Here is a 115,343-nt window from a genome sequence, read left to right on the forward strand (position 1 = left end):
ATTTTATTCACAATTAATATATAGAAAAACCCTCTGTTTTTAAACAGGGGGTTTTTCAACAAACTGAAAGGACAAGTAAAACTTGTCCTTTGTAATTATAGCTATTTCTTTTTAAATAAGCTTACCCCAGCTATAGTAAGCATTGATGCAAAGCTCAATAATATTGAAGAATTTTTTCCTCCTGTAGTAGGAAGTTTATTACCATTATTATTTTTTTCTTCAACAGGATTTTTAGTAGAATTTTCTTTTAATTCTTTTATTTTGGCCTCAGCTTTTATAAGCTTGTCTAAGTTAGTTATTGCTGAATCATTATTTGCAATAGTAACTAAATTTCTTGCAGCTTTAATAACATCTTCATCCTTTAAAGTTAAAGTTTCTAAAGTTGGAAGCTTGTCTATTGCAGAAATAGCAGCATTTTCCTTTAATATTTGTTCTTGCTTAATTTTTTCTATCTTAAGCTCTTCTATTTTATTTTCAGCAGAAATTAATACATTTAAATTAGTAACATATAAATCATTGTTTAAAGCTTTAACCAATGATCTAGCAGCAGTAACAATTGATTCATCATCTAATGTTAGTTTATCTAAAGATGGAATTTTATTAATTGCTTCTATAACAGGAAGAGCAGCAGCTTCATTATCCAAGGTTTCTTTATTAAATATTTTAGCGTCATTTTCTACAGAAGCATTATCTATTACTGTAACTGCATAAGTATAAGTTTTAGTAGAATCTATATTAGTATCAACAAACTCTCTACCAGATTTTACTCCGAAACGAGCAACTAAATTCCTAGGATTGGTTATATCAACTGTATCTAAATTTCCTTCTTGTCTGTAAATACAATAAAATTTACTATCACTATTACTATCATCCCAGCTTAGCTTAATTGTATTATCTTTAATTTCATATTTTGCGTTAGTAACAGGAAGAGTTTCTATTTTATCAAGCCAAGGCTTTCCAGGAACATTGGCAGGTAAGTTTAAATAGCTAGTTTGTAAAATTTTATTAGCATGATTTAATATATCAAATTTATCACCAGAAGTTACAACAGTCTTAGGTAGAAGTTTATCAAAAGAAAAGAAAGCACTTCCTTTAACGTTTTCAAATTTTTGATTAAATCTTAATTGATTAGCTATTTCATATGGATTTTTAAAATTATTATCCCAAGACGCATCTATATATTTATAATTAGGGTGTCCAATGTAAAGATGAGAATTGCTAACTCCTTTAAATTGATCATCCCACCATTTAAGTAATTCACCATATGGGGCAGCAGCAGTATTAAAAGCCCAATAAATCTGAGGCGTTAAATAGTCAACTAATCCTTCTTTTACCCATTTTCTTGTGTTAGCAAATTGATCTCTTAGACTTGATGTGGATCCAACTGGTGTATTAGAACCCTCAGAATAATTTTCTGCATGTCCCCATATTCCAAATGGCGAAATACCAAATTGTATAGATCTATTTTCATTCATATTGATAGTAGTAACTTTATTTTTTACTGCATTAATTAAAAGATCTATATTATTTTCTCTCCACTTAGCAGCATTTTCAACAGTGTATTCCCCAAATCCCCTATTATAATCTAGGAAAGTTTGTTTATCTAAATCTTGTGCATAGAAAAATATATCTTTACCATTATCAGTATACTTATATGGATAAAAATAATCATCAAAATGAATTGCATCAACATCATATTTTGTTGCAACTTCCTCTACTCTTGAAACAACATAGTCAATAACTTCTGGTTTACCTGGATCTAAAAATAGCTTATTTTGAAATTCATAAACTAAATCAGGGTTATTTCTAGCAAAGTTATTTTCTGCAAGTTCGTTTAACTTTTCAGTAATAGATCTTTTATCAACATTGTTTGTGACTCTATATGGGTTAAACCAAGCATGGAATTCCATACCTCTTTTATGAGTTTCAGATATTAACCATTCTAATGGGTCAAATCCATTAAAACCAGGATCCTTGCCTTGGAATGTATAACTACTTCCACCCTTATGAAGATATTGAGACCATGGAGCAATATCTGATGGATACCAAGCATCCAGCATAGGACTTACTTGAAAAGTAACAGCATTTAAATTCAATTCTTCAAATTTATTTAGAATTGAAGAAAGTTCAGTTTTAAATTCTTCTTCAGCAGATAAATTTGGATCACTTGTAACATCAGAAATATCAATATTTACTACAGTGGATAACCAGGCCGTTCTAAATTGCTCTTTTGGATTAATAAACTCATCTGGAATAGTTACTTGAGGTCCATTCTTGTAAAGGTATACTGGAGTGGTTTCATCGTACTCTACTTCTCCAGTGGCAAAGTTATAAGTTTTAAAATTAAATAAAGGTGACTCATTGTCCATTGCAAATGAGTTTTGCCAAGTGAAGGCTTGGCTTGAAATACTAGCTAGTAAAAATAAAGTCAAAGCTTTTTTCTTTATCATAATACCCTCCTAAATAATGAATAATAATACTTGTATGGAAAAGTTTACAAGTTAATAATATTGTAACGCAAAAGAATTTATATTTCAACATTATTTAGAAAAAATGAAATTAATTTTCAAATATCTTTTAAAAGTTAATTTCAAAGTATTAATAGAATGATATAGTGACTATAATAAGACATACAGGGGCAATAATTATTTATGAGCATAAAATATAATAGAAGAATTTTAGGAGTTGAAAAAATGATAGATTATAAGGGTATTTATTATAATGATATAAACAATGACAACTCTTTAAAAGTACAAGAAAGATACAATAAAGAAATTAATAATATCAATTCATTAGAGATAAAAGCATCATGTAATGAGTTTTATTTAGAACAAGATATACAATTAATAGCATTAAAAGAATCTATATTTGGAATAAAAGAAATAAGAGATGTTAATTGGAAAATTGACTATTTAGGAAAAGATATAACATTAATAAATAATAAAATTAAAATTAGTAAAAATTTAAAAGAAAAAAAATCAATTAAAGTGACGTGTTTAGATAAAATAACAGGTGAAGAAGCATGTAGAGAGTTCCCAATAATTCTAAAAGAAGTAAAAGATACATTAATACATTTTATAAAAAGTGATGGTGATTATTGCGGTAACGGATATAAATGGGATCTCTGGAGTTTTTCAAATTATGGGAAGTCCTATGCGATAGAATTAGAAGAAAAAAATGATTTTGGAAGATGTGCCTTTGTTAAAGAAGAAAATATAATTGCAAGAAGAAGAGCGTGGGGAGACAACTGGGGAAATGATTGGTCAGAGCAAACAGCAACCTTTGAAATACCTGAATCAATTAAAAATTGTTATATTATTTATGGTGAAAACAAACTTATAACAAATTTAGAAGATGTGATTGAATATATAAAGCCTAAAATAGATATAGCACTAATGGATAATAATGATAATATAACAGCCTTTTTATCCAAAGCTCCAATAGATGGAACAAAATTTTATATTTATATAAATGGAATTAAGAAAGAAAATTGTAAATATATAATTGATAAATTATCAAAAAAAATAGAATTTATGGATTTAAATTTAGATATAGATCCAAGTGATTTAATTGAAATAAGAGCGAATAACACCTTTCTTCCATGCAAGGTTACAATGAGAAGATACTTAGATAAATATTATTATCATGAAAATGATATGGGAATTGTATATGATGAAAAAAAAATTCACCTAAGAATGTGGGCTCCAACAGCTTTCAAAATAAATTTGTGTCTATATGAAAATTGGTATGATACTAATGAAAATACGAAAATTTCATACGAAATGAAAAAAGATAATAAAAGTGGGACTTATTATGTAAATATAGATAGGAAAAGTAGTGAAAATAAATTTTATTTATATAAAATTTATTTTAAAGATATAGATAGAAAAGGAAAAGAATATATAAAAATAAATTATGCAGTAGATCCATATGCAGTATCGGTAGGAATAAATGGAGAAAAAGGATTTTTAATAGATATAAACAATGTTAAATCAATGCCTCTAGGATGGGTGTTTGATAAAAGACCACAGCTTTTAAGAAAGGAAGATTCCATAATATATGAAATTCATGTAAGAGATTTTACTATAAGTGATGATAGTGGAATAGATAAAAAAATAAGAGGAAAATATTTAGGATTGGCTAAAGAAGGAACAACTTATAAAGATAAAAATAGAAAAGTTATTATAAAAACAGGAGTTGATCATTTAAAAGAACTTGGGATAACCCATGTACATTTGTTGCCGATATTTGATTTTGGATCTGTTGATGAGAGAAAATCTAATAAAAATGGAAATAGAAATTGGGGGTATGATCCTAAAAATTATAATGCTCCAGAAGGAAGTTATTCAAGCGATGCATATAATCCAATTTCAAGAATAATAGAGCTTAGAGAAATGATAAAGGTACTTCATAAAAATGGAATAAGAGTAATTATGGATGTAGTTTACAATCATATGCAAGAAACTAGAGGGTTAGATAATATAGTTCCATCTTACTATTTTAGAACTGATTATAGAGGAAGATTTACAAATGGATCAGGGTGTGGTAATGAAATAGCAACTGAGAGACCTATGGTAAGAAAGTTTATAATTGATTCTATAAGACATTGGCTCAAGAATTACCATATAGATGGATTAAGGTTTGATCTTATGGAATTAATTGATATAGATACAATTAAAGAAGTAATAAAAGTAAGTAAAGAAATCGAGGATAATATATTAATTTATGGTGAACCATGGAAAGGAGGAAATTCACCTCTTACAAATGGAGCACATAAAGGTAGTCAAAGAGGGGAAGATTTTTCTGTTTTTAATGATATATTTAGAGACTTTATAAGAGGAAATAATAGCCCTTCTAATGGATTTGTTAATGGAAACTCACATGATGGAGCTACTGCTTGGAGCATAATAGAGGGCTTAAAAGGATCAATAAATACGCTGACACTTAATCCAAGAGAAAGTATAAATTATGTAGATGCTCATGACAATTATACTCTTTGGGACCAAATAGAAAAAAGTTTAACACAAAATATAAAAACTGAGGATTATAGAAAAATAACAGAAGAAAATATTTTAGACAATAATTTAGTGAGAAGAAATATACTAGCCTTATCAATAATATTGACAGCTCAAGGAATCCCATTTATTCAAGGAGGAGTAGAGTTATTAAGAACCAAAAATGGTGATCATAACAGCTATAAGAGTCCAGATAATATAAACGCTATATTTTGGAGGGATAAAGTAAAATATATTAGTGTATTTAATTATATAAAAGGGCTTATAGATATTAGAAAAAAGTTTAATTCTTTTAAATTAAGTACAAGAGAAGAAATAAACAATATTGAAATCTCATTTTTAAACGGAGACGAAAATGCTGGAGTAATAAAGTGGCACTTTAAAAATTTTAATAGTATAGAAAAAGACATAAATGATTTAATAGTCGTGTATAATGGAACTTCAATAGATAATTATGATATAAAGCAATATATACCAAATTTCCAAAATGAAGATTGGAGCATAATTGCTGATTCTAATAAGGCAGGTATAGACGTATTAAAGAAAGTTAAAACATCAGAAATTCCTAGATTAAAATCATATTCAATTATGATTTTATACTCATAAGATTTAAATTGCGAATATAAAGGCTACGATAAATAGATATGTTTCATAAGCTAAATAGCTACGCAAAGAAGTACTAAGCTCGGAGAACTACTATGCCAAGAGTTTTGGTTAAACTCGCTGCTCTCAGACAAACCAACAACACTAAGGCATAGTAGTTCTTCCTTCACCAAGTACTTCTAGTTTCTCGCTATATGCTTATTTCACATATTCTATTTACCTTCGCCAACTTATATTAAGAATTTAAATTAATAATGAATTAAGTTATTGGTAAAAAATAATTGGTGAGGCAAATTAAAAACTTAGTTAAGTGGAGCAGACTATAATTGAGCTTGATACCTGTTCCCTGACACCTGTTCACTGTTACCTTTTACCTAAGAAGCTTGCTTCGCAAAATAAATCTATAGTTTACATCTAGTACTTGTTACCTGATACCTGATAACTGTTCCCTAAAAAAATAAAACAACTGTGCATTGTGCCTTGTGAACTGTGAACTGAAAAATGCTTCACAAAATTTTACAACTGTTTACTATGAAGGCTAGAACTTTTTTCTATAATTCTATTTAATGGCAGTAATGCAATGATAACTAAAACTACAATTAAGTTTCCTCCAACAACTGAACCATTAACAATTAGAGAATAAAGGGTAGGAGACCATCCATCAGGAGCAAATTGCCCAAAGAATAGAACACCTGATATAAAGTGAAATATAAATCTTACAAACATACCTATAAAAGTTCCAATTAGCTTTTTATTTTTGAAATATCCAGCAAGCCCAATAGCCATGAAAGGAAGAGGATAATCAAATAGTACTTGAATTGGATGAAGTATATAAGGACTTAAGATTAAATAAATAACTCCAAATAAGAATCCAGCAAGCATACCAATTTCAGGTCCATAAATAAAGGAAATTATTAAAATTGGTACCATACTTCCTAAATTTATACTTCCTGCGCCATTAGGCAAGTCCACTATTTTTATAAGATGAAGTATTGTAGCTAGTGCTAAAGCTATACCTATTCTAGACATTATTTTAGCATCAAGCTTAATCCTTTTAAACTTTATAAGAGCTAATATTAAAATTATTACGCCTATTAAAGTTGCCAAAGAAAGTGGGCTTTTAAAAATTTCAATAAAACTTTCTTTTATTGTGTTAATAAAATTATTCATAAAAAATACCTCCTAAAATATGCTAGGAGGCATCTATATAGCTTAATAAAAAATTAATTCTACAAAATACATTGTGACTTTCCTACGCTGGTATTATCCAGATCAGGTAAAGAGGGTTAATGATTAATCATTTCTCAGCCAAAAGGCACCCCTAGCACTTAAATTATTTAATTTATAAGTAAAGTTTATATAAAAATAATTAAAAAGTCAATAAATTTTATTAGTAGATATTTGTAATAAATTACCGTTTATTTATTTTTCAAAAAAAGGTACTATATATTTAAGGACACAGTGCATAGTTTAATGAATAAATTTTTATATTATTTATAATAGTTTATAGGATGGGGAAAAATGAGAAACAAAAAAAAGATAAAAGCAATAATAATTTTTCTTATATCTATTATTATTTTAATAAGTAGTAGTATTTATATTGTGAAAGCAAATAATGATAGAAAATTAAAAGTGCAAATAGAAGAAATAATTAAAGAATTTGATGATATTGAAATTATTAATATGAATAGTAATGAAGAAAATGTATATAACCATCTAAAAGAAAATTTTAATGGAAACATAGCTAATAAGAATTTAAATGGAGCAAATGATATTATAACTCAATTAAGTAATTTAAAATCATCAGTGGAAAAAAGAATTAAAGATGAAGAAGATAAAAAACTAGAAGAAGAAAAGATAAAAGAAGATTTAGGGAAAAAAGCTGTTGAGAAAGAAAAAAATGAGGAAAATGATTCTACAGTTTTAGAAAATAATAATAATGAAATAACTAATAGTAACAATAGTACACAAACTCAAAACAATAATAATCCTAAAATTGCTAATACATCTGTAGCAAAAAGCTCAAATCAAATAATTTCTGTTGTAAGTACAGGGGGAAGTACAGCGGAGTTAGTTTTATGGCAGAAAGATAGTAATGGTAATTGGTATGAATATGACAGTATGTTTGCAAGATTAGGTGAAAATGGAATGAAGAAAGCAAGTGAAGTATATGAAATGGACTTATGCACCCCAACCGGAGTATATAGTTTAACAGAAGCATTTGGAGTAGCACAGAATCCAGGAAGTAAGATTCCATATAGAGTACTAGATGGGTCAGAATATTGGGTAGATGATGAAAGTTCATCTTACTATAATACAATGCAGTTTGGCTCTGCAAATGGAAGATGGAATTCAGCAGAACATTTAATAGAGCATAGTGATTCATATAAATATTCATTAGTAATAGACTATAATAGATGGCCTGTAATTCCAGGAAAAAGCTCTGCAATATTCTTACATGTAGATGTTGGAATTCCTACATGGGGGTGTGTAGCTGTAGAATTAAATAAAATGAAGGAAATTCTACAATGGATAAATCCATCAGAAAATCCTCAAATAATGATTGCTTTAAATTATAGTACACTTTACTCTTATTAAGATATATTGGAATTATATAAAAGTTAGAAATAATTTTACATAAATATAGAAAAATATTTTACTATAATAAGGCTGGAATTATAAACAATATGATTCCAACCTTATTTTTTATAATTATTTTTAATTAGCCATATCGATAAATTCTTCTTTTTCTTGGAGAGGCAAGATAATTATAAGCAGATGTCCAATAAGAGATTAAATGTGGTTTATATTTTAGAACATCCTTTAAAAACTTATCAAACAAGTGAAGCTTGACTAATATTTTAATTATATCTTTAGGATATGGAGTTATTTTTGAATAAGGTTTTCTTGGATCTATTATCATAATTTTACCCTTTGAATCTACAAATATATGAGCATTTCTTATATTAATTCTTTTAAACTTTAATCTTTTTAAATCTTCAATAAGATCGATTATTTCTACTGATAGATTATATGGTAAGCCGTGTTTTGAAATATATTCAAAGAGATTATCACCACTTACGTAGTCTCTTATTAAAATATTACTTATCCTTAATATAGGCTTAGGGAAAAAAGGGCTATCTAAGGTTTTTCTAAGGATTTCTTCTTCATTCTTAGCAGATTTTATGTTTTTAAATGTTTTAAGAGCATATCCTTCAGGGGTCAAGTATACAGAGCCTTCAGCTCCAGATCCTAAAAGTTTACAATCTTGAATTTCTAATAAGTATTTCATATTACCACTCTATAATAATTGCTTTTAGATATTATATGCAAAAAAAGAAAATATGATATTAAATAAGTATTAATTAATGTAATAATAATATTAAAGGTAGGAAATATTAATTTTGTGCTATGATATATATAATTAATACAACTATTTACAGTTTTTATATTTAGATTTATAATTATCTAATTAATAGATTGTAGATAAGAAGTATGGAGGGGATAAGATTGCCATTTATAGATTCTAAAGTAACTGTAAAGTTAAATAAAGAAAAAAAAGATATATTAAAAGCTAAATTAGCAAATATAATAAAAAATATTCCAGGAAAAAGTGAAAATTATCTTATGATAGGATTTCAAGATGAATATTCACTATATTTTCAAGGTAAGGAATTAAATTATGGAGCATTTATAGAAGTTAAAATTTTTGGTAAAGCTTCAAAAGAATCTTTAGATAAAGTGACTAAAGAAATTTGTGAATTATACGAGTTAGAATTAAACATTCCTCAAAATGCAATATATATTAAATATGAAGAAGTAGAAAATTGGGGATTTAATGGTTTTAATTTTTAATTAAATTTTGCTTTTATATATCCTTTAGGGGGAATAAAGATGGAGTGGAAAATAAAAAGATTTGATGATTTAACCATAAGGGAACTCTATAGTATTCTAGAATTAAGAAATAAAGTGTTTGTTGTGGAACAAGAATGTATTTATCAAGACTGTGATGGAAAAGATTTAAGTTCATATCATTTATTTGCTATAGAAAATAATGAAGTTTTAGCTTATTTAAGAATACTAGATAAAGGAATTTCTTATGATGAAATATCTATTGGTCGTGTAGTAGTAAATAAAATCCATAGGGGAAAAGACTTAGGGAAAAAAGCAATGGAAAAAGCAATTGAATATATAAATGATATTTATGGTAAAAGTAAAATTAGAATATCAGCACAAGTGTATATAAAAGACTTTTATAAGAGTTTAGGATTTGAAGATGTTTCTAACGTATATTTAGAGGATGATATTCCTCACATAGAAATGCTAAGAGATATTGAAGATGACAATTAATAAAAAGGAAATTATAAAAAGTATTATTTAGTAGTAACTTTTATAATTTCCTTTTTAAGTTCTATTTAATTAGTAATAAGTAAGATTGACTTAATGTTAAGCAAAGTAAAGAAATAAGGAAATTTATAGATTTCTAATTTTTTATTATGCTGCTAATTGTTTTTCATTTAGAAGTACATTAATTCTTTTAAAGTAAGTGATTCCAAGAGGAATAGCAGCAGCAAACCAAGCAGCAGGGTCAGCTAAAGCAATTCCAGTAAAGTCTATTAATCCTGGTAATGTAAATGCAACTACAGTTCTAGCTATCATTTCAGCAACTCCAGCCATCATAGGAACAAAACTATCACCAATTCCTTGAAGAGTATTTCTATATATAAAAATTAATCCTAGTGGAATATAAAATATAGAAACTGTATTTAAATAATGCCTTGCATATGATATTACTTCTAAATCATTTCCGTCTATAAATAATTTTGTAAAGGCACCGCCAAATGATATTACTACAATTGTTGAGACTATACTTACAATAATACTAATAATAGTACATTTTTTAACCCCTTCTTTTATACGATCTATTCTCCCAGCACCAAGATTTTGCCCAGAATAAGTAGCCATTGCAACTCCAAAGGTAACAGCAGGCTGCATAACAAGCTGTTGAACTTTAGAAGCAGCAGTATATGAAGCTATTATTTTAGAACCAAAGTTATTAAGAGCACCTTGAAGTACCATAGCTCCAGCAGCAGTTATAGAAAATTGAAGTGCCATTGGAACACCAATTCTCAATTGTTTTTGAACATAGTTTTTTCTTAGTTTCCAGTGATGTTTTTTTAATTTTAATATAGGAAACTTCTTTACTATATATATTGCACATAATATTGCAGATATTGATTGAGAAATAATAGTAGCATAAGCAGCTCCAGCTACACCCATTGAAAAATTAAAGATAAACACAATATCTAAAACTACATTTAGTATTGAAGCAATAATTAAAAAGTATAGAGGAGTTTTACTATCTCCAAGAGCTCTTAATATACTTGACAGCATGTTATAAAATATTATTGCAACATTACCAGCATAAATAATGATGATATAAGACAAGGAATCATTAATAATATCAGCTGGTGTATTCATAAGCTCAAGTAAAGGTCTTGCAGAAATCATACTTATAAAAGTAACTATAATAGTCATAATTATTGATAAAATTAAGGAACTTGCAAAGGCTTTTTTTACACCTTCTTCGTCATTAGCGCCAAATCTTTGTGCAACTAAAACAGAAAAACCACCGGTTAATCCAATAACAAATCCATTAACTAAAAAAGCCATAGCACCGGTAGAGCCTACAGCTGCTAATGCGTTAACACCAAGGAATTTACCAACTATTATAGTATCAGCCATACTATAAAATTGTTGAAATATATTACCTATAAGTAAAGGAATAGAAAATGTTAAAATTAGTTTTACAGGATTTCCTGTTGTCATATCTTTTGTCATAAATAGCCCTCCATTTATATAAAATCCATAATAAATTTACACATATAAAATAATCTAACATTGTAAAAACTTTCTCAATAATAACATTATAAAAAGTTATTATCAATATTATTTCAAATTTAGAAAATAAATTTGAGTTTTTAATACAAATAACAATTATAGGATTAGTAGAAATTTAATGCAATAAATATATAAAAAATATCTAAATGTGTACAAAATATACAAAAATAATAGATGAATTTAATAACTTTGTAACAACTTAAACAAACTATGTAAAAATATGTTAAACTATATTTATAAAAAAGAGGTTTAAAATGTAGTGTTATGAAATTAATTTAATTACAAAATGTAAACTGAATCATTATTATATAAATGTAAAATTAGATAAGAATAAAATTTTTGAGAGGTAAAAATATGCAAGTAATTAATATATCAAAGGAAGAATTAAGAAGATTCCTAGTAGTATATCAAGGATTATACACTAATAATACCTTTATTGGGGAAGAGGGAATTAAAAAGTTTATAGAGCGAGTTGGATGCATTCAATATGATCCGCTAAATGTTGTAGGAAGGAATGCAGATTTAGTTATTCAATCAAGAATAGAAGATTATGATCCTGTAATGTTAGAGGATTTACTTTATAATAAAAGAGAATTAATAGATGGATGGGATAAAATGATGGCTATATATTCTGTTAAAGATTGGCCATATTTTAAGAGAGTAAGAGATGAAAGAAAAAAAGAAGTTGAAAATGTATTAAAGAATAGGAACTCACTTGATGCAATAAACTACGTTGAACCTGTAAAAGAATTCATACAAAAAAATGGTTCCACTATCCCATCAGAAATTGATTTAGGTTCTGTAGAAAAAGGAAGATGGGGACATGGAAAGCTCTCAAGTGCTACAATGGATTATATGTGGAATAGTGGAGAGCTTGGAGTCAAGGAAAAGAAGAATACTCAAAAGAAATATGATTTAATTGAAAGATTATTACCTTCTGAAATATTATATGAGTCAGAGCCATTTCAAAATGATGAAGAGTTCTATAAATGGTATGTTAAAAGAAGAATAGGTAGCATAGGAGCTTACTGGGATAGAAGTGGAGAAGGTTGGCTAGGTAATTATATTTCTAACAAAACTTTAAGACAAAGAGTATTAAATGGATTAGTAGATGAAGGAGAATTAGTACTTATTAGAGTAGAAAATTTAAAAGAAACATTCTATTTAAGGAAAGAAGATATATCAATTTTAAATGATTCTACTTCAATTAATGGAAGTAATGTAAAATTTTTAGCCCCATTAGATAATTTAATTTGGGATAGGAAGTTAACTAGAGATATTTTTGATTTTGATTATACTTGGGAAGTATATAAGCCAATAGACAAAAGAAAATATGGATATTATGTTTTGCCAGTTTTATATGGAGATAGAATTGTAGCAAGATTTGAACCAGAACTTCATAGAGGGAATAAGCCATTAGTAATAAAAAATTGGTGGTGGGAAGATAATTTTGAAGTCACTAATGATTGCATAGATTCTGTAAAAGAAGCCTTAGATAAGTTCTGTAAATATTTAAAAGCAGATGGAATATCAAGAGATTCATTTAACAAAATAAATAGAATATAAATATTTGCTGAAGATATTGAAAGTGACCTTAATATTAAGAGATTAAATAAATTTAAAAAATAAAAATATATACTATTATTACTATAAATTTAAGGATATACTAATAAGCTTTTTAATAGAGAATTATTAGTATATCCTTATAAAATTTTTATGCTAAAGCAAATTGACTATTATATAGGTTAGCATAAAAACCACCTTTATTTAATAGTTCAGTATGATTCCCTTGTTCTATAACTTTACCATTATTCATAACTAAGATTAAATCAGCTTCACGAATAGTTGAAAGCCTATGAGCTACAATAAAGGTTGTTCTACCTTCCATTAATTTATTAAAAGCTTTTTGAATATAAATTTCTGTACGTGTATCTATACTGCTAGTTGCTTCATCTAATATAAGCATTGGTGGTTTAGATAACATAATTCTAGCAATACATAGCAGTTGCTTTTGTCCTTGAGATAAGGAGCTATCATCTGTAAGTACAGTATCATAACCTTTAGGTAAATTCATTATAAATTTATGGGCATGAGCATTTTTTGCAGCAGATATTATTTCTTCTAAGGAAGCATTTGGCTTGCCATAAGCTATGTTTTCCTTAACTGTACCAGAATATAGCCAAGTGTCTTGAAGGACCATACCATATAAACCTCTTGTACTACTTCTAGTTATATTATCTATATTAATACCATCTATTTTTATTTCTCCAGAATTTATATTATAGAATCTCATAAGTAAATTAATTAGCGTTGTTTTACCACAACCAGTTGGACCAACTATTGCAATTTTAGATCCAGGTTTAACTTTTAAATTAAAATTTTCAATTAAACTTTTATCTGTGCTATATGAAAATGAAACATCATTTATATCTATATATCCTTCACAAGTATTTAAGGTAATAGAATCCTTAGAATCTGAAGTTTCTTCTTTTTCATCTAGAATTTTAAATACTCTACTTGCAGATGTAAATGCAGCTTGAAGTTCTGTTATAACTCCTGATATTTCATTAAATGGCTTAGTATATTGATTAGCATAACTTAAAAATGAAGAAAGCTGACCTATGCTTATAGTACCATTAATAGCACTAATAGCACCAATTATTCCTACGGCTGCATAAACTAGTCCATTAACAAATCTTGTGCAAGGATTGGTTAGTGCAGAATAAAATTGAGCTTTTTGGCCATAGGTATATAATTTCTTATTTATATCTTCAAAAGCTTGTTTAGATCTATCTTCAAAGGAAAAGGCTTTAACTATCTTTTGATTTCCTATCATTTCTTCAACATATCCACTTAATTCGCCTCGGACTTGGGATTGCTTTCTAAACATAGAATGACAATGCTTAGCTATTGTAGAAGCTGTAAATAGAGATAAAGGAGTTATTATAACAACTATTAAAGTAATTTTAATATTTATTGAAAGCATAAATATTAAAGTTCCAATTATAGTTATTACTCCAGTAAAAAGTTGTGAAAATCCTTGAAGAAGTCCGTCAGACACAATTTCTATATCATTAATTACTCCATTCATTATATTTCCATGAGAAGTACTATCTATATACTTTAATGGCAAGGAATTTAGTTTATTAAAAACATCAATTCTTAAATCTTTAATAGTTTTATAACTCACAATATTAGTACATCTAGTCATAATAAGTTGAAGAATTGGCGAAAATATAACTGTTATTGAAAGGAGAATTAATATTTTAAATAATTTTGAAAAGTTAACATTTCCTGGCCCTATTAATAAGTCTATTCCTTCTCCTATAATTATTGGAGTAAAAAGTGTAAGAGTTATGTTAATTACTGCAGTAAAAAAAGCTAGAATTGTATATTTATTATATGGTTTTGTATATTTCAAGATCCTTTTTAGTAATGGAAGATTCATATATCAGTCACCTCCTAATTTTTTAATTGAGAAGAATAAATTTCTTTATATACTTCACAATTTTCAATTAGATAATCATGACTGCCAATACCAGCTATTTCACCATTATCTAGAACTATTATTTTATCTGCATTTTTAATACTGCTAGCTCTTTGAGAAACCATTATTACTGTAGTATCTTTGACTTTTTCTTTTAAAGCTTTTCTAAGATTAGCATCTGTAGTGAAATCTAATGCACTTGAGCTATCATCTAATATAAGTATTTCAGGATTAGAAACTAAAGCTCTGGCAATTGTAAGTCTTTGCTTTTGTCCACCAGACAAATTTTTACCTCCTTGAAGTATAGGAGTATCATATTGTTTTGGTAAGGATTGTACAAAAGATGATGACTGAGAAATTTCTAAGGCAGCTTCAATTTCACTTAAAGTTACATCTTCTTTTCCCCATTTTAAGTTTTCTAATAAAGTACCTGTAAATAATACAGCTTTTTGAGGTACTATTCCTATTAAATTCCTAAGAGATTTTAGTGAATAATTTTTAACATCAATTCCATTTACAAGTACTTGTCCCTTTGATGAGTCATAAAATCTTGGAATTAAATTAATAAGAGTTGATTTTCCTGAACCAGTGCCTCCTATAATCCCAATGGTTTCATTTTTATTAATAGTAAAAGATATATTGCTTAATGAATATTCATTAGAGTTAGTATATGAAAAGCAAACATTTTTAAACTCTATAAATGGATTAGTGGTGATATTATTAAGTTTAATAATATTATTTTCTGTTATTGTAGATTCAATTTCAAGTATTTCACTTACCCTATTAGCAGAAGTTGATGCTTTAGTTAATATAACTATTAATTGAGCAAAAACTATTAATGTAAGAAGAATTTGAGTTATATAATTTACAAATGCTATTGTTTCACCCTGAGTTAATGAGCCAGAATTTACTTTTATACCACCAAACCATAGGATAGCAACAATAGATAAATTCATAATTATATATGTAAGTGGATTAAGAAGAGCAGAGACTTTTCCAACGTTAATAGATATATCACTTAAATCATTACTAGCATTTTTAAATCTTAACTTTTCATTTTCTTCATTTGAAAAAGCTTTAATAACTCTTGTACCCTCAAGATTTTCTCTAGTTATTAAGGAAATAGTATCTAATTTATTTTGTATTATTTTATATAAAGGAAGAGATTTGCTCATTACGAAGTAAATAGTAAGAGTAATAAGTGGTATAGTAATTAAAAAAATCAAAGATAATTTTAAATCTAATGCCAAAGCCATTATAGTTGATCCAATTATTATAAATGGAGCTCTAGACCCCAGTCTTATCATCATAGCAACTCCATTTTGTATTTGATTTACATCATTTGTTATACGAGTAATTAATGTTGGAGTACCAATTTTATCAATTTCGCTATGAGAAAATGTATTAATCTTACTAAATAAGGAACTTCTAATAGCGGTACCTACACCTTGAGAAGCCTTGGAAGCATAATATTGACAAACCAAGGCAAAGATAAGTCCAGTAATTCCAAGCAATATAAGTATTCCACCCATTTTAAAGATATAAATCATATCTTTATTTTTTACACCTACATCAATAATTTTGGCCATAACTATTGGAATAAATAATTCCAAGATGGCTTCTATTAATTTAAAAATAGGGCCTAGTATAGATTCTTTTTTGTAGTCTTTTAAAAATTGTATTAATTTTATCAATATGCATCAGTCCTTTATCAATAATGTTACAACTAAATCCTATTATAACATTAAGTTTCAATAATAAAAGTTTTATAGAATATCTTAAATTTATGAAAGCATATAAAATGTATATTAAAATTAAAACTCTTTAGCTTATTTTTGGAAAATCTTTAGAATTTCATGCAGGGATATTTCTAATATTAATGTTAAAATTACCATGTTATAAATACTATAAATAGGTAAGCTAAAACTACTATTTTAATAGCTATATTAAATAAATCTTAGAATTTTGACATAGTAATAAATAGTATAATAGTATGAAAACAACACAATATAAATAATATCGTAGAGGTGAAAAAATGGAATTTTTAAAGAATTTTTTTAAAGGAGTAGCAATTAGTATATCTCAAATAGTTCCAGGTGTCAGTGGAGGAACTATAGCAATGATTCTTGGGATATATGATAAGTTATTACATTCAGTTAATAATATTTTAAGTGATTTTAAAAATCAATATAAGATATTATTACAAGTTGGAATGGGTGCAGTAGTAGGAATATTCTTATTTAGCAATATAGTGAAAACCTTATTTGATAACTATCCTATACCAGTTGGATATTTATTTATTGGTGTTATATTAGGCGGAGCTCCACTTATGTTTAAAAAAGCAACTGTAAAGGGGTTGAAAAAAAGTAGTATTTTATATTTAGTAGTTGGTATATTAATAGTTTTAATGATGGGAACACCAAATAATGATGCATCATCAATAATTACATCATTAACTATAGGTAACTTTTTATGGCTTTTTGTTGGTGGGGTAGTAGTAGCAGTAGCGCTTATATTACCAGGAATAAGCGGATCATTTATGCTATATGTTTTGGGGTTATATAATACAGTCATAACAGCAGTTGTTCAAATGAATATTCCAGTTTTAATACCAATAGCAATTGGTGGAATTGTTGGTACATTAGCAACAGCTAAAATAATTGAAATCTTATTATTAAAATATCCTGAGCAAACATATATATTAATATTTGGCTTTATATTAGGTTCAGTATTTTCAGTATTTCCAGGAGTTGACGGATTAAGTAGTGCAATAGGAATACTTCTTGGAATATTAGGATTTATATTCACATATTACATAAGTAGAAATGAATAATATATTATGAAGTTAGTTAACTTATGATTATATTAAAGCTGTAAACTAGTTAAATAATTTACTTAAAATAAATTATTAAAGGACTCCAAAGGAATTTTTTATTTTTATGAAGAATAAGTTTTTATGAATTAATTTTTCTAATATATGGGAAATGATATTTAATTAACATTATAACTTGTGTATAATAATATAAAATACATTTTTTTATTTAAGAAAGGAATATACATATGGAAATAAAGAATAAAACTTGGTCAATACTAGCTATTATTTTTTCTACAATAACTCTTATATCAATATCAATATATTTTTTAGGATATATAAATCTTAATTTTGTAATAGTAATATTGGGATTAAGTCAATTGTTTTCAGGAATAAGCCAAATTGAACTAGCAAATAGAATTAATTCTAATCCCGTTAGAAAAAGAAATAAAAATGTGGGGATACTTTTAGTTATTATAGGTTGTATAATTTCTACTATGTCTATAGTTGAAATATTACAATAATAATCAATTTGCCAAATAAAGTATAGAGGGTTTATTGAAAATGGATATATCGTCTAATATAGAAGTATTTTAAAGTAATAGATTAATTATGTAGGTATAAAAATAATTATGGTTATGGGAGATGAGAATGTGTCAAAAGTAGCAGTTGTGTATAAAAGTAAATATGGAGCAACAAAAAAATATGCAGAATGGTTAGCAGAAGATATAAAAGCAGATTTATATTCACAAGAAAAATGTAAAATAGAAAATCTTGAGGAGTACGAGATCATTATTTATGGTGGAGGAATTTATGCTTCTGGAATCTCGGGGTTATCGATAATTAAAAAGAATTATAATAAATTAAAAGATAAAAAAATAATAGTATTTGCAGTTGGAGCATCACCATATGATGAAAAAGCTTATAATGAGTTAAAGAAACATAACTTAACTGGAGACTTAGTAAGCATTAAATTGTTTTATCTAAGAGGAATGTTTAATTTGAAAGTTATGACTTTTAAAGATAAATTACTAATTGGAATGTTAAAAGGATTTTTAAGCAAGAAGGGTTCATCAGAATTAGAATCTTGGGAAAAAGCATTAATTGAATCTATCAACAACGAATCGGATTGGACAAGTAGGGAAAACTTAAAAGAAATTAAAGATTACCTAGAATCATAAATAAAAAATTAGGTTGTAAGCAATTTGAGTGAGTATTATTGTAATCTAAATATTTATAAAATTATTAAAAGCTTAGGTTAAGTTTAAAGTATATTATATATAAATATTTAGAGGATATATAAATGGCTAATATAAGTAAATGTAATATTTCCACAACTATATACACTCCAAGATATTAATCTTAGCAGAAAAGATAAAGAAGATATTATTGATATAGAAAATCCGTTAGATTTAACTGGAGATAAAACCATAGTTGCAATTATAGGCACAGGTATAGATTATTTATCTAATGAATTTATTGATGAAGATGGGAAAAGTAGAATAGAACTGATTTGGGATCAAACAATAGCTTCAAAAGAAGAGTATAAAGAAATTAAGGCTCCCTATGGTAGTATCTATACAAATAAAATGATAAACGATGCTATAAATGCATTTAGAAATGGGCAAAATCCATATGACATAGTACCAAGTAGAGATGAAAGTGGTCATGGAACAAGCTTATTAGGCATAGTAGGAGGCTATAATAAAGAGTCAAATTTTAAAGGTGTTGCTAATAAATGCAGATTTATATCTATAAAATTAAAAGAATCAGAGCATTTTAAAAGAGAATATGGAATAGATACAGCTATATATAGTTTACCTTCAATATATATATCATTAAAATTTTTATATGAATATAAACTAACAATACAAAGTCCAATAGTTATATTATTACCTTTAGGAACTAATGCGGGCAATCATAAGGGAAATGGGATATTAGAAGAATATATAGAATATATTGCTATGAGTGGAGGCATAGTTGTCGTTACAGGAGTAGGCAATGAGGGCGCAAATGGTGGGCATGCATCTGGAATTATTAAAAAAGAAGAAGAAATAAAAGTTATTCAATTAGATGTAGATGAAAAACAAAAGTTCTTAGCACTAGAAATTTGGGTTGATGTCCCTAATGTTATTACTCTTGAAGTTATATCACCAGATGGTGAAAGCACAGGGCTAACTCCATCACTATTAAATACAGAAATAAGTTATAAATATATACTTTCAGAAACAAGTATTGAAATAATGTATTTTATGCCAGAAATAACCTCAGGAGATGAACTAATTAGAGTTGTATTTTTAAATTTAATCCCTGGAATATGGCAATTTAGGTTAACAGGTAAATTGATTATGGATGGAACTTTTAATGCTTGGTTACCACAAAAAGGAATATTACGTGGAAACACAAGATTTAGTCCATTTGATCCTTACGGAACTACTACTAATCCATCAAATTCTAGGTATGCAATTTCAGTTGCAAGTTATAATCAAAGAAATAATAATATTGTTAATTTTTCAGGTGTTGCAAGTCTTGATGATTTCATAGATATAATAGATTTAGCGGCTCCAGGAGTGAATATTGTTTCAATAGCGCCAGGGAATAAAATGTATGTAATAAGTGGAACAGCTGTTTCAGCCGCAATAGTAGCAGGTGTCTGTGCTTTAATTTTTGAATGGGGAATAATAAGGGGAAATGATTTATATTTATTTCAACAAACTATAAAAGCATATTTAAATAGAGGTACCGAACAAAGAAAAGGTGATATATATCCTAATCCGCAATGGGGATATGGAATATTAGATGTTTTTAAAATTTTTGAAAATATTATATAAATCTTTAATAAATATAAAAAAATTATTAAATAAAAAATACTAGAATTATATTTTTTACATTTATTTGTTTACAAAATGTGGATAATGGTATATAATAATAAAGTAGTAAGATAATTAATTAAATATGGAGAATATTAAATAAATATAAATAAGGAGGTAGAGTTATGTCTATGAATTTAATATGCAACAAAAATAAAATTGAATATAGATTGTTTTTAATTAGTAGCTCTGCCAGCGGAGATATTTTATAATTTTTTAATTTTAATATATCAATTAAGTATATCGCCATGAGTTATTATTCTCATGGTTTTTTTATGCATTTATTTATTAATGAACGTGATATTTTAATGGCCCTGGGAGAACTAGGGTCATTTTTAATATAAAAAATAAATTAAAGGAGGATGTTATTATGAATATGTTTATCAAAATTAGAGAAAATAATAAGAAAGTAGGAGAAATAATAAGAATTGGAGGAATTATATATGTACACTATCGGAGAATTTAATAATAGTACTAACATTAATAGTGAAAAAAATACTGTAGAACTTGAACAATATTGCAAAGATGAGGGATTAAACTCAACTCAACTTAGAAGAGATGCATATAAATCATCAAAAGATAGAAGAAATAGCATAATTGAAAATATTTCTACGTTAATAAAAAAGATAATTTAATAAAAAGTTATAATGAGATGAGATTTAAATAATAAGATGCTTGGCATATTAAATATGTTGAGCATCTTATTTTAAAAGGTAAAATAAAATGATTAAGTAGAAATTAACTTTGTTAATTATTTAAATTATAAGTTAAAAGTATATACTATATAGAAGTAAAAATAATACAAAGGAGATTAAGAAAAATCTTACATTATTTTATAGATAAATGATATAATTTAGTTTATGATCATATTGTTAATATTTAAGTTTGAATAAGTGGAGGATAAAAATGGGAGTTGCATTTAAAGAAATAAATTTTAGCAAATTGGTGGACAAGCTTAGCCCTTGTTGTCTTTCTGAAAATGAGTGTGGAGTTTGCCAAAGAGAAACATGTTTAGTTGGATATGGGACTGAATGTATAAAAAATTGTATGATTAATAAAGTAACTTATGTTGTAGGTGGCTATGATAATATTCCTATAGCAGATACAAGAATATATGACAAGGAATACATAATGGATGGTGTAGTAGATATTCTAAAGACTTGCAAAAGTTGCAAAGAAAATCATTTCGAAAATTGTATAGTAAATATATTGAGAAGTTGCTATGAGGTGATTTTGCTTGGAGAAGAAAAAGATTATAAAGGAAGTGCATTTGTTTATCTTAATGAATTAAAAGAAACTAATCCAGAGATTGCAGATATATTATTTAAAAAATATATGGCAAGAAACTAAATAAAAATATGATATAAAATAAAAAACGTGAGATTTTATCCTTCTAAGGTAAAAGTTCACGTTTTTTTTATTTTTATGTTTTAAGACAATTTCCTAGCTTGTACTAAAAGTTGAATACTTTTTAGGAGAAAAACCAACGGCTTTTTTGAATGTTTTAAGAAAATTGCTGTAGTCATTAAAACCACATTTTTCACAAACATCATTGACATTTTCACCATTAGCTAGCATGGATTTCGCTATAGAAATCCTTCTTCCGGATATATATTTATTAATTGTTGTACCAGTTGCAGATTTAAATATTCTACAAATATAAGATGTGCTTAAATAAAAATTACTTGCCAAATGCTCAATTGTAATTGGTTCAGTTATATTTGCATTTATATATTCTATTATTTCATCTACTTGTTGATTATATTTGTAGGAGTATTCTTCAGACAGTGGCTTTTCATTACTTATATAAATTTTATTAATAAAAGTCATTAATTCTAAAAATGTAGCATATTCAATTATATCATTTCCAAAACCTTCAGAGGCTAGTATTTTATTTATGAAATAGTTAAACCTACCCTGTTGCTCTTTATTTAAAGAAATTCTATGACTAAAGTTTTTATTTCGACTAGAAAAGCAGTAATTTAAGTCAGTTTTACTAGTAGAAGATGATATTAAAAAATCAGGTTCAATTGAAAGTACAATCCTCTCATGAACTATTTTATCTAATTTAGATATGTAATGACTTTCAAATTGATTAATAACGAATAAGTCTCCAGGTTTAATATCATAAAATTTATTACCAATAAGAATTTGCTTTCCCCCTGTTATTGAGTAGTAAATTTCATAAGAGTCATGTATATGCATAGCCATAGACTTTTCTTCTTTATATAAATGCGCAATAGAAAAATATTGATTTTCTAAGGCACTTTTTATAGCTGCTTCACATGAATTAAATTCAATCACAATAATCCCTCCTTGATAATTTACAATAATTATAATTCTTAAGTTCAATATTTGCAATATTTATGACATGAAATCACAAGAAATAGAAAATTTAAAATGTTAAACTATAGTTACAAGATAAGATATAAAGGAGGAGAGGAAAGATGGAATTAAGAACAGCAGCATCACCAAAAGATGTAAAGCATTATACGACAAAGGAATTAAGAGAAGAGTTTTTAATTCAAAGTTTATTTGAAAAAGATGAAGTTAAAATGGTATATAGCCATATTGATAGAATTATAATAGGGGCTGCAGTACCAGTAAATCCTTTAATATTAAAAGCTGGAGAAGAACTTAGAGCTAAGTATTTTTTAGAAAGAAGAGAACTTGGAGTAATTAATATAGGTGGTAAAGGGACTATTACACTAGATGGGCAAAAATACTCATTAGATTATAAAGATGGTATGTATATTGGAATGGGAACTAAAGATATTGAATTTGCTAGTGAAGATGAAAATAATCCAGCAAAATTTTATTTCAATAGTGCACCAGCCCATAAGGAGTATCCAACAGTTTTAATAAAACCAGAAGATTGTGTAACAGTAGAGCTTGGATCATTAGAGGAATCCAATCATAGAGTAATAAGAAAATATATACTTCCAGGACAAGTTGAAAGTTGCCAATTAGTTATGGGGATGACTCAATTAAAGCCAGGAAGTGTTTGGAATACAATGCCATGCCATACACATGATCGAAGAATGGAAGTTTATTTATATTTCGATATTAAGGATGATAACTTTGTAATGCATTATATGGGAGAACCTACAGAAACAAGGCATATTGTTATAAGAAATGAAGAAGCAGTTATATCACCAAGTTGGTCAATACATTCAGGGGCAGGTACAAGAGCATACACATTTATCTGGGGGATGGTTGGAGAAAATCAAGATTTCGATGATATGGATGCTGTAAAATTAAGCGAATTAAGATAATTATATAAATATAAAAATAATACTATTAAATATAATTTTAGGAGGATTTTATTATGGATATTATGAAGAGTTTTTCATTAGAGGGAAAGGTAGCTTTAGTAACTGGAGCATCTTATGGAATAGGATTTTCAATAGCAAAATCATATGGAGAAGCAGGAGCAACTGTAGTTTTTAATGATATCAATCAAGATTTAGTTAATAAAGGAATTGAGGCGTATGCAGAACATGGAATAAAAGCATATGGATATGTTTGTGATGTCACAGATGAAGATGGTGTAGTTGCAATGGTTAAAAAGATAGAGGAAGAAGTAGGTATAATAGATATACTTGTAAATAACGCAGGAATAATAAGAAGAGTTCCAATGCTTGAAATGAAAGCAGAAGATTTTCGTAAAGTAATAGATGTAGATTTAAATGCACCATTTATAGTATCTAAGGCAGTAATACCAGGAATGATTAAAAAGGGTCATGGAAAGATAATAAACATATGCTCAATGATGAGTGAACTTGGAAGAGAAACAGTTTCAGCTTATGCAGCAGCGAAAGGTGGACTTAAGATGTTAACAAAAAATATAGCATCAGAGTATGGTGAATATAATATACAATGTAACGGCATAGGACCTGGATATATAGAAACGCCACAAACTGCACCACTTAGAACTGAGGGACATCCTTTCAATAACTTTATTATCTCTAAAACTCCAGCAGCACGTTGGGGAACAACAGATGATCTTACAGGACCAGCTATATTCTTAGCATCAGATGCTTCTGACTTTGTTAATGGCCATATTTTATATGTAGATGGTGGTATATTAGCTTATATCGGAAAGCAACCACAATAATGATGTTCCCATGGAGTGTAAAATTTACACTCCGTGGATGAGAATAATTGGAAGGAGAATTAAAAATGAAAATTGCTTTAATAAATGAAAATAGTCAGGCAGCAAAAAATTCAATGATATATGAAACATTAAAAAAGGTAGTAGAACCAAAAGGACATGAAGTTTTTAATTATGGAATGTATAGTGCTGAAGATGAAGCACAATTAACATATGTTCAAAATGGTATCTTAACAGCAATATTATTAAATTCTGGAGCAGCAGATTATGTAATAACAGGTTGTGGAACAGGAGAAGGAGCAATGCTTGCATGTAATTCTTTCCCAGGAGTGCTATGTGGGCATGTTGTAGATCCATCAGATGCATACATGTTTGCTCAAATTAATGATGGTAATGCGATATCACTTCCTTTTGCTAAAGGATTTGGATGGGGAGCAGAATTAAATCTTGAATATATTTTTGAAAAATTATTTGAAGGCAGGAGTGGGCAAGGATATCCAAAAGATAGAGTTATTCCAGAACAAAGAAATAAGAAAATATTAGATGAAGTTAAGAAAGTTACACATACAGATATGTTAACAATTTTACAAAGAATAGATCAAGATTTATTAAGAGGCGCTGTAGGTGGTGCTAAATTTAAGGAATATTTTTATGAAAATTGCAAAAATGATGAAATAAAAGAATATATTAAAAATCTTTTAGGTTAGTATATCTAAATTTAAGGAGATATTATGATTCAATTATCATTAAAGATATTAGATAAAGATGGAAATATTAAAGCTGAAAATAAAGAATGTAATGAAGTTAGACTTGTATTTAAAGAAGAATACAAAGAAGGTGATAGGATTCAAATTGAAACATCTAATAAAGAAATTTATCTTGTAGCAGAAATTGATGATGCAATGGGAGAATCTTTAATATATGTAACAGAAAATCTTATAACATATGAAATTCCTTTTGGAGAGAAGAAAGTAAGCTATTCACCAAAGGTGTTTTATGGAGAAAAACATTTATTATCAGTAAGAATTGCTAGAAAAGAAGAAGTAGAATGTTATAGAAATTTAGCATTAAACAAAATGGATCAGCAAGGCCTTATTGGTGTGTATCCACATGCTTCTGCAAATGTAGAAACTAGAGGAGAAGCTGTTTTTGCAGCTAGAAACGCTATAAACGGTAACTGTGAAAATCATGACCATGGAAAATGGCCATATGAATCATGGGGAATAGGCATGAGAGATGACGCTTGCTTTAAAATTGATTTTGGGAGAGAAATAATTACAGATAAAATTGTTTTATATACAAGATCAGATTTTCCACATGATAACTGGTGGGTAAAAGTTACTTTTAGATTCTCAGATAACTCTGAGTTAATATGTGATCTAGAAAAAAGCGATAAGGCGCATATTATAACATTCCCAGAAAAAAAGATAAGTTGGTTAACATTTAGTGATTTAATAAAAGCTGATGATCCATCACCTTTCCCAGCATTGAGTCAAATCCAAGTTTTTGGGAAATAAGAATTGCCTAATAAATATTCTAAAATAGATTTATTAGATAAATATTAAAAAGACTGTACCTTTGATTTTAGTTCCATTTTAGTATGTGAAATTAAAATGGAGGTACAGTTTTTATATTGCACTAAAATGGAAAATATATAATAATATTAGTAATGGGAAAACACTTTTTATATACTAAGGTGCGAATGAAATATCGATTATTACTCATGTTTATTTTATTGGATATGTTAGTAATATATAAGCTAAAATTTAAAGTATTTAGGAGATGTGGAAAATGAAAACTGTTGTTATATATAAATCAAAAACTGGGTACACAAAAAAATATGCAGAATGGATAGCTGAAGAATTGTCAGCAGATATTTTTAATATATCAAATATTGAGATAAGTAAGCTTTCTTCATATGATAATATAATTTATGGAGGAAGTTTATATGCTGTTGGTATACTTGGAATAAAATTGATAACAAAAAACCTTGATAAACTAAAGAACAAAAAAATAATTGTTTTTGCAACAGGAGCATCACCATCTAAGGAAGAAAATATTAATGAAGTAAAAAATAAAAACTTTACTGAAGAACAACAAAAATATATAAGATTCTTTTATCTAAGAGGTGGATTTAATTATAGTAATCTTAATATTTTTGATAAAGCTCTAATGATGTTACTAAAAATTAAAATAAAGATGAAAAAAGAATTAACTTCAGATGAGAAGGGCATGTTAGCATGCTATGATAGGCCAGTTGATTTTACAAGAAGAAAAAATATTGACGAAATAATTAATTATGTTAAGAAATAGCCATAATAAAAAATAAATTCTATTTAGTAAGATATTATTACAAGTTATATCAAGTTTTATGTATTCAAAAATGATAACATTTAATTAAGGAGTGATAAAGTTGTCAGTAAAAACTATAGAAAATATGGTTGATTGGATAGAAGAAAACATAAAAGAAAATCCAACTTTAGAACAAATGTCTAATTATGTTGGGTACTCTTCTTTTTATTGTTCAGAAAAATTTCATGAATATGTTGGTGTAACGTTTAAAAAGTATATTGCAAATAGAAAGATAAGTTTAGCAGCAGTAGATATTAAAAATACAAAACGTAGAGTATTAGATATCGCTGTAGAATATGGTTTTTCTTCCCAGGAAGCATTTACAAGGGCTTTTGTTAAGGCATATGGATATACACCAAATAATTATAGACGTCAATCATCTGAAATTTTATTGTTTGAAAAAGCTAAGATAACTTAATACTTAAATTACTCCTAATTTTAAAGAAGAGGTAAAAATATGCTTAATAAAATAGGGAGAAATGATTTATGTTGGTGTGGTAGCCAAAAGAAATATAAATTCTGCCATGAAGATTTTGATAAGAAGATAATTAATTTTAAAATGCAAGGTCATATTGTACCATCAAGAAAAATTATTAAGACAAAAGAGCAAATTGATGGTATAAGAGAAAGTGGAAAAGTTAATATTGCTATATTAGACTATATTTCAAATAAAATATGTGTGGGAATGTCAACAGAAGAGATAGATAAACTTGTACATTCCAAGACTATAGAATTGGGAGGGATTCCAGCAACATTAGGATATGAAGGATATCCTAAAAGTTCATGTACATCTATTAATAGTCAAGTATGCCATGGAATACCTTCAGAGCTAGATAAATTAAAGGATGGAGATATTATTAATGTAGATATATCTACTATTTATAAAGGTTATTATTCAGATTCATCAAGGATGTTTTGTATTGGTGAAGTAAGTGAAGAAAAAAAGAATCTTGTTAAAATAGCTAAGGAGTGTATTGAAAAAGGCTTAGAGCAAGTCAAGCCTTGGAGATTTTTAGGTGATATGGGATATGCAGTGCATCAATATGCACTGAAAAATGGATACTCAGTTGTAGAGGAAATTGGGGGACATGGAGTTGGGTTAGAACTTCATGAAGATCCTTGGATAAGCTATATATCAAAACCTAAAACTGAAATGCTTATGATTCCAGGAATGATATTTACAATTGAACCTATGTTGAATATGGGGACTAGTGAAGTGTTTTTAGACCAGGAGAATGAGTGGACAATATATACAGCAGATTCTATGCCATCTGCACAATGGGAAGTAACTGTACTGGTAACAGATGATGGATATGAAATTTTAGCATATTAATTAAACATAAGAGTAAAATTATCTATATTTGAAAATTAATTATAATAAAATAATTGTATAATATAGATGGAATTATAATAAAATATAGATATTTACAAGGAGAAGGATATGAGTAAAATAGATTTGCATATGCATTCATGTTTTAGTGATGATGGAGAATTGACTCCAGAAGAAATTATTGATAGAACTATAAAAAATAATGTTGAAATAATTTCTATAAGTGATCATAATTCAGTAAGAGCAGTAGACCGTGCTTTAAGCTATAGTAAGAATAAAAATATAACAGTTATACCAGGAATAGAAATAGATTGCACATTTAATAATAGAAATTTACATTTGCTTGGATATAATATAGATTATAAGTCAAAGGATTTCTATAATATTGAAGAAGATATTTTAAGTCAAGAAAAAAGGGCTTCAAAAGAAAAAATAAGATTAATAAAAGAATATACAAATTTAAATATTTTTGAAGATGAAGTTATTAAAAGATCATCAAATGGAGTTGTTACAGGAGAATTAATAGCAGAAATCTTATTAGAAGATAGTGAAAATAGAAAATCATTAATATTAAAACCTTATTTAGAAGGTGGAAATAGGAGTGATATGCCTTATGTAAATTTTTATTGGGATTATTTTGCACAAGGAAAGCCAGCATATGTGCCAATAAAATTTATAAGTTTAAAAGAAGCCATTAGATTAATCCATAAGAATGGAGGAAAAGCAGTAATAGCACATCCAGGGAATAATTTAAAAGACAAGTTAGATTTAATAGATAATTTAATAGAAGAAGGAATAGAAGGAATAGAGGTTTTTAGTAGTTATCATACAAAAGAGCAAATTGAATATTTTTATACTAAGGCTATAAAAAATAATATGATAATAACTTGTGGAAGTGATTTTCATGGAAAGACAAAGCCTAATATAGAAATTGGAAGGTTTAAATTTGAGCCTAGAGATATTTCAATAGATAAAATATTAAAATAGGAGAAACAATAATTCGTTTCTCCTATTAATATTTTAAGATAATATTGACCTCATTGGTTTAATAAATGTTAATTAATATATTACTTATCTATTAGATAAAGTAAATATAAAATTTATATCTATATCTTAAATTGTTGTATTATTTCAGTTAATTTTTGAGCAAGCTCAGCTTGACTTTGTGCTGTTTGAGCCACTTGTTCTATTGCTTTTGTTGTTTCATTCATATTTTCTTTTATAGTATCGGCATTTTCAGTAGATTCTTGTGAAGATTCAGCCATATTTTGAATTGCTTCAGTTACTTGTCCAACAGTAGCAGTAATTTCTTCTGACATTGCAGCAATTTCATCTGACATATTACTTACGAAGTCAGAGTCATTATAATATTGATTTCCTGTTTGCTCATATTCTTCATAGTTTTTCATTATGTCTATATTAATAAATTTTAATAAATCATTACCAGTATCTATACTTTTAATAAATACCTGTTTTACTGATTCTATAGTATTTTGTATTTCTACTACAGCCGAAGAAGACTGTTCAGCAAGTTTCCTAACTTCTTCAGCAACAACAGCAAATCCTTTTCCCTGTTCTCCAGCTCTTGCAGCTTCAATAGCAGCATTTAGTGCTAGTAGATTAGTTTGCTCAGAGATAGAAGATATGGTTTCAGCCATTACCCTAATAGTATCTATTACAGAACTCTCTTTAATTAAGTTATTCATATTAGATTCTTTTTGAATATATAAATCTTTAGTTGTTTTTTTAGCTTTTTTACTAATCTCTTTAGCTACACTAGCCCTATCTTTAGCTTTACTAGCATTATTGCTTCCATCCATAGACTTAGAAGATAGAATGTTTATACTAGAATCTACTTCTTGAATAGATGCACTTATTTCTTCAGTAGTAGCACTAGATTCTTGCATACTACTTGCTATAGTATTAACAGCTTCATTAATTGTTATAGTTTTGGCAGAAAGTTCTTCAACAGTTGCAGAAAGCTCTTCAGAAGAAGCACTTATATTTTCTGCATTCTCCATTACAGATTCTATAATAGAATGAATACTTTTTGACATTTTATTTAAATGATTACTCATTTGTCCGAATTCATCATTACTTTCTATATCAAGTTGATCTGTTAAATCTCCATTTGCCATTTTCATAGCAAAATTATTAACTTTCTTTAAAATTTTTCCTATATAATTTGCAAATAATACAATAACTATAACTACCAATAAAATTGATATTAAAATTATTACACCAATTTTATTCATAAGAGAACTTACTTCTAAATAAATTTCACTTTCTGGAATGGATATAGCAATAGTCCAATTAGTTTCATCTATAGTCTTATAATATACTTTTTCAATACCATAATCATCACTAAAGGTTCCTTGACCACTTTTTTCAGATAAAATTTTCTTTCCTAAATCAGCAAGTGTAGAATTTTCATCATCTTTTATATTTGTTTTCATTATCTTAGATTCATCTGCATCAGCAATATACAATCCATCTTTATCAATTAAGAATGCTCTACCATTGTTTCCAACCTTCATATTCTTGATGTTATTTTGCAGAGTAGTTAAATTTATATCAGCTGTGGAAACTCCAATAAATTTATTATTTGAATCATAAAATGGAGTTGTACAAGTTAACATAGATACATCAGTAACGGGATCATAATAAGGAGATGTCCAAACAACCTTTTCATTTGTAGCTTTTCCCAATGTGTACCAATCATCTAATGTAAAATTAGTATTAGTATATTGATTTGAGTATATAGCTTTTCCATTATCTTTATAAGCATAAGGTCCGAAGAATTCAATTTCTTTATTATACTTAAATGGTTCAAACCATATTCCTGCACCAAAGGTTTCATCATTAGTTTCTATTAAATTTACTAATATACTAGACAAATTATCTTTAGTTAAAGATGAATATGAAGATTGAGCAACCTTAGCTAAGCTCTCAGATATTTTCTTATGTCTTTCTAAACTTTTTTCAATTTCCTGTAGTTTTTTATCAAGTTCATTATTCATATTTAATTCAATTTCTTTATTTATTATTTGTTTTGAAGTTAAATAACTCATTGATCCTAATGCAAGCATTGAAATAATAATTACAGGAAGTAGTAATAATAACATTTTTACTTTGATACTTTTAATATTTTTACCTTTAAATTTCATGATATCCCCCCCAAAATTAATTATATATTTGAATAATAATTAAAATTAAATTGAAATTTTAATTAAATTCCAAAGAATAAAAAATACCACTTATATTTTAGCATTTTTATTTTCAAATTACTACAATATAAAACATTATTTGATATGAAATTCAGATTATTTATGTAAATATATTTTAGAAATTAAATCAATAAATTGACAAGTAGATTAAATAGTTATATAATTAGTTAGAAGTCTAACAAAAGTGTAGGTGTAATTAATGAGTGAAGTAAAACATATCGGAAGAAAAATAAATATTTTGTCTCATAAAATTAAAAGAAGAATAGGAAAAGTATCACTAGAATATGGGATAAGCAGTATGCAAGCAAAAATTCTGGGGTTTATATCTCATCAAGCACCTAAAAGAGATATTTTTCAAAAAACAATCGAAGAAGAATTTGATATTAGACGTTCTTCGGTAACAAGTGTACTTTCTTTGATGGAAAAAAATGGGCTTATTAAAAGAATAAGTGTTTGTGAAGATGCAAGGCTTAAAAAGATTATTTTAACTGATAAAGGAATAGAAGTTCATAAATCTGTACATAAAGAAATAGAAATTGTAGAATCTATAATTTTTAATTCTTTAAAAGAAGAGGAGCTTGAATTGTTTAATGAAATATTGGAAAAGTTAACTAAAAATATTGCAGAGTAATGCAATTTTTTTAATTGTATTTAGTTAGAAACCTAACAAAAGTAAATATTTAAAATAGAGAATTTTATTGTTATAGGTGGGAAACTAATAAAATAAAGTAATTTTTTTAATTTTAAAGTTAGAAATCTAACAAAGGGAGGAATAGTATGATTAAAAAATTATCTAGTTATATTAGGGAGTATAAAAAGGATTCTATCTTAACTCCTGCTTTTATTGCAATTGAAGTAATACTTGAAGTAATTATTCCTGTTTTAATGGCTATGATTATTGATAATGGGGTAGAGAAGGGAGATATGAAATATGTAACTATACTTGGAGTAATTATGCTAGTTATGGCTTTTGTATCTCTGACATTTGGAGCTTTAGCTGGAAAAACTGGAGCTAAGGCATCTACAGGATTTGCAAAAAATTTAAGAAAAGGAATGTTTTATAAAATACAAGATTACTCCTTTTCCAATATAGACAAATATTCAACAGCAGGATTAGTAACAAGATTAACTACGGACGTAACAAACGTACAAAATGCATACTTAATGATTATTAGAACATTTGCAAGAGCGCCATTTATGCTTATAGCTGCGATGGTAATGAGTTTCTATATTAATTCAAGAATGGCATTAATATTCTTAGGAGCAATTATATTTCTTGGAATTTCTTTATATTTTGTAATTTCAAATGCTCATCCTATTTTCAAAAAGGTTTTTAGAAAATATGATGATTTAAATGCAAGTGTACAGGAAAACTTAACAGGTATTCGTGTAGTAAAAGCTTATGTAAGAGAAGATCATGAAATTGATAAGTTTCATAAGGCTTCACAAAACTTATATAACATGTTTATAAAGGCAGAAAAAATAATAATTTTAAATGCACCTATAATGCAATTTACTATGTATACAATTATCTTATTATTTTCTTGGTTTGGTGCAAAGATGATAGTATCAAGTGATATGAAAACTGGGGAACTTATGAGTTTATTCACATATGCTGGTAACATTTTAATGAGTCTTATGATGATATCAATGGTTTTTGTTATGGTTACAATGGCAAAATCATCAGCAGAAAGAATTGTTGAAGTATTAGAAGAAGAAAGTGATTTGAAAAACTCTGAAAATCCTATATATGAAGTTAAAGATGGTTCTATTGAATTTGATAATGTTAATTTTAGCTATGGGAAAAAAGAAGATAATTTAAATTTAGAAAATATAAACTTAAAAATTAAATCAGGAGAAACTATTGGAATCATAGGTGGAACAGGAAGTGCAAAGTCAACATTTGTACAACTTATTCCAAGACTTTATGATGTAACAAGTGGATCATTAAAAATTGGTGGATTAGATGTTAGAGATTATGATATTGAAACATTAAGAAATGAAGTTTCAATGGTTCTTCAAAAGAATGTGCTTTTCTCAGGAACAATAAATGAAAACTTAAGATGGGGTAATAAAGATGCTACTGATGAAGAAATAGTGCAGGCGTGTAATGCTGCACAAGCTAGTGAATTTATAGAAAACTTCCCAGATAAATATGATACTTATATTGAACAAGGTGGAACAAATGTGTCAGGTGGGCAAAAGCAAAGATTATGTATTGCAAGGGCATTACTTAAGAAACCTAAAATACTAATTTTAGATGATTCAACAAGTGCTGTAGACACAAAGACTGATGCACTAATTAGAAAGTCATTCAAGCAATCAATTCCACATACTACCAAAATAATTATTGCACAACGTATTTCTTCAGTTGAAGATGCAGATAAAATAATAGTATTAAACGATGGTAAAATTGATGGAATTGGAACTCATGAAGAACTATTAAGAACAAATGAAATATACAAAGAAGTATATGAGTGTCAAGTGAAAGGAGCTGGTGAAGATGAAGCCTAATAATGTACAAAAAGTAAGAAGTAATGGCCCAGGAGCACCAGGAAAAATGTCAGCTAGAAAAGGAAGTAAAAATCCCATGAAGACATTAAGCAGGCTTTTGGAATATGTCTTCAAGGAATATAAACTAAAGTTTTTAATAGTTATAATTTGCATATTAATTAGTTCACTTGCAACTGTAGCAAGTACATTATTTCTCAAAACTTTAATAGATGATTATATTACACCATTTTTAGGACAATCAAGTCCTAATTTCATGCCATTACTAAAAACAATAGGAATGATGGCGGTAATATACTATATAGGAACATTATCAACTTATATATATAATAGAATTATGATAGTTGTAGCTCAAGGAAGTCTTAAGAAAATTAGAGATGATATGTTTGAGCATATGGAAAGTTTACCAATAAAATATTTTGATACTCATTCTCATGGAGAAATAATGAGTTTGTATACTAATGATACAGATACACTAAGGCAAATGATAAGTCAAAGCTTACCACAATTAATATCATCAATAATAACTGTAGTTAGTGTATTTATTTCAATGATAATTTTAAGTATTCCTCTTACATTTGTTGCACTAGTAATGATTTTCGTAATGTTTAAAGTTATAAAAACCATTGGAGGTAAAAGTTCACTTTACTTTGGAAAACAACAAAAGGATTTAGGAAAAGTTAATGGATTTATAGAAGAAATGATGGAAGGACAAAAGGTTATTAAAGTTTTTTGTCATGAAGATGAATCTAAGATAAATTTCGATAAATTAAATGATGATTTATGCGATAGTGCTTATAAAGCTAATACTTTTGCAAATATATTAATGCCTATAATGGGTAACTTAAGTTATATAAATTATGTTCTTACTGCAGTTGTGGGAGGTCTTTTAGCCATAGGCGGTGTTGGAGGATTTACTTTAGGTGCACTTGCGTCATTTTTACAACTTACTAGAAATTTAAATCAGCCAATAGGACAAATGTCACAACAATTTAACTCTGTAATTATGGCGCTTGCAGGAGCAGAAAGAATTTTTGAACTTCTAGATGAAGATCATGAAACTGATGACGGATATGTAACATTAGTTAATGCTAAAGTAAAATCAAATGGAGAGTTAGAAGAAGTAAAAGAACGTACTGGTATATGGGCATGGAAGCATCCTCATAGTGATGGTACAATTACTTACACAAGAATGCTAGGAGATATGGTATTTGATGATGTAGACTTTGGATATGATGATAAAAAGATAATTCTTCATAATATAAAACTATTTGCAAAGCCAGGTCAAAAGGTAGCTTTCGTTGGAGCAACTGGTGCAGGAAAAACTACAATAACTAATTTAATTAATAGATTCTATGATATACAAGATGGTAAAATCAGATATGATGGAATCAACATTAATAAAATTAAAAAAGATGATTTAAGAAGATCACTAGGAATAGTACTTCAAGATACTCATCTATTTACAGGAACAATAGCAGATAACATTAGATATGGTAAGTTAGATGCAACTGATGAGGAAGTATTTGCAGCTGCAAAGTTAGCTAATGCAGATACATTTATTAAACATTTATCACAAGGATATGACACGCTGATAACAGGAGATGGAGCTAATTTATCACAAGGACAAAGACAACTTTTAGCAATTGCTAGAGCTGCTATTGCCGATCCTCCAGTATTAATTTTGGATGAAGCTACTTCAAGTATAGATACAAGAACTGAAGCAATAGTTCAAGAGGGTATGGATAAACTTATGCATGGTAGAACAGTATTTGTTATTGCTCATAGACTTTCTACAGTTAAGAACTCAGATGTAATTATGGTTCTTGAACAAGGAAGAATAATAGAGCGTGGAAATCATGATGATTTAATACAGCAAAAAGGAAAATACTATCAACTCTATACAGGAGCTTTTGAGCTGCAATAAATATAAAAATCTCAAGTATTTTATGTACTTGGGATTTTTTATTTTAAATATTAAAAAAGTGAAATAGAATAATATTTAAAAGTTAAAGTGTTGAAACTTAATTTCTAAAATGTTACAATGGTAATAAATGTAAATATACTTTTATTACTATAAGTTAGCTATGATACTATCTTTAAAAGGTTTTATAAGGCGTATTTTTAATTATTAATAGAGACAATTCAAAAATTAAAAAAGAGAGGGGGAAAATTATTTTAATAATTATATATTATAAAAAATGTTAGTTAGAAATACCTATGATAAAAGATTTGGTATTTATTATACCTATTTATATTATTATGTATAAAAGTTTATATTGTTGGACTTTTTAAAACTTAGCATGGAGGATTATCATACATTTTTTATTAATTGCTGAAAAATTATTATTAAATAGGGGGATAATTTAATGAATTTAAAGTTAAAAAGAAAACTTGGAATAATTACATGTGGATTTTTAATTTCTACAGTATTATTTCAAGATAAAGAAATAAAAACTGTAAATGCAAGTAGTAATGTACAAGTAAAATTAGGTATAGACAATTTAGATAAGAATTTAGATATTTTTGAAGGAAAAAAAGTAGGATTAATAACAAATCCATCTGGTGTTGATAGTAATTTTACAAGTTCAATAGATGTATTATATGAAAAAACAAATTTAACAACATTATTTGCCGCTGAACATGGAATAAGAGGTAATGCACAAGCTGGAGATAGTGTAGGGAATGAAGTTGATGAAGTTACTAAACTTCCAGTTCATAGTTTATATGGAGCAACTAAAAAACCAACTGCAGAAATGCTTCAAAACGTTGATATATTAGCATATGATATGCAAGATGTAGGAGCAAGATTTTACACATATATAAATACACTAGCATATGCAATGGAAGCTTGTGCTGAAAATGACAAAACTTTTGTTGTGTTTGATAGACCAAATCCAATTGGAGGTGAGGTTCAAGGAAATTTACTTAATATTGATTATAGTTCATTTGTAGGAATGTATCCTATAGTTCAAAGATATGGGATGACAGTAGGAGAATATGCAAAATTCATAAATGAAGAATTTAATATTAATTGTAAACTTGAAGTTGTAGAAATGGAAGGCTGGACTCGTGATATGTATTATGATGAAACAGGATTAGATACATGGGTAATGCCTTCACCAAACATGCCTACACTAACTACTTCAATAGTATATACTGGTACTTGTGTTTTTGAAGGAACCAATGTATCAGAAGGAAGAGGAACAACGAGACCATTTGAATTAATAGGAGCTCCATGGATTGACCCAATGAATCTTAGTAATGAACTAAATTCTTTAGGGTTACCTGGTGTTAAATTTAGAGCAGCTTCATTTACTCCAACATTTTCAAAATATTCAGCAGCAGATAAGGCAAATTACCCAACAGGTAAAAATCAAGTTTGTGGTGGAGTACAATTATATGTAACTGATAGAGATAAATTTAATGCTGTAAAGACAGGTTATGCTATGTTATATACAATTAGAGATATGTATCCAGAAAAGTTTCAATATTTAAGTACTAACTTTATAGACAAGCTAACAGGAAATAGCTATGTAAGGGAAGGTAAATATACATTAGAAGAATTATATTCAATAGTTGATAATGAATCTAATGATTTTAAGACTAAAACAGAAAAGTACTATATTTACAAAGCATCAAACAAAAATGAAGACGATAACAATAGTACTAAGCTTGGTATAGATAATATTGATAATAATTTAGAGATATTCAAAGATAAAAGAGTGGGGCTCATAACTAATCCATCAGGTATTGATAGTAATTTCAAAAGCTCTATAGATGTATTATACGAAAAGACTAATTTAACAGCATTGTTTGCAGCAGAGCATGGTATTAGAGGATATGCACAAGCTGGAGATGGTGTTGGAAATGAGGTAGATAATATTACTAAACTTCCAGTTTATAGTTTATATGGTACAACTAAAAAGCCAACTACAGAAATGCTTCAAAATGTAGATATATTAGCTTATGATATGCAGGATGTAGGAGCTAGATTCTACACATATATAAATACATTAGCATATGCAATGGAAGCTTGTGCTGAAAATAATAAAACTTTTGTTGTATTTGATAGACCCAATCCTATAGCTAGTGAAGTTCAAGGTAATTTGCTTGATACTGAATTTAGTTCTTTTGTAGGAATGTATCCAATAGTTCAAAGGTATGGATTAACTGTTGGTGAATATGCACAATATATTAATGATAAATTTAATATCAATTGTGATTTAAAAGTAGTTAAAATGAGTGGATGGTCACAAGATATGTACTATGATGAAACAGGATTAGATACATGGGTAATGCCTTCACCAAATATGCCAACATTAGATACAGCTTTAGTATATACAGGAACTTGTGTATTTGAAGGAACCAATGTATCAGAAGGAAGAGGAACAACAAGGCCATTTGAATTAATAGGAGCGCCATGGATAAATCCTATAGATTTAGCTAATGAACTAAATTCTTTGAATTTACCAGGAGTGAAATTTAGAGCAGCTTCATTTACACCACAATTTTCAAAGTACTCAGCATTAGATACTGCAAATTATCCAACCGGAAAAAATCAAGTTTGTGGTGGAGTACAATTATATGTAACAGATAGAGATAATTTTAATGGTGTTAAGACAGGTTATGCTATGTTATATACAGTTAGAGATATGTATCCAGATAAATTTCAATATTTAAGTACTAATTTTATAGATAAGCTAACAGGAAATAGCTATGTAAGAGAAGGTAAATATACATTGGAAGAATTATATAAAATAGTTGATAAAGAATCAGAAGAATTTAAAGCAGAAATAGAAAATTATAGAATATATATACCTGAAGAACCTATTAATAATGTTCCTGTTATAACTGCAAATGATAAAACAATAAAATTAAATGAAGATTTTAATCCATTAAAGGATGTAACAGCTTATGATGAGGAGGATGGAGATTTAACAGCATCTATAAAGGTTGAAGAAAATACTGTAGATACTAGTAAAGCTGGAGAATATATAGTTAACTACAGTGTTTCTGATAGCGAGGGTGCCAGCACTTCTAAAAAAATAAATGTTACAGTTATAAAAGATAATGAAGATGATAATAATGGTAACACAAATAATAACTCAGGAAGTTTACCTCAAACTGGTAGTAATGTGAATGGTTCATTGTTATTAATAATTATATCCTTATGCATGATATATATGGGGAAAGTAATCTTAGAAAATAAATCTAAGAAAGTAATAGATAAAAAGTAAAATCAGAATATTAGGTGATTTGCACTAAATAAAAAGCTATAAGCACTAAATGGAGTTCACTTCATTTAAGCTTGTAGCTTTTTCAGTCATATACTATTAAATAATATGATAGTATTGATAAATATGAGGAATATATTTACAATTGACTCAAAGGGTTATATAGTTATATAAAGATTAATCAATAAATTAGGATAAGTTAATTATTAAATGGGAGATGAATTTATGAGAATAGGAATTATAGCACCTTCAGAAGATGAAATAAGACCTTTTATTAATGAAATTTCAAATAGGAAATTAGAATATCATGCAATGTTAAAATTTTATATTGGTAAATATGCTGATATAGAAGTTGTTGCACTATATTGTGGTGTTTGTAAAGTTAACGCAGCAATTGCAACTCAAATTTTAATAGATAAGTTTCAAATAACTAATATTATTGTAACTGGAGTAGCAGGAGCAATTGATAAAAGCTTAGGTATTGGAGATACAGTTATTTCAAGAGAAGTAGTATATCACGATGTTGCTGAAGAAATATTAACAGAATATCATCCATGGATGAAAACTATATATTTTGAAAGTGATAAGAATTTATTATCTTTATGTAGGATAATAGTTAATGATAATATTTTTAGTCAAAATATATTATTTGGGAAAATAGTTACAGGAGAAGCATTTATAGATGATAAGGGGAGAAGTGAAATAATATCTAAGTATGATCCGCTTTGTGTAGATATGGAAACAGCAAGTATTGCGCATGTTTGTTATGTAAATCAAATTCCTTTTATAGCTATAAGGTCAATAACAGATACTGAAGATGAAAGTGGTGTAGATATTTTTGAATCTAATTGTTTAATGGCAGCAAATAAGTCTGTTGATATTGTAAAAAAGCTATTATCAATAATATGATACTTATGCATGTAGGAATAAAGAAAAGCAATAGTATATAAACTAAAAGTATATTAACTTATTATAAAGGTTACTACACTTTTAGTTTATTATGAAGGATATTAAAGTTAAAATTAAACTCTTCATTATTAAGATGATCCTAAAGATTAGGATCATAGACAATTTTGTAATAGCAGGTATTATTTTCTATTCTAATAACTTCGTATCTATCATCATCAATTTTATTAAAGAACACCATATAGTCTTTAATTTTCTTAGAATCCATATCTCCTATATAGCTATCTATCTTTTCATAATTCAAATTATTAATTTCAACTAAAGTGTTTCTAAATTCATTTAATTTTGAATCCTTAAAATTAAAGTTTTCGTCTATATTTTCTATTGAAGCTTTATATATTATATCAGAAAAAGTATTGTTTTCAGGAGTTCTTAAACTTGGATCTATTTGCGTTATACTAATATTTAGATCAACATTTAAAACTTCATTTTCGGTAAAATACTTAATTGTCTCTGCACCTTGTGATGATAAAGTTTCTAGTAGATTAACACCATGCTCACCATCAAATCTACTGATTCTATCCTCAATAGGTTCAACATACTTTAAATCTAAGAAATTATTTTTACAAAACTCCTTAATTAAATTTATTCCCTGTATATATTTATCTACAAAGGTGTTATTTCTTAATTCAGGATTAGAAACATTCTTACTATTATCAGGAATTTCAATATTATCTCTATCTTCGATAATATTTTTCATGTCTACATTATTTTTATTTTTCTCTGAGGACTCAGTTTCATTGTTATTTTTAATTATAGGAGGATTCTTTTGGTCAAGTTTATAATTACTTTGAAATTTATTGCAACCAATTAAAAATATACTTAACATGCATAGTGAAATCACTCTAACAAATTTCATCTATAACACTCCTTTTACAAATATTTACTTTATGTATAGTATATATCAAATATTATATTTATTCTATACATAAATTAGACATTACATAAGTTTATAAAAAATAGAAATTTATTTAGTTATAGATTTGAAATAAAGAAATTTTAATTAAATAATACAACTAAATAAAATACTCGTAAATGAGTATTGAATACAATAAATAAAAATAAATTATATAACAAAAGAAGGATATACAGTAAATCTATAATTATGATATAATTACCAAAAAAGAAGTGTAATTTATATAAAATAGTTAAGATTTTACCAATAAAGATAAAAATAAAACTGAAGCATACTGGGAGGATAAAAAATGGATATAAAAATAAGAATCGCTAGTGAAAATGATGCAGAAGAAATTTTACAAATATATGCACCATATATAAGGGATACAATAATAACTTTTGAATATGAAGTACCAGTAATTGAAGAATTTAAAAATCGTATTAGAAAAATATCAAAAGATTATCCTTATTTAGTTTGTACTTTAGATGAAAAGATAATTGGATATGCATATTCATATAGGCATAAAGAAAGAGCAGCTTATCAATGGAATGTTGAGTTATCTGTTTATATCGATAATAAATATCTACATTATGGGTTAGGAAAAGCTTTTTATACGGCTTTAATTGAAATATCTAAACTACAAAATATTCAAAATATATATGGAGTAGTTACATCTAATAATATAAATAGTGAAAAATTACATGAGTATTTTGGATTTAATAAATTAGGAGTTTATCATAATACGGGGTATAAATTTGGCAAATGGCATGATGTTACTTGGTTTGAAAAAAGAGTTAATGAATATTATGGTGAACCAAAACCTTTATTATCAATTAAAGATATTGATAAAGGGGTATTTAATGAGATTATAGACAAGTGTTGTAAGATGATAAAATTATAAAATGACCTTATAACACATCTATTATAGAGCAGCTATAGATTAATAGTTTCATGTGGAGGTAGATATTATGAAAGAAATATTATATATGTTACATTGTGTTTTCCCAACATCTGATATAAAAAAGACAGCAGCTTATTATAAAGAGGTACTAGGATTCAGAGTGGAAGAATATCTTGATGTAAGTGAACCACATATTTGTTTGTATCGTGATTTTACTGAGATTATTTTGACAAAATCAAATGGACAGGAAGTAATTCCAAATAGAAAGCTATATGGATATGGTTATGATGCATATTTTATAACAAATAATCAAGAAATCTTACAAGAGGAATTAAAAAATTCAGGAGCTAAAATTGTTCGTAAATTATCACATACTGATTATTGTAATAAAGAGTTTGTTATTGAAGATGTTGATGGCAGGTGGATAGGTTTTGGAATAAAAGAAATTTAAAATCGTTTAAGGAGACAGACTAATTGGAAGCTTTGATAAGAATTTTAAATGAAAATATATTAGAAAATAATACTTGTGTTGAAATGAACTTTTGTATTGATGATGATATGGAATATAAAGATTGTTGGTTTGGAAAAATGTTAGATAAGAATAATATTAATAAGGAAATACAATATATTTAGAAAAATTATAAGTGAATAAAACGTGATAGTTTATATTAAAAGGGATTATGAAGGAGTTAATATGTTTAATGAAATAAGAAGAAGTGATAGAAAAATTGATAGGTTAGAAGCAATACAACTATTAAAAAAGTGTGAATATGGAGTTTTATCTACGATGAATGAAAATGGATATCCTTATGGGGTTCCATTAAGTTATATTTATACAAATGATTCAATATATTTTCATAGTGCATTAGAAGGACATAAGTTAGAAAACTTGAAAAATAATGATAAAGTATCTTTTTGTGTAGTTGGACAAACAAATGTATTGCCAGATAAGTTTAGCACTAAATATGAAAGTGTAATAATCTTCGGGAGTGCAAAAGAAGTTTTTGATGATGAAAAAAATGTAGTTCTTTTGGAATTAATAAATAAATATTCACCAGATTATATAGAAAAGGGAAAAATATATATTAAAAATGCAGGTTCAAAAACTAAAGTTATAAAAGTAAATATAGATCATATATCTGGAAAGGCAAGAAGATAATTTAGTAAATAGGATTTATTATGAATAATACCTATAAATTATATACATTTTTAAGGAAATCTAAGAGTTCCCTTAAAAATGTATTAATCTATTAGTATTATCATTTGATTATTTAAATTTATCTATCAAACCATTCATTAGTTTGTGGATGAGTATAGTGAGGCGTAAATTCTATAATATTATATTCTTGAGAACCAGAAATTTTAAGTGGATCAGAATTTAAATAAGCTTTGATTTCTTCGATAGAATTAGCTTTCATGATTAAAATTCCGCCACTCATATTTTCCTTAAGTCCTGTTATTAATGTTACACCTCTTTCTATTGCTTTTTGAGAATAAGCTATATGTTCCTTCATAACACTTTCATCTATTTCTAAAGTAGAGTTTAATGTACCTTCAATAATGAAATATTTCACTTTTATTAACCTCCTTTACATAAAATATAATATACATATTATATCATAATAATAACTAACAACGAATTATTATTTGTTGAAATTTATAAAGCTTATTGAATTATTTTAAGAGGAGTTTAAAATTTATTTATAATAAATAGCATAGGGGGCAAGTTAGAATGAAATTTTTAATAAGACCAATAGATATTGGAGATGGAAAAGGAATAAATTTACTTAGGCGTATGCCAGGTGTGTTTGAAAATATACTTGGTATCCCATCAGAGAGAGTAAAACGTAATGAGGATTTTATTATGAATATGGATGGCAACCATCACCAATTTGTAGCTGTAATAGAGGATAAAAATGGTGAAGAAATTATTATTGGTACTGCAGGTTTAGTGATAAATGCAAATCCTCGCACACGACATAGTGGTAGTATAGGCATTATGATTCATAAGGACTATCAAAATATTGGCGTTGGAACTGCATTAATGGAAGCTTTACTTGATGTTGCAGACAACTGGTTGATGCTGATTCGTGTTGAATTAGGAGTTTTTGAAGATAATAAAAGGGCTATTCACCTTTATGAAAAACTAGGATTTGAAAAGGAAGGTCTTAAACGTCTTGCAGCTATTAGGAATGGTAAATATGAAAATGAATACGTAATGGCAAGGATAAACCCAAAATATATAAAAAAATAGTTGTATAAAATCATAAACAATAAATGACAATTTGTGAATTTAAGATAAATATAGGAGATAAATATGATTATTAAAAAAATTTTAGATGAAATAACTACTGAACTTAAAGGTATTCCTGGTATTGTAGGAATAGTTTTAGGAGGTTCAAGAGCGAGAGGTACAAATCATCAAGATTCTGATATTGATATTGGTATATATTACAATGAATCAGAGGGGTTTAAAGTTAGTGAAATTGATAAAATTGCTACAAAGCTAGATGATGAACATAGAATAAATTTAGTTAGTTCATTAGGAGAATGGGGTCCTTGGGTAAATGCAGGAGGATGGCTAGTAATTCAAGGATATCGTGTGGATTTTATATTTCGTGATGTAAAACGTGTATCGAAAGTAATTGATGATTGTTTAAATGGAAAAATTTCATCAAATTATCAGACAGGACATCCACATGCTTATTTAAACTCTATGTATATGGGAGAAGTAGCAATTTGTAAGATATTAGATGATCCTAAAAATAAAATTACCGAATTAAAAGAAAAAACTATACCTTATTCAGAAAACTTAAGAAATGCAATAATTGGTTGGTATATGTTTGAAGCCTCTTTTTCTCTAATGTTTGCTAAATCCAATATAGACAAAGATGATATTTCATATGTTTGTGGTCATTGCTTCAGAAGTATTTCTTCCTTAAATCAAGTTTTATTTGCTTTAAATAATGAGTATTGTATTAATGAGAAAAAAGCAGTAAAAATGATAGATGCTTTTAAAACTAAACCGCAAAATTATAAGAAAAGAATAGATGAGCTTATTACTTTAATTTCTTTTAATGAAAGTAATACAAGAAAAGGAGTAGAAATACTTGAGGAACTTGTTAATGAAGTGAAAGCTTTATGTTAGATGCCTATATAATATATATAAAATGAATCATAAATGGGGAATAATGTAATGAATAATGAAATATTAAAAGATTTAATAGTATCAGTAAAAGATCAAAACCTTCACGTGCTTAATGTTGTTGTTAGGAAAAATGGAAATATAATTGCAAAATATGATTTTGAAGAAGAAAAGCCAATACTTTTATATTCTGTAAGCAAGACATTTACATCAATGGCAGTAGGAATTTCAATTAGCGAAGGATATCTTTATCTTACAGATAAGATTATAGATTTTTTTCCTGAGGCAAAAGAGATACCTATGAATGAATATTTAAAAGAAATTACTATTCATGATTTGCTTTGTATGGGAAGTGGTCATGGAGAGTGTCCTGTAATGAAAGCTGACTGGAGTGATGATAAGGAGTGGGATATATCTCAATTATTTTTTAATGAGCCAATTATATTTAAACCAGGTACTCGTTTTATATATGATAATTCAGCAACTTATATGCTTTCAAAGATTATAAGTATAACAACAGGAAGTAAATTAGATGAATACTTAAATGAAAAGGTATTTAAATATTTACAAATACCGAAACCTAAATGGGATACATGCCCAAAGGGAATTCCACAAGGGTTTTCTGGGTTGTATTTAACAGCTGATGAGTTGTCCAGATTTGGGCAGCTAATACTTAATAAAGGAATATGGAATGGAAATCAACTTATTCCTTCAAGTTATATAGAGCAAGCAACATCTGTTCAGATTCAAACAAAAGACTTTAATGAAAAGTTTGCAACAGAAGATCATCATCAAGGATATGGCTATCAAATGTGGATGAATTCATATAATGGTTCATATCGTATGGATGGGTTATATGGTAATTATGTAGTGATTTTGCCAGATAAGAATGCAGTTGTAACTTATGTTTCAAATGAGCCCAAGAATATGACAGGGATTCTAGAACTTACATGGAATACTTTAATAGATAAATTATAATTATTTAAAAAATAAAAACTGGCTATAAAAATATTATATGAGGAGATTGAGAATGAATAAAATTACATGTATTTGTTTAGGGGTAAGAAGTATGGAAAGAGCGATAAAGTTCTATAGAGATGGACTTGGATTTAAAACTGATGAAAAAGAAGACAATCCCAAAGTAGTGTTCTTTGATACAGCAGGAACAAAATTTGAGCTTTATCCTTTAGATTTATTAGCTGAGGATATAAATGAAGAAAATCCTCCAAAAATAAATAGTGGATTTTCAGGTATCACATTAGCATATAATGTAGAATTTAAAGAAGATGTTGATAAAGTTATTGAGTTAGCTAGAAGTGCTGGAGCGACTATAGTTAAAGAACCTCAAGATGTATTTTGGGGGGGATATCATGCATATTTTAGTGATCTTGATGGTTATTATTGGGAAGTTGCATGGGGACCTAATTTCAAATACGATGAAAATGGGTTACTTATTTTATAAGCTATCTATTTGGATTTAGTTTGATTGGAGAATATATGAAAATATTAATCTTTGGTATAGTTGCAAGTGGAAAAACAACACTTTCAAAAGAGCTATCTTTAAAATACAATATCCCATGTTATGAAGGAGATAGCATAGCATGGGGGGGAGAAGGAGAAGAGAGATATAAACGTTCGGATTCTGAGCAATTAAATAGAATTTTAGAAATTGACAAAAGAGGTCATTGGATAATTGAGGGAACTTATAGAGAAAGTCAAAAATGCTTGTTTGATATGGCAGATAAAATTATTTTCTTAGATACTCCATTACATATTAGAAGGATGAGAATAATTACACGTATTTTAAAACAAAAGTTTAGAATAGAAAAATGTAATTACAATCCTACCTTTGAAATGTTAAAAAATATGTTCAAGTGGACAAAAGATTTTGAAGATAAGCGAGATAAATATGAAAATATGTTGTTATGCTATGAAGATAAATTAATAAGAATAAAAAATGTTAAAGAGTTGAATATGAATATATAAGTTAAGTTTTGGAGGAAATTATATGTTAGGACATATAGGATTTTCATATATAGGATTAGTTTATTTATTGATGTTATTTATTCCTAATATTATCTGGATAAAGCATCAGCCAGAAAATTATGATTATAGCAATGAAAACAAAATATTGCTCATATTTGAGCGTGTTGGACAAGTAGCTGCAACATGCTGTGCTTTAATTTTTTCAGATTTTAATATTACTACTTTCTCTCTTTGGAGTCTCTGGCTAATCCTATCATTTATTTTAATGGTTTTATATGAGGCATATTGGGTTAGGTATTTTACAGGAGAACCTACATTGAAAAATTTCTATCGTAGTTTATATGGTATTCCAGTTCCTGGAGCAACTCTTCCTATTATGGCATTTTTGTTATTAGGAGTATATGGGAAGGTAATTTGGATGATTGTATCTATAATAATTCTTGGGATTGGTCATATAGGGATACATTTTCAGCACTTGAAGCAGATAGAATAGAATTAAAAAATATGTTATAATCTATTCAGAATAATATTAAGTTAAATTGATTTCATTTAACTAATATGGAAACTGAAGCTTGAAAGGAGAATAAATATGCTTGAATATAAATTTGATACTCAATTATTAATTGAGGGGAATAATCTTTCAGAAGATGCAATTAATGAATATATAACTAAAAATATTGAGGGAGATTGTTTACTTGCAGTTGGAGATGAAGATTTGATAAAGGTTCATTTTCATACTAATACTCCATGGAGGGTACTTGAGTATTGTGCTTCTTTAGGAGATATATATGATGTTGTTATTGAAAACATGGAACGTCAAGAAAATGGCCTGCAAGGTTAATATATAGAAGCAGCTAATTATATGAATAACTTATTATTCAAAAGTGAATATGCTGTGTTTATCAACTTATAAGAAAAGAGGAGTATAGTCTATGGATAATGAAAAATGTGATCTGATTCATCCTAATGGTGTTAAAGAAAAGAAATTAGAAGTAATTGATGGCTATACAATTAAATACCATGCTAACGGAATTACTATGTGGTCTAAAGGTAAGATTGTAAATAATCAACCAGAAGGATATTGGGAATGGTATCGACCAGATGGTACAATTAAACGTTCAGGGTACTTTGAAAATGGAGAACCAATTGGTGAATGGATTACATATGATAATAAAGGAGAAAAACACAAAATAACTCAAAAAGGTAAAAGATAGTAATGGAGAGTTTAAGTTTAATTTGTTATAGCTTATTTTTCTTCCTAATCCATACAAAAAAGACAGTACAAAAATAAAGAGCCTAGATTTCCTAGGCTCTTTATAGTTTAATACTTACTTCACCAGAAGATAATAATCTAATAGTACCATCTTCCATTTTGACTTTAAGTCTACATTCATCATCAATTTCAAGAACAGTGGCTTTTTCACAAGATTTATTAGAAAATATAGTTACTTCTTTATTAATTAATAGAGATCTCATTTTATAAGATTTCAGAAAAGACCTATCCTCTATGTGTTTGTAATAATCCCAAAAGAGATCCAAAACTTTAGCTATAAGCTTACTTCTAATATTAATGGACGTATGAGAATAATCTTCAAAAATTCCAGTTGCTATATCTTTAATTTCCTTTGCAAAGCCTTCTTTTGGTGCTATTACATTAATACCAATACCTAAAACAGCATAATCAATTGTATTACTTTGAAAATTAAAAGATGCTTCTGTTAATATTCCACATACCTTTTTGTTGTCACAATATATATCATTAACCCATTTTATTTTAGCTTCCTTATCAGAAACAGCTTCTATAGCTTCAGCCACAGCCACAGCAGCAGCGATAGTAATAAGAAATGATATTGAAGTACTTATCTGTGGACGTAAAAGAATGCTCATATAAATTCCAGTACCTTTTGGTGAATGAAACTTTCTGCCTAATCTTCCTCGGCCTCCAGTTTGCTCCTCTGAAATAATTATAGTACCTTCTCTTTCTCCATTAACTGCAAGTTCTTTTATTGCTGTATTGGTAGAATCAATTGTTTTATATACATTTATATTAAACTCATTATTATTTTCACTTAAATATTTATTTATAATTTCAGAGGATAAGACATCTTCATTATTAGAAAGTATATAATTCTCATTATTAACTTCTAAAGATTTATTATCTAAATTCATTGTTATCACCTATAATGTTTCAATAATTTTATTTTATTAAATATTATAACATACAAGTTTTTTCAAAAATATAAATTTATATAATTTTATAAAGCTATTACTATCCAAACAAAAGATATATATGTTATTATTTATATATAAGCCAATAATTGGTATATAATTAAATATATTTCAATAGTAAATAATAATAAAACTATTTTTGAAAAGAGAGAAGATAAATTGAATAAAAGAATCAAATTTTCAATAGGAATTATATTTGTCTTAATAGGTATAATTATAATGGGATATTTATTTAGATTAGATAGATTTGGATCATCAAAAATTTCATGGGTTGATTGCATAAAAATAAATAATAGCATATATTATAGTGGCTATGTAAGAGAAATAGTGGAAGGGACTTTAATTGATGAAAAAATAGGAGAAGTAAGGTTTAATATTTCTGAAAAGGTTACCAATGATAGGTATAGGTTTAGGAATGGAGATGCAACTTTTTTAAAAGAAAAAACAGAAATATATAGCTTAAAATTAGAAGGTAAAGCTATAGCTGTAAAAATTGACGATAAGTATTATATATATAATACTTATCCATAGAATGATATAACAAGTGATGGATATAAAATTGTAAAATTAATTAGAAGAAAATGAAATAGTAATTTAACTATTAATATAAGAGGAGAGATTATTTTTGGAAAGGAAAGTGAAAAATATATACTTAATCATATTTATGATTGGATTACTACTAAATTTTACTCTATCAAAGGATGAAAGAGCATATATATTGATATCAATATTTGGACTAATTGGGTTCTTTGTAGAAACAATTTTTAATAAGCTAGATTCTAAATCAATAGCAAATGTAGAAGATGAAATTTAATAATTTAAGTAAAAAGCCAAAAAAGGATTTGTGTAATTTAATCTTACATAAATCTTTTTCCTTATATATGACTTAATAAAGTTATTTTTAGAAAGAATAATTATATTAACCATAAACTTATGGTATTATTTACATATAAGACAAATAACGGTATATAGTCTTGATACAAAGTTTTTACTAGTAAACTTTTGAAAAAATTAATTTTGGGGGGATAAATAATGTCAAAAGAAAAATTATTACCAATTTCAATTTTTTGTTTAGCTATTTCACTTATTATTAGTGCTTCAATAATATCTAATGGCATGCAGAATAATGGACGATTTATTGGAGATGGAATAAGCCAAGGATTATTTAATATTAATAATGCAATTAGTGAAAAAAATAATAATAATTTGGATTCAAAAGATATTTTATCATTATATGAAGCAGCTGAATATTTAGGTATTACACAGGATAGACTAATGCAAGTAATTAACCATGAAGAATCTGAGATACCATATATAAAAGTATCTGAAAGTTTTATATTTAGCAGAAATGCATTAGATAAATGGGTGGAAACATCAAAATTTAAGATGTAATATGAAGAAAACTAAAATGATATGATAAAGAATAAAATGGTGTGGGTAAATTAAATAAAGAGTTAAAGAAAGCTGATTTTTACACAAGTGTAAGTCAGTTTTTTATTATGTAAAATTATAAAATTTAAAAACTGAGTAAATATGATTATTTATGTAAACTTTTTTACGCAAATGAGAGGTAGTGGAATAAATGAGATAATGTTAAAATAAGGATATAATACAAAATAATGTTGAGAGGGAGATAACTATTATGTTATTAATTGGTGTTGATATAGGTGGAACAAAATGTGCTGTTAATTTAGGTGAAATATCCGGAGATGAAGTAAAAATCATTTATAAATGTAATATTAAGGAGACAAAAAAATATTTACCTCAAGAAATGATGGATGCTTTAGTTAAAGATATTTTATTTTGTAAAGGATTAACTAGTGGTGATGAAATACAGGGAATAGGAATTAGCTGTGGAGGGCCTTTAGATGGCAAAAAGGGAATAATAATGTCTCCACCTAATTTACCAGGATGGGACAACATTAATATAACAAAGTATTTTAAAGAAAAAACAGGGTTAAAGTCTTGGCTTTGTAATGATGCTAATGCTTGTGCTTTGGCAGAATGGAAACTTGGCGCAGGAAGAGGAACTTCTAACATGATTTTCATGACTTTTGGTACAGGCCTTGGAGCAGGTCTTATTTTAGATAACCGGTTATATTCAGGCACAAATGATATGGCTGGAGAATTAGGACATATAAGACTTAGTGAGTTTGGTCCTGTTGGCTATGGGAAAATAGGTTCATTTGAAGGTTTTTGTAGTGGAGGAGGTATTGCTCAATTAGCGAAAAGTGTAATTCTTGAAGAGCTACAAAGAGGAAATAAACCAGCCATATGTCCTGATTTATCTGAAATAGAAAACTTAACAGCTGAGAAGGTTGGGAATTTTGCTAAAAAAGGAGATGAAGTGGCAAAGAAAATTTTAAAGATAGTAGGAATAAATTTAGGTAAGGGATTATCAATTTTAATAGATTTATTAAACCCAGAAAAAATTGTTATTGGCAGTATTTTTGTTAGGTGCTATGAAGAAATTTGGCCATGGGCAAATAAAGTTATAGAGGAAGAGTCCCTCCTTATAAGTAGAAAAGTTTGTCAAGTGGTGCCAAGTAAATTATCTGAATCAGTAGGGGATGTTGCAGCTTTAGTTATAGCAGAATATTATTCAATTTTGGAGGGATAAGATGAAAGCAAGAACTAAAAAGAATTTAGAAGATTTTTTTAAACGTAATAATCAATTAATTCCTATAAAGAAGGAAATCTTAGAAATTTGTGAAGCAATAACATACTGTTATGAAAATGGTGGACAAGTTTTGATATGTGGTAATGGTGGAAGTAGCTCAGATTCAGACCATATAGTAGGGGAACTTATGAAGGGATTTTTATTGCAAAGACCTTTAGAAAAAAAGTTAATTGAAAGATTCAAGAGCCTTTATGGTGAATATGGAGAAGATATATCAAAAAAATTACAAAGAGCTTTACCAGCAATTAGCTTAAATACTCAAACAGCTCTTATATCAGCATTCAATAATGATGTAGATCCAGATTTAACTTATGCTCAGCAAGTTATGGGGTATGGAAGATGTGGTGATATAGTGATTGGAATTAGTACTTCAGGTAATGCAATTAATGTTTATAATGCATTGATTACAGGGAAAGCAATAGGAGCTAAAACAATAGCATTTACAGGTAGAGATGGAGGAAAAATATCTAAAATATCTGACTATTCATTTATAGCTCCAGAAAAAGAAACTTATCTTATTCAAGAATATCATTTAATTGTATATCATTTTGTTTGCATGTATGTAGAATCTGAATTATTTGATTTATAATGCAAGAAAGTTCTGTAAGTCTATGAAAACAATAAATAAAGGAGAATAAAAATTTTATTATGATGAAGGTTATAATTGCTGATGATGAGGTAAAGGTATGTCAACTTATATATAAGCTTATAGACTGGAATGAATTAGATATGGAGGTTGTAGGGATTTCACATAATGGAATAGATGCATTAGAACAAGTCAAAGAAAAGAAACCAGATATAGTTATTACTGATATCCGTATGCCTGGATATGATGGAATAGAATTAATTAGACTTTGTAGAGAAATAAATGAATATATTGATTTTATTATAATAAGTGGATATGCACAATTTGAATATGCACAAAAGGTTATTAAGTATGGGGTATGTGATTATTTATTAAAACCTATAAAAAAGGAAGAACTTATTAATAATCTAGAGAAGATGAAAGAGAAATATGCAGATAGAATGAATAAGCTTACTAATGAAGAAAAGCTAAAAGCTCGTCTTAAGGTTGATATAGAGAAGCTTAGATCAAGGATTTTCACAGAAATATTACTTAACAAATCTATACAAAATTTAGATTTGAAAATTCAAAATATAAATGAAGAATATCATTATAAATTTCAAGAAGGAAACTTTCAAGCAATTACTATTAAAATAGATCTCGGATTTAAAGAAATAGAAAAAAATAAAATTAATATTTTGAAATCAAAAGCCATAGATATATTTAATAATCATTTATCTTCAGAATGTTTTGATTTAGAAATATATTTCCAAGATAGTGTAGGATATTGTATTTTAAATTATAAAGAAAGTTGTAAAAAGATAATTAGAAAGAAACTTAAATTAGCCTTAGATGAACTATTAATACAAAAAAATATATTTATGGATTTAGAGTTAACGCTAGGTATAGGTAGTATAGTCGAAGACTTAAGTAAGTTATATCAATCTTTTAGATTATCCTATTATGCAATGGAAGAAAGAATATTGTTAGGTAGAGGAAAATTAATTGAAAATGTTGAGATTAGAGATAATCATCAATATATTACAGGAATTTTTAGTGAATTAAATAAATCTATGGAGAAGGCCATTGAGATTTTAGATAAGGATTTATTAATAACATCTATAGATGAATTTAAGAAAATGATTTTAGGAAATCAAAACATATCAGGAGAAGAGATAATTGATTCAGTAAATGAAATTTTTAAGATATATGTTATTTTAATAAGAAATAATATGATGGAAATAGAAAATAAAGCTGAATTTAGTAATGAATTTAATATACACATTAATAATTGTGGTTCTGTTGAAGAAATATTTGAATATTTAAAAAATAAATTTTTAAAGTCATTAGATAAAATTATTGAAGATAAAAGGCAAGCTGATACTAAACCAATTCGTGTAGCTAAGGAATATATAAAGCAAAATTATATGAAGCAAATAAGTTTAGAGGAAGTTAGTTCTTTTGTCGGATTTAATTCATCTTATTTTAGTCATCTGTTTAAAAAGGAAAGTGGAAAAAATTTCTTAGAATATCTTTCAGAAACAAGAATGAATAAGGCTAAAGAATTCTTAAAAGAATCAAATTTAAGCATAGCAGTAATATGTGAAAAGGTAGGTTACTGTGATATAAAGCATTTTACAAAAAGTTTTAAAAAAATTGCGGGAATAAAGCCAAATGAATATAGAAAATTATATTCATAAAGGAGTAATTATGAAAAATAAAAAAAAGCAGTATATCTCAAAAAACATTTTATATATGTATATTACTATGGAAAGCTTTATAGCTAGTTTACTTACAATACTTATGATTATATCCTTTATAGAAAAAAAATATGTGATAATTGTAGGGCTTAGTTATATTAGTTTTATTATTATTTCTTATATAAGTTATAAGTATATATATGTACCATATAAAGAAAATTCTAAGGTATTAAAACTTTTTGCTAAAGGTTATACTATACAAGGTATATTTGATCAAAATACATTTCTAAGCCCTGAAATAGAAGAGCTAACTAAAAAATTTAAAGAGGTTATTCAAGGAAAGGAATTAATTACTGCTTCAAAAAAACAAGCTGAATATCTTGCATTACAAAATCAAATTAACCCACATTTTTTATATAATACTCTTGAAGGAATCAGAGGTGAAACTTTAAGTGCAGGATTAGATAGTGTGGCTAAAATGACAGAAGCACTTGAAACTTTTTTTCGTTACACAATTTCTAATGTGGAAAACTTAGTTAGTTTAGAAGATGAGTTATGTAATATAGAAAATTATTATATTATTCAACAATATCGATTTGGAGAAAGAGTAAATTTAAAAATAGATATAAATAGAGAAGACGAAGAAAAGATTTTAAAATATAAAATTCCAAAACTAACTTTGCAGCCAATTGTAGAAAACGCCATCTATCATGGAATAGAGAAAAAAATTACTAATGGAAATATTAGTATAAAAATTGAAACCACTAAAAATCGTATGATAATTACTATTTCAGATGATGGATCAGGGATTGAAGAAGAGTTACTTAAAAAGTTAAACAAGAAGTTAAATATAATTTCCTTTGATAATATTAATATAAATAACCAAAAAAAAGGGGGCATTGCTTTAGTTAATGTAAATAGAAGAATAAAGCTTTTATTTGGAGAAGAGTACGGAATATTAATTTATAGTAGGGTTAATGCAGGAACAGATGTCGAAATAACCCTACCATTAATAGAAGGTTTCTAGAGGTAATTTTATGAGTGAAGAAATATTAAGATTAGAAAATATAATTCAATTTAAGGAAGAAAGAAAAGTCCTAGATAACTTTAATCTACGTGTTTTAAAGGGGGAAATCATGGGACTAATATTTCTTAATGACTATGGCAAGGAAGCGCTTATTGAATTGCTTTGTGAAAATGTCCCGATACATTATGGCCGGGTTTATTTTGATGAAGTTCTGATAAATAATTATGAGTATAGCAGCCAAAGGAGGAATAAGGTTGCTATTATAGATAAAAAAAGTAGATTAGTTGATGATTTAACAGTTTCAGATAATGTTTTTGTAATTCGTAAAGGATTCAAAAAGTATTTAATTAATAGAAATATACTTAACTCTCAACTTAAGATATTTATGACTGAATTGAATATTAATATTGATGGAAATAAAATAGTACGTAAATTATCAGCTTTTGAACGATGTGTCGTAGAAATTTTAAAAGCTATGATAGGAGGAATTAAGCTAATAGTAGTTAAGGACTTAAGTAATTATTTAAGTTCAACTGAATTAATAAAATTTCAGAATATTATTAAATATTATTGTGAGGCTGGAATATCCTTTATTTATATATGTAGCCATCATGAAGAAGCTTATAAAATATGCAATAGACTATACTTATCTGAAAATGGAAGGATACAAAAAATACTAAACAAGAATGACTTTACTGAAGAAAAGATTGGTCCTTATATTATTGATTTTAATGAAATTAAGATCAATGAGTTTATAGAAGAAAATAAGGAAGGAATATTAAAATTTAAAAATATATGGACTAAAAATTTAAAAGGAATGAACTTCAAAATAAAAAAAGGTCAATGCACAATAATTTTAGATTTAAGTAATACAGCACTAGAAGAAATAGTAAGCCTTATTAATGGAAATTTACAACCAATCAAAGGAAGTTTGCTTTTTGAAGGAAATAATTATTTTAAGAAAAAACATATTAATATTATAAAAAATGGTGTAGCTTTTATTGGAGAAGAACCAATTAAAAATATGATATTTGAAGAGATGAGTTATATGGATAATTTATGCTTTTTAATAGATAGGAAGAAAAATGGAATCTCTTTAAGTAGAAGGATTAGAAAAAGTATTGTAAATGAATATGAACCTTTGGTAGGAAAAGATATATATGAAAAAGATATTTCAAATTTATCACTTACAGCTTTATATAGTCTTATTTATTATAGAATTCATTTATACAATCCTAAAATAGTATTTTGCTTTCAGCCTTTTTATGGCGCGGATATGTATTTAAGAAAACATATAATTAACTTGATAAATGAACTTAAAAAAAGAGGTATTACTGTTATTATTATTGGAATAGCTCTTGAAGATTCATTAATTCTTGGTGATCATCTTATTGTTATAGAAGAGGGAAAAGTAAGAAATGAATATGATAGAAATGAATTTAATTATATAGATAAAGTAAACGTTTAAAGAACAAAAAAATGACCCTGTAAATCCAAAGTTTGCCCCCTTACTGTAAAAAATATGAAATGTTATACTAAAGATGTTAAGAGAAGCAGTAGGGAGGATGGTTTAAATGGAGGATTATATAGTTGAGGCAAAGCATGTAACAAAAAGCTTTTCTGGGGTAAAAGCATTAGATGATGTAAGCTTTAATTTAAAAGCTGGAGAGGTTATGGCACTACTAGGAGAAAATGGTGCAGGTAAATCAACTCTTATGAAAATATTAAGTGGTGTTTATACAAGAGATTATGGTGAAATAAAAATTTTAGGAGAAAATGTTGGAAATTTAACTCCTAAAAAAGCCCAAGAATTAGGAGTTGCGATTATTCATCAAGAAATAAGCATGTGCCCACATCTTTCTGTTACAGAAAATATTTTTCTAGGGCGTGAAAAATCTCATTTAGATATTCTTTCTAATAAAGAAATGAATAAGGAAGCAAAAAAAATCTTAGATAGAATGAATATTGATATTCCACCAGATACTATAGTTGGAGAACTTTCAGTATCTAAGCAGCAAATGATAGAAATAGCTAAAGCAGTTTCAACAAATGCAAGAATATTAATAATGGACGAGCCTACATCTGCATTAACTTCTAGAGAAATTGATGAGTTATTTGAAATTATTGAAAGGTTAAAAAAAGACGGTTGTGGCATAGTATATATATCTCATAGATTAGAAGAACTTCAACATATAGTTGATAGAGTTACAATAATGAGAGATGGAAAATATATTACATCTATGAATTTTGAAGATACTACAATGACTGAAATTATTTCTAACATGGTTGGAAGAGAAATAAAAGAAAAATTCCCAAGAGTAACATGTAAGAGAGGGAAAAAGATTTTAGAGATAAAAAATTTAAGGTCTGGAAAATCAGTTAAGAATGTTAATTTTAATCTATATGAAGGAGAAATTGTTGGTATAGCAGGTTTAGTTGGAGCAGGACGTACAGAAACAACAAGGGCAATTTTTGGAATGGATCCAAAAGAATCTGGAGAAATTATTTTAGATGGTAAAAATATTAAGATAAATAAACCTTTAGATGCTATTAAAGCAGGAATAGTTCTTGCTCCAGAAGATAGAAAAAAAGATGGATTATGTACAAAATTAAGCATTAGAGAAAACGTTTCCTTACCAAATTTAGATTTACTTTGTAGTAAATTTGGAGTTGTAAATAAGAAAAAAGAAAAAGAAATGACTAATAAGGCAGTTAATGATTTTAAAGTCAAGTTAGCTAGTATAGAATTGAATGCTGGAAGTCTTTCAGGAGGTAATCAACAAAAAATCGTTGTTGGTAAATGGTTAGCTAGGAATTCAAGAGTTGTAATTTTTGATGAGCCTACTAGAGGTATTGATGTTGCAGTAAAGGTTGAAATTTATAATCTTATGAACAAATTAAAGCAAGAAGGAATTGGCGTATTATTTATATCTTCTGAATTACCAGAAATAATGGGAATTAGTGATAGAATCTTAGTTATGTGTGATGGAAGAATAACAGGAGAATTAGATATAAATGACGCTACCCAAGATTTAATTTTAGAATACGCTACTAAATTTGAAAGTAAGGATTTAGTTAATTAAGCTAAGGAGGGGTTAAAAGTGGAAAATGTTGAAAAACAAGGAGCAATGAGAAAATTATTTAAAGTGAGAGGTATGGGGCAAGTAATTACAGTAACCTTTGGGCTTATTATTCTTTGTGTAGTATTTGGTATTTTAAATCCTATTTTCTTTTCAAGTCAAAATGTAGGTAATTTACTTAGACAAATAGCACCAATACTAATAATTGGTATTGGACAATCCTATGTTTTAATAACAGGAAATATTGATTTATCAATTGGTTCAGTAGTTGGTATGAGCTGTATGATTGCAGCAACTCTTATGACTAAGGGTGTAGGGCCTATGCTTGCTGTATTAATTACATTAGTATGTTGTTTACTTCTAGGCGTTTTAAATGGAGCATTAGTAGCAAAATGTAAATTGCCACCATTTATTGCAACTTTAGGTACAATGACTATAGCAAGAGGTATAGCTCAAATTGTAAATAATAACTATAATACAGATTCAATTGGTAATGCAGCAAAAGGTTTTAGAAATTTATTTTATTATGGGAAAACCTTAGGACTTTATAATACAATTTGGATTGCAATTTTATTATGGGTTGTTTTCAATTTTATTTTAAGTAAAACTCGTACCGGTCGTCATATTTATGCTATTGGAAGTAATGTTGAAGCAGCTAAGCTATCAGGTGTAGATATAGCAGCTACAACAACAAAAGCTTATGTTGTAAGTGCATTTTGTGCTTGTATAGTTGGATTAGTTATATGTGCTACAAGTGGGATGGGAACAATGGATGCAGGTAATACCTATGAGATGTATGCAGTTGCAGCATCCGTAATAGGAGGAGTAAGTACCCTTGGTGGACAAGGTATTTTACTTGGAACTGTAATAGGAGCTTCCATTTGGGGTGTATTACAAAATGGATTACAATTTGTAGGTGCACCAGTAGCTATAAGAAATATAGTAATTGGTATAATAGTAGTTGTATCTGTATTATTAGATATAATACTTAGAAGTGGGAAATTTAGAAGATCTAAATTAACAAACGATAAAAAGAGGGTAATAGAAAATAATGAAAATAAAGTTGAGAAATTATAGCGAAAGCTTTAATTAAAAATAGGAGGTTTTATTAATGAAAAAGAAATTAATATCATTAGTTTTAGGATTAACAGTTTTAGGAACAGTATTAACAGGATGTAGTGGAAAAGCAGAAGAAACTGGCGGTAAGTCAGAAGGAAAGAGTAAAGTATATTTAATTACTATGGACCAAATGGATCAACATTGGGTTAACGTAGATGCAGGGGCTAAAAAAGCTGCTGGAGAACTAGGAAATATTGAATATACTTGGCTAGCACCAGATGTTAAAGACGATGCTAAGCAAATTGAAGCAATTAATAATGCAGTAGCAGGAGGAGCAAATGCAATACTTTTAGCAGCAAATGGACCAGATGCTGTAACTCAAGCTCTAGAAGAAGCTAAAAATGCTGGGGTTAAAATAATTTATGTTGACTCTGCAGCAGATTTTCCAGCAGAACAAACATTAGCAACAGATAATGAAGCAGCAGGAAAAACAGCAGGAACAGAAATGATAAATGCTTTAAAGAAAGCAGGAGTTACTGAGGGATCCATTGGTATAGTAAATGTTAACTCTGCAACAGCTTCAACTGTAGCACGTGAAAAAGGTTTCCGTTCAGCTTTTGATGGTACAAGTTTTAAAATATTAGAAACTCAATATGGTGAAGGTGATGCTGCAAAATCAAAGGAAATTGCTGCTAACTATATTACTCAAGGTGTTGTAGGTATATTTGGTGCTAATGAAGGTTCAACAGTAGGAGCAGGTAACGCTATACAAGAATCAGGTAAAAAAGTTATTGGTGTAGGTTTTGATAAGTCAGATATGATTCTTGAATTAATAAAGAATGGACATCTTCTTTGTACAATGGCTCAAAATCCAGATGTTATGGGATATGAAGGTATGAAAACTGCTGCTAAAGTATTAGCAGGAGAAAAAATAGAGAAGAAAAATGTTGATACTGGAGTTTCTGTTATAAACGCTGAAGCTTTATAATCTCTATTATATTCAAATAAATTCCAGCCCGAAGAAAAAATAAAGTTGTTATGGTAAATTCATAACAACTTTATTTTATATTATGATATAATTAACATAATATATTTTATGAATGTGAGATGGATAAAAATGAATTATAAAGAGCTACAGCCTGACTGTGAAAAGTGTTTTGGGCTATGTTGTGTTGCATTATACTTTTCAGCTATTGATGGATTCCCTGTAAATAAAGATGCAGGAAAACCTTGCATTAATTTAAAAGGAGATTTTAAATGTAAAGTTCATGGAGAGCTAAATAAAAAAGGATTAAAGGGCTGTATAGCGTATGACTGTATTGGTGCAGGTCAAAAGGTAGCTCAAGTTACTTATTTGGGACATGATTGGAAGAAAAAGCCTGAATCTTCAAAGCAAATGTTTGATGTTTTCATTATTATGAAGCAACTTCATGAAATGCTTTGGTACCTTAATGAAGCTGTTAGATTGCAATATAATAACAATATTAATAAAGAAATGTTGATTAAAAAAATAGATGAAATAAAGAATATAACAAATTTAGAAGCAAAGTCAATTATAAAATTAGATTTAATATTAACTAGAATGGGAGTTAATAAGTTGCTTTTGCAAACAAGTGAATTCCTAAGGTTAAAAGTTAATAGTGATAAAAAATCATTAAAGGGTAAAAAAGCTTTAGGCGGAGGCTTAAATCTTATGGGAGCTGATCTTAGAAAAAAGGATTTAAGAGGTGTAAATTTAAGTGGGGCCTTTTTAATTGCAGCAAATTTAAAAAATGTAGATTTAAGTTGGACAGATTTAATTGGTGCTGACTTAAGAGATGCAGATTTAAGCGGAGCTAATTTAAGAAATAGTATTTTTATAACCCAAGCTCAAATTAATAGTGCTAAAGGTGATGTTAATACAAAATTACCTGAATCCCTTAGCAAACCAAATCATTGGTTAATATAAGAGAATAAATAGCAAGAGATATCGTATTACTTATAATGATAGTACGATATTTTTTTATTAATAATATTAATGGAGGAATTTTATGGTTATTACTGATAAAATAATAAAAGGGAAAAATCTAAGGTATATACTTCGCTGTCCAATAAAAGAAGATGCTGAAGAATTATCTAAATTAAGAGTTAAGATAGATGGAGAAACAGAAAATCTTGATAGGGAATCAGGGGAAGGGTTATTAACCAAAGAAGACTTTGAAAGAATTATTTATGAAGACTCAATATCTAAAACAAATATATTTTTAATAGCAGAGGCAGAGGAAAAGATAGTAGGATTCACGAGGTGTGAAGGAAGTAAATTAAGTAAATTTAGACATAAAGCAGAATTTGGAATATGCATATTAAAAGAATATTGGGGATATGGAATTGGTAAGGCACTTATAGAAAGTGTACTAATATGCGTAAAAAATACCGAAATTAAAAAGATATCATTAACAGTTGTAGAAACAAATAAAAAAGCAATTGAGATATATAAAAGATATGGATTTGTACAAGAGGGATTATTAATAAATGATCGTATTCATAAAGATGGTAATTGTTATAATACAGTTATTATGGGGAAGTTTTTATAAAATTATAAGGAAGATAAAAGCAACTTGCAGTTGCTTTTAGAACTGTTAAGTTGGTTTCTCTTTTTAGTATGGGATGATACAATTAATCCATAAAGTTGAAAGGGGAATAAGAAATGAAAACTGGTGAAAAGATATCTAAAGCAAGAAGATCGGTTAACTTAACGCAAGATCAATTAGCAGAGTTATTAGAAGTAACAAGACAAACTATTTCGAAATGGGAATCTGATTTAGCACTTCCAGAGGCTTCGAAGATAGCTAAACTGGCTGAAGTATTAAAGGTAAGTTGCGATTATTTATTAAAGGATTGTAAGGTAATGACAACAGAAGTCTCTATGACAAGTGAAAATAGTTATGCAATTGATTGGAGTAAACTTTATCCAGTGCTTAGAGAGTATCAGAATACAGTGGATTGCGAAAGATACAATAAAAATAATTTTCCGACAACATTTAAATAAAGTTCAATAAATAGAAATTAAAATGTGAAAATTATAAATAAAATTAACTTAATAAAGCTCATATAAGTATTAATAAATTACAGATACTTATATGAGCTTTATTATATCGTTGAAATATTTATCATAATTGATTTTTTGATTTTTTGTCTTGAATAATATTTATAGTATAAATAATTATTAATAGTGTTATTGATAATATACCTATTTGAAGTACATCTAATATATTCTTAAAAATATCTATTTCTAAATAAGAATTAAAAAGAAGAATTCCAATATATATTATAATAGAAGCTATTATAAATGTTATTAAGTTACTAATTATTATTTTAAATTTTGCAATATACATTTCTTTTTTATCAATAGGAATAGAATCATATTTTCTTATTATAAAAACTTTTTTTCCTTGTTCTTTTATCCAAAAGAGATGGTGATTTAGATAAAGAGTTATTGTAATTATACCAAGTACCATTATAGGATTTATTAAAGAAATAGGTTTAGCATCTATCGCTTTTCCCCATATTACTTTATGTGCAGTGACATTCGATTGGGTATTTACAAAGTAGAAAAATAAAAATCCGTATAAGATTAATTTTTGATAATTAAATTTTATTCTATCTTTTTCATTTTCTAAAAAGTCCATTTTATTCTATCTCCTTTTTAAAGTAAATCACTTATACTAAATTTTTTCTGAAGAGAATTTTCTAGTTTTTTTCTTTTAAAATCATCTTCAAGGGCTTCTTTAGTATCATTTATTTTAATTTCACCATTATCAAGTAGTATTATATAATCTGCAATTTTATCAAGATCACTTGTTATATGAGTTGACATAAGAATTCCAATATCTTGATTTAAAATATCTTGGAGTATATTCAAAAAATCTTTTCTAAATACAGGATCAAATCCAGCAGTTGGTTCATCTAGAAGTAAAACTTTTGGATTATGAGCCATTACAAAGCTTATTTGAAATTTCATTTTCATTCCTTTAGAAAATTGATATAGGGGCTGGCTTTTAGGTATATTCATTTTATCTAGCCAAATATAATAATTACCTATATCCCAATTCTTAAAATATTGACCAAGTAATAGTCCGTTTTCATATGCTGTTTTATCTAAAAAAAATGAAATTTTCTCGGAAATTAGTCCAATTTCTTGTTTTGCTTTAGCTAGCTCTTTTTTTATATCTATTCCATTTACACATACATCACCTGTAAAGTCAGAGTCTAATCCACCTAGAATATTTATAAGTGTTGTTTTTCCAGCACCATTTACGCCTATAAGTCCAGTAAGATAGCCTGATTTAATTGTTAAAGAAATTGATTTTAAAGAAAAATCTCTATAATTTTTCTTTATATTTTCACATTTTAAAATGCTTGTCATATAGATTACCTCCCTTCATATAAAGTCCTCAATATATCTTGCATATCATTAAGCTCAAGGTTAAGTTTTTTACCTTGTATAATTAGATTTTCAAAAAGTGCTTCAAACTCTTTAAGTTGTTCTTCTCTAAGCTTTTGGCGATTAGGTTCTTTAACATAAAATCCTTTACCATGAACAGAATAGATTAAACCTTCTTTTTCAAGTTCCTCATATGCACGTTTTGTTGTAATTACGCTTATTTGAAGATCTCTAGCAAGGGATCTAATCGATGGCAACATATCTCCTGGAAATATTTCTTCTTGTATAATTGAATTTTTTATGGATTTAATTATTTGCTCGTAGATTGAAATATTACTTTCAGTATCTAAAATAATATTCATCAAAAACCTTCCTTCGTATCTGGAATTTGCCTATAGATATCTTCATATGAAAGAGATTTCTTTAAAATTGGAATTATACAATGATGAGCAATATAGGCATTTATTAATAAGGCTATAATCCATCCGATTAATATTCCTAAATTTATGGATATATTAAGAGCCGATAGAGAATAAAATATAATAGTTTCTATTATTAATATACAAATCCAATAATAATTAACTATCTCTTCTTCTTTAGAATAAATTATATATCCTTCTTTGTCTTTCTTTTTTAACCCTTGTTCACCTATTCCTATTTTTAAATTAAGGTCTAATATAATAAAAAACAACAAAATAAATTCTATTATATTTAATAATATACCTTTATTAACAAAGGTTTTACCTATACAAATATAAGTTGATATAAAAATAAACATAAATCCTAAAATAACCTTTGTAGATAACTGTAATAACATATATTTAATTTTATCTTTTTCACCTGCTGCACATACAAACATTGCCTTACTAAGCCTTAATGGAATTTTTTTTGTTATATCAAACAACGTAATAACTGTAATTCCATAAATAGCAGGAAGAATTAACCTCAACATATTTTCTTCTGTAAGCATTTTACTTATATTGTACGCTGTTTTAGGAATATCACTAGGAATATTTGCAATCAATATAATAGTTGATATATAATTACTTAAAAAAATAAGTAAAATAATATTAAGAAGGATACTTAGCCAAGACTTTTTTAAATTTACCAATAAATCAGCTAGAACAATTTTAAGCATTAATTATAACCTCCTTTTTCTAGATAGTACATTATATCCTCTATTATTGGGATTTTTATTTCTGTATCTAGATAATCGTCTCCCTGTATTTTTTCAATGAAAGCACAGTTATGATAGTCTCCAAACTCTCTATATATAATATGTGAACATTTAAGATTTTCAATTTGCTCTTTAGTACCTTTGAGGATTAAATATTTATCTTGAAGCTCTTCCTTATTTAAATAAAAGAATATTCTACCGTTATGGAGTAAGGCGATATAATCTCCAACTTGATCGAGATCCTCAGTTATATGGGTGGAAAATATTACGCTCCTAGTACCATCTTCTACAATTTCTTGCATACAGTTTATGAGTTCTTTTCTAAATACAGGATTTAAGCCGGCTATAGGTTCATCCATTATAAATAGTTTCGCATCATGAGATAGAGCAAAAGCTAATTCAAATCTAACTTTTAAACCTGCTGATAATTTACCTAATTTCTTTTTAAGAGGAATTTCAAAACGCTGACATAATTTACGAAATAAGTTTTCATCATACTTACTATAAAGTTTTCCATAAATTTTAGCATTACTAATTACACTTATTGAATCTTCGAACATATTTTCATCTAAAACAAAACCAATTTGATCCTTAGCTTCTTTTTCATTAGTATCCATGGATAGCCCATTAATTTTTATTGAACCACTGTCTTTTTTATATAAATTTAATATTGTATTAATAAGAGTTGTTTTTCCAGAACCATTTGTTCCTATTAAGCCCATAATATAGCCAGGCTCTAATTCAAGATTAATATCACTTAGATGTAACATTCCTATCTTTTTTTCTAAGTGGGTTATTTCTATTAAGTTAGCCATAATATTTACCTCCTTTTAAGACAGTATATATACTGTGTATGTATATATATACAGTATATGTTTCATTATATTTAATGTCAATAAATTATTGGAAATTTTCGGAATAATTTGATATAATATAAAAAATATTTAAATTCAAAATAAACTTTTTATACATAGCGTAAATGAAGAAGAAATAAAAAAATAAACTTAAATTGGAGTGAAATTAATGGATAATGTAAATAATGAATTATTAGATAGACGTATTATTATAAAAAAATATATAAATGAGGAAGAAAATAATAGAATAAAAGAGTTAGAAGATGTTTGTATAGAAGAAGATGAGGTAAATTTAAAGCTTGAATTAGAGTATAGAGCACAAGTTTATAAGGAGTATAAAAAATCTCCTAATGATATAAATGAGTTTTTATATTATGTAAATAATAAATTAATAGGTTATTTAGGAATATCAAGTTTTGGAAGAAATATTGCAGAAATAAATGGAATGGTTCATCCAAGATTCAGAAGGCAAGGAATATTTTCTAAGCTTTTAAGTATATCACTAGATGAATGTAAAAAAAGGAACTTTAACAATATATTATTGCTTTGTGATGATAAATCAAAAGCTGCAAATGAATTTATAAAAAGTATAAAATCTAACTATTCATTTTCTGAGTGCAGAATGAAATGTACAAATTGGAGTGCACAACCTAGTGTAAAAAATATTATTTTAAAAGATGCAAAAAATAAAGATATATGTGAAATAGAAAATTTAAATGAAATTTTCTTTGGACTAGCTAGTAGCGAACAAATATTACCAGAAGATGAGGAAAAAAATAATATTATAACTTATTTAATTCAATTAGATAATAAAATAATTGGTAAGATAAAAGTTGACAAAGAATTAACATCAGCTTTTATTAGTGGATTTGGAATAATTCCTGAATTTAGGAATAAAGGATATGGAAAGGCAGCATTAACAGAAGTTTTGAATAACTTAAAGAAAGAAGATATAAATACAGTTGGTTTAGATGTGGAAATAAGAAATAAAAATGCATTGAATTTATATAAAGCTTGTGGATTTAAAGAACAATCGATCATGAATTATTATGAAGTAAATATTTAAATCTTATGTATTTATAGTATTAAAGAAAGTATTATGTATTAGAATTTAACTAGTTCTTAAAGAAAACTATAAGTTATCTTTGAGAACTCTTTTATTTTTTAGCTTTAATTATAAATTCGAATAAAACTTACACAGATTCAGATTGATTTATGTTTCTTAATAAAGTATATCTTTCAGTAGGTTAAAATTTAACTATTAAAGTATGAAATATATTCTAAAAGGATAATATTTTATTGAAAAACAATAAAATATTATTGACTTACTATAAATATTCAATTATTATATAAGATATAACGGGAAGGGAGATATGTATGAAAAGGAATTTAATAGTTTTAATTAGTACTATTTTATTATTAGTAGTAAGTATTTTCTTTATAGGATGTTCAAGTTGTAAAAGTAGAGATAAAGTAAGGGAATATAATGTTATAGTTTTCAATAATTGTAAAGAGCCTATAAAAAACTTTGGTTATAAAACAAATAATTCGTCTGGTGGAGCTAGTTATGCAGATAGTAGCCTAATAAAATATGGAGATAATATGAAACTGCTTATAATGAGTAATGACTTTGTATTAAGCGTTACTGATAAGAATAATAATACATTTAATAGTCAACAATTTAATATTGATCTTACAAATAAAGAGAAAATATATAAAGTTTCAGTAGAAAAAACTGAAAATGGTATATGGGAATTTAAATTAGAGGGATAGTAAAATAAGTATTTTATCATGTATTAATTTATTACTTAGGAGATTAATGGGGATTATATATAATTAAGTATGTTTTATAATAAATTAGATAAATATTTATATTATTTAGAAGGATTTTGAGAAATGTTAATATATTTGTGTTATAATTAGTATACAACAGGTAGTTCCTAAAAGTTTTTAGCTGTAGGGACTACCTTTTTCATTATAAATCAAATACATAAGGAGGTAAATTTATGTTTAAGATAAATGATTATGTTGTATATGGTTCAAATGGAGTTTGTATGGTCAAAGATATAGAAAAAGTGACCTTGAGAAGTGAGGAATTGGAGTATTATATTTTATCTCCAGTTTATAATGATAGGATGACTATTAAGATTCCTGTAAACAATAAAAAAATATCAATGAGAGAGCTTATGACAAAAGTTGAAATAATGAATTTAATTGGAGAAATTTCTAAAAATGAAATTGTTGAAATAGAAGATTCAAGAAAGAAAGTTGAAGAATATAAGGCTATCATTAAAAAAGGAAATGCTGAGGATCTGATAAAGGTTATAAACTCTATAAAATTAGAAGAAAATGAAAAAAGTTTAATAGGTAAAAAACTTAATAAAACAGATGAAGATATCATGCTTAGTGCTAGAAAGCAGTTATATCAAGAAATGGCAATAGTATTAGCAATTAATGTAGATGAAGTACAAGATTATATTAAAAGTAATATGTAAATTTAAATTAATAATTTATAACATTTATAGGTCTAGAAATCAAAATCCTATATTTTATAGTTAAATGTTATATAATAATTATGGATATATAATTTAAGTTAAGTATATAATGTTATATAGATATAATATAAATTGAAGTATAAATCATATTAATAAGAAAGTAATATTACATTCTTTATATTTTTATAACTTATATATAAATGATCTAGACTTAAAATGACTGTTACACAATTATTGTGAAGCAGCCATTTTAAAGTTATTTTTTTAAAAGTCATATCAAAAAATTCAGTTCTACACACTTAATAAATCAAATCAATTATAATTTCATCACAAATTACAAATTTTAATTAAAGTAAATTTATCATGTTTAGTAGTTTCATATTTAATTATATTAATAATTTCATATCCATTAGTAATACCAACCTTATAGAAAATACTGCTCTTATATACAAATTTATTCTCAACAAATTTAGAAGTCTTAACTTAATATATAATTGGAAAATAGTTGGGCCTTAGGGATGATATTAAATTAAGGTAGAATTAAGGATAGCTAAAATCAACATTAAGATTGGCCATATATAATTAGCTCATAAAGTTAAAGAGGAGAGTAGTTATGAGCCAATATATTGTTAAAACAGAAAATTTAATTAAAAAGTTTAATAATGTAAATAGTGTAGATAACATAAATTTAAAGGTTAGAGAAGGAGAAATTTATGGCTTTTTAGGTCCAAATGGAGCTGGAAAATCTACAACTATAAAAATGATATTAGGATTAATAAAACCTAATAGTGGAGAAATAAGTGTTTTTGGAAAATCAATTAAGGATGATAGAGAAGAAATATTAAAGAATATAGGTGCTTTAGTTGAAAGTCCTTCTTATTATGGACATTTAACAGCTTATGAAAATTTAGATATATTAAGAAGAGTACTAAAAGTAAGTAAAAGTGAAATAGAAGAAAAGTTAAAATTAGTAAGTCTATGGAATGCTAAAAATAAAAAGGTTAGAGAGTTTTCATTAGGTATGAAACAAAGATTAGGAATAGCACAAGCACTTATGGGAAATCCAAAGCTTTTGATTTTAGATGAACCAACTAATGGATTAGATCCGGCCGGAATTATAGAAATAAGGAATTTAATAAAATATTTAGCTAAAGAAAGAAATATTACAATAATTATTTCAAGTCATATATTAAGTGAAATTGAATTAGTTGCTACAGAAGTAGCTGTAATAAATAAAGGGAAATTATTATATCAAGGATCATTAGATAACTTAAAGAAAAATTCAACTAATGAAGTATTAATACGTCTAGAAAATCATGAGGATAAGGAGTTAGTATTTAAGCTACTTATCTCTAGAAAGTATAAAGTTCAAGAGGATAATGGAACATTAAAAGTTAAAGGAAATAGTATATCTGCATCTACCATTTGTAGAGAACTTATTATGGCAGGATATGATATTAACTATTTATCACAAGAAAAAAGCTCTTTAGAGGAAATATTCTTAGGATTAACTAAGGAGGTTTAAGTCATGTTAGTAAATTTAATAAAAAATGAATTTAGTAAAGAAAAAAGAAATCTAGTAATTCTATTTATATTAGCAATTCCACTAGGTGTAGCAGCCCTCTTATGTATAGATTTTTTTATAAGATATGAAAGTTGGCTATTACCTCAAGCTATGGAAAAAGGTTTAACATCATGGCAAGTTCTAATTAAAGAACAAAGAATACTGTATTTCAATGATTTTATGCCTATGTTTGCTGCATTGATTTTAGTTACATTATTTGAAAGTGAATATAAAAATAATTCATGGACATTTTTATTAACTCAACCAATAAAAAGGAGTAATATATTAATATCAAAATATATAGTAGCAAGCTTTTATTCTACAATAATGCTACTTTTAAATATGATTTCCTTAATAATAGTAGGAATAATATTTAAGTTTAAAGAGCCAATACCATGGAAGTTTTTAATCGTTATGTTTGTAATACAATTAATATCATCATTAGTAATAATGATTATACACTTATTTATAAATTTGAAAAATAAAAATTTACTTATATCTTTATGCATATCAGCAGTGCTAAGTGTTGTTTCTTCAAATATATATTATAATGATTCCTTTATTAAAAATATTAATCCATATGGATTTTCCTTATTTTCAATAACTCAAGGGAAAAATGAAATAACTTTAGTTTTAATAATATCAATATCTATATTATTAATAGGCTCTTTGTTAGTTAAAGCTTATTTTAATAATAAGAAAATTTATTAGATGGAGGGATAAACGTGGAATTACTAAAAGTAGAATTGTTAAAAATTAAAAAGAGCTATTTATTATTTTTAGCTATAATTATCCCAATACCAGTAGTACTAGCAATAATGAAAAGAATACAGACAATGGGGAGTATGGTTGGAATAAGTATTAATGAAGAAATATTTATGTTTTCAGCAATTGCTTATTTATCATTCCTTTTACCACTTCAAAATATATATACAGCATGTGTGATAACTAAAGTTGAAAATGATAATTGTGGTTGGAAACAATTAATGCTTTTACCTATTAAGAAAAGTAGTATTTATTTTTCAAAATACAAAGTGATGTTGATTGCATTAAGTATTTCAATATTATCATATATTACTTGTATAGTTTTATCTGAATTTTATTTGAATAAAAGTATAAGTTTCAATTTCCAAATATTATCATACGGAATGCAAATTTTTATAACAACTTTGCCTATATTAATTTTATTATTTATAATTGGGAGAAACTTTTCAAGTATAATACCATTAATTTCAATTGGAATTATTATGTTGATTACAAATATATTTATAGCACAAAGTAGATTCTGGATTTATGCTCCTTGGACATATTCAATTATGATATTTGGAGGAAATATAAGTGATTTTGAAAGAAATATAATACTATGTATATCCATATTAATATCTATTTTGATGTTTTTTCTAGATTTCATGAGCTTTACCAAGTCAGATATAAAATAAAAAATAGTTATGGTAAAATATAACTAATAGATTAAATATTAAAAAGGAGTTAACATCATGATTACGGATGAAATATTAAATAAGAAAGTATTATTAGTAGATGATGAAAGAGAATTATTAACATTATTAAAAGAAGTATTTATAAAAGAAGGATTTAGACAAATATATGAAGTGGATAATGGCATAGATGCAATATTATCAGTTAAAGAAAAAAATCCAGATATAATAATTTTAGATGTTAATTTACCTGATATAGATGGATATAAAGTTTGTGATAGAATTAGAAAATTTTCTACGAGTCCAATAATATTTTTAACTGCAATGGGTGAAGATGAAGAAAAAATTAAGGGGCTAGAAGCTGGTGGAGACGATTATGTAACTAAGCCTTTTAATATCAAAGAAGTTGTTCTTAGAGTTAAATCTCAACTAAGAAGAGGTAGTTTAGTAAGTGAAATTAAAACTAATATATATACTTTTGGAAAGATATCTATTAATGAGGAAACAGGAGAAGTAAAAAAAGGTGAAGAAAATATATCACTAACAGCTAAAGAATATTCACTAATTTTATTTCTTGCCAAAAATATTAATAGAGTATTTAGTAAAAGCTCATTATGTGAGGAAGTTTGGGGATATGAATATGATGGATATGATAATACAATTATGGTTCATATAAGACATTTGAGAGAAAAGCTAGAAGATAAACCAAGTGATCCAAAGCATATAAAAACTTTAAAGGGGATTGGCTATAAGCTAGTTGATTAGTATGAAAGTAAAATTAACCATTAAGTTACTTATATCTATGATCATAGTTTATTATATAACTATGACAGTTTATGTAGTCCTAAACTTAGTAATATATAATAGTAATATAACTTTTGGAGAAAAAGTTTTTAGTGTATCATTTAATATTTCAAAATTTATGGAACCATATATAGAAGATCTGGAAAAAGGTAATGATTTTAGTTTAGATGATAATAATATAAATAAATTAACTCAAAATAATATATGGATACAGGTTTTAGATAAAGAAAATAAGGAAGTATATGAAGTAAATAAACCTGAAAATATACCAAATAGTTATCTTACGGCAGAATTAATAGAATTTATACAAGATCCATGGGGAAGTAGTGCACCTACTACTATTTCTACCAATAATATAGCTAAAGGAAATGAGAACTATACATTATTAATTGGGTTTCCAATAGATAAAATTTTTAGATTTAAAATGACACTTACGGATGAAAGTTTTAAATATCATATTTCAATAATTATTTTTTCATTAATTCTAATGACTATTGTGGCGTACATATTTAGTAGGAATTTAGTTAAGCCAATGGTATCAGTTGTTGAAGATATTGATGATTTAAAAAATGGAATATATATAAATAAGAAAAATAAGCAAGGAATATTTAAAGAAGTAAGTAAGAATATTAATAATTTATCACTTATTTTAAAGGAGAATGAGCTTCAAAGGAAAGAAGCAGATAAAGCAAAAGAAGAATGGATAGCTAATATTAGTCATGATTTAAAAACTCCATTAAGTTCAATCAAAGGATATGCTCAACTATTAAAGGGAGATCAATATGAAATAAATATTGAAGAAGCAAAAAGATATGGTACTGCTATTTTAGATAACAGTAACTATATTCAAGAGTTAGTGAATGATTTATCTTTAGTTTATAAATTGAAGAATAAAGTACTGCCTATTAAATTTAAAGAAGAGAACTTAATTAATTTATTACAAGAAAGTATAATAGATTTATTAAATAATAGTAAGTATAGCAACAGAGAAATAAATTTTAATTATTATGATGACAATATAATATTAGATTGTGATAAAAAATATTTAAAGAGAGCTATAAATAATTTTATAATTAATTCCTTAGAACATAATTCTAAAGATACTATTGTTATCGTTTCTGTTTTAAAGAAAGAGAATAATATAAATATAATAATAGAAGATAATGGCTATGGAATAAAAGAAGAGGATTTTAAGAATATTTTTACTAGATATTATAGAGGCGTAAATACAAGTTCAGCTTATAATGGCTCAGGACTTGGAATGGCAATAGCTAAAGAAGTAATAGATTGTCATGATGGAGTAATTAATATAGAAAGTGAAGTTGGATTAGGCACTAAAATAATTATAGTTTTAAAGAATTAATTATCTATGAAATATAATCGAAATTAATTGATAATAATTATTGAATTGGATATAATATAAGTATATTATAAGAAAAATATTAAAAATGTTTTAGAATATGTATAAAAAATGAGCTATTTAAGGCTCATTTTTTATACATATAACTAATAGAACAGAGGTGATAAAATGAAAAAATTTAAATTAATAATTATTACAATTATAATAGCTCTTATTATAGGGGTAATAGCGTTTATATATATAAATAAGCCTAAACCTATTGCTAAGATTACTCAGGTATCAACATCAAATGCAGATCTGACTTTTGCTGTATTAGGAGACGTTCATGAGAATATTGATCACTTTCAAGAAGCTATTAATGATTTATATACAATAAATCCTAGTATGGATGCATTAGTGTTAAATGGTGATTCAGTAGATCAAGGATTAGATAAACAATATGATTCTATGAAGAATGTTTTGAAGAAAAATAATGATTTGCTACCAAAAACAATAATAAAGAATATTGGAAATCATGAGTTTTTTGATTATAATATTGAAACTAACTCAGCAGAGCAGGTTGAGAGCTTTATAAATAGATATCTTGAATTCTCAGGAGAAGAAAAAGTATATCATGATACCTGGATAAAAAACTATCATTTTATATCACTAGGATCAGAAGATGGTAATTCTGAAACTATTAATTCTGTAACAGCATTTATATCAAATGAGCAATTAGAGTGGTTTAAAGAAAAGCTAGCTGAAGATTATCAAAAGGGAAAACCAATCTTTGTGTTTTTGCATCAGCCATTAGATTATGGAAATGGTTCATGGATTGGTATTAAGCAAAGCGAAGAAATTAAAGAAATATTATCACAATATCCAGAAGTAATAATGTTTGCCTCTCATACTCATAGAAATTTAGAAGAAGATAGTATAGTTTTAGATAAACCATTTACAATAGTTAATACAGGAGCTGTTCATTATACTATTATACGTGATGCAAATAGTGAAGGTGGTAGAAGAATAGAATCAGATTATATTAAGGGAATCTATATTGAAGTAAATGGAAATAATGTTACTATTAAAGGTAGAAATATTAAAGAAAAGCAATGGATATTTACTAAGGAAATTAATAAACAATAATTAAGTTAAATATAAATTGAAAAACAAATATAATAAAAAGCCCAAAGTATATAAAATACAATACTTTTGGGCTTTTTATTATCCTTATTACTTAGTAAAATTTTTATGAAAAAGTTGATTCTTTTACCAATAGCTACGAGTATTTCTAGTGTTATTTACATTTGAACTTTCAGTTTCTGTAGCATCTGCATCTGCTTTTGTTCTATGAACTGTACCCTGTGGATGATGAGGGGGTGCGTAAATAGAATATACTTTAAGTGGCTTAGATCCAGTATTGACTATATTGTGCCAAGTACCAGCTGGTACCATTACAGCAAAGTCGTCACGAATTCTTCTTTCAAAATCTAAGTTGTTTTGATCGCTGCCCATTCTAACAACTCCCATACCATCTTCAACTCTTATAAATTGATCAGTATCAGGATGCATTTCTAGGCCTATTTCGCCACCAACTTCAATACTCATTAATGTAACTTGTAGATGGGTTCCTGTCCATAAAGCAGTACGGAAATTACTATTTTGTTTAGTAGCTTCATCGATATTAACTACAAATGGCTCTGGACCATAATCCATTAGGTTAATTAAATTATTATCTTCAGGTTCCTGAAGATCAGATCTAAAATAAGAGTCTCTTCCATTAGTAAAAGGAACATATTGATCACTAAATTGATTATAGAATTCTGGACTGTATGCTGCAGTATTAATATAATAAGGATGTGGATATCCTCTATAAATATTATTTGGATTATTATACATTAGCATATCAGGGTAATAAGGATAGTTGTAGCTTCTATACATATTGTTTAAGCTATACATTGGTGTATTAGGGTAATAAGGTAAATTATACCCATAATACTCATTATGCATATTTACCATTCCTTTCTTAGATGTATAGCATTAATATATGCGATACATTTAAAGAGTGTGAGAATATTAGCAAAGCTAATATAAAAGTTTTAATAACACAATTAAAAACTGAAGAAGCGTAGAAATAAGTTTAATTACAAAAGTAGAAAAAATTAGAATAAAAGTATATAAATTATCAAATTATTAGTTCATAATAAAAATATGAAATTATTTAGAAAATATTAGGAATAGGGGAATTAATAATTATAAGTGGGGTGCTATTATGAGGTTAATAATACATGATCTAAAAAAAGAGGAATTTGAAAAAGAGTTTTCTAGTAGTTTAGAAGATACAGTTATAATTTCAGATGATGAAAGTATTCATAATTGTATAGGGTGTTTTGGTTGTTGGGTAAAAACACCTGGAGCTTGTGTTATAAGAGATAAATATGCTGATATGGGAAAATACTTATCAAAATGTAGAGAAGTTATAATAATAAGCCAATGCTTTTATGGAGGATTTAGCCCATTTGTTAAAAATGTTTTAGATAGAAGCATTTCTTATGTACATCCTTTTTTTAAGATAAAAAATGGAGAAATGCATCATCAAAGAAGATATGATAATAATGTTTGTATTAAGGTCTGGTTTTATGGAAATAAAATAACAGAAAAAGAAAAGCAAACTGCTAGAAGTATAGTAAAAGCTAATTGTATAAATCTCTACTGGGATATATCAAATATAACATTTTCTAATAATATAAATGAATTAGGAGAACAGATATTATGAAAATAGCTTTAATTAATGGAAGTCCTAAAGTAAAGTATAGTGCTTCAGAACTCATATTAAATGAACTAAAAAATTTTTTTAATAATAGTGAAAACGAAGTAAATAAAAAGCTTAGTATTTGTGAATATAGTTTTAGGAGTACTAAATTAGATAATAATGTAGTTGAAGAAATAATAAATTCTAATGTTTTAGTTTTTGCTTTTCCTTTATATGTAGACGGAGTTCCATCTCATTTATTAAAGTGCTTAGTACAATTAGAAGAAATTTTTAATAATATAAAAGAAAAGGATATTAAAGTTTATGCACTAGCTAACTGTGGATTTTATGAAGGTGAGCAAAATAAATTAGCTCTTGAAATATTTGAAAACTGGTGCATAAAATGCAATCTTACATGGGGGCAAGGAGCTGGTATTGGTGCTGGTCCTATCCTACATTCAGTTAAAAATGTTCCAATAGGACATGGGCCTAAGAAGAATTTAGGAAAAGCACTAAATATTATTTCAGACAATATTATAAAGTCTTCAAAGGATAATAATATATTTGTTAAAGCAAATTTCCCAAGATTTGCTTATAAGATTGCTGGAGAGATGGGATGGAAGAAAGCTGTTAAGGTCAATAATTTACAAATCAAAGATTTATATAAAAGGTTATAAAATAAAAACAATCATAAACTATATTAAGATAGTTTATGATTGTTTTTTTATAATATAAGTCATTAAAATTAAATTTTTCATAAATTTGTTAAAGTTTAATAAAAAAGTCCGATAATAAGAAAATGATATTTTAAATAAGAGAAGAGTGATAGATAGCAATATATTTTCAGAAAATAATCGAAGAAACAACTAAAGTAGGGGGAAGAAATGAAATGAAGTTTTTTATGAATTTGTCAGTAAAGAAAAAATTAACTATTGTATTTTCTATAATATGTATATCAGCATTGATAATTGGCGTACAAGGAATAGTAGGTTCTGGGATTATAAATAGGAATGCAAAATTAATTTATAATAATAATTTAATGTCTATCAAAAATTTAGGATTAGTTAAATCAAATTTAAATTATGATAATAGCAGTTTAATAAAAATTGTTTATATGAAAGATAAAGATAAATTACAAGATCAAATAAATATCATTGGTAAAATACAAATAGAAAATGATAAATATATTCAAGAATACAAATCACTAGAACTTACTAAGGAAGAAGAAAAAATACATGTAGAATTTGAGAATGAATTAAAAAGTTATAGAGAATTAAGAAATAGTGTAATAGGACTTGTACAATCTGGTAAATATGATGAAGCAATTAATATTTATAATTCAGACGTTGCTCCTAAAGTAGAATCTATGTTTAATAAATTACAAAAAAGTATTGATATAAATGAAAATTTAGCTGAAGTAGCTAATTCAAATAATATATCAGAGTACAAAAGAATAATGTACATAATAATAATTTCTACTATTTTACTATATATATTAATGAGTATTTTTGCTACAGTAATAAGCAATTCAATAACAAAACCATTAAATAAAATAAAAGACCTTGCTGAAAGATTATCAAAGTATGACTTTTCAAGTCCTATTGTCATTACAAGAAAAGACGAATTCGGACAAACAGGAATTGCTTTAAATACTGCACAGGAAAATGTAAATAATTTAATAAAAATGATTGTGGATAATTCTCAAGATATAAGTGCAGCATCAGAAGAACTTTCAGCAACAGCAGAGGAGTTATTGTCAAAGGCAGAAATTATTGATGAATCAATAAGTAATATAACGGTAGGGATTCAAGAATCAAGTGCTACAGCTGAAGAAATAAGTGCTTCTGTACAAGAAGTAGATTCAAGTATAGAAATATTAGCATCAACTGCTATGGAAGGAAGTAATAATGCAAATAAGTCTAAAGAAAGAGCTATCAAAGCTAAAAGTAATAGTGAGCAAATAATTTTAGATACAAAGAATGTATATGTTGAAAAGCAAAAAAATATGCAAAAAGCCATTGAGGATGGGAAAGTAGTAGATAGAATAAAGGTTATGGCAGACACTATAGGAAGCATAGCAGAACAAACTAACTTACTTGCATTAAATGCAGCAATAGAAGCAGCAAGAGCAGGAGAACAAGGAAAAGGTTTTGCTGTAGTAGCAGATGAAGTAAGAAAACTTGCAGAAGAATCTAAAAAATCAGTAATAGATATACAGGAAACTATTAAACAGGTTCAATTTGCATTTAAAACTAGTATAGATACAGGAAAAGATATATTGGAATTTATAAATAAAAATGTAAATGAGCAATTTAACGCATATCAACAAACTGGGGATGAATATTATAGTGATTCTGATTTAGTAAGTAGAATGTCTGATGAAATTGCTTCTATGTCAGAAGAAATTGCAGCTACAGCAGGACAAGTAAGTGAAGCTGTACAAACTATGGCAGAATCATCTCAAAGTTCAAGTGAAGAAGTAGTTACAATAAAAGAAAGTATGGATGAAACTACAAAGGCTATAGAACAAGTAGCTGTAACAGCTCAAAGTCAAGCAGAATTAGCTCAAAAGCTTAATGAAATGATACAAAGATTTAAAATTTAACTATTTATTTAAATAGAGATATTAAATTATCTCTATTTTTTAATTTCTTTTCTTCTTATTTACAAAGAATATTATAAATTATAAAATATAAGTAAAAATTCAAGACGTTAAAGTAAAGCTAGGAGATTCAATATGAACATACAAAAGATAATGATAATTACAATGCTATTAATAATAGTAGTACTAATTATAATTAGTAAAATAAAATCTAGAAAAAAAATAAATTTAGGTGAAGAAAAAGTAAATAATATTTTAAGTAAATTATCAGGATACAAATTATTAAGTGATATAATGATTAAAAGAGATATTGGTACAAGCCAAATAGACCATATTTTAATAGGGAAAAAGGGAATATTTGTAATAGAAACGAAGGATTATAGCGGCTTAATATATGGGGAAGAATATTCAAAATACTGGACGCAAATTATAAATAGAAATAAAAATCAATTTTATAATCCAATAAGACAAAATTATGGACATGTAAAAGCTTTAGAAGAGTATTTACATAAGAAGGATATATTTATTTCAATAATAGTATTTACAGATAAATCAAAGCTAAAAAAGTAAAAGCGGAGACTCCAGTGATTCAATTAAAGAAGCTCAAGAAATTTATAAAAAGATATTCATCAGATATAAAAATTTCAAAAGAAGAAATAGAAGAAATATATAATTTAGTAAAAAGAGCCAATATAAATAGTACTAGAGAAAGAAAAAAGCATGTTAAAAGGATAAGAAAGACTTATTAAAATGATACGAAATTTATAATATCGTAGTATATTTTAGGAGGGTTATTATGAGCAAGATTAATATATTAGAGGTAATATTTACTTCTAATAATGAAATTAATATTTTATATCCAGTGATAATAGAAGATGAAAATGAAATGATTCTAATAGATTGTGGATATCCTAATTTTTTAGAACTGATTGAAGATACTGCAGTTAGAGATGGAATTAATATTAAAAAATTATCTAAAATAATTATAACTCATCATGATTTCGATCATATGGGATCTTTAACAGCATTTAAGAGAAAATATCCTAACATAAAGATATTAGCATCTAAAGAAGAAGCTCCGTATATAAATGGTGACAAAAAGTCATTAAGATTACAACAAGCAAAGTTTATATATAATACTTTACCAGAAGAAGAAAAGGAAGGTGCAAGAAACTTTGAGGCAATGTTAGAGTCAATTGAAAGTTGTACGGTAGATATGGAGTTAAAGGATAAAGATTGTTTTGATTTTTGTGGAGGAATAGAAATAGTTTCTACACCAGGACATATGCCAGGGCACATATCAATTTATCATAAAGAAAGCAAATCATTAATAGCCGGTGATGCTGTAGTTTTAGAGAATGGAAAATTAGATATTGCATTGCCACAATATACTTTGGACATAAATGAAGCTAAAAAATCTATTAAAAAGCTTTTAGAATATGATATTGATCAAATAATATGTTATCACGGTGGAATATATGAAAATAATATAATAGAATCACTTAAAGAAATATAACTCTTTTAATGGAAGTAAAAATATAGTTTTAGGATTATGAAGAAAATAGTAGAACTTCATAATCTTTTTTTATTTTAGTTTTATGATTTAAAAACTAATAAATAATTTATATATGGTATAATATATAAATAATAGTATTTTTCTAAAAATAATAATTATTAGAGTTGAGTGTTGTAAAAATATAAATTAATACATGTATAATAAGTTATTAGAAGCAAAAACTAAAAATGAATAATTAAATATTTATATAAAGTTAAGAAAAGGAGAAGATATGAAAGAATTAAGAGATAAAGGTTTTAAGTTGGATAATAGTTATTCAAAGCTTTCAGATATATTTTTTACTGTACAAACCCCAAGCAAAGTTCCATCACCTAAATTAGTTGCTCTTAACTATTCATTAATAAATTCATTAGGATTAGATTCAAAATTTTTACAAAGCAATGAAGGTGTGGAGTTTCTTGCAGGAAATAAAATTCTAGATAAATCTACAATAATTGCCCAAGCATATGCAGGACATCAGTTTGGACATTTTACAATGCTTGGAGATGGCAGAGCTGTATTAATAGGAGAGCACATATCTCCTAAAGGAGAACGTGTAGATATTCAACTTAAAGGTTCAGGTAGAACACCATATTCAAGAGGCGGAGATGGAAAAGCGGCATTGGGTCCAATGCTAAGAGAATACATTATAAGTGAAGCAATGAATTCATTTGGGATTCCTACAACACGTAGTTTAGCTGTAGTTACAACTGGGGAGTCAATAATCCGAGAAAGTTATTTAAAAGGAGCAGTATTAACTCGTATTGCATCAAGCCATATACGTGTAGGAACTTTTGAATTTGCTGCAAGATTTGGAAATATTCATGAGCTTAAAGAATTAACAGATTATACTATAAATAGGCATTACCCTAATATAATCAATGAAGAAAATAGGTATTTATTATTCTTACAAAATGTAATAAAAAAACAGGCAGAACTTATAGCAAAATGGCAATTAGCTGGATTTATTCATGGAGTTATGAATACAGATAACATGACAATTAGTGGAGAAACTATTGATTATGGGCCTTGCGCATTTATGGATGTATATGATCCTAAAACAGTATTTAGCTCTATTGATGTTCAAGGAAGATATTCTTATGAAAATCAGCCTAAACTTGCAGCATGGAATCTTGCAAGATTTGCTGAAACATTAGTACCATTAATACATGAAAATCAAGATGAGGCTATAGAAATGGCTCAAAATTCAGTTTTAGAGTTTGAAAATATATATAAGAAAAATTGGTTATCTGGAATGAGGTCAAAGCTTGGAATATTTAATGAAGAAACTGAAGATGAAAGGTTAATTGAAAATCTTTTAAATATGATGCATAAATATGGTGCTGATTATACCAAAACCTTTAGTTCATTAACTCTCGACAAAAAAGATGATATTGCAATGTTTAGTACATCTGAATTTAGCAAATGGAATAAGTTGTGGGAAGATAGATTAACAAGGCAGCCAGAAACAAAAGAATCAGTTAAACAACTTATGCAAAATTCTAATCCTTATATAATTCCACGTAATCATCGGGTAGAGGAAGCATTAACCGCTGCTTCAAAAAATGATGATTATGGAGTTATGGATAGACTTTTAGATGCTCTTTCAAAGCCATTTGCATATTCAAAAGAACAATATGAGTACTCAACGCTGCCAGAGCCTTCAAATAACAAATATAGAACATTTTGCGGAACATAAGTAATAAATTAAAATTATAGTAAAGAAAAAACTATGTTAAAAAGGGCTTACCATAAAAAGTAATGCCCTTATTTATTTAAAGTATTTTAGTTTATTTTAATGCTTTAAATTCTTAGAAAACTGTACCATGATTGATTGAACCTCTTCAACATTTTCTGGTTTCAATAAAGCAATCATTGTAGGAATAAATTTTGAAATATAATCATGTGTAAAAGTACCTTCAGATTGTTTTTTGAAACTTTCAGCTAGTAATGCTTTGGCTTCTTCAACTTTATTTTCTTGTACTCTTTCTAAAATAAAAGTAAAAAATTGTTCTTGTCCTTGATTCATTCCTTTACCTCCTAGTAAATGAACTATATTCATTTAATCTTTAAATAACAAAAGTTTATCGTAATGATTATATTATACCTTGTAATTCTATGTCAAACAGTAAAAATATTAATCTAAATAGAAAAAAGAATTAAGAAATAAAATAGGTAATTAAACTAGGAATTAGAAACTTGTAATAAAGCTAAGTAAAAGATTATCTACATTTGTATATGTATAAACTAAAGTAATTTTATAAGTTGATAGATAATTCTAATAGGAATATAATAAAAGTAGTATATACAATAGAAAACATCCAAAGTAATATAATTAAGAGTAATAGTGTTATGGGGGAATTTATGACAAAGATTTTTGATATTAGAAATTTTACAAATTGGATAAAGTTATTTACTTATATTTCTGCCACAATTCTATTAATTGTTAATAACAATTTTCAAAGCTTGATATATATTATACCAACTATTGTGCTTGTATTTTTGGTTAATTACTCAAGAGATTATTTCATAGTTTCAAAGAATAAATCGATAGCCTATATAATAATAAGTATGACCTTTGAAATGATTCTTATATTATCAATAAGCTTTTTTGATAAAAATAATATCAATTTGCTTTTATTTTTTGTTTTTGTATCTTCAACGGTAATTATACATAAATTCATATATTCAATATTCTTAATCATTGTTTATTTAAGTTCTACATTTACTATATATATCGTAGAAAATGGATTTACTCAAGCTATGCAGTCCTTTTTGGCTATGATTTTTAACTATGGAGTTGCAATAGCTTTTGTGGTTGGTATGAGTTATTTAGTAAAGGTTCAAATTAGTGAAAAGGAAAAGCTAGCAAGAATGAATGAAGAGCTAGAAGAAACCTATAAGAAGCTTATAGAAAGTTCAGCAGCAGCGGAAAAACTTATAGTGGAAAAAGAAAGAACTCGAATGGCTAGAGAAATTCATGATACTCTTGCACATACCTTAACAACCTTGATTATCCAACTTGAAGCTTGCAAAAAACTAGCATCAAAAGCTCCTTATAGGCTTCCTGAAGAATTAGAAAAGGCACAGAAATTATCAAGAAGTGGATTTAATGATGTAAAACGAAGTATAAAAGCATTGAGACCTGAAGTAATGGAGGAAAAATCTTTTTTTTCATCTATTAATGCTATTATCAATGAAACAATGGAGAATACCAAGGCAAAAGTAACCTTAAACAATTTACTACCTAAAGAACTAAAATTAGAATCACAAATGGAGATTACATTATTTAGAGTTATACAAGAGAGTATTACAAATTCTATAAGACATGGACAAGCATCTGAAATTGAAATTAATATGGAAATAAAAGATAATATATTCAAATTAAGTATAAATGATAATGGAATTGGATGTTCAAATCTTAAAAAAGGATATGGAACTCAAGGAATTGAAGAAAGAGTTGAAAGTTTAAAAGGAACTGTAGAATTTTATAGTTCTAAAGGAAAAGGTTTTAAAACAAATGTATTAATTCCTTGTGAGGTGTTATAAAAAGTGAAAATTAAAGTAATGATTACAGATGATCAAAGATTGATGAGAGAAGGACTTAAAACCATACTTGACTTAGAAGATGATTTAACAGTGGTTCAGTTGTGTGAAAATGGAAAAGATACTTTAGAAAAACTACCTAGTGTAAGGCCAGATGTAATACTTATGGATATACGTATGCCGATTATGGATGGGGTGGAGTGTACTAGAATTATAAAACAGCAATATCCAGAGGTTAAGATATTGATTTTAACAACTTTTGATGATGATGAATTTATAATAGATGCCTTAAAAAATGGAGCAGTGGGTTATATTCTAAAAGATTTGTCTTCTGAAAAATTAGTATCATCTATTAGAGATGCTTATAAAGGAAACTCAATTATGCAACCAGAAATTGCAGCAAAGGTAATTTCTCATATTTCAGAATCTATAAATTATAGTGATTTCAAGTCTATGAATAAAGATAGTCAAGAAATCTCTATTATTTCGAAAGAAGTAAATACTAAATTAAAGCTTACCAATAGAGAAAGAGAAATACTTAATTTAGTGGGAGAAGGCATGTCAAATACAGAAATAGCTAAAAAGCTGTATATTTCAGTTGGTACGGTTAAGAATTATATAAGTAACCTTTATAGCAAGTTGGAAGTGGAGGATAGAAGTAAATTGACTTTATATGCTATTAAAGAGAATTCAAGCAATTAAATATATGATTCAAGTCATATATTATTATGACTTAAGTTGTTACTTCAGACAGATGTGTAAAAGACTTCCATGGAATACAATTAATATATAATAAATTGTAAGTTTGTGGAGGTTCACTATGTTAACTATTTTAGAAATCCTTATAATAGTATTAAATATTCCTATGCTCTTATGGCCATTAATGACCAGTAAGAAAATACCTAGAGTTATTGATTTTACTCCTTTGGCAGCTGTAGGTGTTCTTATACTTCACCTTTTCATTGATAAGAATACTATAGTAACAAGATTTATTCCACTTTATATATTCACAATAATAATGTTTCTAATTTCAATTCCAAGAATTTTTAGACGCAATCATAAGGAGCCAAAACATGGGTTGTTAGCTGGTATTCGTCGAGTATTTCAGTTATTTTTATTAGCAGTGTGTGTATTTATTCCAACAGTTGTATTACCTTTTCATTCACTTCCAGAACCAACAGGTAACTTCGATGTAGGTACTGTGGTTGTAGATTTTATAGATGATAATCGTATAGAAACACTTTCTAAAACAAGTGGTAATCGTAAAATTGCAGTTCAGTTTTGGTATCCTTCAGATAGAGAAGGAAAAGTTGTTAAGTATGATATGGAAGGTGCTCAAATTTCTAATGCACAGAAAGAGTATCCTTTAGTTATATTCTCTCATGGTGCTTTTGGTATGCGTATGAGTAATGCGTCAACTTGTAGAGAATTAGCTAGTCATGGATATGTTGTAGCTAGTATTGATCATACTTATCAAGCTTTCTATACTTCATTTGCAGATGGTAAATCAGCAATTGTAAATAATGAGTTTTTAAATGAAGCAATAGGAGTTCAGTTAGATGATATAAAAGGACAAGAGGCTTTTGATATTACTCATTCATGGCTAGATTTAAGAACCAAGGATATTGAACTTGTAATTAATAGTATAAAAGTAGGAAATCTGGGAACATCAGGTGAAGTTTTAAAGGGACATATGGATTTAAATAACATTGGACTTTTTGGACATTCTCTTGGAGGAGCTGCATCAGCTGAGGTTGCAAGAAATCGAGAAGATGTAAAGGCTGCTATTGTTATTGATGGAACTATGATAGGAGACATTAAAGGATTAAATAGTGATAATAGTGAAATAATCACAGAAGAAGACTTTAATAAACCTCTTATGTTAATGTATGGGGCTTTATTTCAAGAGAATGAAGGTAAAAACGATGCTTACCTACCAAATATAAAAGCTTATAACAATTCTAAAAATGCTGCATATTCACTATGTATAAAGGATTCTGGGCATTTAAATTTTACAGACCTTCCAAGAATATCACCATTTTTAGCTAAAAAGCTTGGAGTTGGAGAAATAGATTCCTTTGAATGTATAAAAATAGTTAACGATTATTCCTTAGCTTTCTTTGATAAGCATATTAAGAATCAAGAAAATTCATTATTAGAAGATAATATTTCTAATCTTCAAATTGAATTTAGTAGAAAAGTTCCTAAGATAGATGAAGATTAAGAAATTTAAGGTAGATTTACGCAAAAGTTAGAATCTGCCTTTATTTTTTTTATGATATGAATAATCGACATTTATGAATTATTTAAAAGATATCAAATAAACTAAATTTATATTACAAATATTAGAATAAATAAATGCAATAGTAAGAATAAACCTTTAATAAAAAAAGGTCCTAGAAGGTAATAAAAGTTAAGAAGTAAATTAATTAAATATGAAAGTAATTTTAATGTGTATGGTTACTGAATCCTTCTTAAGGATTTATCACAGGACCTTTATATGAGCCATATAAGTTCACTGACTGGGTATCTCCAGGTTGAATTTCAGGTACTACCGCAATTTGATAGGTTTTATTTATAGGTAAACTATTGGCGTTCGATGAATTAATATAAACATCAGACGTATAGTAATAGTCTTTTTGTCCAGTTAGAGCCCTTGTGACTTCAACTTCTATAATTATATTATATACTGAATAAGGGGCTACATTTCCAGTAACATCAACATCTACAATAGTACCAGAATTTGGGCTTGGAGTAGGTGGAACTGGTGGTGGATTAGGTCTACAACAAATATCTTTGCAAATTTTAGCAAACATTTCTTCAAGTTCGTCCTTGCATATTTTAAGACATTCTTCATTACAATTTTTAGTGTTATGATCTCTACAGATAGTTTTATTATATCTGATATCACCAAGATGCTCATAGTGAACTTTCAGAAATGGAATTAGATAAGTATCATGATTTTTTACTGAGCCAAAATTTACAATAGTACCAGTACTCCTTCCATAGATAATAATCCCCTTATTACTTGGCCTATTTTTTATCCACGCAGAAACTATATTAGTGACATTTATTGTCACGGCAACTTTAGATGTTAGTGGGTAAAAATTTATTATTGAATAGTGATCATAATTTGGAGCATTGTTGTATGTTGTATATGTGCTGAAGTAATCTCTCAGCGGACTTATTGATAGTTTTTGATCAATATTATTAAAAAATTGATCAGTTTTAAAAAGTACAAGCTCAGCACTAGATATAACAATATCAGAAGGTAGAGATGAAACATCAAAAAATAAATAGCTATAGTAAGTATTTTTATTATCAAATCCTATTGTTATTGTGCCCTCATTTAAGCTTTTATCTGGATATTTACTTGTAACAGTAAGACTCTTTGCTGCTGGAATAATTATATTTGCCATTTTACCACCTCATGATAGAGATATATATAAGAAGAAAATGAGTTCCAATAATTTATTTATTACATGGTATTTTATTGAAACTCACTTTAAAATTCTTTATACCTTAGTTTCTTTAAATGAAGCCTTTAATATTTTATTCTTATTGAAGGTCTACTTCACCTATAATAGCACCGAAGGAAGTAAAGGTAACTGCATCAGAAGCAGAAATCACAGGAACAGCTGCGATTGTTATACTTTCACTAACAGCACTTGGTGAGGAGGTTGAATTAACGTATTCCTTTGTTAGATAAAAATATTCAAATCCAGATTCAAATCTAGAAACTGTTATTTGCATAACTTCTACAAATGCAGTATTAGCTGGAACTGTACCAAGGATACTAACATATCTACCAGATGCAGTTTGAGGACTATCAAAGTTAGCATTAAATGCCATTGCAAATCATCTCCATAGTTTTATTTTGAATAATTAGTACTCTATCATAAGATATGATAGAGTACTAATGAATGTGATATAAATATTAAGTAATGTTGAAATAACTTAAGATTTTTTTTGCAGAAGAATTGAATTCATTATAGACAGCGAAGTAACATCTATTTTTTCATTTACTTTAATAGATTTAATAAACTCTTTATAGGAAAAATCCAAATAGCCATATTTATAATATAACTTACCTAAATTTAAAGATATGCTATCATCACTAATGTGATTAAGTAGCTTTAGGGCCTTATTAAATTCATCAAAGCAGTTTCCTCTTAAAAGAACTTCCAGAAGATTAAATATAGATTGCAATAGGCTCTTGGAGGTAACAGTATCTTCTAAAATAGTATCTGAATTTCCTTTAATCAATGATATAAAGCTATTATATATGATAATTTCTTCTGGCTCATTAAAGTTTTTAGCAACACTAATTAAATTATCAACATCTTGATATCTTTCTGTAAATAGAGAACACAAGATACAACAGTATACTGAAGTATTTAAATATTCTTCATCAGTTACTTTATTGAGATTTTCTAAAGCAGCTGTATAATTTTTTAGGTAGTACAAATAAATACCTTTATAAAAAGAAATTTTTTGAGTATTTTCTGTAGACTCCTCTATATTGTTAATATAATCATAAGCTATGTCAAACTTATTTTGTATAGAAAAGACTTTTGATAGTAAAAAGGTAGTGTCCTCATCTATAGTATCAAAGTAGCTTTCTAATTGACTTTGTATTTGCTTAATATCAGTATTGTTTTTAAATAATATTTCAGAAATTTTAAAAAGAGCATCTGTTAATTTACAATTTATTTTAAGGGTTGTATTTAAATAATCATAAGCATCATCATAGGCACCAATATTATATGCAATAATTCCTAGCAGATAATATGATTTATAGGTAGAAATACCTGAAATTTCTCTTAGAAGCACTGGGGATTCTCCCATAGATATACACTTTTTAGCAGACTCAATAGCTGATAGATATTTTCGCTTTTTATAAAATATATTTGCTTTACAGAATTCGTATTCAGTACAGGCAGGATAATATTTTTGTCCGATTTCAATTAATTTTAAACATTCATCAAGATTGTTTAAAGTTTCGTGGCATGAAATCATTTTTAAAATTAATTTTGATCCAAAGCCAGCTGTAGGAGTAAAATTCTTGTATGCTTTATTTAAATACTTTAAGGCTTCAGAATAGTCTCCTTTAGCAGAATACTCAACTCCCATATTATAAAGCATAAACGCATTATTTGGATCATTCTTAAGCATCTTTTCAATTATAGCCATATTTCTTTTTCTTTTATTTTTTTTTATAATAGTCTCGTTAAGATACCCATAGTGATAAAATCTTATATCAACTAACCCTAAGAAAACTTGTTTTTTTTCATCCTCACTTCCAGGTGTAATTTGTTCATGGATGTCACCAATAAATTTATAGCCTTTACCATTTCTTATAAATCTAATATTCAAATTAGAATATATATTATAATTTTTTAAATCTCCAGAGTAGCTAAGCGTTTCTCCAAAATAAGCATTTAACTTATTTTCTTCATTATTAATGAGTAAAGCTACTTTATCTTTATCTTCCTTTACTAATTCATCATCAGCATCCATAATTAGGATCCAATCTTTTGAAGCTTTGCTTAAAGAATAATTTCTAGCATTTGCAAAACTATTATCCCATTTATAAAAAAATATTTTTGCACCATAACTTTCAGCTATTTCAACTGTACTATCTGTAGAACCAGTATCAACTAATATAATTTCATCTACGATGTCTTTAACACTTTCGAGACAACGAGACAATGTATTTTCTTCATTTTTTACAATCATACATAAACTTAATGACATGTTACCAATCTCCTTGTAAATAAGTGAATAGATTTTAAATAGTATATAGTAATATATGATTAAATTAGTCTATTGTGCTCAATAATTGTAACAAAAGAAGGTTTTGAGTATATTATAGCTATTAGAAAATTTAAAGGTATAAAGGAGAGCAAAGATGCCTACAAGTTGGTACCAAGCAATTTCTAGTATTTTAGATCAGATACAGAGTGAAAATCCTAGGTCAATTTTAGATATAGGAGTAGGATTTGGAAAGTATGGTTTAATGGTGAGGGAAATACTTGATTTGCCTTTTGAAAGATATAATAAGGATCAATGGTTAATAAACATTGAAGGTATAGAAGCTTTTGAAAAATATAAAAATCCTATACATGACTATGTGTACAATAAGATATATTATGGAGATGCTAGGGAGGTAATAAAGAATCTTCCAAAGTATGATTGTATATTACTTATAGATGTATTGGAGCATTTTGAAAAAGAAGATGGGAAAAAATTTATTAAGGAACTTATGAATCATGTTAATAAGTCATTAATAATATCTACACCAAGATATCCAGCAAAGCAAGAAGAGTATTTAGGTAATAAATATGAAGAACATAAGAGTAAGTGGTCTATTATAGACTTTATAAATTATGATTTTTCTTATAAAGAAGTTCAAATTGGATATAACTTTGCAGAATTATTTCAAATTTTCCCGAAAGAAAATATAAATAAACAATTTAATAATATTATTAATATAGATAAAAGCAATATAGATAAAAAGAAACTATCTATAGGATATATACTTCCTCATAAGAATTTAACTGGTGGACTGAAGATGCTTTTGTCACAGATGAAAGAATTAAGGAAAAGAGGACATAAAATAGTTGGATTTATTAAAGGAAAAGAGGGAGATACTGTTATTCCAGAGTGGTTTGATACAAAAATAGATCAAGAGGTAATAGTTCCTTTAGATAAATCTTATATAGAATATATAGATCAATGTGATGTTGTAGTATGTGGATTTTTTAATCAAATTTATGAGTTGAAGGATAGTAAAATACCAGTAGTTTACTGTGAACAGGGAAGCGAATTCATTTTTGGTGATTACGGGGATTTATCATCTAAACACCCCTATAGAGAAGAACTATTAAAAATTTATAGGTGTAATTTTAACTTAGCTAGCGTATCGGAAACTATAAGTAAAGTATTAAAAGCGAGATTTAATAGAGAATCATATATAATACCTAATTTTATAGATATTGATTTATATTATACTGAATCACACCAGTTTAATAACTCTATCCTATTAGTAGGAAACCCTGGTTTAAAATTTAAAGGTTTTAATACAGCAGTTCAAACATTACAAAAGGTTTGGGATATGGGGTATAGGTTTAGTGTAAATTGGATATGTCAGGTAATTCCACAAATAAAAGGCATTAACTTTCCAATTAATTTTATAGAGAAGCCATCTCAAAAAGATTTAGCAGAGTATTATAGAAAATCAGATTTATTTTTATTTACTTCAGTATATGAAGGGTTTGGTATGCCTCCATTAGAGGCTATGGCATCTGGAGTTCCTGTAATAACAACTAACTGCGGAGGAATAAATGAATTTATTACTAATGGATATAATGGTTTAGTTTCAGATGTATATGACTCAGACTCATTATCTTCTTTAGTAATTTCTGTATTAACTAATAAGGAATTAAGAGAATCATTAAGCAAAAGAGGAAGAGAAACTGCACTAAACTTCAATATAGATAATAGTATTAGTAAATTAGAAGAGTATTTATTAAGTATAGTTAGTGAAAGTAAAGAAAAGCAGATACAGTCAGAAGGTTAAGTTTATTTAAGAGAGTATAGTTTTCTTAAGTAAGATGAAATATCAACATTAATAATGTATAAGATAAATTTATATTATATTAAAGAAAGTAGAACCTTCAGATTATTGAGGTTCTATTTTTTCTTATAATAGAAAAATGAGAATTTCATTAATATCTGAGAAATTAATGTTTGTTTTATAAGTGTAATATTATGTTAATAAATGTAATATATGTTATAATTAACATTAGGAATATTATAAAAAAAGGGGAGAGAGGATTATGGCTAAAGTTTCTTTATTTTTTGGAGCTGGTGCTGAATGTTCTTATGGGCTACCATCGGGTGGAAAATTTGCACTTGATATTTTTAGAATGAATACTAGTGATGATAAGATAAATTTAAAAGAACAATTAAATAATGTTGATAAGCAATCAAATTATGCAAGGTGGCTACCAGAAGGCTTTGATAATAAAAAACTAACGGCTTTTACAAAGACACAATATGAATCAATAGTAAAAGGGAGTTTAGAAAACAAAAGAAATAATATTTTGGATTACTTAAATAACTTTGATGAAAATGTTAACTTAATATCACAAAGGTTGCATGATAATGGACTTGATATTGATAAGGTGTTTTTAGATATAACAGGTTTGGAATTAGGAGCTTATAATTATTCTCATATAATAAAATTAAATCCATTATTGGGAGGAGATAATGCAATCTTTGGAAGTAATTATTTTTCGGCATTTTTAAAACTTTTAGAAATAGAAGAAGTAAGTTATCAATTTAAGATAAATATAAGAAATATAACAAGAGCAATACTTGAATTATTAATAGGATCATTAGGTGAAGATTTAATACATAGATTAAATGATGGAATTTTTTATGATAGTCCAGAAAGTATAGATTTATTTGATGATCTTGGAGCAATATTTACATTAGACTATAGCAATACAGGTATGAAAGGCTTAGAGCTATTAATAGAAAATGAAGACTTAAATATAGAAGAAATATATAGTAATGAAGAGAAAATAACTAAATTTGGATTGCAAATATTAGAAGATATATATTCAAGAGCATTAGATTATCAAATGTTAATTGATTCTAATTGGAGGTATATTTACAGTCCAAAAACTGATTGGGGAAAATTCAATAAAATAGTTATATTTTTATATACAGTAAAGAGATATATAGAATCAATAGCTAAAAGTAATACAGAAAAAATAAAAGAAGGTAATGGATATTATCATGATGTTTTATATTTAAAAGAGTTTGTAGATATAAATGCAATAGGAACAACAAACTACAATTCATTTATAGAAGATATAACTAAGGAAGAGGTTTATTACTTAAATGGATGTATAAATGATTACTATGATCCATATTTAAATAAAATAATATCCTTCGATGAAAATAAAAGCAAAGGACATATAATAGTACCTTTTTTATTTACCCAAAGTGGCATAAAACCATTAACATCAGTTAAGATGTCTAAAAGGTATGTAGATATGTTTAATAAATTTAAAGAATCAGATATTATTTGTGTGTGTGGGTTTGCCTTTAATTGTGACGACGGACATATAAATGGTTTATTTAGAGAATTAATAGAAGATTACAATAAAACCATATATATATTACATTATGTAGATGGAAGTCGATTTAATGTAAGAAAATCAATTAATGAATATAAAGAAAAGTTGAGACTAGATAATACTTCAAACTTAAGAATTATAGCTGTAGATAAGAATAGAAATGAAATTGGTAGCGGGGAGAAATGGTTTGAGGTATTGGTTAGTGAGGGAGACTTGGAATAACTTACGTTGAACCGTACCATAAGTAAGTGAATACTTTTGATAAATGGGTCACTGGTATTTATAGTTAGTTTACAAAATTATTGAATATTAAATTTTAGGTCTTCTAAAAAACGGTCAGTAGGTTTAAAATAAAACTAATCTACTGACCGTTTTGGTCTATAAAGGAGCATATTAGGAAAGCTTTGAAGAGATAAAGCTTGAGCTAGATAAAAGGAAAAAAATAATGTTGCAAACTGGGGAAGAGGAGATATTAAAGATTATCGATTATAATAAATTTAGGAATCCAAGTGATGTAAAGATACTGCTTGATATAGTTCTTTCTGCGGCAGAAGGTTGCATGGAGGACTAGAAGATTTGGATATTTCTAAAGTGAAGCAGAAGGTAAGTGAGTTTAAGTATATGATGGATTCTTTGAAAAAATATTATTACAAGGAAGAATTTGTGATTAAACTATAAGGAGGAGTTAATTATGGAGGATAAATTCAGACTTTTGGCATTTCAAAATTTGAATTGTGAGATTCATTACTGGTATAGAAAGGGAACAACAAATAAATGGGTATTATTTTTTCATGGAGCAGGTGTTAATCATGAAATGTTCAATGAACAATTTAAGGCATTTGATGATACTTATAATTTAATTGCATGGGATTCTCGAGGACACGGTTTATCTAAATTGGAGCAAGGGAAAAAATTTCAGTTTAAAGATATGATTAGCGACTGCAAAAAATTATATGAAATTTATAATATTGATAAAGCGATTCTTATAGGTCAATCAATGGGAGGAAATCTGGTTCAGGAAATATCTTATTATTATCCAGAACTAGTAGAGAAATCAGTGCTGATTGACTGTACAAAAAACACAGGTAAGCTTACATTTATGGAAAAGTGTTCACTGAAATGCACTAAGTTTATATTTAACTGCTATCCATGGAAGTTACTAATAAAACAGAGCGCGAATGCTTGTGGAAACAAAGATAGTGTAAAGAAATACGTTAGAGATTGCTTTGAAAGGATAGATAAAAAAATCTTTATTGATATTATAACAGATTTAATAGGATGCCTTCACTATGACCCGGAATTTAAGTTTAAAAAACCTGTATTGTTACTTTGTGGTTCAGATGACAAAACAGGTAATATTAAAAAAATTGCTGAGGCATGGGCAAAAGATGATAGTAATTGTACATTTTATTTTATTAATCATGCAGGTCATAACTCAAATCAAGATAATCCAGATATGGTTAACAAGTTGATCATTGACTTTATAAATAATTAGTTATATTAGGGTTACAGTTGTTTACTTATATTTAAACAAATTTAACAAGAACTAAATAAAACTCTCCACTATATCACCATACTTTGTATAAGTGTTATTATAATAACATGGAGGTGCAAATAGTATGGATAATATATATAAAACAGCAGAAGTAGCTAAAAAGGTTGGAGTACATTCAAACACTGTACGTTTGTACGAGAAGCTTAAATTAATACCAGAGGCAAGTAGATTACCAAATGGTTATAGATTATTTACTGACTATCATATAGAGCAGTTTAATCTTGCTAGAACTGCCTTTAAAGTAGAGATTCTGCAAAATGGACTTAGAAAAAAGATAATAAATATTGTTAAGTTATCTGCAAGGGGAGAGTTTCTAGAAGCAATTAGTTGTACAAATGACTACATTAATCAAATAAAACAAGAGCAAAAAAATGCAGAAGAAGCTATAGAACTTTCAAGGAAGCTTTTATTAGGTATAGATGCTAAGGATAATGATATAATCTTCTCAAGAAAGCAAACTGCAGATTATCTACAAGTAACAATGGATACATTAAGAAATTGGGAGATGAATTGTTTGCTTACAGTTAAGAGAAAGCAGAATGGATATCGAGTTTATACTGAAAGTGATATTAATAGATTAAAGATAATACGAACATTACGTTGTGCTAACTATTCTCTTTCAGCAATTTTAAGAATGATGAATGCATTATCAGAAAGTAAGGATATTGATATTAGAGAGGTGATCAATAAACCACAAAAGGGTGAGGATATTATTACATCATGTGACAAACTTCTTACTTCTTTAAGTGATGCAGAAAAAAATGCTTATAGCATATTGAAACAATTAGAATATATGAAAAATGAATTCAATATAAACTCTACACTTTAACACCAGACTTTGTGCTGGTGTTATTATTTTGTCAAAAGGAGGTAATAACATATGGAAGTAATAAAAGTTCAAAATCTTTATAAATCATATAGTTATGTTCAAGTAGTGAAAGATGTTAGTTTAACAGTTAAGAGAGGTGAGGTATTTGGATTACTTGGGGCTAACGGCGCAGGAAAGAGTACTATCATAGAATGTATTTTAGGTACAAAGAATTTTGAGAGGGGACAGGTATCTATCCTAGGGATTGATCCTAAAAAAGAAAGAAAACAGCTATTTCAGAAGGTTGGGGTACAGTTTCAAGAATCTAATTATCAGGATAGGATTACAGTGAAGGAGTTGTGTGAAATAACAAAAGTTCTTTATAAGAATCCATTAGATTACAGTAAGTTATTAGAAGAATTTAATCTTAAGGGTAAAGCTAAAAATTTAATAAGTGAACTATCTGGAGGTGAAAAACAAAGGTTATTTATTATATTAGCATTAATTCCTAATCCAGAGGTAGTATTTTTAGATGAGCTTACAACAGGATTAGATGCAAGAGCTAGAAGGGATGTGTGGAAGTGTTTATTAAATTTAAAGAGGCAAGGACTCACAATACTTTTAACATCTCATTTCATAGATGAAGTTGAAGTTCTGTGCGATAGAATATGTATTTTAAAAAATGGCGAAATACACTTTTCTGGAACAATTGAAGAAGCGGTGAAGCTAAGTCCATATGAAAAATTTGAGGATGCTTATTTATGGTTTGTAGATGAGGAGGAATTTAATGATGGAAATATTTAAAACAATGCTAAAGACAGAACTAAAACTATCACTAAGAGGTATGGATATGTTCATTTTTGCAATCTGTATGCCAGTAGTAGCAACTATTATTTTAGGAGTTATTTATGGAGATAAACCTGCATTTCCTGGAGCAGATTTTACATTTATGGAACAATCCTTTGCAGCTGTATCAACAATTGCAATATGTGCAGGTGGTGTTATGGGGTTGCCATTAGTATTATCTGAGTATCGTCACAGAAAAATATTAAAAAGATTTAGGGTAACGCCAGTTAGTCCATCTATGATTTTAGCAGTGGAAGGAGTAGTATATGCCTTATACGCTATTGTTTCATTAGCACTTGTTTATTTAACAGCAAAAGTATTTTTCAAGTTTGAACTTAGAGGTTCATGGATAAATTTTCTAGGAGCATATTTATTGGTAATGATATCAATATTCAGTATTGGATTTATGGTTGGTGGAATAGCAAGAAATACTAAAATAGCAGGTGTCATTGCAAGTATTTTATATTTTCCTATGCTTATATTTTCAGGAGCAACATTACCATATGAGGTTATGCCAATAGCACTTCAGAAAGTATCAGATATCTTACCATTAACTCAAGGGATAAAGCTTTTAAAAAGTGCATCACTTAATTTAAGTATCGATAATGCAATGCTTCCAATTTTAGTTATAAGTATACTTGCTGTGATATGTATTGGAGTATCTATTAAATTTTTTAGGTGGGAGTAATTTAAACAAGTTTCAAAATCTTTGATTTATTTTGCAAAGCAAAATTAAGAATGAAAAATGAAGAGTGCTGATTGTATGATTAAACATAGGACTTCAATATGTATTTTATAAGTGTAATATTATGTTAATAAATGAAATATATGCTATAATTAAAGTGAAGGATATTATAAAGTTGATAAGCAATGAAATTATGCAAGATGGTTACCATAAGGCTTTGATAATAAAAAACTAACTGCTTTCACAAAGACACAATATCAATCAATAGTAAAAGGCAGTTTAGAAAATAAAAGAAACAATATATTAGAGTACTTAAATAATTTAGATGAAAATGTTAACTTAATATAACAGAGATTGTATGATAATGAACTTGATATAGATAGAGTATTTTTAAATATAACAGGTTTAGAATTAGGTTCTATAATTAGTTTAATGAAATAAAGTCAAATCCAGTACTAGCAGGAAATAACTCACTTGATGAAAACAAAAAGGAGGGGAAGTGCTTAAATGGAAGATATCAAAATCGGATCATCTTTATCTTTCTGAGGTTATAATTGGCGTGTGCTTTACATAGAAGACAATGCTGCGTTAATTATAACGGAAGATATTATAGAACAACGGCCTTACCATGATGATTATAAAGATATAAAATGGGCTGAATGTGGATTAAGAAAATATCTTAATGGTGAATTTTATGACAAATTCAATGATACTGATAAATCAAGAATAATTGAAGTAACAAATAAAAATTTAGATAATCCATGGTATGGCACAAAGGGCGGAGACGATACGAAAGACAGTATATTTTTATTAGGCATTGAAGATGTAGTATGCAGATATTTTGGAGATAGCAGCAAAAAACTGCAAAATCGGAGTAAAAAACAAAATTATTGGTTTCAAAGAAAAGACGAGAACAACAATAAGAGAATAGCAAAGTTTATGGATTATGATTATTGGTGGTGGCTTCGGTCGCCTGGCCGTATTAATCGTGTTGCTGCATATGTTCATGGTAACCCAGGTGGTTGTGTGGGGATTAATGGAAATAGTGTATTCTTTCGTAGTTTTGGAGCAGAACGAGATGGGGGTGTCCGTCCCGCTTTGTGGTTGAAGCGGGAATTGTAAATCTTAGGTCACTTTTAAAGTGATTTAACTATAATCACAACATAAAATAACTAAGTTTAAAGGAGAATTAAAATGAGTAAATATGAAAATGCGATGAAACTTATAGAAGAACGTTGTGGAAATGGCAAAGAGGAAGTTATCGCTCTTGCAACAATATCACTATCCTTAAACACTGTCGGTAATCCTCGTCCTGCTGTCCGTATGGTATGTGCTTATTATGAAGACTGCACTTTTTATGTTTCTACTGATGTAACAAAAAATAAGATGCTACAAATTGAGAAGAATAACGAGGTTTCCGTTGGTGGTTTAGGGTGGTATACTTTCCAGGGCACAGCTGAAAATCTCGGTTGGGTCAATGATGAGAAGAACAGAGAAATTAGAGCGAAATTTAAAAAAGTCTTTGATTGGTTCGATGAAGTTGGCGACGAAGATAATCCTAACTCAATCGTCTTGCGTATTTCTCTTACAGAGGGTACAATTATAGACAACGAAAAAAAATATGGTGAACATATTTATGAAATTGATTTCATAAATAAAACAGCGAAATAAACCCATAAAGAGTATGAGAAATTGATTATATATAAGCATAGTAAAGTTATCTTTACCTTGAATACGACCATCTGTAGATAGTTTAAAGGGCTATTTATAGGTGGTTGTATTTTTTATGATTGAAACTTTGAAAAAGCAAATAGAAAGATAAAACCAACTAAAATTTAGAATACTTTAAATATTGGATAGAAAAGAGAAAATAGTGCTAACCAACAGTAATTAATGTTGGTTAATAAAAAAACTTAAATTATGAGTACTTGTATGAGTTTACAAAATAATATATGTGAATATTTGACAATTGTATCATTTATTGATATATAGAATAGAAAGGAGAATTTTATGCCAAGAAAAGATTCTATTGATATTGGGGAACTAACAGATTCTGCTTTTTATATTTTATCTAGTGTTATTGAGGAAAAGCACGGATACCTAATTATGAAAACTATTGAGAACCTTACTAATAATGAAGTTACTATTGGTCCTGCATCACTTTATACAACACTGAAAAAGCTTTTATCAGCAGATTTAGTGGAGTTAGGTTCTGACACAGATGATAATAAAAAAGTATATAAAATAACAAATAAAGGACGAGAGATGCTGATAAAAGAGATTGAGCGTAAAAAACAGATGGTTAAATTTGCTGAAAATTTTTTAAATTAGAAAAGAGGTATATTCATGAAAAGTAAATATGTAATGATTAGTGGATTTGCATTTACTGAAGAAGGTGATATGGAAAAACTAAAAAATTATGCAAGGCAAGGCTGGATATTAGAAGATATAGTAGGAGGTTTTTTCTATAAGCTAAGAAAAGATAAGCCTCAAAATATAGTGTATAGTTTAGATTATCAATCGGATACCGATGGAGAGTATTTTACCATATTCAAAGAAGCAGGATGGGAACTTGTTATTTCTATAAATAACCAAATGCATATTTTTTTAGCGCAAGCTGGGACTAAGCCTATTTATAGTGATAGTAAATCGGAAATAGATAAATATACACGTGTAAGAAATCAAACAAGAAGGGGAACAATCTATTCTTTAATAATAGCTATAGTATTAATAAGCTTGTTAGTTGTTTCTGTAATAGCTATAAGACCTATATTTCTGATTATCTTAGGAGTATTAGTAATTGATATTTTCATATTTATCTTTAATTTTATGCCTTACTTAGCTTATAACTCTAGAATTAAACAAATAAGCAGGTATGGTAGATGTAAAAGTGAAGCAGAAAATAACAAAATCACATGGAAGTTATATGCAATTTCAGGCGTTCTATGGTTAGCTATAGGAATATGGCATTTAATTGGGAAATTATATTTTTCCGCAATATTTTTTATAATTTTTGGTGTTTATTTTATTTTTTCAAGTTCAGCCTACTTTAAGAAATATAAAAAGTCATTTTAAATTTTATTCAAAACATTTAAAGTGTAAAAATCTCATTTAAAAGTAATACGTAGAAGTGTATCATAAATGAGTTTTTTACTAAACCTGTAATATTCTACTTTTACTCTATCGATTCTACTTGTGGTGGGTTTCAATATAGTGACTTTGAAATTATTATACTATTAAAGGTGGTGTAATCATGGATACAAAAAAAATCGGAAAATTTATATCAGATGCTAGAAAAAAGAAAAAATTTACACAAGCAGAACTGGGAGAATATTTAAATGTAACTGATAAAGCTGTTTCAAAATGGGAGTGTGGTAAGTGTCTACCAGATAGTTCATTATTTGAAGAGATAAGTAAAGTATTAGAAGTTTCAATGATTGAATTATTAAAAGGAGAATATATTGAACAAGAAAATGCAGAAGTAGAAAGTAATAAAACTATAAACTCATTGCTTAATGAGATTAAAAAGTTAAAGAGAAATGAATCTTTGGTTGGAGCTTTATGTGCTATATTAATATCATTTGTTACAGCAATTTATTCTGTTATATGGGAACCAGGTGAAAAAGCTTATCAACAATTTTTTTCAGGATTTATTGAAGCTATCAGTGGTAGCTGCCTTATTATAGGAATAATTCTTATATTTTATACATGGGTAAAATACTCTGAAAAAAATTCTAAATAATAAGTAGAGTATAAATTAACTCTTATGGGGCTGTCGAATAGACAGCCCAATTAAGAATTAATAATTAAAAGTGGATAGTTATTTTTAGTAATTTGTTCAAATTTACTGAAAATAACTTAGTTTTGAAAACTCCTAAGGGAGTTTTTTAATTTTTTACTTTCTAGAATATTTAGTATACTGTGAGCAATTTCTCTTCCATTTACAAGTAATGTAATTTTATGAATACCAGGATAATGTTTACGTGTAGTAAGATCTGCAAAGCTATGAGTGCATATTCCTGATAAATGTTCACCACCTGACATAGTTTTATCGGATAAGAAAAACAACTTACGGGATAAGCGTGAATTTGATTTTATAAAGTCAATACCATACTCTAAACGGATATGTGAAGGCGTATTACGTACTATATCAATTGAGTAATTAAGCTCACAGCTATCTCCTATCTTAAGTTCCTTTGGAGTAACATTAAAAATTACATTCTTAAATAAAGGGTTTTCATCAGAAAAATCTGTATAACCAAAGAGATCTAATGCTATAGGATTTGCATTTCGCACTAGAGTACGACAACCTTTTCGAAGAATCCAGTCTGTTTCAGAACTATAGCCTATCCATTTTTTTACTAGTTCTATAACAACTTTAGGATTATCTTTTGAAATATCATTTAGGTTGTTGGCTACACTTTTGCGTACATAAAGTGATGTGTCTGCCATAAGATTTTCTAAAATTTTTAAAATTGGTGATGGATTATTTTTAAACATAGGAAGTGATGTTCCCCATGGAAGACGGGGACGACAGCCTTCACTGGAAAAGCGACGAATATGTTCATTTTTATGCAATGACCATTTAAACATATAGACCATTACACGCTCAGGATCATTAAGTAAAAATGGGCGGATAGCGAACTCTGATGATGACTGCTCTGTAAAACGTTCTAAGGCATTCATTGAAAGTTCAAAGTGTTTTTTATTCTGTCCATAAGTAGCGACAAAGTCAGGAAAAAATAAATATGGAAATCCAACACAGTCTTCATTTATTAAAAATAAAATTTGTAGAGCGTCTTCAAAATCCTTTGGAAGATATTCGCCTAATTTCTCTGCGATCTTATGTATTCTGGCTTTTAACTCTAATTCAGCCCATGGAGGTGATAAAACACAAGCTGTAAACAGCTCTGAATTAAATTCTGTATAGACTTTATGAACTTTATCTCCAAAGTCCTTTAAAAATTCACTTGAATAAATATTTTTTAATGGTTCACTCATAACTAATTTTCATTCTCCTTCAAATTCTTTGTTTATATTAAATAATGATGATTTACTTAGCATATTTTCTAAACGCGTAGAAGTTTCATCTAAAAGTATAAATTATATAACTTGACAGCATAATGTCATATTATGTGATTTTTTAATAAAAATATACGATATTCTTTTCACAATTTTCTATAAAAAATATTTCTAAATAACGGGTACAATTATGCAAATATCAAATACAACTTTTAAGGAAAACTTTATTATTTATAACTATCTAATAATAGTATAATAAAAATTAAGAATAACTATAGTAAGGATTTGTTAAATATGTATAATATAATGATAATTGATGATAATGAACAACTACAAAATGGAATAGGAAATGTGTTAGTTAGTAATGGATATTCCATTATTAAACCAAGGGAGTTTTGTAATATTTCTTATTTAGTAAAAGAAAATAATCCGAGTCTTATATTGTTAGATATAAATTTGCCTGAAAGTGATGGGTTTAAAATTTGTACAGAAATAAGAAGTTTTTCAAGAGTTCCAATTATATTTATAACAAGTAGAGATACTAATATAGATGAATTAATGGGCATAACATTAGGTGGAGATGATTTTATAACTAAGCCTTATAATACTCAAATTCTTTTAGCTAGGATAAAATCTCTTTTAAAAAGAACTTATCCAAGTGATGGAATAACAGATATTATTGAACATAATGGAGCTAGGATAAATATTTTATCAAGCACTGTTGAGCATAATGGTAAAGTCATTGAGCTTACTAAAAATGAATTGAAAATATTACATTACTTATTAAATAATAATGGAAAGATAGTATCTAGAGTAGATATTATGGAATATCTTTGGGACAGCTCTATGTTTGTAAATGATAATACTCTTACAGTCAATATTGGCAGGATTAGAAGTAAATTTGAGGAGCTTGGACTAAAAGATTATATAAAAACTAAAAGAGGTCAAGGGTATTTAGTATGAGTTTAGGTGATTTCTTAAAAAGTAGATTTTCAGTAATATTTTCAAACTCAATTGCCTTGATAACTTTATTAGTTTTTCTTTTTAGTGTAGGAAATACTTTAGATACTTTAAAGATAATATCAATTATATGGATCATAGTGCTTGGAGCTTATTTATTCTTTCAATATAAAAATAGAAAAGCATTTTTCAATGAGATTTCAAAGAGTATAGACAATTTAGATAAAAAGTATTTAATTAGTGAGGTTATTGATAAGCCAGTTTATTTAGAAGCAGAACCTTATTATTATTTACTAAAAAAGGCTGGGAAGTCAATGAGAGAAGAAATAAATTCTATTAAAAATGAAAGAAAGGAATACAAAGAATATATTGAACAGTGGATACATGAAGTTAAAACGCCAATAGCATCTATCAAACTTATAGAAGAAAATAATAAGACAAAGATATCAAGGATTGTGCTACAGGAACTTGAGACTTTAGATAGATGTGTAGAGCAGGCCCTGTTTTATGCAAGAAGTGAAGAAGTAGAAAAAGATTACTTAATAAAAGAAATGTCATTAGAAAATTGTATAAATAAAGTAATAATAAAAAATAAACAAATATTTATTTTGAATAACATAGATGTTGAAATAGAAAATGTAGATAAAAATGTATATTGTGATAGCAAATGGCTTGAGTTTATTTTAAATCAAATTGTAGTTAACGCTAGTAAGTATAGAAATCCAGAAAATCCAAAGGTGAAGATATATACTGAGGATATTAAAAATGGAATTCAACTTATAATAGAAGATAATGGACTTGGGATACCTCAAGCTGAATTAAATAGAGTGTTTGAAAAAGGTTTTACAGGTAGCAGGGGAAGATTAAATAACAAATCTACAGGAATAGGATTATATTTATGTAAAAAATTATGCGGAAAATTAGGATTAATAATAGATATAGAATCAAAGGAAAATTTATATACAAAGGTTATAATTGTATTTCCAAAAGGAAGCTTTGTTATGAAATAGACTTATATAAGGTGACAACATTGTAACATTAAAGTAATATTAAATCTAATTAGATGGGGTTTAAATGTTGTACAATCCTATTGAGGTGAGATAAATGGAAAAGATATTAAGTATAAAAAACGTTGAAAAATATTATGGAAACAAAGTGAATGTAGTTAAAGCTGTTGATGATATAACTTTTGACGTATATAAAAGTGAATTTGTAGGTGTTATGGGACCATCTGGATCAGGAAAGACGACGTTATTAAATATGATAGCAACAATTGATGATGTTAGTTCTGGCAATATTTATTTGGATAAAGAAGATTTAACTGAAATAAATCAAAAGAACATAGCAAAGTTTAGAAAGGAAAACTTAGGATTTATATTTCAAGACTTTAATTTATTAGATACACTAACTATTCATGAAAATATAGCTTTAGCACTTACTATAAATAAAACTAAAAAAAGTGAAATAGATAATAAAGTGTTAAATATAGCAAGAAAAATTGGAATAGAAGATTTACTAGAAAAATACCCTTATGAAGTATCTGGAGGACAAAAACAAAGAACTGCTTGTGCAAGGGCATTAGTGACTAATCCTAAACTTATATTAGCTGATGAGCCAACAGGAGCACTTGATTCTAAATCTGCTCAAATGTTAATAGAAATGATGTCAAATTTAAATAAAGATTTAGGTGCAACTATATTAATGGTAACTCATGATTCATTTACAGCTAGTTATTGTAATAGGATATTATTTATTAAGGATGGTAAAATATTTACAGAACTAGTGAAAGGTGAAGATACACGTAGACAGTTTTTTAATAAAATATTAGATGTAGTGGCATTATTAGGTGGTGATGTAAGAGATGTACGTTAAATTAGCCAAAAGTAATGCAAAAAAATCTATTAAGGATTATTTAATTTATTTTATTACAATAACAATATGCGTAAGCTTATTTTATGCTATTACATCACTTTCAAGTTCAAGTTATGAACTAATTACTGAGGAATCTTATAACTTTAGAAATTTAAAATTAATATTAAAGTATTCAACTTATATAATTACAGCAATGCTTATTTTACTTGTAGCTTATGTAAATAAATACATAATAAGAAGACGTCAAAGAGAGTTTTCAATATATATACTACATGGAATGGAACAAAAAAATGTGGCATTGATGTTTTTCATTGAAACACTCGTAATTGGAATTTTAGCTATAATATCGGGAATATTTGTGGGGACTTTATTTTCTCAAGTAATTACAGCTATAGTTTTAATAAGTGCAAAGCAAGAAGTAGCATTTAGCTTTAAGTTATATATGGATACGGTAGGAATTACATTTATATTCTTTATATCTATGTTTTGTATAATAGGATTGTATAATATTATAGTTTTAAGAAAAATAAAACTTATAGATATGTTAAATGCACATAAGCAAGTTGAGTTTCAATTTAAAAGAAGTGGGAAAGTTTATAGTGCAATATTTGCATTATCAATAATTTTATATATAATATGTGGCTATTGTACTTTTAAATTAATAAATACAAAAATTGATTATAGTATAAAATCTTTAATGTTTATAGCTATATCACTTTTGGCTTTTATAATAGGAACTTATGCACTATTTTATTCTATTTCTTATATACTTATACACATAAAAAATAAGTATATTAATTTTAAGTACGAAGGTACAAATTTATTTTTAATAGGAACACTGGTATCTAAAATAAAGTCAGCTCCAATACTAATGGCTACTATAGCAATGACCTTTTTAGGAGCGATGATAAGTTTTATAATTACACTTGTAATGGCTCAGTGGGCTATAGGATATTTAGATATGAGAGTTCCTTATGATGTAGAAATAAGAAATAATTATAGTAATGGATTTTTAACAGAAAACAATATAACTGATATTAAAGATATACCTCAATTAGATTATAGTGAGATTATAGATTACTTAAATGACAAGGATCATGATGTAAATAGTTATTGCGAGGTAGAAAAATATTTTATAAATAAAGATGATTTTTATAACAAAGATAAAAATAATGTTTCAACTATAGCTATAAGCTTAAGTGATTTTAATAAACTAAGAAGTATGCTAGGGTATGATGAAATAGAGCTTAAGGATAATGAGTTTACAACTCAATGGCATAGTGCAGTCAATGATGAAGAAATAAGTAATTATATTAAAGATTATGCTAATTTGAATGTAAATGGAGAAGAACTAAAACTAAGTGAAAATTCAAATTATAAAGAATCTATTGGAGAAGGGCTTTATGGATCTTACGTAAATAATATTATAATTTTACCAGATAAGGTATGCGATAATCTTACTTTTGCAGAGAAAAACTTTGTAGCTAATATTAATAATAAAATGAGTTATGAAGAAGCTGATGATTTTCAATATAAGTATGTTAATGAGTGGTTTAGAAAAAGTAATGATGAATTTATAAAAAAATATGATATATCATCTAGTGTAGTTAGAGTCAGAATAAAATCATCGGAAACTAATAATATCTTAAATATGACTTTAGCTATGAGAATTCTTGGAATATATTTAGGTGTAGTATTACTTATGATAAGCTTAACAATTTTATCACTTAGTCAGCTTGCAGATTCCATTGAGCATAAAGATAGATTTAGTGTGCTAAAAAGATTAGGGGTTGAGGATAAAGAAATTAATAAGATTATATTAAAGCAAATTTCATTATATTTTATAATTCCTATATCTATAGCCATGGTTGGAGTTATAGTTTTTATTTATAATTATTATCTGATTTATAAAGATATAATTAGTACCTATATTGGCGATATTACATTTATTTTAAGTATAATTACTGGAATTGTATTAATGATTGGAATTTATATTTGTTACTTTGGAGGAACATATTATACTTTTAAGAGAAATGTTAATAGTTAAATTTATTTGATTATAAATTTATATGAATTTTTATATCAATATTTATTATTAATAAAAAAAGCATAAAATATCACTCATCATGATTCTGAGGATAGTATAATTGATTAAAATAGAAGACAAAGGGTTTCAAAACTATTCTTTGTATTTATTAAAATGATAGGAGTGATTATTATAATGGAAAATAATCTTAGATTTTATCAAGAGCATGATATTATGACAGAAATAAAAACCATGGAAGATATGGTTACCAATATACCAAAGGATATAAAAACTATTATATCTTATGTACAAAATATATTGCTCCATCAATATTGGAGTGAGGCTTATGGAGTGAAGCTTAGCGATAAAAGAAAAGAAGAACCATTTGTACGAAGGTTTGAAGATAAACTGATTTTTTTAAAAAATATTGGATATAATCATATATCTAATAAAAATCAAAATGTAAATAAAATGATAGGGATATGTCGTGATTTTACTTTAGTAGCAGCTGCACTTTGCAGGGAGGCAGGTATTCCCGCTAGGGCAAGGTGTGGCTTTGCAAGTTATTTAGAAAAAGGCAAATATATTGATCATTGGGTTATTGAATACTGGAATGAAGATAAGAAAAGGTGGGTAATGGTGGATGCACAACTAGATGACATCCAGATAGATAAATTAAAAGTGACTTTTGACCCTCTAGATATAAGTAAAGAGTATTTCATAACAGGGCCAAGAGCTTGGATGATGTGCCGAGAAGGCTTAATTGAACCTGAGTTGTTTGGAATCTTTAAATGGTGGGGATATGATTATTTAAGATGCAATTTAATCTTAGATACTAATTCACTACTAAAGCTTACAATGCAGCCATGGGATATGTGGGAAGGATATAAAAGTATGCCAATAGAAAAATGGACACAGAAAGACTATGAAGTAATGGATCATTTATCTAGTCTTGCCATGAATGTTGATAATAACTTTAAGGATTTATATAATTATGTTCAAAGGAATGATAAAATAAAAGTACCTGATGATTTGGATAAGGTTATTAATATTTTAAAATAAGGTGATAGATATGTGTTATATAAATTCCATAAAGAAAGCATTGATTTATATTGAAAACAATTTGCAGGAGGATATTGACTTATCTGCAATATCAAAAGAAGCGGGATATTCTCTTTATTACTTTCATCGTATTTTTAAAGGTATAGTTGGAGATTCAATGAAGGATTATATTAGGAAGAGAAGACTTACAGAAGCTGCAAAAGAATTGGTATATACCAAAAAGTCTATTGTAGAAATAGGTATAAAATATGGCTATGAATCAAGAGAGGGCTTTAGTAGGGCTTTTGAAAAAGTTTATGGAAGAAATCCATCAGAGGTAAGACGAGATAATTTGCTTTATTTTATAAGAGAACCAATAAATGTTGATTATATGATGTTTCAATTAAAACTAACTACAGAAGGATTAACTCCTTTGTATCGTAATCTTCCTGAAAGATATGTAGTAGGAAAGAAGTGGAAGGTGAAGGCAGATGGGAGCAATTTGCAAGACATACCATTATTGTGGCAAAAGTGGAATAATGAGAAAGAAAGCGAAAAGATAATAAATCGTAAGTGTGCTGATGAAATTATGGGAATTTGTATATTTTCTCAAGGATATGCATTTGATTATATGATAGGTCATGAAGTTAATACTATGGAATATGTTCCAGAGGATATGGTGATATATAGATTAGAACCCTCACTTTATGCAGTTTTTAGAGTCATTGGACCAATAACAGAAAGTGTACAAAAAACTTGGGATTATATATATTCAGTATGGCTTAGTGAATCAAAATATAGACATCGAAACATGGATGACATTGAGTATTATTATTATAATGAAGATGAACTTGTTGCTGATCTTTATATACCTATTAGTAATTATTAATATATACAAATAAAAAAGGACTTACTATGATAAGGAAGTCCTTTAAACATATTTTAAGAACAATTCATATTAATAAAGAAATTAACATTATATAAAGAAAGAGCAAACAAAACATCTAATTAAAAACTATTATTATAAAAAGTATAATAAAGAGCAATGATTTAAAAAATATTTGTAAAAAATAGGAGATAAATATATGATTTATGTTGCTTTACTAAGAGGAATAAATGTCGGTGGAAAAAATAAAATAGATATGAAATTGCTGAAAGAAACTTTTATACTAGCAGGAATGGAATCTGTTATTACATATATTAATTCTGGAAATGTGATTTTTACAGATATGAAACATACAAAGTCAGAAATAGCAGAATTTCTCGAAGAAGCTATATTTAAAGATTTTCAGTTAAATATTAAAGTATTGATCCGTAGCCAAAATGATTTTGAGCATATGATGAAAATTCTACCAGAATCATGGAAGAATGATAAAACTATGAGAAGTGACGTATTATTTTTATGGGAAGAATTCGATAGAGAAACAGTTATTAATGAATTTAAAATTAATAAAGAAGTAGATACTGTTATTTATATAGCAGGAGCAATTCTATGGACATTAGATAAAGCAAATATTACAAAAAGTGGGTTAAATAAACTTGTAGGAACTGACTTATATAAAAAAATGACAGTGAGAAACGTTAATACTACCCGTAAAATATATGAAATTATGAAAGGGATAGAATAACCTGAATTAAAATAACATAGTATATTTATGATAGCTTCTAATAGCATCTTATTTATTGTCGAAATGCAAAAGGTTATCATAAGTAAGTAACACGGATATTTAAATTTTTTTCCATAGATAAATTAAAAATGATCGTGTATTCAATAGATAACACGATCATTTTTCTCTGTTATATAAAGATATCATTTTTTCTTCCATATTATTTGCAGTTTTGTAAGAAGCAGTCCACTATCACTTGTAATATTATGAATTGTATTAATACCGTTATTTTCATCATAAACCACTTCAGATGAAATATGTAGTGTATCTCCATCAGTTGTTTCCTTTTTAAACAATACTTTAATGTTAAATAAATTATATTCGGTTAAAATAGATCTTGGTAGAGTATCCATAGCCATTTCGATATACTTTACATTATTCACATGCCCATTAGAGTCAATATCACTATATCTAACAGGATAGTTTTTCATGTAATCTGCTTTTTGAATTTTAGGTATATCATCTAAAACAGGTACTTCATCTAATTCTTTTTTAAGACCATATATTTCGCTTTGTTCAGAGGATATCCTCATAGGACGTCTCTTTTCAAAATCTATCAATATAGCGGTTGAAAAAACTTCTCCCATAACTTTTCCTTCAGAGTTTTTTATAGTATTTTGTCTATAACCATAGAATTTTTTTGCACCTAATACCTTAGTTTGAACTTTTATTTCATCTCTTAATTTAGGATATTCATATATAGTTATATCATATTTTAAAAGTACCCAAATACAATTATTTTGAGCAAAGCCTTCCTTAGTTTCTCCTAAAGAGTCAGATTGGGATATAATAACATCCCATAAGAAATCTCCTAAAGATGAAAATTTACATTTATGTTCAGAGTCAACATCAAAAAAGTTTATTGTATAGTCCTTTTCAAAAATATCATTCAATTATAGTCCCTCCTTTTTTAGTTTAAATATGTTTTATATTAAATATTGTATCATAGTTTTAGAAATTTCATATATTTTACAGAATATCTAGAAGATAATGGACTTAATAAATATTAATAAATTTTCTTATAAGTACGATAGTTTAAGTATTGCCGATTATTGATTACTTCTTACATATAGGGACTTATCAATCTAAGAAATCATAGAAAATATAGTAATGCAACCGATGGTTGACAAAAAGAAATTATTAGTTGGTAGATAAAAACAGGTATATTTTGTATAATTTTTAATGGAGGTGAAGAAATTGAAGTTATCGGAAAAATTACAATTATTAAGAAACAATAATAGGCTATCTCAAGAAGAGCTAGCAGAGAAATTAGGAATATCAAGACAAGCAATTTCAAAATGGGAGTCTGGTAAATCAATACCAGATTTAAACAAATTAGTATCGATATCTGAATTATACAATGTAACTATTGATAGTTTAGTTAAGGATACTGATGAAATTTATATCTTAGACAGTAATGAAATAAAAATTAGTGAAGAGCAAAAACCTGAAAAAGTAGATGATAAAAAAACACAGTTAGTTATTAATATAAATAGGGGTTATCCATTAGAATATGAATATAAAAGTAATAAAATATTATTTGGACTACCGCTAGTGCATATTAATATTGGTAGAGGGTTTAAAAAATCAAGGGGTATAATTTCAATAGGAAATATATCATGTGGAATAATATCATTAGGGTTTATATCATATGGAATTTTAAGTTTTGGTTTTATATCTATTGGTCTAATCACATTAGCACTTTTATCAATAGGATTATTGCTAGCAGTGGGAGTTATTTCTTTGGGGATTTTTTCTATTGGCGCAGTATCTGTAGGAATCTTTTCTATTGGAGCAATATCAATAGGGAAATATGCTGTGGGGGCTAGTGCGATAGCATCAGACATAGCTATAGGTGATTATGCAAGAGCTAATATAGCTATAGGAAATAATACAGAAGGAACACAATCAATTTCTCTACAAACTTCAGCAAGTGATATAAAAAATTTAATAAAGCAAGAATATCCTAATTTAAGTGAGTGGGTTATGAATATAATAGATTTCATTATTAAAAATATTAGGATAGGAGGAAGATAATATTAGATTATGGTTTGAAGCAAATAACTCAATATATCAGAGAAATAATTTATATTTAAACTACTAGAAGTAACTATAGGGCTACATCTGAATTTTTTAAAATTATTCAGTATATAGCCTTATTTTTATATTATCCAGAATGATATACAATCCCATACATATATACCATTATATAATCTTACTAATATAAATTAATTATAGATTAATAGTAGTACTTTGAAACTTAGAAAATAATACTTTATGGATAAAATAGTGCACTTTTTCCTTTATAAAATTTATTTTTTTATTTTATGTTAAAATTGCAATACTAAATTTGAAAAGTAGCACCATTTAATTACCCTTAGAAAACATTTACAATGATATTAAGCTAGTAGTGAGGACACCTAATTATATAAAATTTATGGAGGGGTAAAATGAAAAAAATTAAAATTTTAGTTTCAAGCCTTTTAATATTTAGTATATTTTCTGGAGTTAGCTGTTCAAGTAAGACAGATAAAGTGAGTAATGAACCTAAAGAAAAGACTAATTTAGTATGGGCAGGTTGGAGTGGAGAAGAAGAAGCCAATAAAGAAACAATAAAAGAAATTATTGATACTTATAATACTTCAACAGATATGTCTGAAGTTTCATGGGTTGGCTGGCCTTGGGCTAATACATTGCAGCAGCTAATAATAAGAACTCAAAGTAATCAAGATCTTGATGTGGCACAAGTAGATATGGCATGGCTCGCAACTTTAGCCAAAATGGATGTGCTAGTAGATTTAAATGAAGTACTAGGAAAAGATTGGATGAAGCAAAACTTATCAGATGCATCATTAAATTCTGGAAACATTGATGGAAAACAACTTGCAGTTCCTTGGACTCAAGCATCTATAGGAATGGTTTATAATCCTACTATATTAAAAAATGCAGGTGTTGATAAGGTTCCACAAACTGTAGATGAGTTTGAAGCAGCACTTAAAAAGATTAAAGAATATGATAAAGATATAATTCCTTATGCAGCAGCAACTAAAGAAGCAGGAAGTATAGCTAAAGATGTAAATGCATGGTTTTGGACTTTTGGTGGTCAATATATAGATGATGATGGAGAGGTTGTAATAAATAGTGAGGCAAATGAAAAAGCATTAACTTGGTATAAGGGTCTAAAGGATAAAGGTTATATAGCAATGGATTTAACAAGATTTGATGCAAGACAATTGTTTGCTCAAAATAAAGTTGCTTTCTATGATGATGCTATACTTGCAAGAGGTATTGCTAAGAGCAATGGAGTTTTAGAAGATAATCTTAACGAAACAATAAAGCCAATGGAAAGACCTGTTTTAAAAGAAGGAGACAAGCCTCAATCTACACTATGGGGTCATCAATTAGTTATATTTAAAAGCGCTAAAGATAAAGAGAAGGCTGGAGATTTTATAAAATATTTAATAAGTGAAGAGACTTCCATTAAGTACTTTGAGGCTTCAGGATCTGTTCCTGTAATGAAATCAGCTATTAACAGTGAAAAGGTTAAAAATGATAATTGGTCAAGTGAATGGCTTAAGATAACTGAAACTGGAAAAAAGGCTGAAACACAGAAATTTGAGAATGATAGCCAACTAGCAACTATAATTACTGAAGAAATTCAAAACACTCTACTTGGAGCTAAAACTCCTAAGAAGGCATTAGAAGATGCACAAATGAGGCTTGAGCAGAATATCAACTAAGGAGGTTACTATATGCAATCAAATTTATTTTTAAATAATAAATCTGATGATGTAATAAAAAAGAATAAACTAACAGATAGTCAATTTGGCTTTCTGTTAGTACTACCAGCCCTTATAGTTTTTTCTCTAATAGTACTGTATCCTTTCTTGTCATCAGTTTCACATAGTTTTTTTAAAGCAGGAATGTTAACTACTGAGAAAAGTTTTATAGGATTAAATAATTTTAAGAGTATTCTCTCAGATCCTAATTTTACTAAAATACTAATAAATACTTTTATATTTGTTTTTGGAACAACTTTTTTATCATTTATATTAGGATTCATATGGGCTATAATATTAAATCAAGGATTTAAGGGGTCAGAATTCCTTAGAGGTATTACTCTTGTTAATTGGATAATACCTGGAACAGCTATAGGATTTTTGTGGATGTGGATATTTCATGGTCAATTTGGAGTTTTGAACTATATATTAAGAAGCTTAGGGATTATAAAGGAAAATATTACATGGCTAGCTGATCCTAAATTTTCAATGTTGGCAGTTATAATTGCAAGAACTTGGCAGTACATGCCATGGTTTATGGCACTTCTTATAGGGGGATTAAAAGGTATATCTAATGATATGGTTGAAGCAGCAAGAATTGATGGTGCAAATAATTTTAAAGTGTTTACAAAAATAGTTCTTCCGTCTATGAAAAATATTATCTTCTTCATTTTACTTTTAGGTATTATAGCAGGGCTACAGCATTTTGATATTATATGGGTTATGACTACAGGAGGCCCTGGCATATCAACAACTACATTATCCGTTGAAGTGTACAAAACTGCTTTTCAAAATTGGAACTTGGGTAGGGCTTCTGCTATGGGTACAATATGGGTTGCTATATTATCTGTATTTATGTTTTTATATCTAAAAATGCAGAGAGAAAAGTAAAGGAGGAAGCTATTATGTCAGAATTTAAATTGTTTGATAGCAAAAGTAAAGGATTTAAAATATTTTTTATAGTTTCACTAATTATAGTAGGATTATTTGTGCTTTTACCACTATACTGGATAATAATAACAGCATTAAAGCCAGCGAAAGATGCTTTCAATGTTAATCCAAGCTTGTTTCCTAAGAGTATAACTTTTGATAATTTTATACAGGTAATAACTGATAAGAGAATACTTATATATCTTAGAAATAGTTTGTTTGTATCTTTCGTAAGCTGCTTTATATCTACGGCTCTATGTACTTATGCAGGATATAGCTTTTCAAAGTTTAGATATAAAGGGAGAAAGTCATTTATGATGCTAGTAATGACTGCTCAAATGTTTCCTTTTGCAGTACTACTTTTAACAATATATACAGTAATGCGTAAATTTAATTTATTAGATAATTATCTATCGCTAATTCTGTCATTTGTTACATTTACTTTGCCAATGGGGACTCTAACATTGAAATCATATTTTGATGAGATACCAGATTCTTTAATAGAGTCAGGAAGTATAGATGGAGCATCAAGAATGACTATAATGCATAAAATAATATTTCCTTTAGTAGTACCTGGAGTAATATCTACCGCAATATATGGGTTTGTTTGGAGTTGGAATGATCTTTTATATTCATTGACTCTTGTTACCTCAGCTGCAAAAAGGACTTTAGCTCCAGGATTGTCATTAACATATATGGGAGAATTTCAAAACAATTGGTCTAATATGATGGCAGCTTCTATATTTGTATCAATACCG

115 protein-coding genes and 1 riboswitch (1 of these 116 running past the window's edge) are annotated in these 115,343 nt (G+C 27.2%); of the genes, 92 read left to right on the plus strand and 23 right to left on the minus strand.

Features of this window, described 5'->3' with window-relative positions:
- Positions 1–101 precede the first annotated feature (101 nt).
- The gene (locus ABDZ60_RS02230; RefSeq protein ID WP_343775536.1) at positions 102–2,450 is read right to left on the minus strand and encodes a family 10 glycosylhydrolase; all 2,349 of its coding nucleotides are present in this window, start codon (positions 2,448–2,450) and stop codon (positions 102–104) included.
- Positions 2,451–2,693: 243 nt separating this feature from the next.
- On the opposite strand from ABDZ60_RS02230, the gene pulA reads away from it, so the two are divergent.
- Positions 2,694–5,621: a type I pullulanase gene (pulA, locus tag ABDZ60_RS02235; protein WP_343775539.1), complete on the plus strand. Its 2,928-nt coding sequence runs from the start codon at positions 2,694–2,696 to the stop codon at positions 5,619–5,621.
- Positions 5,622–6,134: 513 nt separating this feature from the next.
- Here the strand turns inward: pulA and thiT are convergent.
- A complete protein-coding gene (gene thiT / locus ABDZ60_RS02240) occupies positions 6,135–6,788 on the minus strand; it encodes an energy-coupled thiamine transporter ThiT (RefSeq protein WP_343775542.1) in 654 nt (217 codons plus the stop codon).
- A 62-nt stretch (positions 6,789–6,850) separates the two neighbouring features.
- Positions 6,851–6,951: riboswitch (TPP riboswitch) on the minus strand.
- Positions 6,952–7,139: 188 nt separating this feature from the next.
- Between thiT and ABDZ60_RS02245 the strand changes: the two genes are divergently transcribed.
- The gene (locus ABDZ60_RS02245; protein ID WP_343775545.1) at positions 7,140–8,216 is read left to right on the plus strand and encodes a L,D-transpeptidase family protein; all 1,077 of its coding nucleotides are present in this window, start codon (positions 7,140–7,142) and stop codon (positions 8,214–8,216) included.
- 124 nt (positions 8,217–8,340) lie between these two features.
- Here the strand turns inward: ABDZ60_RS02245 and ABDZ60_RS02250 are convergent, their stop codons facing one another.
- Positions 8,341–8,910 carry a protein kinase family protein gene (locus tag ABDZ60_RS02250; RefSeq protein WP_016206629.1) on the minus strand — a complete coding sequence of 190 codons (570 nt, stop codon included), beginning with the start codon at positions 8,908–8,910 and terminating at the stop codon, positions 8,341–8,343.
- A gap of 218 nt (positions 8,911–9,128) precedes the next feature.
- Here ABDZ60_RS02250 and ABDZ60_RS02255 point away from each other — a divergent pair, with 218 nt between their 5' ends.
- Positions 9,129–9,473, plus strand: coding sequence for a phenylpyruvate tautomerase MIF-related protein (locus ABDZ60_RS02255; protein WP_016206630.1), 345 nt, complete (start codon positions 9,129–9,131; stop codon positions 9,471–9,473).
- A gap of 39 nt (positions 9,474–9,512) precedes the next feature.
- Positions 9,513–9,968 (plus strand): GNAT family N-acetyltransferase, encoded by a 456-nt coding sequence (locus tag ABDZ60_RS02260; RefSeq protein WP_047001508.1) that lies wholly within the window; start codon positions 9,513–9,515, stop codon positions 9,966–9,968.
- A 144-nt stretch (positions 9,969–10,112) separates the two neighbouring features.
- On the opposite strand, the gene ABDZ60_RS02265 is transcribed toward ABDZ60_RS02260, so the two are convergent.
- Positions 10,113–11,459 (minus strand): MATE family efflux transporter, encoded by a 1,347-nt coding sequence (locus ABDZ60_RS02265; RefSeq protein WP_343775553.1) that lies wholly within the window; start codon positions 11,457–11,459, stop codon positions 10,113–10,115.
- Positions 11,460–11,873: 414 nt separating this feature from the next.
- Between ABDZ60_RS02265 and ABDZ60_RS02270 the strand changes: the two genes are divergently transcribed.
- Positions 11,874–13,085: a winged helix-turn-helix domain-containing protein gene (locus ABDZ60_RS02270; RefSeq protein WP_343775556.1), complete on the plus strand. Its 1,212-nt coding sequence runs from the start codon at positions 11,874–11,876 to the stop codon at positions 13,083–13,085.
- Positions 13,086–13,233: 148 nt separating this feature from the next.
- On the opposite strand, the gene ABDZ60_RS02275 is transcribed toward ABDZ60_RS02270, so the two are convergent.
- Positions 13,234–14,967, minus strand: coding sequence for an ABC transporter ATP-binding protein (locus ABDZ60_RS02275; protein WP_343775559.1), 1,734 nt, complete (start codon positions 14,965–14,967; stop codon positions 13,234–13,236).
- Positions 14,968–14,981: 14 nt separating this feature from the next.
- The gene (locus ABDZ60_RS02280) at positions 14,982–16,700 is read right to left on the minus strand and encodes an ABC transporter ATP-binding protein (RefSeq protein ID WP_047001504.1); all 1,719 of its coding nucleotides are present in this window, start codon (positions 16,698–16,700) and stop codon (positions 14,982–14,984) included.
- A 341-nt stretch (positions 16,701–17,041) separates the two neighbouring features.
- On the opposite strand from ABDZ60_RS02280, the gene ABDZ60_RS02285 reads away from it, so the two are divergent.
- The 6 genes from ABDZ60_RS02285 to ABDZ60_RS02310 all read left to right on the plus strand — a co-directional run bounded on the left by ABDZ60_RS02285 (position 17,042) and on the right by ABDZ60_RS02310 (position 22,038).
- Positions 17,042–17,839, plus strand: a complete 798-nt coding sequence (locus ABDZ60_RS02285; protein ID WP_016206641.1) for a DUF368 domain-containing protein — start codon at positions 17,042–17,044, stop codon at positions 17,837–17,839.
- Positions 17,840–18,066: 227 nt separating this feature from the next.
- A complete protein-coding gene (locus ABDZ60_RS02290) occupies positions 18,067–18,342 on the plus strand; it encodes a hypothetical protein (protein ID WP_016206642.1) in 276 nt (91 codons plus the stop codon).
- Between the two features lie 129 nt (positions 18,343–18,471).
- A complete protein-coding gene (locus ABDZ60_RS02295) occupies positions 18,472–18,999 on the plus strand; it encodes a flavodoxin domain-containing protein (protein ID WP_343775565.1) in 528 nt (175 codons plus the stop codon).
- A 249-nt stretch (positions 19,000–19,248) separates the two neighbouring features.
- On the plus strand, positions 19,249–20,649 hold the full coding sequence (locus ABDZ60_RS02300) for a S8 family peptidase (RefSeq protein WP_343775941.1): 1,401 nt from the start codon (positions 19,249–19,251) through the stop codon (positions 20,647–20,649).
- Between the two features lie 482 nt (positions 20,650–21,131).
- Positions 21,132–21,323 (plus strand): hypothetical protein, encoded by a 192-nt coding sequence (locus tag ABDZ60_RS02305; RefSeq protein ID WP_047001502.1) that lies wholly within the window; start codon positions 21,132–21,134, stop codon positions 21,321–21,323.
- A gap of 271 nt (positions 21,324–21,594) precedes the next feature.
- Positions 21,595–22,038, plus strand: a complete 444-nt coding sequence (locus ABDZ60_RS02310; RefSeq protein WP_343775569.1) for a hypothetical protein — start codon at positions 21,595–21,597, stop codon at positions 22,036–22,038.
- Positions 22,039–22,131: 93 nt separating this feature from the next.
- Here the strand turns inward: ABDZ60_RS02310 and ABDZ60_RS02315 are convergent, their stop codons facing one another.
- Complete coding sequence (locus ABDZ60_RS02315) at positions 22,132–22,992, minus strand: AraC family transcriptional regulator (protein WP_016206647.1); 861 nt, start codon at positions 22,990–22,992, stop codon at positions 22,132–22,134.
- A 143-nt stretch (positions 22,993–23,135) separates the two neighbouring features.
- On the opposite strand from ABDZ60_RS02315, the gene kduI reads away from it, so the two are divergent.
- The 8 genes from kduI to ABDZ60_RS02355 all read left to right on the plus strand — a co-directional run bounded on the left by kduI (position 23,136) and on the right by ABDZ60_RS02355 (position 29,471).
- Positions 23,136–23,963 carry a 5-dehydro-4-deoxy-D-glucuronate isomerase gene (gene kduI, locus ABDZ60_RS02320; protein ID WP_047001501.1) on the plus strand — a complete coding sequence of 276 codons (828 nt, stop codon included), beginning with the start codon at positions 23,136–23,138 and terminating at the stop codon, positions 23,961–23,963.
- Positions 23,964–24,016: 53 nt separating this feature from the next.
- A complete protein-coding gene (locus tag ABDZ60_RS02325; RefSeq protein ID WP_016206648.1) occupies positions 24,017–24,805 on the plus strand; it encodes a gluconate 5-dehydrogenase in 789 nt (262 codons plus the stop codon).
- A 65-nt stretch (positions 24,806–24,870) separates the two neighbouring features.
- The gene (locus ABDZ60_RS02330) at positions 24,871–25,509 is read left to right on the plus strand and encodes an RpiB/LacA/LacB family sugar-phosphate isomerase (protein WP_016206649.1); all 639 of its coding nucleotides are present in this window, start codon (positions 24,871–24,873) and stop codon (positions 25,507–25,509) included.
- 24 nt (positions 25,510–25,533) lie between these two features.
- Positions 25,534–26,319, plus strand: coding sequence for a carbohydrate-binding protein (locus tag ABDZ60_RS02335; RefSeq protein ID WP_047001500.1), 786 nt, complete (start codon positions 25,534–25,536; stop codon positions 26,317–26,319).
- 274 nt (positions 26,320–26,593) lie between these two features.
- Complete coding sequence (locus tag ABDZ60_RS02340) at positions 26,594–27,115, plus strand: flavodoxin domain-containing protein (RefSeq protein ID WP_343775577.1); 522 nt, start codon at positions 26,594–26,596, stop codon at positions 27,113–27,115.
- Between the two features lie 100 nt (positions 27,116–27,215).
- Positions 27,216–27,572 (plus strand): helix-turn-helix domain-containing protein, encoded by a 357-nt coding sequence (locus tag ABDZ60_RS02345; protein ID WP_047001499.1) that lies wholly within the window; start codon positions 27,216–27,218, stop codon positions 27,570–27,572.
- Positions 27,573–27,611: 39 nt separating this feature from the next.
- Entirely contained in the window at positions 27,612–28,487 is an 876-nt protein-coding gene (locus ABDZ60_RS02350; RefSeq protein ID WP_016206653.1) for a methionyl aminopeptidase, read from the plus strand.
- 108 nt (positions 28,488–28,595) lie between these two features.
- Complete coding sequence (locus ABDZ60_RS02355) at positions 28,596–29,471, plus strand: PHP domain-containing protein (protein WP_343775582.1); 876 nt, start codon at positions 28,596–28,598, stop codon at positions 29,469–29,471.
- Between the two features lie 119 nt (positions 29,472–29,590).
- On the opposite strand, the gene ABDZ60_RS02360 is transcribed toward ABDZ60_RS02355, so the two are convergent.
- Complete coding sequence (locus ABDZ60_RS02360) at positions 29,591–31,651, minus strand: methyl-accepting chemotaxis protein (RefSeq protein WP_343775586.1); 2,061 nt, start codon at positions 31,649–31,651, stop codon at positions 29,591–29,593.
- Between the two features lie 259 nt (positions 31,652–31,910).
- Between ABDZ60_RS02360 and ABDZ60_RS02365 the strand changes: the two genes are divergently transcribed.
- The 5 genes from ABDZ60_RS02365 (at position 31,911) to ABDZ60_RS02385 (ending at position 40,368) form a co-directional block, all read left to right on the plus strand.
- Positions 31,911–32,342, plus strand: coding sequence for a MarR family winged helix-turn-helix transcriptional regulator (locus ABDZ60_RS02365; protein WP_016206656.1), 432 nt, complete (start codon positions 31,911–31,913; stop codon positions 32,340–32,342).
- Between the two features lie 146 nt (positions 32,343–32,488).
- Positions 32,489–34,225 carry an ABC transporter ATP-binding protein gene (locus ABDZ60_RS02370; protein ID WP_343775592.1) on the plus strand — a complete coding sequence of 579 codons (1,737 nt, stop codon included), beginning with the start codon at positions 32,489–32,491 and terminating at the stop codon, positions 34,223–34,225.
- Positions 34,215–36,149: an ABC transporter ATP-binding protein gene (locus ABDZ60_RS02375; protein ID WP_425544842.1), complete on the plus strand. Its 1,935-nt coding sequence runs from the start codon at positions 34,215–34,217 to the stop codon at positions 36,147–36,149. The genes ABDZ60_RS02370 and ABDZ60_RS02375 overlap by 11 nt, the downstream gene beginning before the upstream one ends.
- A gap of 442 nt (positions 36,150–36,591) precedes the next feature.
- Positions 36,592–39,462, plus strand: coding sequence for an exo-beta-N-acetylmuramidase NamZ domain-containing protein (locus tag ABDZ60_RS02380; RefSeq protein ID WP_343775595.1), 2,871 nt, complete (start codon positions 36,592–36,594; stop codon positions 39,460–39,462).
- A gap of 222 nt (positions 39,463–39,684) precedes the next feature.
- A complete protein-coding gene (locus ABDZ60_RS02385) occupies positions 39,685–40,368 on the plus strand; it encodes a 5'-methylthioadenosine/adenosylhomocysteine nucleosidase (protein WP_343775598.1) in 684 nt (227 codons plus the stop codon).
- 139 nt (positions 40,369–40,507) lie between these two features.
- Here ABDZ60_RS02385 and ABDZ60_RS02390 read toward each other — a convergent pair whose 3' ends face one another.
- Positions 40,508–41,284 (minus strand): hypothetical protein, encoded by a 777-nt coding sequence (locus ABDZ60_RS02390; RefSeq protein ID WP_343775601.1) that lies wholly within the window; start codon positions 41,282–41,284, stop codon positions 40,508–40,510.
- Positions 41,285–41,630: 346 nt separating this feature from the next.
- Here ABDZ60_RS02390 and ABDZ60_RS02395 point away from each other — a divergent pair, with 346 nt between their 5' ends.
- From ABDZ60_RS02395 to ABDZ60_RS02410, 4 genes are all read left to right on the plus strand, one after another.
- Entirely contained in the window at positions 41,631–42,224 is a 594-nt protein-coding gene (locus ABDZ60_RS02395; protein ID WP_343775604.1) for a GNAT family N-acetyltransferase, read from the plus strand.
- Between the two features lie 67 nt (positions 42,225–42,291).
- Positions 42,292–42,675, plus strand: a complete 384-nt coding sequence (locus tag ABDZ60_RS02400) for a VOC family protein (protein ID WP_343775607.1) — start codon at positions 42,292–42,294, stop codon at positions 42,673–42,675.
- A gap of 23 nt (positions 42,676–42,698) precedes the next feature.
- On the plus strand, positions 42,699–42,857 hold the full coding sequence (locus ABDZ60_RS02405; RefSeq protein ID WP_343775610.1) for a hypothetical protein: 159 nt from the start codon (positions 42,699–42,701) through the stop codon (positions 42,855–42,857).
- 61 nt (positions 42,858–42,918) lie between these two features.
- A complete protein-coding gene (locus ABDZ60_RS02410) occupies positions 42,919–43,383 on the plus strand; it encodes a pyridoxamine 5'-phosphate oxidase family protein (protein ID WP_343775613.1) in 465 nt (154 codons plus the stop codon).
- A gap of 118 nt (positions 43,384–43,501) precedes the next feature.
- Here ABDZ60_RS02410 and ABDZ60_RS02415 read toward each other — a convergent pair whose 3' ends face one another.
- Positions 43,502–43,798, minus strand: coding sequence for a YciI family protein (locus tag ABDZ60_RS02415; RefSeq protein ID WP_016206663.1), 297 nt, complete (start codon positions 43,796–43,798; stop codon positions 43,502–43,504).
- Positions 43,799–43,956: 158 nt separating this feature from the next.
- Here ABDZ60_RS02415 and ABDZ60_RS02420 point away from each other — a divergent pair, with 158 nt between their 5' ends.
- From ABDZ60_RS02420 to ABDZ60_RS02455, 8 genes are all read left to right on the plus strand, one after another.
- A complete protein-coding gene (locus ABDZ60_RS02420; RefSeq protein ID WP_016206664.1) occupies positions 43,957–44,478 on the plus strand; it encodes a GNAT family N-acetyltransferase in 522 nt (173 codons plus the stop codon).
- 63 nt (positions 44,479–44,541) lie between these two features.
- The gene (locus tag ABDZ60_RS02425) at positions 44,542–45,372 is read left to right on the plus strand and encodes a nucleotidyltransferase domain-containing protein (RefSeq protein ID WP_016206665.1); all 831 of its coding nucleotides are present in this window, start codon (positions 44,542–44,544) and stop codon (positions 45,370–45,372) included.
- Between the two features lie 48 nt (positions 45,373–45,420).
- Positions 45,421–46,347, plus strand: a complete 927-nt coding sequence (locus ABDZ60_RS02430; protein WP_343775618.1) for a serine hydrolase domain-containing protein — start codon at positions 45,421–45,423, stop codon at positions 46,345–46,347.
- 52 nt (positions 46,348–46,399) lie between these two features.
- Positions 46,400–46,831, plus strand: a complete 432-nt coding sequence (locus tag ABDZ60_RS02435) for a VOC family protein (protein WP_016206668.1) — start codon at positions 46,400–46,402, stop codon at positions 46,829–46,831.
- Between the two features lie 35 nt (positions 46,832–46,866).
- Entirely contained in the window at positions 46,867–47,355 is a 489-nt protein-coding gene (locus tag ABDZ60_RS02440) for a P-loop NTPase family protein (RefSeq protein ID WP_343775624.1), read from the plus strand.
- Positions 47,356–47,377: 22 nt separating this feature from the next.
- Positions 47,378–47,848: a hypothetical protein gene (locus ABDZ60_RS02445; RefSeq protein WP_343775626.1), complete on the plus strand. Its 471-nt coding sequence runs from the start codon at positions 47,378–47,380 to the stop codon at positions 47,846–47,848.
- A 96-nt stretch (positions 47,849–47,944) separates the two neighbouring features.
- The gene (locus ABDZ60_RS02450; protein ID WP_016206672.1) at positions 47,945–48,196 is read left to right on the plus strand and encodes a hypothetical protein; all 252 of its coding nucleotides are present in this window, start codon (positions 47,945–47,947) and stop codon (positions 48,194–48,196) included.
- A 91-nt stretch (positions 48,197–48,287) separates the two neighbouring features.
- A complete protein-coding gene (locus ABDZ60_RS02455) occupies positions 48,288–48,569 on the plus strand; it encodes a toxin-antitoxin system YwqK family antitoxin (protein WP_343775629.1) in 282 nt (93 codons plus the stop codon).
- A gap of 100 nt (positions 48,570–48,669) precedes the next feature.
- On the opposite strand, the gene ABDZ60_RS02460 is transcribed toward ABDZ60_RS02455, so the two are convergent.
- Positions 48,670–49,524, minus strand: coding sequence for a biotin--[acetyl-CoA-carboxylase] ligase (locus ABDZ60_RS02460; protein WP_343775632.1), 855 nt, complete (start codon positions 49,522–49,524; stop codon positions 48,670–48,672).
- A gap of 219 nt (positions 49,525–49,743) precedes the next feature.
- On the opposite strand from ABDZ60_RS02460, the gene ABDZ60_RS02465 reads away from it, so the two are divergent.
- From ABDZ60_RS02465 to ABDZ60_RS02530, 14 genes are all read left to right on the plus strand, one after another.
- Entirely contained in the window at positions 49,744–50,115 is a 372-nt protein-coding gene (locus ABDZ60_RS02465) for a hypothetical protein (RefSeq protein WP_343775635.1), read from the plus strand.
- Between the two features lie 94 nt (positions 50,116–50,209).
- Positions 50,210–50,398 carry a hypothetical protein gene (locus ABDZ60_RS02470; RefSeq protein WP_343775638.1) on the plus strand — a complete coding sequence of 63 codons (189 nt, stop codon included), beginning with the start codon at positions 50,210–50,212 and terminating at the stop codon, positions 50,396–50,398.
- 218 nt (positions 50,399–50,616) lie between these two features.
- On the plus strand, positions 50,617–50,976 hold the full coding sequence (locus ABDZ60_RS02475; protein WP_343775641.1) for a MerR family transcriptional regulator: 360 nt from the start codon (positions 50,617–50,619) through the stop codon (positions 50,974–50,976).
- Positions 50,977–51,226: 250 nt separating this feature from the next.
- A complete protein-coding gene (locus ABDZ60_RS02480) occupies positions 51,227–52,204 on the plus strand; it encodes an ROK family protein (RefSeq protein WP_343775644.1) in 978 nt (325 codons plus the stop codon).
- Position 52,205: 1 nt separating this feature from the next.
- Positions 52,206–52,853, plus strand: coding sequence for a D-sedoheptulose-7-phosphate isomerase (locus tag ABDZ60_RS02485; protein ID WP_047001484.1), 648 nt, complete (start codon positions 52,206–52,208; stop codon positions 52,851–52,853).
- Between the two features lie 59 nt (positions 52,854–52,912).
- The gene (locus tag ABDZ60_RS02490; protein WP_343775648.1) at positions 52,913–54,529 is read left to right on the plus strand and encodes a response regulator transcription factor; all 1,617 of its coding nucleotides are present in this window, start codon (positions 52,913–52,915) and stop codon (positions 54,527–54,529) included.
- Positions 54,530–54,539: 10 nt separating this feature from the next.
- Positions 54,540–55,556 (plus strand): sensor histidine kinase, encoded by a 1,017-nt coding sequence (locus ABDZ60_RS02495; RefSeq protein WP_343775651.1) that lies wholly within the window; start codon positions 54,540–54,542, stop codon positions 55,554–55,556.
- A 10-nt stretch (positions 55,557–55,566) separates the two neighbouring features.
- A complete protein-coding gene (locus ABDZ60_RS02500) occupies positions 55,567–57,024 on the plus strand; it encodes an ATP-binding cassette domain-containing protein (protein WP_343775654.1) in 1,458 nt (485 codons plus the stop codon).
- Positions 57,025–57,130: 106 nt separating this feature from the next.
- Complete coding sequence (locus ABDZ60_RS02505) at positions 57,131–58,639, plus strand: sugar ABC transporter ATP-binding protein (protein ID WP_016206683.1); 1,509 nt, start codon at positions 57,131–57,133, stop codon at positions 58,637–58,639.
- 45 nt (positions 58,640–58,684) lie between these two features.
- A complete protein-coding gene (locus ABDZ60_RS02510) occupies positions 58,685–59,713 on the plus strand; it encodes an ABC transporter permease (protein ID WP_047001529.1) in 1,029 nt (342 codons plus the stop codon).
- A gap of 34 nt (positions 59,714–59,747) precedes the next feature.
- On the plus strand, positions 59,748–60,683 hold the full coding sequence (locus tag ABDZ60_RS02515; RefSeq protein WP_016206685.1) for an ABC transporter substrate-binding protein: 936 nt from the start codon (positions 59,748–59,750) through the stop codon (positions 60,681–60,683).
- Between the two features lie 129 nt (positions 60,684–60,812).
- Positions 60,813–61,643 (plus strand): pentapeptide repeat-containing protein, encoded by an 831-nt coding sequence (locus ABDZ60_RS02520; protein ID WP_016206686.1) that lies wholly within the window; start codon positions 60,813–60,815, stop codon positions 61,641–61,643.
- An 82-nt stretch (positions 61,644–61,725) separates the two neighbouring features.
- Positions 61,726–62,268: a GNAT family N-acetyltransferase gene (locus tag ABDZ60_RS02525; protein WP_343775661.1), complete on the plus strand. Its 543-nt coding sequence runs from the start codon at positions 61,726–61,728 to the stop codon at positions 62,266–62,268.
- A gap of 113 nt (positions 62,269–62,381) precedes the next feature.
- Positions 62,382–62,723, plus strand: a complete 342-nt coding sequence (locus tag ABDZ60_RS02530; RefSeq protein ID WP_343775664.1) for a helix-turn-helix domain-containing protein — start codon at positions 62,382–62,384, stop codon at positions 62,721–62,723.
- A gap of 121 nt (positions 62,724–62,844) precedes the next feature.
- On the opposite strand, the gene ABDZ60_RS02535 is transcribed toward ABDZ60_RS02530, so the two are convergent.
- Genes ABDZ60_RS02535 through ABDZ60_RS02555 form a run of 5 tightly spaced genes read right to left on the minus strand, consistent with a single transcriptional unit; the run spans position 62,845 to position 66,110 of the window.
- Positions 62,845–63,363: a hypothetical protein gene (locus ABDZ60_RS02535; protein WP_343775667.1), complete on the minus strand. Its 519-nt coding sequence runs from the start codon at positions 63,361–63,363 to the stop codon at positions 62,845–62,847.
- 17 nt (positions 63,364–63,380) lie between these two features.
- The gene (locus tag ABDZ60_RS02540) at positions 63,381–64,100 is read right to left on the minus strand and encodes an ABC transporter ATP-binding protein (RefSeq protein WP_343775670.1); all 720 of its coding nucleotides are present in this window, start codon (positions 64,098–64,100) and stop codon (positions 63,381–63,383) included.
- Between the two features lie 5 nt (positions 64,101–64,105).
- The gene (locus tag ABDZ60_RS02545) at positions 64,106–64,480 is read right to left on the minus strand and encodes a GntR family transcriptional regulator (protein ID WP_343775949.1); all 375 of its coding nucleotides are present in this window, start codon (positions 64,478–64,480) and stop codon (positions 64,106–64,108) included.
- On the minus strand, positions 64,480–65,256 hold the full coding sequence (locus tag ABDZ60_RS02550; protein ID WP_343775673.1) for a hypothetical protein: 777 nt from the start codon (positions 65,254–65,256) through the stop codon (positions 64,480–64,482). The genes ABDZ60_RS02545 and ABDZ60_RS02550 overlap by 1 nt, the downstream gene beginning before the upstream one ends.
- Entirely contained in the window at positions 65,256–66,110 is an 855-nt protein-coding gene (locus ABDZ60_RS02555; RefSeq protein WP_343775676.1) for an ABC transporter ATP-binding protein, read from the minus strand. The genes ABDZ60_RS02550 and ABDZ60_RS02555 overlap by 1 nt, the downstream gene beginning before the upstream one ends.
- A 208-nt stretch (positions 66,111–66,318) precedes the next feature.
- Between ABDZ60_RS02555 and ABDZ60_RS02560 the strand changes: the two genes are divergently transcribed.
- The 9 genes from ABDZ60_RS02560 (at position 66,319) to ABDZ60_RS02600 (ending at position 74,933) form a co-directional block, all read left to right on the plus strand.
- Positions 66,319–67,215 (plus strand): GNAT family N-acetyltransferase, encoded by an 897-nt coding sequence (locus tag ABDZ60_RS02560; RefSeq protein ID WP_343775679.1) that lies wholly within the window; start codon positions 66,319–66,321, stop codon positions 67,213–67,215.
- A 311-nt stretch (positions 67,216–67,526) separates the two neighbouring features.
- Positions 67,527–67,922 (plus strand): hypothetical protein, encoded by a 396-nt coding sequence (locus ABDZ60_RS02565; protein WP_016206689.1) that lies wholly within the window; start codon positions 67,527–67,529, stop codon positions 67,920–67,922.
- A gap of 233 nt (positions 67,923–68,155) precedes the next feature.
- Positions 68,156–68,644, plus strand: coding sequence for a CarD family transcriptional regulator (locus ABDZ60_RS02570; RefSeq protein WP_016206690.1), 489 nt, complete (start codon positions 68,156–68,158; stop codon positions 68,642–68,644).
- A 613-nt stretch (positions 68,645–69,257) separates the two neighbouring features.
- On the plus strand, positions 69,258–70,169 hold the full coding sequence (locus ABDZ60_RS02575; RefSeq protein ID WP_016206691.1) for an ABC transporter ATP-binding protein: 912 nt from the start codon (positions 69,258–69,260) through the stop codon (positions 70,167–70,169).
- A 3-nt stretch (positions 70,170–70,172) separates the two neighbouring features.
- Positions 70,173–70,919, plus strand: a complete 747-nt coding sequence (locus ABDZ60_RS02580; protein WP_016206692.1) for an ABC transporter permease — start codon at positions 70,173–70,175, stop codon at positions 70,917–70,919.
- 14 nt (positions 70,920–70,933) lie between these two features.
- On the plus strand, positions 70,934–71,647 hold the full coding sequence (locus tag ABDZ60_RS02585; RefSeq protein ID WP_047001478.1) for an ABC transporter permease: 714 nt from the start codon (positions 70,934–70,936) through the stop codon (positions 71,645–71,647).
- 57 nt (positions 71,648–71,704) lie between these two features.
- Positions 71,705–72,409, plus strand: coding sequence for a response regulator transcription factor (locus ABDZ60_RS02590; protein ID WP_343775691.1), 705 nt, complete (start codon positions 71,705–71,707; stop codon positions 72,407–72,409).
- Position 72,410: 1 nt separating this feature from the next.
- The gene (locus tag ABDZ60_RS02595; RefSeq protein WP_343775694.1) at positions 72,411–73,811 is read left to right on the plus strand and encodes a sensor histidine kinase; all 1,401 of its coding nucleotides are present in this window, start codon (positions 72,411–72,413) and stop codon (positions 73,809–73,811) included.
- 165 nt (positions 73,812–73,976) lie between these two features.
- The gene (locus ABDZ60_RS02600; RefSeq protein ID WP_343775697.1) at positions 73,977–74,933 is read left to right on the plus strand and encodes a metallophosphoesterase family protein; all 957 of its coding nucleotides are present in this window, start codon (positions 73,977–73,979) and stop codon (positions 74,931–74,933) included.
- 123 nt (positions 74,934–75,056) lie between these two features.
- Here ABDZ60_RS02600 and ABDZ60_RS02605 read toward each other — a convergent pair whose 3' ends face one another.
- Positions 75,057–75,797: a cupin domain-containing protein gene (locus ABDZ60_RS02605; protein ID WP_343775700.1), complete on the minus strand. Its 741-nt coding sequence runs from the start codon at positions 75,795–75,797 to the stop codon at positions 75,057–75,059.
- A 262-nt stretch (positions 75,798–76,059) separates the two neighbouring features.
- Here ABDZ60_RS02605 and ABDZ60_RS02610 point away from each other — a divergent pair, with 262 nt between their 5' ends.
- The 7 genes from ABDZ60_RS02610 (at position 76,060) to ABDZ60_RS02640 (ending at position 82,395) form a co-directional block, all read left to right on the plus strand.
- Complete coding sequence (locus tag ABDZ60_RS02610) at positions 76,060–76,563, plus strand: flavodoxin family protein (protein WP_343775703.1); 504 nt, start codon at positions 76,060–76,062, stop codon at positions 76,561–76,563.
- A complete protein-coding gene (locus ABDZ60_RS02615) occupies positions 76,560–77,216 on the plus strand; it encodes an NADPH-dependent FMN reductase family protein (RefSeq protein ID WP_343775706.1) in 657 nt (218 codons plus the stop codon). The genes ABDZ60_RS02610 and ABDZ60_RS02615 overlap by 4 nt, the downstream gene beginning before the upstream one ends.
- Positions 77,217–77,428: 212 nt before the next feature.
- Entirely contained in the window at positions 77,429–79,144 is a 1,716-nt protein-coding gene (locus ABDZ60_RS02620; RefSeq protein ID WP_016206700.1) for a methyl-accepting chemotaxis protein, read from the plus strand.
- 132 nt (positions 79,145–79,276) lie between these two features.
- Entirely contained in the window at positions 79,277–79,711 is a 435-nt protein-coding gene (locus ABDZ60_RS02625) for a nuclease-related domain-containing protein (RefSeq protein WP_343775712.1), read from the plus strand.
- A 14-nt stretch (positions 79,712–79,725) separates the two neighbouring features.
- Positions 79,726–79,890 (plus strand): hypothetical protein, encoded by a 165-nt coding sequence (locus ABDZ60_RS02630; RefSeq protein ID WP_343775715.1) that lies wholly within the window; start codon positions 79,726–79,728, stop codon positions 79,888–79,890.
- Positions 79,891–79,937: 47 nt separating this feature from the next.
- Complete coding sequence (locus ABDZ60_RS02635; RefSeq protein WP_343775718.1) at positions 79,938–80,657, plus strand: MBL fold metallo-hydrolase; 720 nt, start codon at positions 79,938–79,940, stop codon at positions 80,655–80,657.
- 271 nt (positions 80,658–80,928) lie between these two features.
- The gene (locus ABDZ60_RS02640; protein WP_343775721.1) at positions 80,929–82,395 is read left to right on the plus strand and encodes a protein adenylyltransferase SelO; all 1,467 of its coding nucleotides are present in this window, start codon (positions 80,929–80,931) and stop codon (positions 82,393–82,395) included.
- Positions 82,396–82,491: 96 nt separating this feature from the next.
- Here ABDZ60_RS02640 and ABDZ60_RS02645 read toward each other — a convergent pair whose 3' ends face one another.
- Positions 82,492–82,725 (minus strand): hypothetical protein, encoded by a 234-nt coding sequence (locus ABDZ60_RS02645; RefSeq protein ID WP_047001471.1) that lies wholly within the window; start codon positions 82,723–82,725, stop codon positions 82,492–82,494.
- Positions 82,726–83,060: 335 nt separating this feature from the next.
- Between ABDZ60_RS02645 and ABDZ60_RS02650 the strand changes: the two genes are divergently transcribed.
- The 3 genes from ABDZ60_RS02650 (at position 83,061) to ABDZ60_RS02660 (ending at position 86,466) form a co-directional block, all read left to right on the plus strand.
- Positions 83,061–84,245 (plus strand): sensor histidine kinase, encoded by a 1,185-nt coding sequence (locus tag ABDZ60_RS02650; RefSeq protein ID WP_343775726.1) that lies wholly within the window; start codon positions 83,061–83,063, stop codon positions 84,243–84,245.
- A gap of 3 nt (positions 84,246–84,248) precedes the next feature.
- Entirely contained in the window at positions 84,249–84,944 is a 696-nt protein-coding gene (locus ABDZ60_RS02655) for a response regulator transcription factor (RefSeq protein WP_016206705.1), read from the plus strand.
- Between the two features lie 118 nt (positions 84,945–85,062).
- The gene (locus ABDZ60_RS02660; protein WP_016206706.1) at positions 85,063–86,466 is read left to right on the plus strand and encodes an alpha/beta hydrolase family protein; all 1,404 of its coding nucleotides are present in this window, start codon (positions 85,063–85,065) and stop codon (positions 86,464–86,466) included.
- 250 nt (positions 86,467–86,716) lie between these two features.
- Here the strand turns inward: ABDZ60_RS02660 and ABDZ60_RS02665 are convergent, their stop codons facing one another.
- The 3 genes from ABDZ60_RS02665 to ABDZ60_RS02675 form a co-directional block, all read right to left on the minus strand.
- Positions 86,717–87,661, minus strand: coding sequence for a DNRLRE domain-containing protein (locus ABDZ60_RS02665; RefSeq protein WP_343775731.1), 945 nt, complete (start codon positions 87,659–87,661; stop codon positions 86,717–86,719).
- 139 nt (positions 87,662–87,800) lie between these two features.
- Positions 87,801–88,094 carry a hypothetical protein gene (locus ABDZ60_RS02670; protein WP_016206708.1) on the minus strand — a complete coding sequence of 98 codons (294 nt, stop codon included), beginning with the start codon at positions 88,092–88,094 and terminating at the stop codon, positions 87,801–87,803.
- Positions 88,095–88,199: 105 nt separating this feature from the next.
- Positions 88,200–89,999: a tetratricopeptide repeat-containing glycosyltransferase family 2 protein gene (locus ABDZ60_RS02675; RefSeq protein WP_343775734.1), complete on the minus strand. Its 1,800-nt coding sequence runs from the start codon at positions 89,997–89,999 to the stop codon at positions 88,200–88,202.
- A 154-nt stretch (positions 90,000–90,153) separates the two neighbouring features.
- Between ABDZ60_RS02675 and ABDZ60_RS02680 the strand changes: the two genes are divergently transcribed.
- The 12 genes from ABDZ60_RS02680 (at position 90,154) to ABDZ60_RS02735 (ending at position 101,030) form a co-directional block, all read left to right on the plus strand.
- On the plus strand, positions 90,154–91,824 hold the full coding sequence (locus ABDZ60_RS02680; RefSeq protein ID WP_343775737.1) for a glycosyltransferase: 1,671 nt from the start codon (positions 90,154–90,156) through the stop codon (positions 91,822–91,824).
- Between the two features lie 259 nt (positions 91,825–92,083).
- The gene (locus ABDZ60_RS02685; protein WP_343775740.1) at positions 92,084–93,616 is read left to right on the plus strand and encodes a hypothetical protein; all 1,533 of its coding nucleotides are present in this window, start codon (positions 92,084–92,086) and stop codon (positions 93,614–93,616) included.
- Between the two features lie 223 nt (positions 93,617–93,839).
- Positions 93,840–93,965 carry a hypothetical protein gene (locus ABDZ60_RS02690; protein ID WP_343775742.1) on the plus strand — a complete coding sequence of 42 codons (126 nt, stop codon included), beginning with the start codon at positions 93,840–93,842 and terminating at the stop codon, positions 93,963–93,965.
- Between the two features lie 120 nt (positions 93,966–94,085).
- Complete coding sequence (locus tag ABDZ60_RS02695; RefSeq protein WP_343775745.1) at positions 94,086–94,889, plus strand: alpha/beta fold hydrolase; 804 nt, start codon at positions 94,086–94,088, stop codon at positions 94,887–94,889.
- Between the two features lie 124 nt (positions 94,890–95,013).
- On the plus strand, positions 95,014–95,778 hold the full coding sequence (locus tag ABDZ60_RS02700; RefSeq protein ID WP_343775748.1) for a MerR family transcriptional regulator: 765 nt from the start codon (positions 95,014–95,016) through the stop codon (positions 95,776–95,778).
- A 51-nt stretch (positions 95,779–95,829) separates the two neighbouring features.
- Entirely contained in the window at positions 95,830–96,561 is a 732-nt protein-coding gene (locus ABDZ60_RS02705) for an ABC transporter ATP-binding protein (RefSeq protein WP_343775751.1), read from the plus strand.
- A complete protein-coding gene (locus ABDZ60_RS02710) occupies positions 96,548–97,291 on the plus strand; it encodes an ABC transporter permease (protein WP_343775952.1) in 744 nt (247 codons plus the stop codon). Before ABDZ60_RS02705 ends, ABDZ60_RS02710 begins: the two co-directional genes overlap by 14 nt.
- A 558-nt stretch (positions 97,292–97,849) precedes the next feature.
- Positions 97,850–98,410: a DUF6273 domain-containing protein gene (locus ABDZ60_RS02715; RefSeq protein ID WP_343775754.1), complete on the plus strand. Its 561-nt coding sequence runs from the start codon at positions 97,850–97,852 to the stop codon at positions 98,408–98,410.
- Positions 98,411–98,482: 72 nt separating this feature from the next.
- Positions 98,483–98,959, plus strand: a complete 477-nt coding sequence (locus tag ABDZ60_RS02720; protein ID WP_343775757.1) for a pyridoxamine 5'-phosphate oxidase family protein — start codon at positions 98,483–98,485, stop codon at positions 98,957–98,959.
- Between the two features lie 339 nt (positions 98,960–99,298).
- Positions 99,299–99,619, plus strand: coding sequence for a PadR family transcriptional regulator (locus ABDZ60_RS02725; RefSeq protein ID WP_016207554.1), 321 nt, complete (start codon positions 99,299–99,301; stop codon positions 99,617–99,619).
- A gap of 15 nt (positions 99,620–99,634) precedes the next feature.
- Positions 99,635–100,363, plus strand: a complete 729-nt coding sequence (locus ABDZ60_RS02730) for a DUF2812 domain-containing protein (RefSeq protein WP_343775764.1) — start codon at positions 99,635–99,637, stop codon at positions 100,361–100,363.
- A 178-nt stretch (positions 100,364–100,541) separates the two neighbouring features.
- Complete coding sequence (locus tag ABDZ60_RS02735) at positions 100,542–101,030, plus strand: helix-turn-helix domain-containing protein (protein ID WP_016207556.1); 489 nt, start codon at positions 100,542–100,544, stop codon at positions 101,028–101,030.
- Positions 101,031–101,146: 116 nt separating this feature from the next.
- Here ABDZ60_RS02735 and ABDZ60_RS02740 read toward each other — a convergent pair whose 3' ends face one another.
- On the minus strand, positions 101,147–102,289 hold the full coding sequence (locus ABDZ60_RS02740; protein ID WP_343775768.1) for a DNA alkylation repair protein: 1,143 nt from the start codon (positions 102,287–102,289) through the stop codon (positions 101,147–101,149).
- Positions 102,290–102,604: 315 nt separating this feature from the next.
- On the opposite strand from ABDZ60_RS02740, the gene ABDZ60_RS02745 reads away from it, so the two are divergent.
- From ABDZ60_RS02745 to ABDZ60_RS02775, 7 genes are all read left to right on the plus strand, one after another.
- Complete coding sequence (locus ABDZ60_RS02745; RefSeq protein WP_016207558.1) at positions 102,605–103,273, plus strand: response regulator transcription factor; 669 nt, start codon at positions 102,605–102,607, stop codon at positions 103,271–103,273.
- The gene (locus tag ABDZ60_RS02750) at positions 103,270–104,280 is read left to right on the plus strand and encodes a sensor histidine kinase (protein ID WP_016207559.1); all 1,011 of its coding nucleotides are present in this window, start codon (positions 103,270–103,272) and stop codon (positions 104,278–104,280) included. Before ABDZ60_RS02745 ends, ABDZ60_RS02750 begins: the two co-directional genes overlap by 4 nt.
- 94 nt (positions 104,281–104,374) lie before the next feature.
- Positions 104,375–105,142, plus strand: coding sequence for an ABC transporter ATP-binding protein (locus ABDZ60_RS02755; protein WP_016207560.1), 768 nt, complete (start codon positions 104,375–104,377; stop codon positions 105,140–105,142).
- Positions 105,132–107,189 carry an FtsX-like permease family protein gene (locus ABDZ60_RS02760; protein WP_343775774.1) on the plus strand — a complete coding sequence of 686 codons (2,058 nt, stop codon included), beginning with the start codon at positions 105,132–105,134 and terminating at the stop codon, positions 107,187–107,189. The genes ABDZ60_RS02755 and ABDZ60_RS02760 overlap by 11 nt, the downstream gene beginning before the upstream one ends.
- A gap of 174 nt (positions 107,190–107,363) precedes the next feature.
- Entirely contained in the window at positions 107,364–108,230 is an 867-nt protein-coding gene (locus ABDZ60_RS02765; protein ID WP_343775777.1) for a transglutaminase-like domain-containing protein, read from the plus strand.
- 10 nt (positions 108,231–108,240) lie between these two features.
- Positions 108,241–109,098 (plus strand): AraC family transcriptional regulator, encoded by an 858-nt coding sequence (locus tag ABDZ60_RS02770; RefSeq protein ID WP_343775780.1) that lies wholly within the window; start codon positions 108,241–108,243, stop codon positions 109,096–109,098.
- A 196-nt stretch (positions 109,099–109,294) separates the two neighbouring features.
- Positions 109,295–109,837 carry a DUF1697 domain-containing protein gene (locus tag ABDZ60_RS02775; RefSeq protein WP_343775783.1) on the plus strand — a complete coding sequence of 181 codons (543 nt, stop codon included), beginning with the start codon at positions 109,295–109,297 and terminating at the stop codon, positions 109,835–109,837.
- A 182-nt stretch (positions 109,838–110,019) separates the two neighbouring features.
- Here ABDZ60_RS02775 and ABDZ60_RS02780 read toward each other — a convergent pair whose 3' ends face one another.
- Positions 110,020–110,769, minus strand: a complete 750-nt coding sequence (locus ABDZ60_RS02780; protein ID WP_343775786.1) for an acyl-[acyl-carrier-protein] thioesterase — start codon at positions 110,767–110,769, stop codon at positions 110,020–110,022.
- 295 nt (positions 110,770–111,064) lie between these two features.
- Here ABDZ60_RS02780 and ABDZ60_RS02785 point away from each other — a divergent pair, with 295 nt between their 5' ends.
- The 4 genes from ABDZ60_RS02785 to ABDZ60_RS02800 form a co-directional block, all read left to right on the plus strand.
- Positions 111,065–111,913 carry a helix-turn-helix domain-containing protein gene (locus ABDZ60_RS02785; protein WP_343775955.1) on the plus strand — a complete coding sequence of 283 codons (849 nt, stop codon included), beginning with the start codon at positions 111,065–111,067 and terminating at the stop codon, positions 111,911–111,913.
- Between the two features lie 413 nt (positions 111,914–112,326).
- Positions 112,327–113,616, plus strand: a complete 1,290-nt coding sequence (locus tag ABDZ60_RS02790) for an ABC transporter substrate-binding protein (RefSeq protein WP_343775789.1) — start codon at positions 112,327–112,329, stop codon at positions 113,614–113,616.
- A 12-nt stretch (positions 113,617–113,628) separates the two neighbouring features.
- On the plus strand, positions 113,629–114,546 hold the full coding sequence (locus tag ABDZ60_RS02795; RefSeq protein ID WP_343775792.1) for a carbohydrate ABC transporter permease: 918 nt from the start codon (positions 113,629–113,631) through the stop codon (positions 114,544–114,546).
- Positions 114,547–114,560: 14 nt separating this feature from the next.
- Positions 114,561–115,343 carry the 5' portion of a carbohydrate ABC transporter permease gene (locus ABDZ60_RS02800; RefSeq protein WP_016207567.1) on the plus strand. 72 nt of this gene lie beyond the right edge of the window, so 783 of the gene's 855 nt are visible here — the first part of the coding sequence; the start codon lies at positions 114,561–114,563; the stop codon falls past the right edge of the window.

The organism is Clostridium sartagoforme (assembly GCF_039521405.1).
In the GTDB taxonomy this organism is placed as follows: Bacteria; Bacillota; Clostridia; order Clostridiales; family Clostridiaceae; genus Clostridium; species Clostridium sartagoforme.

Bases quoted from the DNA above. Each gene is read 5' to 3' on its own strand.
- ABDZ60_RS02230 (WP_343775536.1), bottom strand. From the start codon at position 2,450: ATGATAAAGAAAAAAGCTTTGACTTTATTTTTACTAGCTAGTATTTCA.
- pulA (WP_343775539.1), top strand. From the start codon at position 2,694: ATGATAGATTATAAGGGTATTTATTATAATGATATAAACAATGACAAC.
- thiT (WP_343775542.1), bottom strand. From the start codon at position 6,788: ATGAATAATTTTATTAACACAATAAAAGAAAGTTTTATTGAAATTTTT.
- ABDZ60_RS02245 (WP_343775545.1), top strand. From the start codon at position 7,140: ATGAGAAACAAAAAAAAGATAAAAGCAATAATAATTTTTCTTATATCT.
- ABDZ60_RS02250 (WP_016206629.1), bottom strand. From the start codon at position 8,910: ATGAAATACTTATTAGAAATTCAAGATTGTAAACTTTTAGGATCTGGA.
- ABDZ60_RS02260 (WP_047001508.1), top strand. From the start codon at position 9,513: ATGGAGTGGAAAATAAAAAGATTTGATGATTTAACCATAAGGGAACTC.
- ABDZ60_RS02265 (WP_343775553.1), bottom strand. From the start codon at position 11,459: ATGACAAAAGATATGACAACAGGAAATCCTGTAAAACTAATTTTAACA.
- ABDZ60_RS02270 (WP_343775556.1), top strand. From the start codon at position 11,874: ATGCAAGTAATTAATATATCAAAGGAAGAATTAAGAAGATTCCTAGTA.
- ABDZ60_RS02275 (WP_343775559.1), bottom strand. From the start codon at position 14,967: ATGAATCTTCCATTACTAAAAAGGATCTTGAAATATACAAAACCATAT.
- ABDZ60_RS02285 (WP_016206641.1), top strand. From the start codon at position 17,042: ATGGAATTTTTAAAGAATTTTTTTAAAGGAGTAGCAATTAGTATATCT.
- ABDZ60_RS02290 (WP_016206642.1), top strand. From the start codon at position 18,067: ATGGAAATAAAGAATAAAACTTGGTCAATACTAGCTATTATTTTTTCT.
- ABDZ60_RS02305 (WP_047001502.1), top strand. From the start codon at position 21,132: ATGTACACTATCGGAGAATTTAATAATAGTACTAACATTAATAGTGAA.
- ABDZ60_RS02310 (WP_343775569.1), top strand. From the start codon at position 21,595: ATGGGAGTTGCATTTAAAGAAATAAATTTTAGCAAATTGGTGGACAAG.
- kduI (WP_047001501.1), top strand. From the start codon at position 23,136: ATGGAATTAAGAACAGCAGCATCACCAAAAGATGTAAAGCATTATACG.
- ABDZ60_RS02325 (WP_016206648.1), top strand. From the start codon at position 24,017: ATGGATATTATGAAGAGTTTTTCATTAGAGGGAAAGGTAGCTTTAGTA.
- ABDZ60_RS02330 (WP_016206649.1), top strand. From the start codon at position 24,871: ATGAAAATTGCTTTAATAAATGAAAATAGTCAGGCAGCAAAAAATTCA.
- ABDZ60_RS02335 (WP_047001500.1), top strand. From the start codon at position 25,534: ATGATTCAATTATCATTAAAGATATTAGATAAAGATGGAAATATTAAA.
- ABDZ60_RS02340 (WP_343775577.1), top strand. From the start codon at position 26,594: ATGAAAACTGTTGTTATATATAAATCAAAAACTGGGTACACAAAAAAA.
- ABDZ60_RS02350 (WP_016206653.1), top strand. From the start codon at position 27,612: ATGCTTAATAAAATAGGGAGAAATGATTTATGTTGGTGTGGTAGCCAA.
- ABDZ60_RS02355 (WP_343775582.1), top strand. From the start codon at position 28,596: ATGAGTAAAATAGATTTGCATATGCATTCATGTTTTAGTGATGATGGA.
- ABDZ60_RS02360 (WP_343775586.1), bottom strand. From the start codon at position 31,651: ATGAAATTTAAAGGTAAAAATATTAAAAGTATCAAAGTAAAAATGTTA.
- ABDZ60_RS02365 (WP_016206656.1), top strand. From the start codon at position 31,911: ATGAGTGAAGTAAAACATATCGGAAGAAAAATAAATATTTTGTCTCAT.
- ABDZ60_RS02370 (WP_343775592.1), top strand. From the start codon at position 32,489: ATGATTAAAAAATTATCTAGTTATATTAGGGAGTATAAAAAGGATTCT.
- ABDZ60_RS02375 (WP_425544842.1), top strand. From the start codon at position 34,215: ATGAAGCCTAATAATGTACAAAAAGTAAGAAGTAATGGCCCAGGAGCA.
- ABDZ60_RS02380 (WP_343775595.1), top strand. From the start codon at position 36,592: ATGAATTTAAAGTTAAAAAGAAAACTTGGAATAATTACATGTGGATTT.
- ABDZ60_RS02385 (WP_343775598.1), top strand. From the start codon at position 39,685: ATGAGAATAGGAATTATAGCACCTTCAGAAGATGAAATAAGACCTTTT.
- ABDZ60_RS02390 (WP_343775601.1), bottom strand. From the start codon at position 41,284: ATGAAATTTGTTAGAGTGATTTCACTATGCATGTTAAGTATATTTTTA.
- ABDZ60_RS02395 (WP_343775604.1), top strand. From the start codon at position 41,631: ATGGATATAAAAATAAGAATCGCTAGTGAAAATGATGCAGAAGAAATT.
- ABDZ60_RS02400 (WP_343775607.1), top strand. From the start codon at position 42,292: ATGAAAGAAATATTATATATGTTACATTGTGTTTTCCCAACATCTGAT.
- ABDZ60_RS02410 (WP_343775613.1), top strand. From the start codon at position 42,919: ATGTTTAATGAAATAAGAAGAAGTGATAGAAAAATTGATAGGTTAGAA.
- ABDZ60_RS02420 (WP_016206664.1), top strand. From the start codon at position 43,957: ATGAAATTTTTAATAAGACCAATAGATATTGGAGATGGAAAAGGAATA.
- ABDZ60_RS02425 (WP_016206665.1), top strand. From the start codon at position 44,542: ATGATTATTAAAAAAATTTTAGATGAAATAACTACTGAACTTAAAGGT.
- ABDZ60_RS02430 (WP_343775618.1), top strand. From the start codon at position 45,421: ATGAATAATGAAATATTAAAAGATTTAATAGTATCAGTAAAAGATCAA.
- ABDZ60_RS02435 (WP_016206668.1), top strand. From the start codon at position 46,400: ATGAATAAAATTACATGTATTTGTTTAGGGGTAAGAAGTATGGAAAGA.
- ABDZ60_RS02440 (WP_343775624.1), top strand. From the start codon at position 46,867: ATGAAAATATTAATCTTTGGTATAGTTGCAAGTGGAAAAACAACACTT.
- ABDZ60_RS02445 (WP_343775626.1), top strand. From the start codon at position 47,378: ATGTTAGGACATATAGGATTTTCATATATAGGATTAGTTTATTTATTG.
- ABDZ60_RS02450 (WP_016206672.1), top strand. From the start codon at position 47,945: ATGCTTGAATATAAATTTGATACTCAATTATTAATTGAGGGGAATAAT.
- ABDZ60_RS02455 (WP_343775629.1), top strand. From the start codon at position 48,288: ATGGATAATGAAAAATGTGATCTGATTCATCCTAATGGTGTTAAAGAA.
- ABDZ60_RS02460 (WP_343775632.1), bottom strand. From the start codon at position 49,524: ATGAATTTAGATAATAAATCTTTAGAAGTTAATAATGAGAATTATATA.
- ABDZ60_RS02475 (WP_343775641.1), top strand. From the start codon at position 50,617: ATGTCAAAAGAAAAATTATTACCAATTTCAATTTTTTGTTTAGCTATT.
- ABDZ60_RS02480 (WP_343775644.1), top strand. From the start codon at position 51,227: ATGTTATTAATTGGTGTTGATATAGGTGGAACAAAATGTGCTGTTAAT.
- ABDZ60_RS02485 (WP_047001484.1), top strand. From the start codon at position 52,206: ATGAAAGCAAGAACTAAAAAGAATTTAGAAGATTTTTTTAAACGTAAT.
- ABDZ60_RS02490 (WP_343775648.1), top strand. From the start codon at position 52,913: ATGATGAAGGTTATAATTGCTGATGATGAGGTAAAGGTATGTCAACTT.
- ABDZ60_RS02495 (WP_343775651.1), top strand. From the start codon at position 54,540: ATGAAAAATAAAAAAAAGCAGTATATCTCAAAAAACATTTTATATATG.
- ABDZ60_RS02500 (WP_343775654.1), top strand. From the start codon at position 55,567: ATGAGTGAAGAAATATTAAGATTAGAAAATATAATTCAATTTAAGGAA.
- ABDZ60_RS02505 (WP_016206683.1), top strand. From the start codon at position 57,131: ATGGAGGATTATATAGTTGAGGCAAAGCATGTAACAAAAAGCTTTTCT.
- ABDZ60_RS02510 (WP_047001529.1), top strand. From the start codon at position 58,685: ATGAGAAAATTATTTAAAGTGAGAGGTATGGGGCAAGTAATTACAGTA.
- ABDZ60_RS02515 (WP_016206685.1), top strand. From the start codon at position 59,748: ATGAAAAAGAAATTAATATCATTAGTTTTAGGATTAACAGTTTTAGGA.
- ABDZ60_RS02520 (WP_016206686.1), top strand. From the start codon at position 60,813: ATGAATTATAAAGAGCTACAGCCTGACTGTGAAAAGTGTTTTGGGCTA.
- ABDZ60_RS02525 (WP_343775661.1), top strand. From the start codon at position 61,726: ATGGTTATTACTGATAAAATAATAAAAGGGAAAAATCTAAGGTATATA.
- ABDZ60_RS02530 (WP_343775664.1), top strand. From the start codon at position 62,382: ATGAAAACTGGTGAAAAGATATCTAAAGCAAGAAGATCGGTTAACTTA.
- ABDZ60_RS02535 (WP_343775667.1), bottom strand. From the start codon at position 63,363: ATGGACTTTTTAGAAAATGAAAAAGATAGAATAAAATTTAATTATCAA.
- ABDZ60_RS02540 (WP_343775670.1), bottom strand. From the start codon at position 64,100: ATGACAAGCATTTTAAAATGTGAAAATATAAAGAAAAATTATAGAGAT.
- ABDZ60_RS02545 (WP_343775949.1), bottom strand. From the start codon at position 64,480: ATGAATATTATTTTAGATACTGAAAGTAATATTTCAATCTACGAGCAA.
- ABDZ60_RS02550 (WP_343775673.1), bottom strand. From the start codon at position 65,256: ATGCTTAAAATTGTTCTAGCTGATTTATTGGTAAATTTAAAAAAGTCT.
- ABDZ60_RS02555 (WP_343775676.1), bottom strand. From the start codon at position 66,110: ATGGCTAACTTAATAGAAATAACCCACTTAGAAAAAAAGATAGGAATG.
- ABDZ60_RS02560 (WP_343775679.1), top strand. From the start codon at position 66,319: ATGGATAATGTAAATAATGAATTATTAGATAGACGTATTATTATAAAA.
- ABDZ60_RS02565 (WP_016206689.1), top strand. From the start codon at position 67,527: ATGAAAAGGAATTTAATAGTTTTAATTAGTACTATTTTATTATTAGTA.
- ABDZ60_RS02570 (WP_016206690.1), top strand. From the start codon at position 68,156: ATGTTTAAGATAAATGATTATGTTGTATATGGTTCAAATGGAGTTTGT.
- ABDZ60_RS02575 (WP_016206691.1), top strand. From the start codon at position 69,258: ATGAGCCAATATATTGTTAAAACAGAAAATTTAATTAAAAAGTTTAAT.
- ABDZ60_RS02580 (WP_016206692.1), top strand. From the start codon at position 70,173: ATGTTAGTAAATTTAATAAAAAATGAATTTAGTAAAGAAAAAAGAAAT.
- ABDZ60_RS02590 (WP_343775691.1), top strand. From the start codon at position 71,705: ATGATTACGGATGAAATATTAAATAAGAAAGTATTATTAGTAGATGAT.
- ABDZ60_RS02595 (WP_343775694.1), top strand. From the start codon at position 72,411: ATGAAAGTAAAATTAACCATTAAGTTACTTATATCTATGATCATAGTT.
- ABDZ60_RS02600 (WP_343775697.1), top strand. From the start codon at position 73,977: ATGAAAAAATTTAAATTAATAATTATTACAATTATAATAGCTCTTATT.
- ABDZ60_RS02605 (WP_343775700.1), bottom strand. From the start codon at position 75,797: ATGCATAATGAGTATTATGGGTATAATTTACCTTATTACCCTAATACA.
- ABDZ60_RS02610 (WP_343775703.1), top strand. From the start codon at position 76,060: ATGAGGTTAATAATACATGATCTAAAAAAAGAGGAATTTGAAAAAGAG.
- ABDZ60_RS02615 (WP_343775706.1), top strand. From the start codon at position 76,560: ATGAAAATAGCTTTAATTAATGGAAGTCCTAAAGTAAAGTATAGTGCT.
- ABDZ60_RS02620 (WP_016206700.1), top strand. From the start codon at position 77,429: ATGAAGTTTTTTATGAATTTGTCAGTAAAGAAAAAATTAACTATTGTA.
- ABDZ60_RS02625 (WP_343775712.1), top strand. From the start codon at position 79,277: ATGAACATACAAAAGATAATGATAATTACAATGCTATTAATAATAGTA.
- ABDZ60_RS02635 (WP_343775718.1), top strand. From the start codon at position 79,938: ATGAGCAAGATTAATATATTAGAGGTAATATTTACTTCTAATAATGAA.
- ABDZ60_RS02640 (WP_343775721.1), top strand. From the start codon at position 80,929: ATGAAAGAATTAAGAGATAAAGGTTTTAAGTTGGATAATAGTTATTCA.
- ABDZ60_RS02645 (WP_047001471.1), bottom strand. From the start codon at position 82,725: ATGAATCAAGGACAAGAACAATTTTTTACTTTTATTTTAGAAAGAGTA.
- ABDZ60_RS02650 (WP_343775726.1), top strand. From the start codon at position 83,061: ATGACAAAGATTTTTGATATTAGAAATTTTACAAATTGGATAAAGTTA.
- ABDZ60_RS02660 (WP_016206706.1), top strand. From the start codon at position 85,063: ATGTTAACTATTTTAGAAATCCTTATAATAGTATTAAATATTCCTATG.
- ABDZ60_RS02665 (WP_343775731.1), bottom strand. From the start codon at position 87,661: ATGGCAAATATAATTATTCCAGCAGCAAAGAGTCTTACTGTTACAAGT.
- ABDZ60_RS02670 (WP_016206708.1), bottom strand. From the start codon at position 88,094: ATGGCATTTAATGCTAACTTTGATAGTCCTCAAACTGCATCTGGTAGA.
- ABDZ60_RS02675 (WP_343775734.1), bottom strand. From the start codon at position 89,999: ATGTCATTAAGTTTATGTATGATTGTAAAAAATGAAGAAAATACATTG.
- ABDZ60_RS02680 (WP_343775737.1), top strand. From the start codon at position 90,154: ATGCCTACAAGTTGGTACCAAGCAATTTCTAGTATTTTAGATCAGATA.
- ABDZ60_RS02685 (WP_343775740.1), top strand. From the start codon at position 92,084: ATGGCTAAAGTTTCTTTATTTTTTGGAGCTGGTGCTGAATGTTCTTAT.
- ABDZ60_RS02690 (WP_343775742.1), top strand. From the start codon at position 93,840: ATGTTGCAAACTGGGGAAGAGGAGATATTAAAGATTATCGATTATAAT.
- ABDZ60_RS02695 (WP_343775745.1), top strand. From the start codon at position 94,086: ATGGAGGATAAATTCAGACTTTTGGCATTTCAAAATTTGAATTGTGAG.
- ABDZ60_RS02700 (WP_343775748.1), top strand. From the start codon at position 95,014: ATGGATAATATATATAAAACAGCAGAAGTAGCTAAAAAGGTTGGAGTA.
- ABDZ60_RS02705 (WP_343775751.1), top strand. From the start codon at position 95,830: ATGGAAGTAATAAAAGTTCAAAATCTTTATAAATCATATAGTTATGTT.
- ABDZ60_RS02710 (WP_343775952.1), top strand. From the start codon at position 96,548: ATGGAAATATTTAAAACAATGCTAAAGACAGAACTAAAACTATCACTA.
- ABDZ60_RS02720 (WP_343775757.1), top strand. From the start codon at position 98,483: ATGAGTAAATATGAAAATGCGATGAAACTTATAGAAGAACGTTGTGGA.
- ABDZ60_RS02725 (WP_016207554.1), top strand. From the start codon at position 99,299: ATGCCAAGAAAAGATTCTATTGATATTGGGGAACTAACAGATTCTGCT.
- ABDZ60_RS02730 (WP_343775764.1), top strand. From the start codon at position 99,635: ATGAAAAGTAAATATGTAATGATTAGTGGATTTGCATTTACTGAAGAA.
- ABDZ60_RS02735 (WP_016207556.1), top strand. From the start codon at position 100,542: ATGGATACAAAAAAAATCGGAAAATTTATATCAGATGCTAGAAAAAAG.
- ABDZ60_RS02740 (WP_343775768.1), bottom strand. From the start codon at position 102,289: ATGAGTGAACCATTAAAAAATATTTATTCAAGTGAATTTTTAAAGGAC.
- ABDZ60_RS02745 (WP_016207558.1), top strand. From the start codon at position 102,605: ATGTATAATATAATGATAATTGATGATAATGAACAACTACAAAATGGA.
- ABDZ60_RS02750 (WP_016207559.1), top strand. From the start codon at position 103,270: ATGAGTTTAGGTGATTTCTTAAAAAGTAGATTTTCAGTAATATTTTCA.
- ABDZ60_RS02755 (WP_016207560.1), top strand. From the start codon at position 104,375: ATGGAAAAGATATTAAGTATAAAAAACGTTGAAAAATATTATGGAAAC.
- ABDZ60_RS02760 (WP_343775774.1), top strand. From the start codon at position 105,132: ATGTACGTTAAATTAGCCAAAAGTAATGCAAAAAAATCTATTAAGGAT.
- ABDZ60_RS02765 (WP_343775777.1), top strand. From the start codon at position 107,364: ATGGAAAATAATCTTAGATTTTATCAAGAGCATGATATTATGACAGAA.
- ABDZ60_RS02770 (WP_343775780.1), top strand. From the start codon at position 108,241: ATGTGTTATATAAATTCCATAAAGAAAGCATTGATTTATATTGAAAAC.
- ABDZ60_RS02775 (WP_343775783.1), top strand. From the start codon at position 109,295: ATGATTTATGTTGCTTTACTAAGAGGAATAAATGTCGGTGGAAAAAAT.
- ABDZ60_RS02790 (WP_343775789.1), top strand. From the start codon at position 112,327: ATGAAAAAAATTAAAATTTTAGTTTCAAGCCTTTTAATATTTAGTATA.
- ABDZ60_RS02795 (WP_343775792.1), top strand. From the start codon at position 113,629: ATGCAATCAAATTTATTTTTAAATAATAAATCTGATGATGTAATAAAA.